Annotated in this window: 103 protein-coding genes and 1 pseudogene (1 of these 104 cut by a window edge); 44 read left to right on the top strand and 60 right to left on the bottom strand. The window is 70.3% G+C overall.

Annotated features, from left to right (window positions below; all coding sequences use genetic code 11):
- On the top strand, positions 1-169 hold the end of the coding sequence (locus OHO83_RS02920) for an anti-sigma factor (RefSeq protein ID WP_330278577.1). Its footprint begins 584 nt before the window's first position; the window shows 169 of its 753 coding nt (coding positions 585-753); the start codon falls outside the window, past its left edge; it ends in the stop codon at positions 167-169.
- A 240-nt stretch (positions 170-409) separates the two neighbouring features.
- On the opposite strand, the gene OHO83_RS02915 is transcribed toward OHO83_RS02920, so the two are convergent.
- Complete coding sequence (locus OHO83_RS02915) at positions 410-874, bottom strand: GNAT family N-acetyltransferase (RefSeq protein ID WP_330278576.1); 465 nt, start codon at positions 872-874, stop codon at positions 410-412.
- Positions 875-1,157: 283 nt separating this feature from the next.
- Between OHO83_RS02915 and OHO83_RS02910 the strand changes: the two genes are divergently transcribed.
- Positions 1,158-1,604 (top strand): PaaI family thioesterase, encoded by a 447-nt coding sequence (locus OHO83_RS02910; protein WP_266679235.1) that lies wholly within the window; start codon positions 1,158-1,160, stop codon positions 1,602-1,604.
- A 231-nt stretch (positions 1,605-1,835) separates the two neighbouring features.
- Here the strand turns inward: OHO83_RS02910 and OHO83_RS02905 are convergent, their stop codons facing one another.
- Together OHO83_RS02905 and OHO83_RS02900 are read right to left on the bottom strand one after the other, a co-directional pair.
- A complete protein-coding gene (locus OHO83_RS02905; RefSeq protein ID WP_266679237.1) occupies positions 1,836-2,474 on the bottom strand; it encodes a response regulator in 639 nt (212 codons plus the stop codon).
- On the bottom strand, positions 2,471-6,703 hold the full coding sequence (locus OHO83_RS02900) for a HAMP domain-containing protein (protein WP_405633994.1): 4,233 nt from the start codon (positions 6,701-6,703) through the stop codon (positions 2,471-2,473). The genes OHO83_RS02905 and OHO83_RS02900 overlap by 4 nt, the downstream gene beginning before the upstream one ends.
- Before the next feature lie 234 nt (positions 6,704-6,937).
- Between OHO83_RS02900 and OHO83_RS02895 the strand changes: the two genes are divergently transcribed.
- The 5 genes from OHO83_RS02895 (at position 6,938) to OHO83_RS02875 (ending at position 12,730) form a co-directional block, all read left to right on the top strand.
- Positions 6,938-8,710, top strand: a complete 1,773-nt coding sequence (locus OHO83_RS02895; RefSeq protein ID WP_405633993.1) for a SpoIIE family protein phosphatase — start codon at positions 6,938-6,940, stop codon at positions 8,708-8,710.
- Positions 8,711-8,827: 117 nt separating this feature from the next.
- Entirely contained in the window at positions 8,828-9,979 is a 1,152-nt protein-coding gene (locus OHO83_RS02890; protein WP_330278574.1) for a hypothetical protein, read from the top strand.
- A 181-nt stretch (positions 9,980-10,160) separates the two neighbouring features.
- Entirely contained in the window at positions 10,161-10,853 is a 693-nt protein-coding gene (locus OHO83_RS02885; protein ID WP_266679243.1) for a DUF899 family protein, read from the top strand.
- 802 nt (positions 10,854-11,655) lie between these two features.
- Positions 11,656-12,069 carry a DUF3592 domain-containing protein gene (locus tag OHO83_RS02880; RefSeq protein WP_432748104.1) on the top strand — a complete coding sequence of 138 codons (414 nt, stop codon included), beginning with the start codon at positions 11,656-11,658 and terminating at the stop codon, positions 12,067-12,069.
- A gap of 526 nt (positions 12,070-12,595) precedes the next feature.
- Positions 12,596-12,730: a hypothetical protein gene (locus OHO83_RS02875; protein ID WP_266679247.1), complete on the top strand. Its 135-nt coding sequence runs from the start codon at positions 12,596-12,598 to the stop codon at positions 12,728-12,730.
- Positions 12,731-12,756: 26 nt separating this feature from the next.
- Here the strand turns inward: OHO83_RS02875 and OHO83_RS02870 are convergent, their stop codons facing one another.
- The 6 genes from OHO83_RS02870 to OHO83_RS02845 all read right to left on the bottom strand — a co-directional run bounded on the left by OHO83_RS02870 (position 12,757) and on the right by OHO83_RS02845 (position 20,855).
- On the bottom strand, positions 12,757-13,338 hold the full coding sequence (locus OHO83_RS02870) for a TMEM165/GDT1 family protein (protein ID WP_266679249.1): 582 nt from the start codon (positions 13,336-13,338) through the stop codon (positions 12,757-12,759).
- Positions 13,339-13,784: 446 nt separating this feature from the next.
- Entirely contained in the window at positions 13,785-16,937 is a 3,153-nt protein-coding gene (locus OHO83_RS02865) for a discoidin domain-containing protein (protein WP_330278573.1), read from the bottom strand.
- 271 nt (positions 16,938-17,208) lie between these two features.
- Positions 17,209-18,072, bottom strand: coding sequence for an LLM class flavin-dependent oxidoreductase (locus OHO83_RS02860; protein WP_330278572.1), 864 nt, complete (start codon positions 18,070-18,072; stop codon positions 17,209-17,211).
- Between the two features lie 252 nt (positions 18,073-18,324).
- A complete protein-coding gene (locus OHO83_RS02855) occupies positions 18,325-19,119 on the bottom strand; it encodes an amino acid ABC transporter ATP-binding protein (protein ID WP_330278571.1) in 795 nt (264 codons plus the stop codon).
- Between the two features lie 57 nt (positions 19,120-19,176).
- On the bottom strand, positions 19,177-19,941 hold the full coding sequence (locus OHO83_RS02850) for an amino acid ABC transporter permease (protein WP_382474068.1): 765 nt from the start codon (positions 19,939-19,941) through the stop codon (positions 19,177-19,179).
- 83 nt (positions 19,942-20,024) lie between these two features.
- Positions 20,025-20,855 (bottom strand): ABC transporter substrate-binding protein, encoded by an 831-nt coding sequence (locus OHO83_RS02845; RefSeq protein WP_405633992.1) that lies wholly within the window; start codon positions 20,853-20,855, stop codon positions 20,025-20,027.
- A 376-nt stretch (positions 20,856-21,231) separates the two neighbouring features.
- Here OHO83_RS02845 and OHO83_RS02840 point away from each other — a divergent pair, with 376 nt between their 5' ends.
- The 4 genes from OHO83_RS02840 (at position 21,232) to OHO83_RS02825 (ending at position 26,036) form a co-directional block, all read left to right on the top strand.
- The gene (locus tag OHO83_RS02840) at positions 21,232-22,848 is read left to right on the top strand and encodes a phosphodiester glycosidase family protein (protein ID WP_330278569.1); all 1,617 of its coding nucleotides are present in this window, start codon (positions 21,232-21,234) and stop codon (positions 22,846-22,848) included.
- Positions 22,849-22,868: 20 nt separating this feature from the next.
- Entirely contained in the window at positions 22,869-23,855 is a 987-nt protein-coding gene (locus OHO83_RS02835; protein ID WP_329431901.1) for an alpha/beta hydrolase, read from the top strand.
- A gap of 178 nt (positions 23,856-24,033) precedes the next feature.
- Positions 24,034-25,464: an MFS transporter gene (locus tag OHO83_RS02830; RefSeq protein ID WP_266679261.1), complete on the top strand. Its 1,431-nt coding sequence runs from the start codon at positions 24,034-24,036 to the stop codon at positions 25,462-25,464.
- Positions 25,461-26,036 (top strand): TetR/AcrR family transcriptional regulator, encoded by a 576-nt coding sequence (locus OHO83_RS02825; protein ID WP_329431899.1) that lies wholly within the window; start codon positions 25,461-25,463, stop codon positions 26,034-26,036. The genes OHO83_RS02830 and OHO83_RS02825 overlap by 4 nt, the downstream gene beginning before the upstream one ends.
- A 21-nt stretch (positions 26,037-26,057) precedes the next feature.
- On the opposite strand, the gene OHO83_RS02820 is transcribed toward OHO83_RS02825, so the two are convergent.
- The 3 genes from OHO83_RS02820 to OHO83_RS02810 form a co-directional block, all read right to left on the bottom strand.
- Positions 26,058-27,311: an amidohydrolase gene (locus tag OHO83_RS02820; protein WP_329431898.1), complete on the bottom strand. Its 1,254-nt coding sequence runs from the start codon at positions 27,309-27,311 to the stop codon at positions 26,058-26,060.
- A gap of 270 nt (positions 27,312-27,581) precedes the next feature.
- Positions 27,582-28,229 (bottom strand): FMN-binding negative transcriptional regulator, encoded by a 648-nt coding sequence (locus tag OHO83_RS02815; RefSeq protein ID WP_329431897.1) that lies wholly within the window; start codon positions 28,227-28,229, stop codon positions 27,582-27,584.
- A 30-nt stretch (positions 28,230-28,259) separates the two neighbouring features.
- Positions 28,260-29,096 (bottom strand): EamA family transporter, encoded by an 837-nt coding sequence (locus tag OHO83_RS02810; protein WP_266679268.1) that lies wholly within the window; start codon positions 29,094-29,096, stop codon positions 28,260-28,262.
- A gap of 119 nt (positions 29,097-29,215) precedes the next feature.
- On the opposite strand from OHO83_RS02810, the gene OHO83_RS02805 reads away from it, so the two are divergent.
- A complete protein-coding gene (locus OHO83_RS02805) occupies positions 29,216-29,800 on the top strand; it encodes a helix-turn-helix domain-containing protein (RefSeq protein ID WP_330278568.1) in 585 nt (194 codons plus the stop codon).
- Between the two features lie 16 nt (positions 29,801-29,816).
- Here OHO83_RS02805 and OHO83_RS02800 read toward each other — a convergent pair whose 3' ends face one another.
- The 8 genes from OHO83_RS02800 to OHO83_RS02765 all read right to left on the bottom strand — a co-directional run bounded on the left by OHO83_RS02800 (position 29,817) and on the right by OHO83_RS02765 (position 38,313).
- Complete coding sequence (locus tag OHO83_RS02800; RefSeq protein WP_330278567.1) at positions 29,817-31,631, bottom strand: sugar-binding domain-containing protein; 1,815 nt, start codon at positions 31,629-31,631, stop codon at positions 29,817-29,819.
- Between the two features lie 56 nt (positions 31,632-31,687).
- Positions 31,688-32,308, bottom strand: a complete 621-nt coding sequence (locus tag OHO83_RS02795; RefSeq protein ID WP_330278566.1) for a hypothetical protein — start codon at positions 32,306-32,308, stop codon at positions 31,688-31,690.
- A gap of 6 nt (positions 32,309-32,314) precedes the next feature.
- Positions 32,315-33,151 carry a carbohydrate ABC transporter permease gene (locus OHO83_RS02790; RefSeq protein ID WP_330278565.1) on the bottom strand — a complete coding sequence of 279 codons (837 nt, stop codon included), beginning with the start codon at positions 33,149-33,151 and terminating at the stop codon, positions 32,315-32,317.
- Complete coding sequence (locus OHO83_RS02785) at positions 33,148-34,116, bottom strand: carbohydrate ABC transporter permease (protein ID WP_330278564.1); 969 nt, start codon at positions 34,114-34,116, stop codon at positions 33,148-33,150. The genes OHO83_RS02790 and OHO83_RS02785 overlap by 4 nt, the downstream gene beginning before the upstream one ends.
- On the bottom strand, positions 34,113-35,447 hold the full coding sequence (locus OHO83_RS02780; RefSeq protein ID WP_330278563.1) for an ABC transporter substrate-binding protein: 1,335 nt from the start codon (positions 35,445-35,447) through the stop codon (positions 34,113-34,115). The genes OHO83_RS02785 and OHO83_RS02780 overlap by 4 nt, the downstream gene beginning before the upstream one ends.
- 75 nt (positions 35,448-35,522) lie before the next feature.
- A complete protein-coding gene (locus OHO83_RS02775; protein ID WP_330278562.1) occupies positions 35,523-36,251 on the bottom strand; it encodes a cupin domain-containing protein in 729 nt (242 codons plus the stop codon).
- On the bottom strand, positions 36,245-37,168 hold the full coding sequence (locus OHO83_RS02770; protein ID WP_330278561.1) for a PmoA family protein: 924 nt from the start codon (positions 37,166-37,168) through the stop codon (positions 36,245-36,247). Before OHO83_RS02770 ends, OHO83_RS02775 begins: the two co-directional genes overlap by 7 nt.
- Positions 37,165-38,313 carry a Gfo/Idh/MocA family protein gene (locus tag OHO83_RS02765; protein WP_329431887.1) on the bottom strand — a complete coding sequence of 383 codons (1,149 nt, stop codon included), beginning with the start codon at positions 38,311-38,313 and terminating at the stop codon, positions 37,165-37,167. Before OHO83_RS02765 ends, OHO83_RS02770 begins: the two co-directional genes overlap by 4 nt.
- A gap of 181 nt (positions 38,314-38,494) precedes the next feature.
- Here OHO83_RS02765 and OHO83_RS02760 point away from each other — a divergent pair, with 181 nt between their 5' ends.
- Positions 38,495-39,541: a LacI family DNA-binding transcriptional regulator gene (locus tag OHO83_RS02760; protein ID WP_330278560.1), complete on the top strand. Its 1,047-nt coding sequence runs from the start codon at positions 38,495-38,497 to the stop codon at positions 39,539-39,541.
- A 92-nt stretch (positions 39,542-39,633) separates the two neighbouring features.
- On the opposite strand, the gene OHO83_RS02755 is transcribed toward OHO83_RS02760, so the two are convergent.
- From OHO83_RS02755 to OHO83_RS02725, 7 genes are all read right to left on the bottom strand, one after another.
- On the bottom strand, positions 39,634-41,508 hold the full coding sequence (locus tag OHO83_RS02755) for a DUF2264 domain-containing protein (protein ID WP_330278559.1): 1,875 nt from the start codon (positions 41,506-41,508) through the stop codon (positions 39,634-39,636).
- The gene (locus OHO83_RS02750; RefSeq protein WP_266680268.1) at positions 41,505-42,485 is read right to left on the bottom strand and encodes a hydroxyacid dehydrogenase; all 981 of its coding nucleotides are present in this window, start codon (positions 42,483-42,485) and stop codon (positions 41,505-41,507) included. Before OHO83_RS02750 ends, OHO83_RS02755 begins: the two co-directional genes overlap by 4 nt.
- 23 nt (positions 42,486-42,508) lie before the next feature.
- On the bottom strand, positions 42,509-43,381 hold the full coding sequence (locus OHO83_RS02745; RefSeq protein WP_266679290.1) for a carbohydrate ABC transporter permease: 873 nt from the start codon (positions 43,379-43,381) through the stop codon (positions 42,509-42,511).
- Positions 43,378-44,361, bottom strand: a complete 984-nt coding sequence (locus OHO83_RS02740; protein ID WP_266679292.1) for a carbohydrate ABC transporter permease — start codon at positions 44,359-44,361, stop codon at positions 43,378-43,380. Before OHO83_RS02740 ends, OHO83_RS02745 begins: the two co-directional genes overlap by 4 nt.
- A 31-nt stretch (positions 44,362-44,392) precedes the next feature.
- The gene (locus tag OHO83_RS02735; RefSeq protein ID WP_266679294.1) at positions 44,393-45,733 is read right to left on the bottom strand and encodes an ABC transporter substrate-binding protein; all 1,341 of its coding nucleotides are present in this window, start codon (positions 45,731-45,733) and stop codon (positions 44,393-44,395) included.
- A 106-nt stretch (positions 45,734-45,839) separates the two neighbouring features.
- Complete coding sequence (locus tag OHO83_RS02730; protein WP_266679296.1) at positions 45,840-47,003, bottom strand: substrate-binding domain-containing protein; 1,164 nt, start codon at positions 47,001-47,003, stop codon at positions 45,840-45,842.
- Positions 47,004-47,132: 129 nt separating this feature from the next.
- Positions 47,133-47,279: a hypothetical protein gene (locus tag OHO83_RS02725; RefSeq protein WP_330278558.1), complete on the bottom strand. Its 147-nt coding sequence runs from the start codon at positions 47,277-47,279 to the stop codon at positions 47,133-47,135.
- Between the two features lie 75 nt (positions 47,280-47,354).
- On the opposite strand from OHO83_RS02725, the gene OHO83_RS02720 reads away from it, so the two are divergent.
- Positions 47,355-48,266 carry a LysR family transcriptional regulator gene (locus tag OHO83_RS02720; protein WP_266679300.1) on the top strand — a complete coding sequence of 304 codons (912 nt, stop codon included), beginning with the start codon at positions 47,355-47,357 and terminating at the stop codon, positions 48,264-48,266.
- Positions 48,267-48,295: 29 nt separating this feature from the next.
- On the opposite strand, the gene OHO83_RS02715 is transcribed toward OHO83_RS02720, so the two are convergent.
- Positions 48,296-49,780, bottom strand: a complete 1,485-nt coding sequence (locus OHO83_RS02715; RefSeq protein ID WP_330278557.1) for a PucR family transcriptional regulator — start codon at positions 49,778-49,780, stop codon at positions 48,296-48,298.
- Positions 49,781-49,936: 156 nt separating this feature from the next.
- Between OHO83_RS02715 and OHO83_RS02710 the strand changes: the two genes are divergently transcribed.
- From OHO83_RS02710 to OHO83_RS02685, 6 genes are all read left to right on the top strand, one after another.
- Positions 49,937-51,472 (top strand): purine-cytosine permease family protein, encoded by a 1,536-nt coding sequence (locus tag OHO83_RS02710; protein ID WP_329431862.1) that lies wholly within the window; start codon positions 49,937-49,939, stop codon positions 51,470-51,472.
- Between the two features lie 5 nt (positions 51,473-51,477).
- On the top strand, positions 51,478-52,122 hold the full coding sequence (locus tag OHO83_RS02705) for a cyclase family protein (protein WP_266679306.1): 645 nt from the start codon (positions 51,478-51,480) through the stop codon (positions 52,120-52,122).
- 34 nt (positions 52,123-52,156) lie between these two features.
- Positions 52,157-52,546 (top strand): YybH family protein, encoded by a 390-nt coding sequence (locus OHO83_RS02700; RefSeq protein ID WP_266679308.1) that lies wholly within the window; start codon positions 52,157-52,159, stop codon positions 52,544-52,546.
- 191 nt (positions 52,547-52,737) lie between these two features.
- Complete coding sequence (locus OHO83_RS02695) at positions 52,738-53,469, top strand: carbohydrate ABC transporter permease (RefSeq protein ID WP_330278556.1); 732 nt, start codon at positions 52,738-52,740, stop codon at positions 53,467-53,469.
- Between the two features lie 48 nt (positions 53,470-53,517).
- The gene (locus OHO83_RS02690) at positions 53,518-54,996 is read left to right on the top strand and encodes an FGGY-family carbohydrate kinase (RefSeq protein ID WP_330278555.1); all 1,479 of its coding nucleotides are present in this window, start codon (positions 53,518-53,520) and stop codon (positions 54,994-54,996) included.
- Between the two features lie 126 nt (positions 54,997-55,122).
- Complete coding sequence (locus OHO83_RS02685; protein ID WP_330278554.1) at positions 55,123-55,473, top strand: hypothetical protein; 351 nt, start codon at positions 55,123-55,125, stop codon at positions 55,471-55,473.
- A 1-nt stretch (position 55,474) separates the two neighbouring features.
- On the opposite strand, the gene OHO83_RS02680 is transcribed toward OHO83_RS02685, so the two are convergent.
- Positions 55,475-56,110 carry a TetR/AcrR family transcriptional regulator gene (locus OHO83_RS02680; RefSeq protein WP_330278553.1) on the bottom strand — a complete coding sequence of 212 codons (636 nt, stop codon included), beginning with the start codon at positions 56,108-56,110 and terminating at the stop codon, positions 55,475-55,477.
- 277 nt (positions 56,111-56,387) lie between these two features.
- On the opposite strand from OHO83_RS02680, the gene OHO83_RS02675 reads away from it, so the two are divergent.
- Positions 56,388-57,278 (top strand): MBL fold metallo-hydrolase, encoded by an 891-nt coding sequence (locus OHO83_RS02675; protein ID WP_330278552.1) that lies wholly within the window; start codon positions 56,388-56,390, stop codon positions 57,276-57,278.
- A 164-nt stretch (positions 57,279-57,442) separates the two neighbouring features.
- On the opposite strand, the gene OHO83_RS02670 is transcribed toward OHO83_RS02675, so the two are convergent.
- From OHO83_RS02670 to OHO83_RS02645, 6 genes are all read right to left on the bottom strand, one after another.
- Positions 57,443-57,892: a spore-associated protein gene (locus tag OHO83_RS02670; RefSeq protein WP_266679320.1), complete on the bottom strand. Its 450-nt coding sequence runs from the start codon at positions 57,890-57,892 to the stop codon at positions 57,443-57,445.
- A gap of 240 nt (positions 57,893-58,132) precedes the next feature.
- Positions 58,133-58,423 carry a zf-HC2 domain-containing protein gene (locus OHO83_RS02665; RefSeq protein WP_330278551.1) on the bottom strand — a complete coding sequence of 97 codons (291 nt, stop codon included), beginning with the start codon at positions 58,421-58,423 and terminating at the stop codon, positions 58,133-58,135.
- 252 nt (positions 58,424-58,675) lie between these two features.
- Entirely contained in the window at positions 58,676-59,365 is a 690-nt protein-coding gene (locus OHO83_RS02660; RefSeq protein ID WP_266679324.1) for a response regulator transcription factor, read from the bottom strand.
- Positions 59,362-60,612: a sensor histidine kinase gene (locus tag OHO83_RS02655; RefSeq protein WP_266679326.1), complete on the bottom strand. Its 1,251-nt coding sequence runs from the start codon at positions 60,610-60,612 to the stop codon at positions 59,362-59,364. The genes OHO83_RS02660 and OHO83_RS02655 overlap by 4 nt, the downstream gene beginning before the upstream one ends.
- Positions 60,613-60,684: 72 nt before the next feature.
- The gene (locus tag OHO83_RS02650) at positions 60,685-61,254 is read right to left on the bottom strand and encodes a hypothetical protein (RefSeq protein ID WP_266679328.1); all 570 of its coding nucleotides are present in this window, start codon (positions 61,252-61,254) and stop codon (positions 60,685-60,687) included.
- The gene (locus OHO83_RS02645; RefSeq protein ID WP_266679329.1) at positions 61,251-62,057 is read right to left on the bottom strand and encodes a ferritin-like domain-containing protein; all 807 of its coding nucleotides are present in this window, start codon (positions 62,055-62,057) and stop codon (positions 61,251-61,253) included. The genes OHO83_RS02650 and OHO83_RS02645 overlap by 4 nt, the downstream gene beginning before the upstream one ends.
- Before the next feature lie 339 nt (positions 62,058-62,396).
- On the opposite strand from OHO83_RS02645, the gene OHO83_RS02640 reads away from it, so the two are divergent.
- On the top strand, positions 62,397-63,593 hold the full coding sequence (locus OHO83_RS02640; RefSeq protein ID WP_330278550.1) for an aromatic ring-hydroxylating dioxygenase subunit alpha: 1,197 nt from the start codon (positions 62,397-62,399) through the stop codon (positions 63,591-63,593).
- Positions 63,594-63,616: 23 nt separating this feature from the next.
- Here the strand turns inward: OHO83_RS02640 and OHO83_RS02635 are convergent, their stop codons facing one another.
- Positions 63,617-64,927, bottom strand: a complete 1,311-nt coding sequence (locus tag OHO83_RS02635) for an MFS transporter (protein WP_266679331.1) — start codon at positions 64,925-64,927, stop codon at positions 63,617-63,619.
- Positions 64,928-65,143: 216 nt separating this feature from the next.
- Here OHO83_RS02635 and OHO83_RS02630 point away from each other — a divergent pair, with 216 nt between their 5' ends.
- On the top strand, positions 65,144-65,848 hold the full coding sequence (locus tag OHO83_RS02630; protein ID WP_266679332.1) for a FadR/GntR family transcriptional regulator: 705 nt from the start codon (positions 65,144-65,146) through the stop codon (positions 65,846-65,848).
- A gap of 42 nt (positions 65,849-65,890) precedes the next feature.
- Here the strand turns inward: OHO83_RS02630 and yicI are convergent, their stop codons facing one another.
- The 6 genes from yicI to OHO83_RS02600 form a co-directional block, all read right to left on the bottom strand.
- A complete protein-coding gene (gene yicI, locus OHO83_RS02625; RefSeq protein WP_330278549.1) occupies positions 65,891-68,221 on the bottom strand; it encodes an alpha-xylosidase in 2,331 nt (776 codons plus the stop codon).
- Entirely contained in the window at positions 68,218-69,684 is a 1,467-nt protein-coding gene (locus OHO83_RS02620; RefSeq protein ID WP_330278548.1) for a GH1 family beta-glucosidase, read from the bottom strand. Before OHO83_RS02620 ends, yicI begins: the two co-directional genes overlap by 4 nt.
- A 32-nt stretch (positions 69,685-69,716) precedes the next feature.
- Positions 69,717-70,544, bottom strand: coding sequence for a carbohydrate ABC transporter permease (locus tag OHO83_RS02615; RefSeq protein WP_389562690.1), 828 nt, complete (start codon positions 70,542-70,544; stop codon positions 69,717-69,719).
- A 6-nt stretch (positions 70,545-70,550) separates the two neighbouring features.
- Positions 70,551-71,513 (bottom strand): carbohydrate ABC transporter permease, encoded by a 963-nt coding sequence (locus OHO83_RS02610; protein WP_329431845.1) that lies wholly within the window; start codon positions 71,511-71,513, stop codon positions 70,551-70,553.
- A 10-nt stretch (positions 71,514-71,523) separates the two neighbouring features.
- Complete coding sequence (locus OHO83_RS02605) at positions 71,524-72,705, bottom strand: sugar ABC transporter substrate-binding protein (protein WP_405638208.1); 1,182 nt, start codon at positions 72,703-72,705, stop codon at positions 71,524-71,526.
- Positions 72,706-72,916: 211 nt separating this feature from the next.
- Positions 72,917-73,960: a LacI family DNA-binding transcriptional regulator gene (locus OHO83_RS02600; RefSeq protein WP_330278546.1), complete on the bottom strand. Its 1,044-nt coding sequence runs from the start codon at positions 73,958-73,960 to the stop codon at positions 72,917-72,919.
- Positions 73,961-74,442: 482 nt separating this feature from the next.
- On the opposite strand from OHO83_RS02600, the gene OHO83_RS02595 reads away from it, so the two are divergent.
- Entirely contained in the window at positions 74,443-76,248 is a 1,806-nt protein-coding gene (locus OHO83_RS02595) for a pectate lyase (RefSeq protein ID WP_266679344.1), read from the top strand.
- A 25-nt stretch (positions 76,249-76,273) separates the two neighbouring features.
- Here the strand turns inward: OHO83_RS02595 and OHO83_RS02590 are convergent, their stop codons facing one another.
- From OHO83_RS02590 to OHO83_RS02560, 7 genes are all read right to left on the bottom strand, one after another.
- Entirely contained in the window at positions 76,274-76,870 is a 597-nt protein-coding gene (locus OHO83_RS02590; RefSeq protein WP_330278545.1) for a Dabb family protein, read from the bottom strand.
- Positions 76,867-77,202, bottom strand: a complete 336-nt coding sequence (locus OHO83_RS02585; RefSeq protein ID WP_330278544.1) for a hypothetical protein — start codon at positions 77,200-77,202, stop codon at positions 76,867-76,869. The genes OHO83_RS02590 and OHO83_RS02585 overlap by 4 nt, the downstream gene beginning before the upstream one ends.
- On the bottom strand, positions 77,199-78,116 hold the full coding sequence (locus OHO83_RS02580) for an LLM class F420-dependent oxidoreductase (protein WP_329431839.1): 918 nt from the start codon (positions 78,114-78,116) through the stop codon (positions 77,199-77,201). Before OHO83_RS02580 ends, OHO83_RS02585 begins: the two co-directional genes overlap by 4 nt.
- A gap of 154 nt (positions 78,117-78,270) precedes the next feature.
- Entirely contained in the window at positions 78,271-78,489 is a 219-nt protein-coding gene (locus OHO83_RS02575) for a hypothetical protein (RefSeq protein WP_266679348.1), read from the bottom strand.
- 86 nt (positions 78,490-78,575) lie between these two features.
- A complete protein-coding gene (locus OHO83_RS02570; protein ID WP_330278543.1) occupies positions 78,576-79,427 on the bottom strand; it encodes an ABC transporter permease in 852 nt (283 codons plus the stop codon).
- Positions 79,387-80,232, bottom strand: a complete 846-nt coding sequence (locus tag OHO83_RS02565) for an ABC transporter ATP-binding protein (protein ID WP_330278542.1) — start codon at positions 80,230-80,232, stop codon at positions 79,387-79,389. The genes OHO83_RS02570 and OHO83_RS02565 overlap by 41 nt, the downstream gene beginning before the upstream one ends.
- Positions 80,229-80,744 (bottom strand): MarR family winged helix-turn-helix transcriptional regulator, encoded by a 516-nt coding sequence (locus OHO83_RS02560; protein WP_330278541.1) that lies wholly within the window; start codon positions 80,742-80,744, stop codon positions 80,229-80,231. Before OHO83_RS02560 ends, OHO83_RS02565 begins: the two co-directional genes overlap by 4 nt.
- A 240-nt stretch (positions 80,745-80,984) precedes the next feature.
- Between OHO83_RS02560 and OHO83_RS02555 the strand changes: the two genes are divergently transcribed.
- Both OHO83_RS02555 and OHO83_RS02550 read left to right on the top strand, forming a co-directional pair.
- Complete coding sequence (locus OHO83_RS02555) at positions 80,985-81,353, top strand: DUF6479 family protein (RefSeq protein WP_266679354.1); 369 nt, start codon at positions 80,985-80,987, stop codon at positions 81,351-81,353.
- Positions 81,354-81,696: 343 nt separating this feature from the next.
- On the top strand, positions 81,697-82,896 hold the full coding sequence (locus OHO83_RS02550; protein WP_330278540.1) for a cysteine desulfurase-like protein: 1,200 nt from the start codon (positions 81,697-81,699) through the stop codon (positions 82,894-82,896).
- A 34-nt stretch (positions 82,897-82,930) separates the two neighbouring features.
- Here OHO83_RS02550 and OHO83_RS02545 read toward each other — a convergent pair whose 3' ends face one another.
- Entirely contained in the window at positions 82,931-83,587 is a 657-nt protein-coding gene (locus tag OHO83_RS02545; protein WP_330278539.1) for a TetR/AcrR family transcriptional regulator, read from the bottom strand.
- Positions 83,588-83,642: 55 nt separating this feature from the next.
- Positions 83,643-84,584, bottom strand: a complete 942-nt coding sequence (locus OHO83_RS02540) for an alpha/beta fold hydrolase (protein ID WP_330278538.1) — start codon at positions 84,582-84,584, stop codon at positions 83,643-83,645.
- Between the two features lie 200 nt (positions 84,585-84,784).
- Between OHO83_RS02540 and OHO83_RS02535 the strand changes: the two genes are divergently transcribed.
- From OHO83_RS02535 to OHO83_RS02510, 6 genes are all read left to right on the top strand, one after another.
- Positions 84,785-85,543, top strand: a complete 759-nt coding sequence (locus tag OHO83_RS02535) for an enoyl-CoA hydratase-related protein (RefSeq protein WP_330278537.1) — start codon at positions 84,785-84,787, stop codon at positions 85,541-85,543.
- 19 nt (positions 85,544-85,562) lie between these two features.
- Entirely contained in the window at positions 85,563-87,155 is a 1,593-nt protein-coding gene (locus tag OHO83_RS02530; RefSeq protein ID WP_330278536.1) for a long-chain-fatty-acid--CoA ligase, read from the top strand.
- Entirely contained in the window at positions 87,152-88,024 is an 873-nt protein-coding gene (locus OHO83_RS02525) for an SCO6745 family protein (protein WP_330278535.1), read from the top strand. The genes OHO83_RS02530 and OHO83_RS02525 overlap by 4 nt, the downstream gene beginning before the upstream one ends.
- Before the next feature lie 117 nt (positions 88,025-88,141).
- On the top strand, positions 88,142-88,954 hold the full coding sequence (locus tag OHO83_RS02520) for an SDR family oxidoreductase (RefSeq protein WP_266679364.1): 813 nt from the start codon (positions 88,142-88,144) through the stop codon (positions 88,952-88,954).
- A gap of 150 nt (positions 88,955-89,104) precedes the next feature.
- A complete protein-coding gene (locus OHO83_RS02515) occupies positions 89,105-90,154 on the top strand; it encodes a phosphotransferase family protein (RefSeq protein WP_266679366.1) in 1,050 nt (349 codons plus the stop codon).
- A 50-nt stretch (positions 90,155-90,204) separates the two neighbouring features.
- Positions 90,205-90,522 carry a putative quinol monooxygenase gene (locus OHO83_RS02510; protein WP_330278534.1) on the top strand — a complete coding sequence of 106 codons (318 nt, stop codon included), beginning with the start codon at positions 90,205-90,207 and terminating at the stop codon, positions 90,520-90,522.
- Positions 90,523-90,634: 112 nt separating this feature from the next.
- Here the strand turns inward: OHO83_RS02510 and OHO83_RS02505 are convergent, their stop codons facing one another.
- Positions 90,635-91,834 carry an acetyl-CoA C-acyltransferase gene (locus OHO83_RS02505; RefSeq protein WP_266679368.1) on the bottom strand — a complete coding sequence of 400 codons (1,200 nt, stop codon included), beginning with the start codon at positions 91,832-91,834 and terminating at the stop codon, positions 90,635-90,637.
- Positions 91,835-92,104: 270 nt separating this feature from the next.
- Between OHO83_RS02505 and OHO83_RS02500 the strand changes: the two genes are divergently transcribed.
- Positions 92,105-92,617, top strand: coding sequence for a MaoC family dehydratase (locus OHO83_RS02500; protein WP_330278533.1), 513 nt, complete (start codon positions 92,105-92,107; stop codon positions 92,615-92,617).
- A 155-nt stretch (positions 92,618-92,772) separates the two neighbouring features.
- Here OHO83_RS02500 and OHO83_RS02495 read toward each other — a convergent pair whose 3' ends face one another.
- Positions 92,773-93,300, bottom strand: coding sequence for a hypothetical protein (locus OHO83_RS02495; protein WP_266679372.1), 528 nt, complete (start codon positions 93,298-93,300; stop codon positions 92,773-92,775).
- A gap of 347 nt (positions 93,301-93,647) precedes the next feature.
- Between OHO83_RS02495 and OHO83_RS02490 the strand changes: the two are divergent.
- From OHO83_RS02490 to OHO83_RS02475, 4 genes and pseudogenes are all read left to right on the top strand, one after another.
- Positions 93,648-93,878: pseudogene (locus OHO83_RS02490) on the top strand (iron chelate uptake ABC transporter family permease subunit); the annotation flags it as partial.
- A gap of 318 nt (positions 93,879-94,196) precedes the next feature.
- Positions 94,197-95,351 (top strand): hypothetical protein, encoded by a 1,155-nt coding sequence (locus OHO83_RS02485; RefSeq protein WP_266679374.1) that lies wholly within the window; start codon positions 94,197-94,199, stop codon positions 95,349-95,351.
- A gap of 136 nt (positions 95,352-95,487) precedes the next feature.
- The gene (locus OHO83_RS02480) at positions 95,488-96,996 is read left to right on the top strand and encodes a carotenoid oxygenase family protein (RefSeq protein WP_330278532.1); all 1,509 of its coding nucleotides are present in this window, start codon (positions 95,488-95,490) and stop codon (positions 96,994-96,996) included.
- A gap of 114 nt (positions 96,997-97,110) precedes the next feature.
- Complete coding sequence (locus tag OHO83_RS02475) at positions 97,111-97,551, top strand: universal stress protein (RefSeq protein WP_329431819.1); 441 nt, start codon at positions 97,111-97,113, stop codon at positions 97,549-97,551.
- Here the strand turns inward: OHO83_RS02475 and OHO83_RS02470 are convergent.
- The 4 genes from OHO83_RS02470 to fae all read right to left on the bottom strand — a co-directional run bounded on the left by OHO83_RS02470 (position 97,523) and on the right by fae (position 101,534).
- Positions 97,523-98,851 carry a hypothetical protein gene (locus OHO83_RS02470; protein ID WP_330278531.1) on the bottom strand — a complete coding sequence of 443 codons (1,329 nt, stop codon included), beginning with the start codon at positions 98,849-98,851 and terminating at the stop codon, positions 97,523-97,525. The genes OHO83_RS02475 and OHO83_RS02470 overlap by 29 nt on opposite strands.
- A 127-nt stretch (positions 98,852-98,978) precedes the next feature.
- On the bottom strand, positions 98,979-99,788 hold the full coding sequence (locus OHO83_RS02465) for a DUF4389 domain-containing protein (RefSeq protein ID WP_330278530.1): 810 nt from the start codon (positions 99,786-99,788) through the stop codon (positions 98,979-98,981).
- Between the two features lie 180 nt (positions 99,789-99,968).
- A complete protein-coding gene (locus tag OHO83_RS02460) occupies positions 99,969-100,904 on the bottom strand; it encodes an NAD(P)-dependent oxidoreductase (RefSeq protein ID WP_330278529.1) in 936 nt (311 codons plus the stop codon).
- 81 nt (positions 100,905-100,985) lie between these two features.
- Positions 100,986-101,534: a formaldehyde-activating enzyme gene (fae, locus tag OHO83_RS02455; protein WP_329431814.1), complete on the bottom strand. Its 549-nt coding sequence runs from the start codon at positions 101,532-101,534 to the stop codon at positions 100,986-100,988.
- Positions 101,535-101,862: 328 nt separating this feature from the next.
- Here fae and OHO83_RS02450 point away from each other — a divergent pair, with 328 nt between their 5' ends.
- The 3 genes from OHO83_RS02450 (at position 101,863) to OHO83_RS02440 (ending at position 105,790) form a co-directional block, all read left to right on the top strand.
- The gene (locus OHO83_RS02450) at positions 101,863-102,636 is read left to right on the top strand and encodes an IclR family transcriptional regulator (RefSeq protein ID WP_266679388.1); all 774 of its coding nucleotides are present in this window, start codon (positions 101,863-101,865) and stop codon (positions 102,634-102,636) included.
- A 270-nt stretch (positions 102,637-102,906) separates the two neighbouring features.
- Positions 102,907-104,412, top strand: coding sequence for an NAD-dependent succinate-semialdehyde dehydrogenase (locus tag OHO83_RS02445; RefSeq protein WP_330278528.1), 1,506 nt, complete (start codon positions 102,907-102,909; stop codon positions 104,410-104,412).
- A 40-nt stretch (positions 104,413-104,452) separates the two neighbouring features.
- Positions 104,453-105,790: an MFS transporter gene (locus OHO83_RS02440; protein ID WP_330278527.1), complete on the top strand. Its 1,338-nt coding sequence runs from the start codon at positions 104,453-104,455 to the stop codon at positions 105,788-105,790.
- A gap of 551 nt (positions 105,791-106,341) precedes the next feature.
- Here the strand turns inward: OHO83_RS02440 and OHO83_RS02435 are convergent.
- The 3 genes from OHO83_RS02435 to dctA form a co-directional block, all read right to left on the bottom strand.
- On the bottom strand, positions 106,342-107,424 hold the full coding sequence (locus OHO83_RS02435) for a tartrate dehydrogenase (RefSeq protein WP_266679392.1): 1,083 nt from the start codon (positions 107,422-107,424) through the stop codon (positions 106,342-106,344).
- Positions 107,425-107,660: 236 nt separating this feature from the next.
- Positions 107,661-108,575, bottom strand: coding sequence for a LysR family transcriptional regulator (locus tag OHO83_RS02430; RefSeq protein ID WP_266679394.1), 915 nt, complete (start codon positions 108,573-108,575; stop codon positions 107,661-107,663).
- A gap of 49 nt (positions 108,576-108,624) precedes the next feature.
- The gene (dctA, locus tag OHO83_RS02425; RefSeq protein ID WP_330278526.1) at positions 108,625-109,977 is read right to left on the bottom strand and encodes a C4-dicarboxylate transporter DctA; all 1,353 of its coding nucleotides are present in this window, start codon (positions 109,975-109,977) and stop codon (positions 108,625-108,627) included.
- Positions 109,978-110,316: 339 nt separating this feature from the next.
- On the opposite strand from dctA, the gene OHO83_RS02420 reads away from it, so the two are divergent.
- From OHO83_RS02420 to OHO83_RS02405, 4 genes are all read left to right on the top strand, one after another.
- A complete protein-coding gene (locus OHO83_RS02420) occupies positions 110,317-110,781 on the top strand; it encodes a RidA family protein (protein ID WP_266679398.1) in 465 nt (154 codons plus the stop codon).
- Between the two features lie 236 nt (positions 110,782-111,017).
- Positions 111,018-111,785, top strand: coding sequence for a crotonase/enoyl-CoA hydratase family protein (locus OHO83_RS02415; protein ID WP_266679400.1), 768 nt, complete (start codon positions 111,018-111,020; stop codon positions 111,783-111,785).
- Positions 111,782-112,942, top strand: coding sequence for a CaiB/BaiF CoA transferase family protein (locus OHO83_RS02410; protein ID WP_266679402.1), 1,161 nt, complete (start codon positions 111,782-111,784; stop codon positions 112,940-112,942). The genes OHO83_RS02415 and OHO83_RS02410 overlap by 4 nt, the downstream gene beginning before the upstream one ends.
- Positions 112,939-113,076, top strand: a complete 138-nt coding sequence (locus tag OHO83_RS02405; protein ID WP_266679404.1) for a hypothetical protein — start codon at positions 112,939-112,941, stop codon at positions 113,074-113,076. The genes OHO83_RS02410 and OHO83_RS02405 overlap by 4 nt, the downstream gene beginning before the upstream one ends.
- The last annotated feature ends 213 nt before the right edge of the window (positions 113,077-113,289 follow it).

Raw genomic sequence — 113,289 nt, 5'->3', positions numbered from 1 at the left:
CGACACGATGCGTCCGGCCGGCCTGCTCGACCCCGCCTCGCGGGCGCAGGCCGTCCTCCTGGACGGCCCCGTCGCCAAGGCGTCCGGTATGGGCATCACGGTCGAACCGGCGGGCGGATCGCCCAAACCCACCTCCGCGCCGGTGGCCCTGATGAACTTCCCTGCCTGAGCGTCCACGGCACCGGCGAGGCATGGGAATGCCTCGCCGCGGAAGTTCTCCCCCGATCGTGTGGGAGACCGATCCTCACCGGGTCGCCGCTCCGAATGGCCGGGGTGAGTACAGACGGGGAGACGCGAGACGCCGCGGCGGCGATGCTTCGGTCAAGCGCCGGCGCGGCCTCGCCTCGGGTGAGGCCGTCGGCTGATCACGCACACGGCTGACCGCATGGTCGCGCAGCGCGGGACCGCGTCACCCTTCACTCTTCTTCGAGGCCTGTTCCAGCTTCTTGAACATGTGGACATCCTCGGCGCCGCCCGGGATTCCCAGGGTCCGGCCGGTCTCGACATATCCGTGGCGCTGGTAGAACTCCGGTGCCTGGAAGGTGAAGGACGACACGCAGGCGCGGTCGCAGCCTCGCCGGCGCGCCTCCGCCTCCGCGGCCAGGAGGATCTTCGATCCCCACCCGTCCTTACGGCTCCTCTCACGGATCCACAGCATCTCGATGCCGAGCAGCCCGGCCCACGTCCAGCCGGAAAGGCCCCCGAGCAGCTCACCGGCCTCGTCGACCACCTTCACCGACAGCGAACTCTGATCTGCGGCAGTGGTTCCGGTGGCGGGGAAGTTGACCTCGTCCAGGCCCTGCGACAGGCGCTCGTTGAGCTCGGAGTCGCGCTGCCCGATGCTCAGCGTCTCGCGGGTCTGATCATGTGTCATGCGGCGGAGTCTGACACATGTGCCGTGTGACGAGTCCGGCGGCCGCTCGGGTGAAAGGCCGGCCGCCTCGTTGCGGGTGTGGCATGCATCAGGTGTCTGGTGCCCGCATTCTTCTGCGATCTCCGTCGTCCCGTCCCGGGTCGCTCTTGCGACTGGCTCGTCCCGTCGGCCGCTGCTGATCGCCACACGCAGGGGAAGGTGCGGGGCCGATGGGGGAGACGGACAGGGGGAATGTGCACGGCAGGAGAAATCCCGACAGAACTCTCGACCTGGGAGGTGTGCGATGACAGGACGATCCGGGCCGTTCTGGGATGCCGTGGAGGGGCGCGCCCCGCTGCCCCGGGCGGCGGCCACGCTGGGGATGGAGGTCCTCGACGCGGACGGCGACAGCGGCACCGTCGAGCTGGCCTTCACCGCGACCGAGGACTTCACCAACCCGGCCGGGAACGTGCTGGGCGCATTTCTCGCGGCCATGCTCTACGACACCGTCGGTCCCGCGCTCCTGGCCACGCTCGAACCGGACCAGTTCCAGTCCACGCTGGAGCTCCACACGCGTTTCCTGAGGCCCGTCCGCCCGGGCCGGATCATCGGCAAGGGGCGTGTGGTGCACCGGGCGGGCGACATCGCCTTCTTGGAAGCCGGCCTCACCGACTCCGACGGGGTGGTCATCGCCACCGCCGATGCCACGGCCCGCGTCATCCCCCTCGGCCAAGCGCCGACGTCGGCGTGATCCGCTGGTGCACCGGATCCGTGTCGTGAACTGATCACATGCTCTGACTGTCACGGTTCGCTCGCGCGGGGTGCCTCGATGGGCATCCGACGAGAGGAGCCGGGCTTGAAGCCGCTGGACCCGGAGGAAGAGCTGGAGGCCGCCGAGCAGGCGCCGGCCGACGTGTCCTGAGCCGACGCGGGGCTCTGCCGGGCGGTTCGCCGCGTCCGGCAGGGCGCGCCGGGCCTGCACCTACTGGTCCCGGCTTTCCACGAGCCGTCCAACCGCCCTTTCGAGTACGGCGATCCGGTCGGCGAGGTCCGCCGCATCGAGGGCGTCCGTACCCTCCCGCTCGCGCAGCAGGCTTTGCACCTGGGCCAGTTGGTGTTCCACTTCGACGAGGCGGTGCTGTTCCTCGGCGGGTTTCGTGGGCACGTCGACCGCCAGTAGGCGTGTCAGCTGCTCCGCCTGCTCGGCAAGTTGACGGTTCTTGCGGTGCAGCTCCAGGAAGACGTTGACCTTGGTCCGCAGCAGCCAGGGGTCGAACGGCTTGATCAGGAAGTCCGCCGCGCCGACCGTGTAGCCGCGATACGCGTAGTTCGGGTCGACCGCCGCCCCGGTCAGCAGGATGATCGGGATGTCCTTGGTCTGGTCGAGGCCCTTGATGTTGGCGGCGGTCTCGAAGCCGTTCATGCCCGGCATCAGGACGTCGATGAGCGCGACGGCGAACTCCTGCCGAAGCATCGCCTTGAGCGCCGCCTCGCCCGAGTGTGCGCGCACCACGCGGGCGAGTGAGCCGAGCACGGCTTCGAGCGCGACCAGGTTCTCCTCCATGTCGTCCACGATGAGGATGCTGGAGGCGTCCGCCGCCGCTCCCTGCGGCGCCGTCACTGTGCCCGCCCCGGGGTGTCGTCGCCGGACGTGGGCGAAGGCGATTGCGAGGGGGTGTGCGGGTCGAGCAGCCGGCAGATCACCGACAAAAGCCGGTCGACGTCCACCGGCTTGGGGATGTAGTCGTTCGCGCCGCTCTCGATGGCCTTTTCGCGGTCGCCGGGCATGGCCTTGGCGGTCAGTGCGATGACCGGCAGGTTCGCGAACCGGGGTGTGCGCCGCATCGCCGCGATCATCTCGTAACCATCCATCTCGGGCATCATGATGTCCATCAGGACCAGGGACACGTCGGGTGTCCGGTCGAGGACCTCCAGGCCCTCGCGGCCGTTCTCGGCGTATTTGACGGTGATACCGACGCGGCCCAGCACATGGGTGAGCGCGAACACGTTCCGGATGTCGTCGTCGACGATCAGGATGCGGCGGTTGGCCAGCACCCCGGCGGTGCTGCCGGTCAGCCATTCCTTGAGCCGGGTCGTCTCCGGCCAGCTCGCGTGCTCGTCCATGAGGTCGGCGACGTCCACGGAGGCACGGGTTGCCGTGCGGGGCACGGACGCCGGGTCGGTGAACACGTCGATCTCCGCGGGGGTCTCTGCGCGGGCCGTGGGCCGACGGGCCGGCGAGCCCGGCCCGGAGATGGCCTGCACTTCGCCGGCCGTGGGGAGCGGTTCCACCGCGGGGGTCGTGTAGTGCACAGGGACGTAGAGGGTGAAGGTGGAGCCGACGCCCGGCTCGCTCTCGGCCGTGATCCTGCCGCCGAGCAGGGCCGCCATGTCACGGCTGATGGAGAGGCCGAGGCCGGTGCCGCCGTACTTGCGGTTGGTGGCGCCGTCGGACTGCTGGAACGCCTCGAAGATCCCGCTGAGCAGCTCCGGCTGGATGCCGATTCCGGTGTCCTTGACGGAGAGGGCGATGATTTCGTCCGCGTCGCGCAGTGTCTCCTCCTCGAAGTCCGCGGGCGTCGCGCGCTCGACGAGCAGTTCCACCCCGCCGGACGAGGTGAACTTCACCGCGTTCGAGAGAAGGTTGCGCAGGATCTGCTGGAGGCGCTGCTCGTCGGAGTAGAGCTCGAGGGGGACGTCCTCGCCGACCTTGATGTCGAACGACAGGCCCCGGTCTCCGGAGAGCGGCTGGAACGTCGCCCGCACATAGTCGAGCAGTTTGTTCAGCGGCAGCTTCTTGGGGTGCACATCCATCCGGCCCGCCTCGATCTTCGACAGGTCGAGAATGTCGTTGATCAGTTGCAGCAGGTCGGAGCCCGCCTGGTGAATGGTGACGGCGAACTCCACCTCCTCCGTGGAGAGCCGGCCGGAGGGATTGTCGGCGAGAAGCCGGGACAGTACGAGGAGCGAGTTGAGGGGTGTGCGCAACTCGTGCGACATGTTCGCCAGGAACTCGGACTTGTACTGGGAGGACGTGGCGAGCAGCGCCGCCTTCTCCTCCAGTTCGGCGTTGGTGGTCTGCAACTCGTCGGAGCGCTGGCGCAGTTCGGCGGTGAGGCGCTGCGACTCGGAAAGGAGCGACTCGGTACGGGAGTTGGCGATGATGGTGTTGATGGAAACGCCGATGGTGTTCACGAACTGGTCGACGAAGGCGAGGTGGACCTCGCTGAAGCGACTGAACGAGGCGAGTTCGATCACGCCGAGCACCCGGTCCTCGAAGAGGATCGGCAGGATGACGACGCTGGCCGGCGGCGCGGCGCCGAGGCCGGAGCTGATGGTGATGTAGTCCGGGGGGACCGCGTCGACGAGGATCCGCCGTTTCTCCGCGGCGGCCTGGGAGATGAGACCCCAGCCGGGCGCGCCGAGGCTGAGCCGGGGGCGTGGCCTGTGGTCTTCTTCCTGGCCGGTGCCGTAACCGGCCAGGAGCTCGAGGTCCTCGCCCGGTTCCGCAGCTGCCTCGGCCAGGAAGAACGCACCGTACTGGGCGTTCACCAGAGGGGTCAGCTCGCGCAGGATCAGGTCGGCGACCTCGACCAGGTCGCGGTGGCCCTGCATGAGTCCCGCGATACGGGTCAGGTTGGACTCCAGCCAGTCCTTGGCCCGGGTCGTCTCACGGAGGTTCGCCACCATGAGGTTGATGTTGTCCTTGAGGGTGGCGACCTCGCCCTGGGCCTCCACGGAGATGGAGCCGGACATGTCTCCCTGTGTGACGGCGCTGGCGACCTCGGCGATGGCGCGCACCTGGGTGGTCAGGTTCAGGGCCAGGTCGTTGACGCTGGTGGTCAGGCGCTTCCACGTCCCGTAGACGCCCTCCACGCGGGCCTGGCCGCCCAGCTGCCCCTCGGAGCCGACCTCACGGGCCACACGTGTGACCTCGGAGGCGAACGAGGACAGCGTGTCGACCATCGTGTTGATCGTGGTCTTGAGTTCCAGGATCTCGCCGCGGGCGTCGACGTCGATCTTCTTCGACAGGTCACCGCGCGCGACGGCGGTGGCGACCTGGGCGATGTTGCGGACCTGGGAGGTGAGGTTGTCGGCCATGAAGTTCACGTTGTCGGTGAGGTTCTCCCAGACCCCGGAGGCGCCGTGGACCTGGGCGCGGCCGCCGAGCCGCCCCTCGGTGCCGACCTCGCGGGCCACGCGGGTCACCTCGTCCGCGAACGCCCTCAGCTGCTGGACCATCGAGTTGATGGTGTCCTTGAGCTCCAGGATCTCGCCACGGGCGTCGACGTCGATCTTCTTCGACAGGTCTCCGTTGGCGACGGCGGTGGTGACCTGGGCGATGTTGCGGACCTGGGAGGTCAGGTTGAGCGCCATGAAGTTCACGTTGTCGGTGAGGTCCTTCCAGACCCCGGACGCGCCCCTGACCTGGGCCTGGCCGCCCAGGTTGCCCTCGGTGCCGACCTCGCGGGCCACACGCGTGACCTCGTCGGCGAAGGCGGAGAGCTGGTCGACCATCGTGTTGATCGTCGACTTCAGCTCGAGGATCTCTCCCTTGGCCTCCACGGTGATCGTCTTGCCGAGGTCGCCCTCGGCGACGGCGGTGGCGACCTGAGCGATGTTGCGGACCTGCGACGTGAGGTTGTCGGCCATGAAGTTGACGCTCTCGGTGAGGTCCTTCCAGACCCCGGACACGCCCCTGACCTGGGCGCGGCCGCCGAGCTGGCCCTCGGTGCCGACCTCGCGGGCCACACGCGTGACCTCGTCGGCGAAGGCGGAGAGCTGGTCGACCATCGTGTTGATCGTCGACTTCAGCTGAAGGATCTCGCCCCGCGCGTCGACGGTGATCTTCTGGCTCAGGTCTCCGTTGGCGACGGCGGTGGTGACCTGGGCGATGTTGCGGACCTGGGAGGTCAGGTTCGACGCCATGAAGTTCACGTTGTCGGTGAGGTCTTTCCAGACCCCGGACACGCCCCTGACCTGGGCGCGGCCGCCGAGCTGGCCCTCGGTGCCGACCTCGCGGGCGACCCTGGTGACCTCGTCGGCGAACGCCCGCAGCTGGTCCACCATCGTGTTGACGGTGAGCTTCAGCTCCAGCAGCTCTCCCGTGGCCTCGACGGTCACCTGCTGCGTCAGGTCGCCGCGGGCCACGGCGGTCGTCACCACCGCGATGTCCCGCACCTGCGCCGTCAGCCGCGACGCCATGGTGTTGACCGCCTCGGTCACGTGGAGCCAGTCTCCGGACAGGCCCTGCGCCTTCGCACGGCCCCCCAGACGCCCCTCGGTGCCGACCTCGCGGGCGACCCGGGTCACCTCTCCGGTGAACAGCGAGAGCTGGTCCACCATGCGGTTCACGCCGATGCCGAGGCGGCGCAGGTCGCCGCGGAGCTGGCGGCTTCCGTCGTGCAGATCGACGTGCTGGGTCAGATCGCCGTCCGCGACGGCGTCGAGGACCCGGGTGGCCTTGGCGACGGGGCCCACCAGCGCCTCGATCGCCGTGTTGGCTGCCTCGACGTTCGTCGTCCAGGTGCCTGCCCCGGGACTCGCCGAGATGCGCTCGTCCAGCCGGCCCCGCCGGATGATCTCGTGCCGGACGCGCTGGAGCTCCGTGGCGAGGTGGTCGTTCCGCGCGATGATCTGGTTGAGGACCGCGCCCATCTCGGCGACGACCGGGTCCTTGGGGGCCGCTTCGCCCTCTTCCGGTGAACCGTCCGCGCGCGCCGTGAAATCGCCTTCGCACAGGGCCCTCATCGTGGCGAGAAGCGGGCGCAGCTCACTCGTACGGACCCATTGTCCGGAGTCCGTCGTGGTGGGGCCGGCCACGTCGGGCCGAGTCGTGTCCATGGTCATGAACCACCCTCCGCCCGGAGTTCGTCGTGCACACCAGCGGCCTGTTTGCGCATGTTTGTCATATTATAAGGGGCGCGAAAATACTTCTCCCGCCAGCTGTTGGCGCACACAGGGGGCGTCGTGATCCCGTTGCCCGCACACTCGGCTGATTTCGTGTGCAGCAAGGAGTTGCCGGCGAACCAGCTCGCGTCCGCACAGGCGCGACGATTCCTGCGTGACGTGCTATCGGGCCGGATGACGTCCACCGCGACGCCGCCCGGCCAGGACCCGATCCCCGCTCCCGGGACGGTCCCGCAGGGGCTTGTCGACAACGCCGTTCTGCTGGTCAGCGAGCTGGTCACCAACGCCGTCGTGTACGCCGGCACCGACATCGACGTCGTCTGCCGCCTGGAGCGGCACCCGAATGCCGGAATGGCCGTCGTCGTCGAGGTCGCGGACCGCCACCCCTCCAGAGGCGTACGAGGCGCGGCGGACGCCCGGCACGGTGAGCCCGGCTACGGCCTCCAGCTGGTGAGCGCGCTCTCCCAGGCCTGGGGCGTGACCTACCGCCGGTCGGAGAAGCGGGTGTGGTTCCGGCTCGAGTCCTCCTCGACGGAGCCGGGACACCCTGCCGCCGACGCCACCCCGGCCCGTACCGGCGAGACCGGTGCACCCGGGACCGTACCGGCCGCGCCCGATGACGCGAGGCCGCCGAACCACCCCGCGCGCAGCCACGGGTACGCCGCCGAATGGGTGGACCACAGCGGCCCCTCGTTCCTCGCCGAGACCAGTGAGCTCCTGGCCGGGCAGCTGGACCAGGGCATGGTCGCGGCCCTCGCGGCCCAGCTGCTCGTACCCCGCCTGGCCGACTGGTGCGGCATCTGGCTGCGGACCCAGGGGGGAGGGCTGCAGCTCGCCCGGGTCTGGCACGTCGACGAGCGGCGCATCGTGCCGTTGCGCGAGGAACTGGGGCGGATCCCGCCGTCCGCCGGCATCCGCGCCGGCGGCACGCCCTGGCCCTGGCCGGAGAGCGGCGGGTCCGACCGTGCGGGCGGGTCGGCATTCGCCTTCCCGCTCACCGTCCGTGACTCCGACGTGGGCGTACTCCTGCTCGGCCGGACGGGGCAGCTGCACATGACCGACGCGGTGGTGCGAATGGTGGACGACGTGGCCCGCCGCGTGGCGCAGGCCGTGTACACGGCCCGCCAGTACACGAGACAGACGACCATCAGCGTCGCGCTCCAGCGCAGGCAGCTGCCGACGAGCCTGGCCCGCATCGCGGGAATCGACAGCGCGATCGTGTACGAGCCGCACGGCGAGGGCCAGACCGTCGGCGGCGACTTCTACGACATCTTCCCGAAGGGCGAGGGACGCTGGTGCTTCCTGCTCGGGGACGTGCAGGGGAAGGACCCGGAGGCGATGTCCGTCACCGGCCTCGCCCGGCATCTGGTGCGTCTCCTGGCGCGCGAAGGCCACGGCGTCGAATCGGTGCTCGACCGGCTGAACACCGCCATGGCGGAGGAGAGCGCGGAAGCACTCACGGACGAGGGCGAGCAGGCGGCCACCCGGTTCCTGAGCCTGCTGTACGGGGAGCTGGCCGTCGAACCGGGCGTGGCGGGAGCCCGCTGCCGGGTCGCCAGCGCCGGCCACCCCCCGCCCCTCCATCTGTTCACCGACGGCAGAGTGGAACCGGCTTGCGAGCCGCGGATGCTGCTCGGTATCGACGAGGGCGCCGAATTCCGTGCCAGCACCTTCCATCTCGCGCCCGGCGAAACGCTGCTGTGTGTGACCGACGGCGTCACCGAACGACGCCGAGGCAACTGGCAGTTGGACGACGACGACGGCCTCGCGGATGTGCTCCGCCAGGGCATGGGACTCGGTGCCAAGGCGCTCGCGGAGCATGTGCGGCGAGCGGCACACGACTTCGGGACGGGCCCGGTCGAGGACGACCTGTCGGTACTGGTGCTCCAGGCGCCGGCGGTCGACGCGCGCACGAGCCACGCTCCGGAGCCGCCACCCTGCGGCTGACGTCGGGGTTCGTCCCGCTCCCACGCGATTGATGCAAGTCGGGGACGGGGTTGCCCTTCCATCGACAGGTGCAGGGACCATACTGGTCGAGCCCCCGATCACCCACAGAACGATTCCATGGCCAAGAACAGCAGCTCCTCGACCATCGCCCCCGACACCGCGTGGCTGGGGCGCGGGCGCCACCTCGGGCCCGAGCCCGAGCAGGACGTCCGGCGCAACCTGATCGCCCTCAAGGCGGCCGGGGTGCTCGACGACTTCCTGGACCTCGACCCCGTCGAGGCGGCCCGCTCCACCACCCTGCACCCGCGGGACGAATCCGCCGACCTCGGTCCGGCGGCCCGCCGCCTCTTCGAGGCCCGCTGGCGCGTCGCCGACGACGTCACCGTGCGCGCACAGCTGACGACGTACGACCCCGAGGCCCGCCGCAAGGAGGGCGAGGGCGTCACCTGGGTCCTCGCCGCCGAGGCGGAGCGGGCGTGGGACGCGCACTGGCCCTCGCCCGCCACCATGTTCTGGCCCGACAGCGACCGGGTCGACTGGGATCACGACACGGTGCCCGGCGTGCGCCTGCGGGCGGCGAACCATCTGCCCAAGGACGACGACGAGCTGCGCCACCGGCTGCGGGACTGCACCCGGAACAGCTGGTTCATCCATGTCGTGGTGCACGAGGCGATGACGCCGGACGCGATGGGGCAGAAGCCTGTCTCGGCGTTCCTGCCGCCCAGCCTGCGGCACCGGGTGGTCGAGCACCGGGGCACGCCGGACCAGGCGCAGATCGCCGACTTCGCGATGAAGCGGGAGCTGAGCGTGCGGATGCCGCGCGGCGGGGCCGTCGTCCTGCCCACGGTGCCGCCTGTCCCGGGCTACGAGGCGGAGCGCCTCACGGTGCGCAGCGTCTTCCTGGACGGTTCCGAACCGACCGAACTCCTCGACAGGATCAAGGAGTTCGCCGCGCTGCCCAGGCCGCTGCCCGCCGACGCCGAGCGGGCCCTGACACGGCTGCGTCAGGGCTGGCACCTGCTGACCCCGGACGAGGAGCTGGTTCACGCCCAGGGCATGGTCGCCAGGTACGCGGAGGCGCTGGAGGCCATGACGAAGTCCTGTGACCTGTACCGGGAGGCGGCCGAGGCGGCGCAGGCCGCGCTGGCGGAGGTGACCGGTGGCGCGGGTGTGCCCCGGCCGGCCGATCCGGGCTCGGTCAGACTGGACGGCTCGCCGCTGACCGCCCTCACGAAGGCGTTCGGCCGCCTCCGGGGCCCGAACAAGTAGCGGCGACGGCGCCTGGGGGGGGGCAACGGCAGGGCAGTGGTCCGGCCAGTCGGCTGATCGTGCGGGCCTTGGAGATGCCGGCTGCCGTCGCCGGTGCGATCTTGCTGGGGGCGACCGATGACTTCCGGCCGCCCAGGGAGTCAGTACTCCCAGACAGGCACCTGATCCGTCCGGAGGCACCATGTCCACCACCGAAAACGCCCTGCCGTCCGTCGTCGACGCGGCCACCTGGCAGAAGGAGCTGGCGGCGCTGCGCGTCCGGGAGAAGGCCGCCACCCGGGAGCTCGACGCCATCGCCGCCCAGCGCCGTCGGCTGCCGATGGTCGAGATGCCCGACTACGTACTGGAGGGCGAGGACGGCCGGGTCCGCCTCGTGGAGATCTTCGGCGACCGCCCGCAGCTCATCGTCTACAACCACATGTGGTTCGAGGACGCGGAGTGGCAGTGCAGCGGCTGCACCGGCTTCACGACCCAGTTCACCCGGCTGATGGGATTGAAGAAGTTCGACGCCCGATTCGTGATCGTCACCCAGGGCCCGATCGACGAGGCGCTCGCCTACAAGCGCAAGGTCGGGAACGAGATGACGTGGTACTCGACGGCGAACAGCTCGTTCGGCAGCGACGTCGGCGCCCCTCCGAACGGTGGATTCGGGGTCAACGTGTTCCTGCGCGACGGCGACAAGGTGTACCGGACCTGGCACACCGACGGCCGGGGCGTCGAGCAGTTGAGCTTCCTGTTCGGCCTGGTCGACCTGCTGCCGTACGGCCGCCAGGAGGAGTGGCAGGACTCGCCGGAGGGCTGGCCGCAGCAGCCGACGTACAGCCGGTGGGCGCAGTCGGAGGAGATCGCGGCGGCTTACGGCGGGAACAGCTGACCTCAGGTGTCCGCGTGTGCGCTCGGCTGATGCCCGTACCGCAGTCCGCGCGGATGTCGGTGCCTGCGGCCGGGGAGTCGTCCGCCTTGATGCCGGCGACCTCGACCGCGACCGCGAGCCGGTAGTTGTTGGTGCCCACCCGTCCGCGGGGGCAGGGTGCTGAGACGGCTCCCTGGTCCTGGTGTCGGGCGGTTGCCCAGGGGGTGTGCCCGCGCGCGCTGTCGGCGCGCCGGCCGGACCTGCTGTTCCGCTGGCAGTCGGGTGCGCGACAGTCGTTGATCCTCGGGCGCGGCGTCGACATCACCGATCGTCATGCGCGGGGATCCGCCGGGCAGTTCCTCGGCCCGCCAGGCGATCTTCGTCCGGAGCGGCTCGGCGGCGGCGCTCGGACTCGCACCGCGGGAGGCACAGGACGTCGGTGCCGAGGGGAGGGCGGAGTGCTGCCCCGTGCCCGACCGGCAATCGGAGAGGGGCAACCGGGCTACCTGCTACGAGGGGCAGGGCAGCTCGGTTCATCGACGGTTCCTCTGTGTACGTCGCGCTGTCGCCGGTGAGGGCCGACAATCCAGTACGTCGTGTCCCGCCGGGACCAGGGCCCCGGAGTTCCCCCGCGTCGTGAACGACGTGGGGGCGGTTGCGCGGCGGTCTTTGCACCTGGGATAGCGTCCCTTGACTCCGGGCAAGTGAGAGGGACGTTGTGCAGGTTCAGGTACGTGGGCGGCGGAGTGCCGGCTGGTGGATTTCGTTCGGGCTCATCGCGTTCGGGACGCTGTTCTTCGCCATCGGGGCGATCGTTGGAGGGGTGTCGATCTCGTTCGTGACGGATGCGGAGCGTGCCAAGGGAACCGTGGTGTACCTGGAGTGGTCGGGTGGCTCCGTCAGTTCGTCCAGCAAGTCACGTCAGAGCAGCGGGCCCACGGCGCACCCGGTCGTCGAGTTCACGCCGGCGGGCGGTTCGCCGACGACGTTCCGGAGCTCGATGGGCTCCAACCCACCGGCGTACGACGAGGGTGAGCGGGTTGACGTCCTGTACCGCGCCGATGACCCGGAGGACGCAAAGATCGACGGTTTTGTCTCCCTGTGGCTGATTCCGCTGATCTTCACTGGGATCGGGTTGCTGATCGCGGGCATCGGCACGGCCATTGCGATCGCGACGCGGCGGCGCTCCCGTCTCACCCGCAGCGGACCCGGGACCGCGGTTCCGTCGGTCGGCTGACATCCCGTTGCAGCGGTGGCTGGGCACCCGACGATGAGGAGGTCGTACTGACGCCGCGTCGTAGGGGACGCAGTTCTCTGCTCTGCGGGGTGCCCGCCTTCCTGGAGGCCGTCGAGGAGGCGCGGTGAGGCCTGCCCCACGGTGATCGCCCACGTCCCCGCCCGCGTAGGGCAGGGTGAGCATGCACGCACCGGCGGCGATCACCAGCAGGCAACCGGTGACGCGGCGGGCGATGCGCCCGGTCGCTCCGCGGCGCATCCAACGGCCCGTGATCCAGGGAATGGTGAGCAGCGACATCTCCTGACGAGGCTCGTAGAAGCGGAGGGTGAGTTCGACGTTGAAGTGCAACTGGTCACCCGCTACCGCCGCGGTGTGCGAGAGCGTGGCCCGGCCGCCGGTTCGAGCAGGGGCGGGACCCTGCGGCACTGGCCGGGCTCGGGTGCCATGGTCGTCCCGGTCATCCGCGACGGCGCCCCAGAGCAACTGACCGCCACCGCAGCCGCGTTGCGCAGGACCGCGCGGCGCGGTGGTCGAGCGGCTCAACCAGGGCATGACCGTCGACGACGTCGTGCACGCCATCGACCATCCGGCCGAGCTGTTCGACGTGCCCTGGATGGCGGAGAACTACCGGCGTAGGGAACGGCCGATCGACCGGCCTTGAGTCGGTCAGGCGCTCATGCTGCCGTGTCAGCCGGTGAAGGCCTCGATCAGGGTCCAGATGGCGAGTCCGGCCATGCACGCGGCACCGATGCGCTGCACCGTCTTGAGGGGGACGCGCTTGGCGATGGCTCGGCCGACCAGCAGGGCGAGGGCGGAGACCGACATCAGCGCGAGTGCCGAGCCGAGGGCGGTGGGCAGCCAGGGGTTGGTGGCGGCCAGGTTGGCGGTGGTGATCTGGGTGAGGTCGCCCCATTCGCTGATGAAGACGGCCATGAAGGCAGTGGTGTAGACGGGCCAGAAACCGGTGACGGTCTTGGCGACGCCCTCCTCGTCGTCCTCGTCCCCGCCGCGCAGCAGGACGACGGCGCCGAAGGCGAACAGGGCGGCGGAGACCAGCTTGACGGCCGTGCCCGGGAGCAGGCTGAGCAGGCTGCCCGCGCCGATGGCGATCGCGACATGCACGATGAAGGCGGTGGAGGTGCCGAACCACACGTACAGCGGCCGCATCCGCGTGCCCATGGCCAGCGAGGCGAACATGGTCTTGTCGGGGAGTTCCGCGAGGAAGATCAGCCCGAAGGCGGTGAGGAACGCCAGGGGGTCGAAGGTCATTGTCTTGCTTTCTGCTGGGGCCGGGCCGTGAGGTCATCGGCACCCATGGGGCGACGGGAGAACCACTCGGCCCGGCACGATGGAACGGCCCACACGTCAGTGGGGCCGGATCATGCCTTGGCCGAAGGTCTCGTCCGCCCCCGCACAGTGTGCGGGAGCCCGGTGGCCGGGGTGCTCCGGAGCGCCCAGCGTGTCGACCAGCGGTTCTCGGGACTACTCCCCTTCGCTGTGGTTCAGGTTAACAGGAGATGGTGTTCTGGCCACGTGTCGGCCAGGTGGCGGACCGGGCACGGGCAAGCGGTCCGTGCGCGCTCACCGCGGTGTGGGCGGACGGCAGTTGGGCGTCTTTTCATCGACATTCCCGTGGGGGAGGGGCTGATGGTTGCCGATGAGGGCCCCGGCCGCCTGCGCGCGGCCGGGGCCCTCACGAAGCGAGCCCTACAGGCTCAGCGTCGCACGGAGAGCCGTGTGATCCGGGCGTCGGCGGGCAGTCGTCCGTCGACCCGCACTGCGACGTATCGCGCGGACGTGTCGAGGGCGAGTTCCCGGTCACGGCGGCGCCCGTCGACCCGGCCCGCACTTCGGTAGTCGACGCCGTCGTCGCTGACCTCCACTCCGACAGCGGGCGCACCGCTGACCGTCCAGGCCACCTCGACCGAGCGCACCGGCAGCCGCGCGCCCAGATCGACGACCATGCGCCCGTCGGGGCCGGGTCGCCACGCCGTCGCCGGATCGCCGTCCACCGCGGCGGCCGGGTCCGACATGCCGGCGGGCAGCGGACCGGTGGGGAACACGGTGCGGCCGAGCGCGAGGTCGTCGAGGGGGAACGCGGTCGCGCCGTGCAGACGGACGGTCGTCTCACGGCCACGCGACACGACAGCGACCTCGCTGCGATGCTGTCCCTCGACCCGGACGCGGCAGGCGGCTCCGGACAGCCGCACGGTGGCCCCGTCCGTGACCTGCACGCGCAGCCCGGTGGGCAGTCGGCCCGCGCCCGGTGCGGGAGTGACCGTGAGCCGGGGCGCCAGCAACAGGGCCTCGGCCGACAGGAGTTCCGCACGGTAGGACGTCCCGCTGTCGGTCAGCGTCTGGTCGCCCTGGAACACCACGCGACCCGCACCGGACTGCGGCACGTCCACCGTCGTGGAGACGGCTTCGCTCGACAGGTTGAACAGGCTCAGGTGCTCCTGCGTGAACGCCGCCCGGACCGCCTTGTTCCCGGCCGTGGCCGAGGCCTTCCGTGCGAGCGCGCGCAGCGTCTCGGCCGACACATCTGGATACCCCTCGACCACCACGGGCGCCGCGGGGCCGTCGGCCGCGAGGATCGTGTCGCCGTACACCGCGATCGGGTGGTCCGAGCCGCGCACGACAAGGCCGGCCCGGCCGTCGACGTCGAGCCAGCCGCCACGGCTGCTCACCTCGGGGACCGGCCAGGCCGCCAGGTCCTCCCAGTGCTCGCCGTCGGTCGAACCCTGGACGAGGTAGGCGCGCCCTGCTGCCGCTTCCCAGCGCAGCGTGACGCGGTCGACCTCGTGCGCGGCGCCCAGGTCCACGGCCAACCAGCTGTCGGCGCGTGGGCGTTCGGCCTTCGCGACCGCCCATCGCGTCGCCAGGTCGCCGTCGAAGGCCAGCTCGGGGCCCTTGCCCGGATCGTACGAGGACGTGGCCGCCGTTCCGCCGCGCGCGAGGTCGGAGCCGTTCGCCCCGTCGCGCACCTCGAACGCGTACAGCGAGTATCCGTAGGTCGGGTCGGGCCGTACCCCGAGCATCCGGATGTGCCGCACAGCGGTGCGTGAGAAGCCCACCTCGTCGACGCGCGCCGCCGCCGTGGCCGGCGTACCTGCATCCTGCGCACGCACGGAGACCTCTCCCTCGTCGAAGCGGTAGGTACGTGCGCCGTCGAGGCCGGCCATCCCTGGCATGGTGAGGTTGTGCACCTCAAGATGCCCTTCCCCGGCGGCCGTTCCGGAGGTCGCATAGACGACCCCGCCCGTCGGTAGCGTCGTGAAGCCCGCGTAACCGGTGTCCAGACGCAACACGGTGGCGCTGCCGTCGAAGCCGTCGCGCAGCGACGTGTACACCCGGACCGTGCGCTGCCCGACCTTGCCCGTCGTCGCAGGCAGGAACATCGGCGTACCGCCACTGAGCCTGAACAGCCAGTCGTCGTGGCGCGGTTGCCAGGCGAACTTCACGAATCCAGACTTGCTGACCGCACCCGCCCACGCGGCCCGCGTCTGGTGCGAGACAAGGCCGGGTCCCGTGCCGAAGTCCGCGACTCCCGACGCCTGGGCGAAGAGCTCGTCCTCGGACAGCGGGCGGACCCGGTGCCCGTTCGCAGCCGCCCACACGTGCAGCAGATAACTGATGGCCACCTCGGCCCGCGCCTCCGGCTCATATTTCGGCTCACCGGAGAACTTCGCCAGACGGTACTCGGGCGGGTACTTCTGGTACGCCTCCAGCCGCTCGGCCAGCGCCTGTTCAGCCCGTGCCGCCGCCCGGTCACCGGCCACCTGGGCCAGGAACGCGAGGGGGATCACGTCCCTGCCGTACAGATGCTCGCGGTCGTTAACCATCGGCATCAACGGCTCACCGGCGTCACTCATCACCCCCAGCAACGTGCGCCACAGCGGCAGCGCGTTGGGCTGCGCGGTCAGCACCTGCGGCAACGGCTGCCCGGCGGCCAGGAAGTGCGCCGCGTTGCGCCCCGAGGTACGCCACAACTCCTCCTGGTAGTGCGGGCCGAAGGAGCCGTGGTTCTCGACGATGAACGTGTCGTACAGATTCCGGGCCGTGTTGCGGGAGACGGCGACGCCGTCGACGAGCGCCGGATTCGCCAGGTCGGCAGGCGGAAGCCCCGCCTCGTTGCGTGACCACGTGCCGTAGGCGGACTCCCAGTCGGGGCGGCGCGCATCGTCGGGCGCCCACGCGAGGGCGGGTGCGAGGGTCTGCGCGTACAGGCCCATCTCCTCCAGCTTCGTGTCGCCCACGTAGCCGCCCTGCAGTCCGTTCGGCGTCCAGTCACCCGAGTCCGGGTCGTCACCGGTACCCAGCTTCGTGGTGTAAGCGGCTTGTTCACGAACGATGGTGTCGACGTTCGTGCGCGTCGCGCTGTCGAGGTCGTCCCAGAGCAACCGCGCGGCAAGGACGAAGTACGACTGGAACGTGGTGTCGAAGAACAGCTTGCGGCCCCACTGGGTCCCGCCCGTGAGTCGGTTGGACGCCGCGAAGTGCCGGATGGTGGCGAGTGTGCGGGCCTTGAGGGTGTCCCGGTCGATGCCGGCGGGCTCACTGTCGTACGTGCCGTGGGTGAGCAGCACCGCGTGGCCGAGGACGACGGCGAAACCGAAGTCCTTGTCCGTGTAGTAGCCCCGTGCCTCGTCCCACTGTGTCTCGGACCAGTGGGTGTGCTGGAGCAGAACGCGGTGGTAGGTGGCGGCTGTCTCGTCCGGGGGAGAGGCGGAGCCGGCAAGTCGGGCGGAACTGCCCAGTGCCTGAGCGGAGTTCACGCCGACGACAGAGGGCAGGGCGGCCAGGGCGCCCGACAGGCCGAGGAGTTGCAGGAATCTCCGGCGGTCGACCTGCTTGGGATGGTGCGGCATGTGCGGGACCTTTCACAAGACAACGTTGTCAGGTGGGGGTGGCGCTCATTCTTCGGTCTGTCGCGCGGACCGTCAATGGGCGGGATCCCGCTGGCGATCGAGGGGGGTGCGGTATGCGGCCGGCCGGCATGCTGGGGCTTTCGGTCGCGGTGCTGGTGTTCTCCTACGCAGTCTGAAATCTGGCGACGGGGGCGGAGTATCGCCGGCAGGACCGGCATCGGTGGACCGACTGGAGAGCGAGGACGCCGGATCAGGCGTGGACCGCGCTTCTCTAGAGCACCGGCGGCCCGGCCTCGATACGACGGAGAACCGGGGTCAGGCGATCCAGGTCCGGACCCGTCTGGACCTGTCGTTCGTCCCACCAAGTGGCGCCGGCGTCGTGCAGGGGGCCGATCACGTCCTTGGCTCTGGCCGAGCCCGGGGGCGTGGCTCCGCCGAGTACGAACTCGAAGGGGCGGACGTCGCCGTTCGTACGCTGACCGCGCACGTAGGCGATGAGTTCCCGTACCTCCCCCACGTCCGGCACATGCCCATGCCGGGCGGTCTCGAACAGCGGCACCGCGCCGTCCCACCGCGCCGCCCGCCGCATGGGTGCACGGTGCGGCCAGAACCCTCCGATCCACACCGGGGGGCGGGGCTGCTGCACGGTGGCGGGCAGCAGCGCCACGTCCCGGACCTCGTAGTGCCGGCCGTGGTGGTTCACCGGTTCGCCGGACCACATGCGCCCCAACAGCTCCAGGCCCTCGTCCAGTCGCTCGGCGAGGACGCGCGGCTCGGCGGCGTCGCCGAAGCTGCGGTACTCGTCCTCGACCGGACCGCCCAGCCCCGCGGCAAAGATCGCCCGGCCGCCGCTCAGCCGGTCCAAGGTGGCTACCTGGCGGGCGAGTTGCTGCGGCCGGTAGCGGGGGACCGGCGTCAGGAGGGTGCCCAATCGGATCCGTGAGGTCGCCAGCGCGGCGGCGGTCAGCAGCATCCAGGGGTCTCCGAAGGGACGTCCCTGATGCTGTCGGTGCAGAACGTGATCCCACACGAAGAGCCCGTCCCAGCCCGCCTGTTCGGCGGCGGCCGCTGCGGTGGCGACGTTGCGCGGGTCGGCGAAGTCGCCGAAATTCGGGATGTTGACGGAGAAGCGCATCCCAGCAGGATGCGCAACAGGCTGGGCAGGCGCAATCGGATTCGCACTCCGGCAGCTCGGTACCGGACACTGCGGCGCCGTCGTCGGGTCCGCACCTGCGCGGGCTCGCGGCTGTCCGGTTTCGGGGCCGGATCGCGTGGCCCGGAGGTAGGGAGCCAGACCGGACGCCGCCCGACCGCGATCGCCACGGACCCCCTTCCCGGCCGACGCGGACCGGGAAGGCGGTCCGTGGGTGGGAAGTGCCGGGTCCCGTCAGGACTTCGTGACGGTGTCCGCCGGGCGCAGGACACGGGCCAGGAACTCGCGGGTGCGTGGGTGTTGGGGGTTGCCGAGGACTTCGTCGGGGCCGCCCTGTTCGACGATGACGCCGTCGTCCATGAAGACGACGCGGTCGGCGACTTCGCGGGCGAAGCCCATCTCGTGGGTCACGACCATCATCGTCATCCCGTCGTCCGCGAGGCCGCGCATGACGCCGAGGACGTCTCCGACCAGTTCGGGGTCGAGCGCGCTCGTGGGTTCGTCGAACAGCATCAGCTCGGGGCCCATCGAGAGGGCGCGCGCGATGGCCACCCGTTGCTGCTGGCCGCCCGACAACTGCGCGGGGTAGCTGTCCTCCTTGTCCGCGAGTCCGACGCGGGCCAGGTTCTGTCGGGCCACCTGGGCCGCCTCGGCCTTGTCGCGGCCCAGCACCCGGCGCTGGGCGATCGTCAGGTTGTCCAGCACGCTCAAGTGCGCGAAGAGGTTGAACTGCTGGAAGACCATGCCGATGCGGCGACGCAGCCGGTCGATGTCCACGTCCGGGTCGGTGATGTCGGTTCCGGCGATGAGGACGTGGCCCTGGGTGGGCTGTTCCAGGAGGTTGGTGCAGCGCAGCAACGTCGACTTGCCCGACCCGGAAGGACCGATGACGCACACCACTTCGCCCGTGTCGACGGTGAAGTCGATGCCGCGCAGGACCTGAAGGTCACCGAAGGACTTGTGCAGCGCGCGGATCTCTATCGCCCGGGCCGGCGTGGGCGTGTCGGTCGTGGTGGTGGCATTCGTCATGCCCGTCCCCTCGTGTTCTCTCATGTTGCCGGAGGGCTCGCTGGGGTCGCTCATCGTTCACCGTGCCTTCGCATGGCCCGCCTCCAGGCGGCGCACCACGTAGCCCAGCGGGACGGTGATCAGGAGGTAGCAGAGACCGGCCACGAAGATGGGAGTGGTGTTGGCGGTCTCGCTGGCCAGGTCCCTTCCGAACTTGGTGAGTTCACGCGTTTGCAGCGAGACGCCGAGGAACAGCACCAGTGAGGAGTCCTTGAAGAGAAGGACCAGTTCGTTGGTAAGGGGCGGCACGATGATCCGGAAGGCCTGAGGGATGACGATCGACCACATGGCCCTCGCGTGGGACATGCCCAGTGTCCGCGCGGCCTCCATCTGACCGCGGGGCACGGCCTGGATGCCGGCCCTGATGGTCTCCGCCATGTACGCGGCGGCGACGAGCCCCAGGGCCACGGCGACCTGTCCGTACGCGCCACCGGGGATGGCGAGGCCGGGGAACGCCAGGGGAACGCCGACCCCGATGAAGATGAAGATCAGCAGGGCGGGCAGTCCGCGGAACACCTCGATGTAGAGAGACGCGAGCCACCGATAGGGGGCCACCGAGGAGAGCCGCATGAGGGCGACGATCAGCCCGAGCACGAGGCCCACGCCGAATCCCGAGAGGGTGTACGCCACCGTGTTGGTCAGCGCCACCGTCAGCAGGTCCGGGAACATCCGCTTGGCCACGGAGAGTTCGAGGAACTGCTGCTGCAACTGGTGCCAGTCGGCCAGTACGGCGACGGCGATCACCGCACCGGCCAGAACGACGTACTGCGCACCGCGGAGCATGCTGCGCCGCCGCCGCGGGGAGAAGCGGGGGCGCGGGGCCGCCTGGGTCGGGGCCTGCGCGGCGACGGGCGTGTGTGAGGAGGTCACTGGGACACGGCCTCCGCAGGCATCGGGCCGATCCACTTCTCGTACAGCTTCTTGTACGTGCCGTCCTGCTTGGCCTTCTTGATGGCCTTGTCGATGGCGGCGAGGAGCTTGGGGTTGCCCCCCTTGCGCACGGCGAAACCGTACTTCTCGCCCGTCCGGACCGTGCCGGTGACGGTGAACTTGGCCGCGTTGGCAGGGTCCTTGAGCCACTCCTGGACCACCGGGTAGTCCTGGATGACGACGTCCACCTGGCCGGTGCGCAGTCCGTTCAGCTCGGCGTCCGAGCTCTCGAACGACTTGGAGTCGATGCCGGCGGCGTGCGCGGTGTCCTCGCCGGTGGTGGCCGACTGCGAGCCCAGCCTGGTCTTGCCGCTCTTGATGTCGTCCAGCGACTTCGCCTTGACGCCCTTTCGGGCCAGCAGGGCCTGGTTGGCGTCGAAGTAGGGGACCGAGAAGGCGAGGTGCTGCTTCCGCTCGGGAGTGATCGTCATGCCCGCGGCAGCCACGTCACAGACACCCGCGTTGAGGTCCGCACCCGTTTTGATCGTCTCGAAGGACTTGTCCACGATCTGCTGCTTGAGACCGAGGTCGTGGGCGACCAGATCGATCAGGTCGACGTCGAAGCCGACGACCTTCTTGCCCTTCCCCGACTGGAACGGGGCGTACGGGAGATGCGTACACGTCGTCAACTGGCCGGATTTGACCAGCTTCACGCCGCCGGCCGTCGTGGTGGCCTGTTCCTTGCTGCAGGCGGTGGCCGACAGGGTGAGCGCGGCGGCGAGCACGAGCGGGGTGGAGCGGCGGACGAGTCTTCCGTGAGTGCTCACTGGACTTCCCTTGGGCATGGAGAGATGCAACTTTCCCTGGGCAAGGGGAAGTTGACCTGGAATGGGACGGGCGCCGACGGGTGCCCGCGCAGCCGTGGCCACGGGCCACCGGGGGCGGGCCCGGACGGAGCTCCGACTGCGGTGGGCACACCCTGCATCAGCGTGAACACGAAAGTCCAGGGCTGTCACCAGCCACTCCGGAAGCCTTCACATTTTCGATCTTGAGTGGCGCGGGTCGTGCGCGGGAGGCCGTCATCGACCGGGCGCACGGTCGCCGGCCGGGTCGCGTGCAGGGATGACGTGCACATGTCTTGACGAGTGGTCTCGACCACAAGCACCGTTGCGGGAGAGCCGTTCTTCGTCCTGTGGGGGGCACGTGAACAGCAGACTGTTCGGCGTGGGTGCCGTGTTGTCCGTCCTTGCCGTCGTGGGAGGCCTGGCGGTTCCGGCCTCCTCGGCGCCGCCTTCGAATCCGGTCGGCGCACTGCCTCTCGGCCCCGCCGACCTGACCGAGACGCGGACGACGCAGCAGCTCCAGCCCGGCGTCACGCTCACCCGAATCGTGCGCGGCGCCGATGCCCCGGCGCTTGCCTGGACAGTCGAGGTCTCCATCCCCGGCGGCGCCGGCTCACCGGACCCCGACGCGCCACCGTCGGCGCTCAACGACCACGCGAGCGCCGACGACCTGGTCGCCCACCTGCGCGAACACGGCTTCGAGGCGCGGGCCGAGGCGGTCACCACACAGGCGACGGCGGACTTCGCGGGCGGCACGCTCGGATGGCGCGTCCGCGTCGGTGAGTTCGGCTCACAGTCCGCGGCCACGGCCGAGCGCACCCGGCTGCGGACGGCCGGATACACCGGAGCCGCCGTGTACCGGGGGTGGGACGGGGAGCCCACGGATCGGGGCCCGTGGCGGATCGACGTTCTCACCATCGACCCGCACCGCTTCCACGGCGCGCTGAGAGCCTCGTACGGGCCGGATCTCGAGAACAGGGAGACGACCAGCCAACTCGTGGCCGCGGCCGGGGCGACCGCCGGGGTCAACGCCGGGTTCTTCGTCCTCGACCCGAAGGCCGGCGCCCCCGGGGATCCGGCCGGCGTCGGCGTGTACGACGGCCGCCTGCTGAGCGAACCCGTGAGCGGGCGGCCCTCCCTCGTGATCCACGATTCCGGTAGCCGGACCGGCATCGTCCGGCTCACCTGGCAGGGCAAGCTGTCCGGCCCGGGCGCCTCGCTCCCGCTGGACGGGATCAACCGTGTCCCCGGCCTGATCAGGAACTGCGGCGGCACCGCCGACGACACGCCCACCTCGCTGCCCCTGCACGACGCGACCTGCACGGACGACGACGAACTCGTCGCTTTCACATCCGAGTTCGGCCGGCGGACTCCGAGCGGCGATGGAGTCGAGGCCGTACTCGACCGCCACGGGAAGGTACTCGAGGTGCGCTCGCCGCGTGGCGGATCGCTGCCGGAAGGCGGCAGCTCCGTGCAGGCGACCGGACGCTACGTCCCCCAGCTGACCGAACTGGCCCAGACCGGCCGCCAGTTGCGGATGCGGGCCGCGTTGAAGGACTCGCACGGCCGCGCGGTCTCCCCGTCCCCGAGCACCAGCATGCTCAACGGCGGCCCCGAACTGGTCCGGGACGGCCGTACACGCGTCACCGTGGCCACCGACGGCATGGTCCAGCCCGGCAACCCCAGCTTCTACTACGGCTGGGTGCACAAGCGCAATCCGCGCACGCTGGCCGGAGTCGACGCCGCGGGACGAACCGTCCTCGTCACGGCCGACGGACGCAGCACCGGCGCGCTCGGACTCAGCATCCCGGAGAGCGCCGCGGTCGCGAAGGCGCTGGGCCTGCGCGACGCGATCAACCTCGACGGCGGCGGGTCCACCACCATGGTCGCGGGCGGGGGCGTGATCAACGCCCCGTCCGACGCGACCGGCGAACGGCCGGTCGGAGACGCCCTGTTGGTCCTCCCCGGCCGAAAATGACCCCACCGACAGGAGCAGCCATGACCGCCGCCACGATCCGCCGCGCCAGATGCCTCCTGCTCGTCCTGGCCGTGCTGCTGCTCACCCTGACACCGAACCCGCCGTCCGTGGCCGCCGACGCCCGCGGTGCCGAGGTCGTCGCCGTCACCCAGGTCGCCGACCGTCAGGTGGATCTGTCCGTACGCTCCCCGGCTCTCGGCGGCCGGACCGTCAAGGTCCGACTGCTCACGCCCGACGGCTGGAACCCGAACGACCGCGGCCGGCACTGGCCGACCCTGTGGCTGCTGCACGGCTGCTGCGGCGACTACACGTCGTGGACGAGCCGGACGGACGTCGCACGCATCGACAGCCTGCGCGACGTCCTCGTGGTGATGCCGGAGGCCGGCTGGAACGGCTGGTACAGCGACTGGTGGAACAACGGGAACGGTGGTGACCCCGCCTGGGAGACGTTTCACACCAAGGAGCTGCGCCGACTCCTCGAACGCGACTGGGGAGCGGGCCCGCGTCGCGTGGTCGCCGGACTGTCCATGGGAGGGCAGGGCGCTCTGATGTACGCGGCCCGGCACCCCGGCATGTTCAAGGCGGCGGCGGCATACTCCGGATCCGTGCACCCGTTGCTGAACGACGAGTCGGTGAGCCGCATCATGGGGTTCTTCGCGGGGCAGGGCGACGATCCGCGCCGGGTCTGGGGCGACCCCGTGGCGCAGCGGGACGTGTGGGCGGCCCACGACCCGTACTACCTGGCCAAACGACTCAAGCCGATCCCTGTGTACCTGTCGTGCGGCGACGGCACCGCTGGCCCTCTGGACCCGCCAGGTGCCACGAACGCCCTCGAAGCGGACTTCAACCGGCAGAACCACGCCTTGGCGGGCGCACTCGAAAGGGCGGGTGCCCGGCATGTGACGACCGACTTCTACGGGCCGGGGACCCACAGCTGGCCGTACTGGCAACGGGAGCTGCACGCCTCGCTGCCGATGCTGTTGGGGTCATTGCGCGTCGTGAACTGACGCGACGTGCGGCCGCCTCTCCGAGGTGGGGGCGGCCGGAGCGAGCGCCGAACTATGTCATCATTCAATGACATCGCCTGATGACAAGAACGGTATATTTCCCTTGCAGCCCTCCATGCCGGCGTCCGCGCGTACCTCTGCCGTATCGGCATCCGCACTTCGCCACCCACGGGCTCTCGTGCCCGTCCTCGTCTCGCTCGGCATGCTCGTCGCCGTGGTCAGCAGCCTCGGGGCACCGCTCATCCCGACCATCGCGGCCGAGGACCACGTCGCCGTCTCCACCGCGCAGTGGGCGCTGACGGTGACGATGCTGGTGGGAGCCATCGCCACACCGGTCATGGGGCGCCTCGGCGACGGCCCGCACCGCAAGAACGTGATCCTCACCGGCCTCGCCGTGGTCCTCGCCGGCAGTCTCCTGGCGGCCCTGCCCCTCGGGCTCACCTGCCTCCTCGTGGGCCGGGCGCTGCAGGGCGTCGGCATGGGCCTCGTCCCGCTCGCCATCGCCACCGCCCGCGACGCGCTGCCTCCGGAGCGGGCACGGTCGGCGGTGGCGACCCTTTCCCTGACCACCGCCGCGGGCATCGGCCTCGGCTATCCGATCACCGGCCTGTTCGCCCAGTACCTCGGCATGTACGCCGGATTCTGGTTCGCGGCCGCCACGGCGGCCGCCGCGCTCACCGCCACCGTGATCGTCGTGCCCGCCGCGCCGAAGCGCCCCACGGTCCCGATGGACTTCCCCGGCGCACTGCTGCTCGCCGGTGGCATGGCGGCCCTGCTGGTGACCCTTGCCGAGGGGGAGCGGTGGGGCTGGGGATCCGCCCCGCTGCTCGCGCTCGCCGTCGCGGCCGTAGTCCTGCTCGCCGGGTGGGTCCTGCACTCGATGCACTCCACGCATCCGCTGGTGCGGGTACGGCTCATCAAGGATCGCGGCGTTCTCGTCGCCAACCTGACCACGATGGTCGGCGGCGTGGGCACCTACCTGCTGATCGCCCTGGTCACCCGCTACGTCCAGACGCCCGAGTCCGCCGGATACGGCTTCGGCTCGTCCATCGTCGTCACCGGTCTGCTGCTCGTGCCGTTCTCCGCGGCCAGCCTCGTCACCGGCCGCCTGGTGCGGATGCTCGGCGCGGCGGCGACACCCGCCCGCATGCTGCCGCTGGGCTGTCTCCTCTCCCTCGCGGGCCTGGTCTGCTTCCTGCTCGCCCGCTCCAGCCTGTGGGGAATCGGCACGATGATGGCGCTCGCCGGACTCGGTGTGGGCGTCACCTTCGCGGTCACCCCCGGCCTGATCGTCGGCGGCGTGCCCGCACAGGAGACGGGCAGCGCGATGAGTTTCAATCAGGTCATGAAGTACATCGGGTACTCGACCGGAAGCGCGCTGAGCGCGGTCATCCTCCAGGCCGCCACCGGCCCCGGCGCGGCGCTGCCGGCCGACGACGGATACCGCACCGCGGGCCTCGCCGGCTGCGCCGCCTTCGTGATCACCGGCATCCTCGCCGTCGTACTCACTCGCACGGGCACCCGGCTGCGACCGTCCGTGGTCGCGGCGGGCCACATCGCCCCGGTCGCCACGGGTGAGCGGGCGCGCCCCGAGCCGAGCCGCCCGTGAGCGGCGCGGACGCCGGCCCGCGCCGGAACTCCGCCCGCACCCGCGAGGCGCTGCTGCGGGCGGCGACCGAACTCTTCTCCGAGCGGGGCTACGACCGCACCACCGTTCGCGAGATCGGTGAGCGGGCCGGGGTGGACCCGGCCCTGATCGCACGCTATTTCGGCAGCAAGCCCCTGCTGTACGTGGAGGTGCTGCGCGCCGAACACGGAGACGTCGCGCCGGACGACCTGCTCACCGAGCCCCGCCTGCGGGAGGTCGCCGCACGTGCGGAGCGGCGAGGTCCTGTCCCTTTGCTGAGGGTCGCCGTCCAGCCGTTGAGTGACGGGGCCGCGCAGGACGCCACCCGTGCGGCGCTGCGGTCCCGGCTCGTGGATCCGCTGCGCGCACGTTTCGCCCGGGAGGGCAGGGACCGGCCGGGGCTGCGGGCCGACGTGCTCGTGGCGGCGGTCGCCGGGGTGTTGCTCGCCCGCCATTCCGGGGCGTTCGAGGACCTGGCCGACGCGGAGGTCGACGAGGTCGTCGACGTGTTGCTGGAGACACTCGGTGGCGACGGGCCCGCCGGCGATCGGTGAACGCCGGCGGGACCACCGGGTTCACGCGTCCGCGAGCCAGGTGAGTGCGGCGACGACGAGTGCTTCCACACCTGTGCTCAGGGTGGGCTCGACGACGGGGGCGAAGTGGGGCGAGTGGTTGCTCGGCAGCTCGTCCAGCCGGTCTTCCTGGAGCGCGCCGAGAACCGTTTCGGTGTCCAGGCCGCCCCAGAACCAGAAGACGGTCGGCACGCCGAGCACCTCACCGAACACACCCACGTCCTCGCTCGCGTTCACCTGAGGCATCGTCATGATCCGCTGCTGCCCGAAGTGCTCCGCGAACGCGGCGACCGTGGCCTGTGTCGCCTCCGGATCGCTCACCAGCGCCGGCGCGGCACCGGTCCAGGCGAACTCCGGCGGCTCCGCGGCGCCACTCGCCTGCGACTCCGCTGTGGCGATGCGCTCGATGGCGTCACGGACCTTGTCGCGGATCGCCGGGGTGAAGGTGCGGACGTTGATCCCCAACTCGGCCTTGTCGGGGATGATGTTGTCCTTCGTGCCCGCCTGCAGGCGACCCACGGTCACCACGGCGGTCTCCGCCGGAGGCACCTCCCGCGCGACGATTCCCTGCAACCGCGTGACCACGTTGGCCGCCATGAGCACCGGGTCGATGGACGCCTCGGGCCGGGATCCGTGGGCGCCGCGCCCGTGCAGGGTGAGGTCGAGGGAGTCCGCGGCGGCCATCACCGGGCCCGTGCCGTAGCCGATGACCCCGGCGGGCAACGGTCCCACATGCTGGCCCAGCACGATCTCGGGCTCGGGGAACCGCTCGAAGAGTCCGTCGTCGACCATCCCGCGTGCGCCGACCGCGAGTTCCTCGGCCGGCTGGAACACCACCAGCAGTGTGCCGCGCCACTGGTCACGCGACCGCGCGAGCAACATGGCGGCACCGGTCAGGCAGGCGGCGTGCATGTCGTGACCGCAGGCGTGCATCACCGGTACGTCGCGGCCCTCGTGGTCCACGCCTCGCGCCTGGCTGGCGTAGGGAAGTCCGGTCTTCTCCTCCACCGGCAGGGCGTCGAAGTCCGCGCGGAGCATGACCACCGGCCCCTCGCCGTTGCGCAGTACCCCGACCACGCCGGTGACGCCGATTCCCTCGGCCACCTCGTCGAAGCCCGCCTCGCGCAGGCGCTTCGACAGAAGACCTGCGGTGCGTGTCTCCTGGAGCGAGAGCTCGGGATTCCGGTGCAGATCCTTGTAGAAGGCGGCGAGTTCATCGCGGATCTCCGGCAGTTGTGCGGTCACCGTCTTCGACATGGCTACCTGACCTCTCTGAGTAACGATGTGCGTACCGTAACTCCGCACGCCAGGGACGCGTGCCGCCCCCTGGCACGTGGCGTTGACCGCCGTACGTGTCATGGGTGTTGTGGTGGGTCTGTGCCAGGGCGGACGAGCACTGCCGCAACCGCTCTGCCCGGCGGCGACGTGTGGGTCCGTTCGCAGTTGAGGGCGTGGCGCGTCCAGCGTCACGGAGTGGACCGCGGGCGATGCCGGCCAGTCCCTGACCGGGGGAACGCGCCCGCCCTGTCAGGCCTTCCAGTCGCCCGTGCGGTCCAGGCGTCGGAGCTGCTGGCGGGCCGTGGGTACGTCGAGGGCCTCGCCCCGTGCGGTGAGGCGGTCCGCGACCGTGGTGCGGTGCTCGGCGGGCTTGTGGTCGTCGTACTTGAACTTGGCGACCACGTCGATGACGTCCAGGCGCAGCCCGCGGATGCCGGGGAGCATGCGGCCGTACGGAGGCTGGTCCACCAGTACGGGGGCGTGGTCACCGTCCGGCTGGAAGTGGGCGAGCTGGCGGCGCAGGAGTTCGGCCTTGGCCTCGGGGGCGTCGACGATGTGGGCGTGGCAGGTGAACTGAACGGCCGCGTAGTAGCTGGTGGGGACGCCGTCAGTGGGTGTCGTGTCCGGCTTGGCGCGCCAGGGGCCGGGGATGAAGGCGTAGTCCCCGATGACGGTGAACGTGACGTTCGGGTCGTGCTCGATCGCCTTCCAGACCGGGTTGGGGCGGGCGAAGTGGATCAGAAGCTGGTTGTCGTCGCCGGTGAAGTGGGTGGGGACGACCACGGGGGCCTGGCCGGGAAGGCCGTTGACGCCGAGCTGGCCGAAGTCGTGGCCTTCCGCGATCCACGTCTGCCATTCGCCCTCGTCCAGTGCTGCGTCCCAGGGTTGGATGAACACGCTCTTCTCCTTGTGGGGTGGTGGGCCGGTTCAGGTGAGGGCCAGGAGGCTGACGGCGACGGCCGCGGTGCCCAGGCCGACGAGCTGGCCGCGGTGGATGCGTTCGGCGAGCACACTCCGGGCGAGCAGCACCGTGCCGACCGGGTAGAGAGCTGTGATCACGGCGACGACCGTGAGGTCTCCGCTGCGGACGGCGATGAGGAACAGCAGGTTCGCCACCGAGTCCAGCACACCCGCCGCGGCCGACATGGCGTAGGCGGGCTTCTCGCGGCCGAGCCTGTGGCGCATGACTCCGGCCGCGGTCAGGGTGACCGCTGTCGAGACCGCCCTGCCGACGATGAGCGGGGCCACGCCGCTGTCCGCCGGCGCCTGGTGCAGGAAGACCAGCTGGAGGGCGATCGCGGCGCCCGCGCCGAACGCCAGCAGCAGCGCGGTGCGTGACGGACGTGCCGAGCCCGCGCCGTGCCCGGCGCTGACCAGCACGACGGCGATGAGGGCGAGCGGCAGGCCGAGCAGCCCGGCCGTGCCCAGCCGCTCGCCCTGCATCAGACCCACGCCGACCGGGAGCGCGGCGGACACCAGCGCGGTGACCGGGGACAGCACGTTCATCGGGCCGATGGCCAGGGTCTTGTAGAGGAGCGCGAACGCCACCGCCGAGGCGACGCCGGAGGCGGCACCCCAGCCCACGACGCCCGGGCCGAACGACGCGCCGAGCACGGGCCACAGCAGCAGCTCGACCGCGAGGCTGGCCGGGGCGGCGACCATCACGGTGCGCAGCACGTGCGCCTTTCGGGCACCGAGGCCGCCGAGGAAGTCGGCGCAGCCGTAGGCGAGTGAGCTGCCCAGAGCCAGCAGCAGAGCGATCACGGGTACATCCCTTAGTCTTGCAGCGGAACGACCAGACCGTACAACGGACCGACCGCGCTGTGTCAACCAACCGACCGGACGGTGCATTGCAGTGGTCCACCGGGGAGGATGGTGATCGGATGGCCGAGGCAGAGGAAGCCCTGCGCACGCTCGCGCACAACGTCAGGGCGGCCCGTACCCGAGCGGGCCTGTCCCTGGACGAACTCGGCCGGCGCGCCAAGGTCAGCAAGGGGGCCCTGGTCGGACTGGAGAAGGCTCAGGGCAACCCGAACTTCGCCACGCTGGTCCGGCTCGCCGACACCCTCGGCGTCTCGGTGTCCGCCCTGATGGAGGGGCCGGCCGAAGGGCGCGTTCGTGTCGTGACCGCCGGTGCCGTGATGCCGCTGTGGACGGGGGAGCGGGGCAGTGAGGCCCGGCTCATGCTGACGACCTCGAGCCCCGCCCCGGTCGAGGTCTGGCGCTGGCAGCTGGCACCCGGCGAGGCATATCCCAGCCACCCCCACCAGGCCGGAGTCGTCGAAACCGTCAGCGTCACCGCCGGAGAGATGATCCTCGAGGTCGATGGCACCGAGCACCCTGTCGAGGCCGGACAGACAGCCACCTTCGACGGCAACGCCCCCCACACCTACCGCGGTTCCGGCACGGAGACCTGCCATCTCATCATGACCGTCCACCTGCCGCCCGGCCCCGCGGGAACCGTCTGACGACCGGTGACGCGCCTTACGGCGCGCCTCGGCCCAGGCTGCGGGTCCGGGTGAGGATCTCGCGCAACTCCCGTACAGGGAGCTTCGGTTGACGGTCCGCCGAGAACAGGCCATTGATCTCCTGCTCCGTGTCGGTGAACTGGGTGAAGCAGAAACCGGCGAGCCCGGAGTCCACCGCGGCGCCCACCAGCCCGGCCAGCCGCTCGGCGAAGTCCTCCTTCGTGCTCACGGTGTCGTAGCCGAACCACTCGGCGCCCTCGGCCGGTTCGAAGGTGGCCCCGCCGAACTCACTCAGTACGACAGGCTGCCCCTGGTGGCGTACGCCGTCCAGGACGAGCCGCTTGGCACCCGGCCACTGCTCGACAATCTCGCCCTGCCGCAACGAGGAGCGCCCGTACCGCTCGCGCAGCACCTGAGCGTCCTGCGTGTAGTCGTGCACACCCCAGATGTCGGCGGCGGAGATCTCCCAACCGTCGTTGGACACGGAAGGACGCGACGGGTCGAGGGCTTTGGTCAGGTGGTAGAGGCTGTCCATGAAGTGCCGCTGGGCGGGGACGAGCGCCGGGTTCGGGACGGACCACGACTCGTTGACCGGGACCCACGCGACGATCGACGGGTGGCTGAGGTCGCGGGCGATCGCCTCGGTCCATTCGCCGACCACCCGCTCGACGGTCTGCGCACCGAACGTGTACGCCGACGGCATCTCCTCCCAGAGCATCAGACCGAGCCGGTCGGCCCAGTAGAGGAAGCGGGGATCCTCGATCTTCTGGTGGATGCGCAGCCCGTTGAGGCCGATGGACTTGGCCAGTTCGGCGTCGCGGCGCAACGCTTCGGACGGGGCCGCGAGATGGGATGCGGGCCAGTAGCCCTGCTGGAGCGCGAAGCGCAGGAAGTACGGCTTGTGGTTGAGCAGGAAGACGCCGTCGTCCCAGCCGATGTCGCGCAGCCCCAGGTAGGACGAGACGCGGTCGACGGGGGTGTCGTCGGCCGCGTCGTTCAGCGTCACGGTCGCGTCCACGAGATGCGGCCGGTCGGGGCTCCACAGCAGTTCGTCGAGGTCCTGAGCGTGCCGAAGGGCCGCTACGGCGACATCGAACTCCGTCTCCTGCCCGTCGGTCAGCGTGCGCTGCTCGGCGAGCACCCGATCGCCCCGGGTGAGGCGCACGGTGACGGCCGTCGGACGTTGCGGCCACTGGCTGAGCCGGATCCGGCAGCGGACGCGGGCGTGGGCGACGTCGGGGGTCCAGTGCAGTTGCGTGATGTGTGCGTCCGGGACGTCCTCCAGCCACACCGGCTGCCAGATCCCTGAGGTGCGGTGGTACCAGATGACGTGCGGATCGCGTCGCCAGTCCTGCTTGCCGCGAGGCTGCGCGGCGTCGAGCGGCTGGTCCTCGGCCCGGACGACGACGGTCTGCTCCCCGTCCTTGAGGACGGCGTCGGTGAGATCGCAGGAGAAGCCCGTGTGGCCGCCTTCGTGACGTCCTACGAGCTGTCCGTTCACCCACACCTCGGCTCGGTGGTCGACCGCGCCGAAGTGCAACAGGAGGCGCCGTCCCGAGGCCGGCCGGGTGACCTCGATCGTGCGCCGGTACCAGAGCACGGGGTGGAAGGAGGTGTCCGCGATGCCCGAGGCCTCGGACTCGGGCGGGTAGGGCACGGTGACGGTGGCGGTGAACGGCTCGGTGGTGTCCGGGTCCATCCAGCGGCCGGAGCGGCCGCGGTCCGCGTCGTCGTGGGCGAACTGCCACGGACCGCTCAGGTCACGCCAGTTGGGGTCACGGACGAGTTGCGGGCGCGGGTGGCCGGCGGCGTCCAGGTGCGGATAGGTCATGCGAGAACTCCCGTGGTGTCGTACGTGAGTGCAGAGGGGCGGGGCGCTACCGCGGGTCAGCCCGCGGGGGATCGGAGCTCCACGACCGTGGCGGCGAACGCCAGCGGCCCGGGCAGCAGCGGCGTCAGCAGGGGAATCGACCAGGCGAGGACCACGCTCAGGAGTACGGCGCCGGCGAGCAGGAAGGTGCCGCGCGGATCGGCGGCGCTGCGCAGAAGACCCTCCCGCGCGGACAGCCGATACGGGGCCTCCAGCGCGGTCGCGCGCAGCCCCACGACCATGGCGCCCAGCGTGAGCAGCGCCAGCACGGGCGACATGACGGCCGCTCCGGGCAGCGAACTGCGCAGCAGGGCGGCGTCGATCAGGAGGACCAGGGCGAGCAGCGGAGGAACGCACCCGGCGGCCAGTAACCGCGCGGTCAGTCGTGCGCGCAGGTGCCCGACGTACGTACCGGCTCTGACCGGGAGGCCGTGGTCGGCGGACTGACGAAGGGTGGCGGAGGCGGCGGCGAACGCGGCGGGTGCCGTGACCACCGGGAGGCAGGCCGCCGTGGTGAGCAGGCCGACCAGGAGGACGTCGGCGAAGAGGGAGAAGCTCGGCCCGAAGACCTCGCCGGGCTCCCGGCGATCGCGCCGAACCCGGCTGGAGGCGGTGGACGCGCCGGACGTGTGGGTCATGGCGGCTCAGCCCTTCAGCCCGGAGGTGGCCATGCCCTGCACGAGATAGCGCTGGAAGACGAAGAAGAACAGCACGATCGGCAGGACCGACATCACTGACATGGCGAACATGGGCCCGTACGCGGAGGTACTGGACTGGTCGACGAAGCTGCGCAGGGCGAGGGTGATGGTGAACTTCTCCGGCGCGAACAGATAGATCATCTGCGTGAAGAAGTCGTTCCATGTCCAGATGAACGTGAAGATGGCGGTGGTGATCAGCGCGGGCCGGGTCAGGGGGAGTGTGATCGACCAGTACGTGCGGAAGGCGCCGCAGCCGTCGATGCGGGCGGACTCCTCCAGCTCGCGCGGGAGGCCGCGCATGAACTGGACGACGAGGAACACGAAGAAGGCCTCGGTGGCGAGGAACTTGGGCAGGATCAGCGGCCAGTAGGTGTCCACCATGCCGAGGCGGTTGAAGATGATGTACTGCGGGATCAGGACGACGTGGTGCGGCAGCATCAGCGTCGCCACCATGAACGCGAACATCACCTTGCTCATGCGGAAGCGCAGCCGGGCGAAGGCGTAGGCGGCCAGGGAGCAGGAAAGGACGTTGCCCACGACGGCGCCGACCGCGATCAGCAGCGTGTTGCCGAGCAGCCGCGTGACGCTGATGCCCGAGACCCCGTCCAGGGCGGTCGTGTAGTTCGACCACTCCAGGTGGCTGGGCCACAGGTCGAGGCTCGTCACCACCTCGTCGGCCGGCTTGAGCGACGTGGCGAGGAGCCAGGCCAGCGGATACAGCAGTACGAGCAGGCCGACGGCCGCGACCGTGTGCGGCAGCCACCGCTTCGTGGCGATGTTCATCGGCCCTCCTCGTCCGCGTAGAAGACCCAGGACCGGGAGGTCCGGAAAAGGATCAGGGTGATCGCGGCGATGGCGATCAGCAGCATCCAGGCCATCGCCGCCGCGTAGCCCATGTGCGAGGCGGTGAAACCGCGTTCGTACAGGTAGAGCGTGTAGAACATGGTCGAGTCGGCGGGGCCGCCCTTGCCGCCGCTGATGACGAAGGCCGGAGTGAAGACCTGGAAGGAGTTGATGATCTCCAGCACCAGGTTGAAGAAGACGACCGGGGACAGCATCGGCACGGTGATGGAGACGAACTGCCGCCATCGGCCCGCGCCGTCGAGCGCCGCGGCCTCGTAGAGATCGGGCGAGATCTGCTGAAGGCCCGCCAAGAAGATCACCATGGGTGCCCCGAACTGCCACACCGTCAGCAGGACGACCACGTACACCGCGAGGTCGGGGTTGCCCACCCAGCCGCCGGCGTGAATGCCTACCGAGTCCAGAATGCCGGACACCGTGCCGCCGTCGTTGAACAGCGCGCGCCACACCAGGGCGATGGACATGCTCGCCCCGAGCAGGGACGGCGCGTAGAACGCGGAGCGGTAGAACGCCCGGCCGCGGTCGAGGTTCTTGAGCAGCGTCGCCACAGCGAGGGCGAGGCCCAGCTTCAGCGGGACGGCTACGACGACGTACAGCATCGTGGTGCCGACCGACCGCCAGTAGCGGGGGTCGTCGGTGAGCATCTCGGTGTAGTTGCGCAGGCCCACCCAGTGCGGCGGGTCGAACAGGTTGTAGTCCGTGAAGGACAGGTACAGGGAGACGGCCATCGGCACGAGGGTCAGGACGAGCGCGCCGATCATCCACGGGGTGAGGAACACATAGGCGGGCCACTGCCGTTCACGCACCTGGCGGCGCCGGCGGGACGGCGGATTCCGGTCCGTGGCGGGTGCGGGGCGCGCGGGTGCCCTGGTCGACACAGTGCTCATGACCTCAGCTCCCGGTTGGCCTCGTCGATGAGTTCGCGCGCCGCCTGGCGTGGTGTGGCCAGGCCGTACATCACGCGTTGGTATTCGCGGATGAACGCGGTCTGGACCGCGACATCGCCCCGTGGCGGTGCGGTGGGCGGGGCGTCCAGGCCGTACCTCTCCATGGTCTGCGCGTACTCGTAGATCTCCCGTTCGGGGCCCTTGAGCGTCTTGGCGACGCGGGCGGCGATCTTCCGGTTGGGCGGAGTGGAGCGGGAGAAGGCGAGGATGTCGCCGACCCTTTGGTCGTTGAGGAGGAAATCGACCAACTGGGCTGCCTCCTTGGGGTGTTCGCTGTGCGCTCCGATGCCGATGAGCATGCTCGGCTTGAAGTACGCGCCCTGGCGGCCGTCCGTCGTGGGGACCGGTGCGAAGTGGACGGAGTCGCCGAGCAGCACCGGGTAGCCGGGGAACGGCGCGTCCCAGGTGAAGTCGGCGGCGGCGAGGCCACGGCCTATCGGGCTCGTCTCGGTGCTGTTGGCCTGCACGGTGTCCCTGGCCTGGGCGATGGCGCCTTCCCTGCGGAGACGGTCGCAGAACGTCCAGAACGCGGTGAGGTCGTCCTCCGTGAACCCGAGTTCGGTCTGGCTCGCGTAGAGCTTCCCGCCGCGACTGCGCAGCCAGGTCTCGAACACGTCCTCGTTGCCCCCGCCGTCGTTGGCACCTGTGTAGGGGCGGCCGTCGGGGGACTTCAGCCCCAGCGCGGCGATCCCTTTGTTGGCCTTCTCCCAGTCCTGCCAGGTCCAACTGGGCTGTGGTGCCGGGATACCGGCCTTCTTGTACACGGCGGCGTCATAGGCGTATCCGGTGATGCCGCGGCCCATGGGGAGGGCGTACTGCCCGCCCTTGTACGTGCCGGTGCGCAGGAAGTCCCTGCTCATCTCGGACGTCCGGATCGTCTTGTCCTTCATGACGTCGTCCAGCGGCATCAGCGCGCCCCCGCCCGCGTACTGCGACACCTGCCGGTAGTCGAGCTGGGCCACGTCGGGCATGCCTCCGCCGGCGGCCTGCGTGGCCAGCTTCTGCAGGTAGGCGCCGAAGTCCCCGCTCGATGTGCGGACGGTGACGCCGGGGTGTTCCTTCTCGAAGAGCCGCACCGCCTGCTCGGTACGCGCGGCACGGTCGTCGTTGCCCCACCAGGAGAACGTGAGGGTGACGCCGCTGGACGTACTGCCGCTCGCGGTGGAGCAGGCCGAGAGCGTGGAGGTCAGGGCGGTACTGAGGCCGACGGCGGCCGCGGCCAGGACGGCCCGGCGGGGGAGTGGGCGCCGGCCGCTTCGGGGCTCGGGCATGGGGGGCCTTCCAGGGGACGGTGCGTGGATGGAGGGGGGGAGAGGGAGGGACGGCGGCGGCCCCGGGGCCGGACGTCAGATGCCGGGGTAGACGTCCAGCCGGCCGCACATGCCGAAGCGTCCGCGGGCGGTGGGCCCGGTCGCCGTCACCCTGGCTCGGTCGAGGTGTCCGGTGTCCTTCGCGCGCAGGGAGTCGAGTTGGGACCCGGTCGCCGCCGCCGCTGCGTGGGCGCCGTCCCTCCAGCGCTGCTCCCACGCGTCGAGGCGCGGGCGGATCAGCTCGGCGGCCGCCCGCTGGAACGCGGCCAGCGGTTCCGGATCGCCGCCCTCGGTGGCTTCGCGCAGTTCCAGGAACCGGCGGGTGGCCAGATCGCGCCGGGTACGAGCGATCGCCACCTGCTCGGCCTCGGGGACGTCGGCGGGGATACGGATCGCGGTCGCGTAGGTCTCGGCGTCGGTGAGGAGGCCCTGGGGGAGGGTGAGCACCGCGTCGCCCGCCTCCGGCAGGCCGCTGTTCTGCATCACGACGGTGATCTGGAGGCCGCCGTCATTGGTGAGGCGATGAATCGTGCCGGGCGTGAACCAGGCGACGGTGCCAGGCTCCAGCGGTGTCTCCTCGTAGCCGGAGGTGGTCAGGGTCTGCACCGTGCCCCGGCCGGCCGTCACCACATATCCCTCGCTGCACGTGAGGTGCAGGTGAGGGGTGCCGCCGCCGGGCCGGCCGTCGACCGTGGGCCAGTCGTAGACGGTCAGCCGGGACACACCCACCGCCGCCGGGAAGCCGTCGTACGTCGCGCTCACCACGCGTGTCCCCGCAGGTGCGCGGCGACCTGCTCGCGGTCCCAGGCGCCGTCGGCGACGGTCACACGGTAGCTCCGGGTGAGTGTGTCGCCGGGGGCGAGGACGAGTTCCTCGTGGAAGGCCCAGGAGGGCGCGACCGCGGCGAACGGGTCGCTGCGTACGAACCAGTGCGCCGGGTGGGTCCCCTTGTCGCCCGCGTGGTCGTTGGCCGGGGCGTGCTCGAAGACGACCGTGGCGTGGCCGTCGCGCCCGTCGTGCTCGCCGACGTACGCCAGCCAGGGGGCTTGGCTGCCCATCAGGTCGCCGCCGTCCGCTTCGGCGGTGAAGACTCGGCCGTCGCGGAAGGCCCGCGGTCCGCGCCAGAACAGGCCGGTGTATCCGGCGGCCGGGCGGCCATGGGTGGTGGGGCTGCCGAAGCGCAGCGGCTCGTCGCGCCGGTTGGTGACGGCCGAGGTCCAGGTCAGCGACCAGCTGCCGGTGTCCGCGTCCACGTCGCGCACCTCGATGCGGCGTTCCTCGTCCGCCCACAGCTCCTTGTCGTGCGGGTGCCAGGTCAGGCGCTCGGCGATGACGGCACGGCCGTCGGCGGCGGAGACCTCCTCGAAGGCGACGTGGGCCATCGAGCCGACCTTCTCGGGCAGGGCGAGGTAGCCGTCACCGTGCACGTAGGTGTTGCCGCCCCAGAGGTTCTGGCCCGACAGGTGGGAGGCCGTCAGCTGCAGTCCTTTGTGCCACCGGTGGTCGTTGGGCCGGTAGTCGGTGACCACCGCGCCGGACAGGGTGCGGATCGGGTGCAGATACGGCTTGGGGGCCTCCCAGGCGGCTTCGGGCCGGTACACGTAGGCGAGGAGCTCGGTGCCGGTGGCCGCGTGAGCGACGGTGATGCGGTCGCCGTGGGCATGGGTCAGTGCGAGCGTCATGCGGGGTCCTCTTCCTGGTGGGGTGCGGCCGGTGCCCAGCCCGGGGCGTCGCCGTGCAGGGCGGTGTAGTAGGGGTCGCCGGGGCCTATGTCACCGGCGTGGACGGGCGTGTCGGTGAACGCGGACTTGTACAGGGCGGTGATGAACTCGAGCGTGCGGCGTCCGCCGGCGCCGCTGGTGGCGTGGCGCCGTCCGGCCCTGATATCGGCGACGAGCGACCGCAGTTGGGCGAGGTGCGAACTGGGCTCGTCCTCACCGAAGTCGTGCCAGCCGGCCACGGTCTCCTCGGGGACACCGGGAGCGGGCGTGATGCGCCAGTCGGCGTTGCGGTAGCCGTACAGGTGCGTCAGCTCGACGGTCGCGAGCTCGCAGTCGATACGGATGCGGCTGACCTCGTCGGGGCTGAGCACGCTGTTGACGACCGTGCCGACGGCACCGTCGGCGAACCGGATCTGGGCGGTGGACACGTCCTCGGTCTCCACGTCGTGCACGAGGCGGGCCGCCATGCCGCGGACCTCGGTCCACGGCCCCATCAGATCCAGCAGCAGATCCGTCTGATGGATGCCGTGCCCCATGGCCGGGCCGCCGCCCTCGGTCGCCCAACGGCCGCGCCACGGCACGGAGTAGTAGGCCGTGTCGCGGTACCACGTGGTCTGGCAGTGCGCGACCAGCGGGCGGCCGAACGCGCCCTCGCGCAGCAGGCGGCGCACGTGCCGGGCGCCGGAACCGAAGCGGTGCTGGAAGACGATCGACGCGTACGGGTCCCCGTCGCCGCCCTTCTCCTCCGCCCCCACGGCGTCGTAGTCGGCCAGCGAGGGGCACGGCGGCTTCTCGCACCACACCCAGGCACCGGCTCGCAGGGCCGCGACGGACTGTTCGCGGTGAACGGCGGGCGGGGTGCACAGCACCACGAGGTCCGGTCGGACTTCGGCGAGCATCGTGTCGAGGTCCGTGGACGCGTAGGGGATCCGGAACGTGTCGGCGAACGCGCGGACCGCGGTGTCGTCCACGTCGACCACGGCCACGACGTCCGTCTCCCCTTCCGCGGCCAGCGTCCGCAGGGCGGGCAGATGACTGGACCGTGCGATACCCCCCGCGCCGACGACGGCCGCGCGCAGCGGACGGTGGGGACGATCTGGAGACATGGGGACCCTCTCGAGAGGCGGACGGCAAGCGCTTGCCGTGAGGTGGTTCCAACGTTGTAACTGCCGTCTGTCCGCAGGGTCAACCCCCTCGTCGGGAAAGAGTTCCAGGCAGTCGCAACGCTGGTGTGTCGTGCTCACAGGTGCATAATCTGGAGGGACTTCGAGTACGGGGGGCTGATCAGTGGCAGCAGTGACACTCAAGGACGTGGCGGAGCGCGCGGAGGTGTCGATCAAGACAGTGTCCAACGTTGTACGCGGTGCGCCGAAGGTGTCGGAGGCGACGCGGGCACGGGTGATGCGCGCAGTGGTGGAACTCGGCTACCGGCCCAATCCGTCGGCGCGAAGACTGAGGACCGGGCGCAGCGGTCTCATCGCGCTGGCCGTCCCCGACCTCGCGACGCCCTACTTCGCGGAGCTCGCGCACCACGTGAGAACAGAGGCCGCGGCGCTGGGATTCACCGTCCTGATCGAGGAGACGCTGGGGGACGCCAAGGAGGAGCTGCGCCTGGCGACCGGTGTCGGCGCGTCGTTGCTGGACGGCGTGATCCTGTCGCCGCTGCACGTCTCGCCCGCCGAACTCGCCTTTGTCGCCGACGAGTTCCCCCTGGTCCTGCTCGGCGAGCGCAGTTACGAACGCGATCGCGTCGTCGCCGACCACGTCCTGATCGACAACGTCGCCGCGGCTCGCGAGGCCACCGCGCATCTGGCCGGTCTCGGCCGCACCAGGATCGCCGCCATCGGCGTCGACCGCCCGGCGTCCGCGACCAGCCGCCAGCGTCTCGAGGGATTCCAACTCGCTCTGCATGAGGCCGGGTTGACATACGACCCGAGACTTTCGCCGCAGGTGACAGAGTTCGACCGCCGCAACGGACTCCTGGCGATGCGCACCCTGATCGGCCTGCCGGCGGATGTGCGGCCCGACGCGGTCTTCTGCTTCAGCGACCTGCTGGCGACCGGAGCCCGACGGGCCGCGTTCGAAGCGGGCCTGCACATCCCCGGGGACATCGCCTTGGCGGGCGTCGACGGATCCGAGGAAGCCCGCTTCGGCACGCCCTCCCTCACATCGGTGGTTCCCGACAAGGCCGCGATCGCTTCCCTGGCCGTGAAATGTCTGGCGACCCGCATCCGCGCGGACGAGGCCCCGCCCTTCGAGGTGCACATGGCCCCCCACTGGCTGGAGGTACGGGAGTCCACGAGCGGTGAGCGGCAGCCGCTCACCGCCCCCTGAAGGGACCGCCCGCGGCCCGCGCATGCGGGCCGCAGGCGGCCAGGGAAGGGTGGGAGGCCGTGCGTGAAAACCGGCGGATTCAGGGACGGCCCTCACTCATGAGTGACCCGCACCGGCTCGAAGGACACGGCGGTCTGCGGTCCGTCGGCCCACCGCACCCTCAACTCCCCGTCGTGGACGAGCACTTCGGACACCGCTTCGGCGAGCGGCGCGCTCGGCTCGTCGGCGCTCAACGACGCCAGCGCCACGAACACCGCTGTTCCCTCGGAGGTGGCCGAGAGTCGCGGCACCCGCACCCACGGCTCGTAAGCCGTCCCCTGAGGCGCCCGCACCTCGTCCCGCTCGCCCCATCCGTACAGGCCGTGCAGCTGTGAGCTCAGGGCGTCCGAGGCCCAGCCGGTGAGCGTGACCCCCGCTCCGTGCGGCGCCCCCACGACCCGGTGCACCCGCAGCTCGTACCGGCCCCGGGCCACGGTCACGCTCTCCACCCGCAGCCCCGGCACCATGGGCGCGCCCGAGGCGAACACCGGAAGGTGCGAGGAAGCGGCCCAGCCCCACCCGTCGCCCTGTCCCGCGCCCAGGGGTCGGATCCGGCGCCGCACGCTCGCGACGCCGGCGATCACGACCGACAGGTGGTTGTCGGCGACGTTCGTCCGGGACGTCGGCCCTGTGTGCGTCGAGTACGCGTGACGGCCGTAGAGCGGGTCCTCCTGCGCGGCCGACTCCGCCTCGTGCGGGCGGACATGGTCGCTGCCGTGGTTGTGGAGCCGTACGATCCCGTCGGCCTGGGTCGACTGGACGAGCAGCCCCGGCGCGGGCAGCGCGAGCACCCGGTCCGGGCCCTCGCTCGGCGCGGGTTCCTCCGTCGCCGTCCACAGCGGGTCGTCCTCCGGCGCGAGCAGCGACACGAACCCCTTCGACGCCCAGTACGGGGACGCCGGCCCCGAGTAGGTCTGCAGCGTCGCGTCGTGCGGGCCGTGCCAGCCCAGGCTCAGCAGCCCGTCGTCCGTCACTCCGCCCCGGTCGAGGAAGTAGCGCAGATTCGCGCTGATGAGGCGGCGTGACGTGCCGGGCGTCAGCGGGGTGTGGCCGGTGACGGCTCCGATGCCGACCGCCGCCGACGCCGCGAACCGGTAGGTCAGTGAACGCCCGAAGTGGATCGGCGCCCCGTCGGCGCCGAAGAGCAGCGAGAACCCTTCGAGGTGCTCGCGCAGCCGCGGCCCGAACCGCGCGGCCAGCGCGGTGTCTCCGGACAGGTGCGCGTGCAGCAGGGGATAGAGGTGCAGCGCCCAGCCGTTGTAGTGGTCGAAGGCCCGCCCGTCGCCGTCCGCGTACCAGCCGTCGCCCCGGTACCACGTCTCCATCAGCCCGAGTGCCCGTTCCATGGCGCGCGTCGTGGCCTCGTCGCCGCGGCCGACCGACTCCAGGAAGGACGCCACCGTGAACGGGAACAGATACCAGTTGTTGGGCGCGGGCGTGTGGTCGATCGCCCCGCGCAGCCAGGTCTCCGCCCGGTCCTGCACGTCGCTGTCGAGCTGGTCCCACAGCCATGGCCGGGTCAGCGACAGTCCGAGTGCCACGGACGCCGACTCGACCATCGGCTGGCCCTGCACATGGTGGTCGAGGATCAGCGGCCATGATTCGGCGTCGTCCCGGCCGGGCGTCCGGGTGCCCGCCGTCAGGCCCTGCGCGTACCGCTCCAGCCAGCCGTGCGGGTCCTTTCCGCCGGCGCCCGCGACTCGGAAGCCCGCCGCCAGGAACGTACGGGCGAAGCCTTCGAGGCCGTCCGAGCGGACCCCGGACCCGGACGGGCGGCCCGGCAGGTCGAGCAGGGCGCCCCCGGGTGTCGCCCAGCGCCACGCGGCACCGAGCAGCCCGTCGGCGACGGCCTCCCAGTGCGCGCGCGTGTACCCGGTGATCGGGCTCAACTCACGGTCTTCTTCGGGCAGTTCGAACGGGATGGTCATGCGAGGAACGCCAGCCTTTCGCGTCGTACGGGGTGGGCGAAGCCGTCGCCCGCGGCCCACCGGGCCACCTCGCCGACGGCGGTGTCGGCGAGGCGTTCCCACTCGTTGCCCTGGGAACCCGCGAGGTGGGGGGTGATGAGTGCGTTCGGGCAGTCCCACAACGGGTGCGTCGCGGGCAGGACCTCGGGGTCCGTCACGTCGAGGACCGCGCCGATGAGGCCCGCGCGCACCACGTCGGTGAGCGCTTCCTGGTCGACGACGGCGCCGCGTGAGGTGTTGATGAGGGTGGCCCCCGGTCGCATGGAGCCGAGCAGTTCCCTGCTCACGAGGCCGCGCGTGGCCGGCAGCAGCGGCGTGTGCACGCTCAACAGGTCGCTGCGTGCGAAGAGCTCGGACAGCTCCACCCACTCGACGCCCAGTTCGGCGGCCTCCGCCCCGGTGATGTACGGGTCGTGCAGCAGTACCTCGAAGTCGAAGGGCCGCAGCAGCTCGATCACCCGGCGGCCGATCAGGGACGCGGACAGCAGGCCCACCGTGCGACGGTAGTTACCCACCTCTTGCGTGGTGAGCAGCCAGTTGTCGCGCTCTCGGGTCCGCCGGAAGTCGTCGGCCCGTGCCAGGACGTTCTTTCCGTGCAGCAGGATCATCGCGAGGGTGTACTCCGCGACCGGCAGCGCGTTGGCCGCGGCCGCCGACGACACCTCGACGCCCCGCTGCCAGCAGGCATCGGAGACATGCCCGCGCACCGAACCAGCCGCGTGCACCACGGCCTGGAGGCGCGGAGCCGCTGCCAGTACGTCCGCGTCGAGCCGCGGACAGCCCCAGCCGGTGACGAGAACCTCGGTGCCGGCGAGGACCTTCTTGGCCCGTACGGTCGTCAGGTCGTCCAGGACGGGCAGCGGCGCCAGGTCGCACACCTCCGCGAGCGCGGCCACGGACCGCGGCGTGAAGACGGCCGCCGCGGCCTGGGGGGACATGGCCAACGCCACGCGGGGCTTGCTCACTTGACCGCCCCCGCCGTCAGGCCGGACCGCCAGAACCGCTGGAGGAAGATGAACGCGAGGACGAGAGGAAGGACCGCCAGGAGCGAACCCATGATCACCACCGGATAGTACTCGGGCGAGACGGTCGCCTGGCTGTTCCACTGGAACAGGCCCAGGCTGACGGGATAGAGCTTCTGGTTGGACAGCATCACCATCGGCAGGAAGAAGTTGTTCCAGATCGCGGTGAGCTGGAACAGGAAGACCGTGATCAGGCCGGGGCCGAGCATCCGCAGCGCGACGCGGACGTACGTCGTCAGCTCACCGGCGCCGTCGACCCGGGCCGCCTCCAGGACCTCGTCGGGCACATAGCCCTGGGCGAAGATCCGGCCCAGGTACACGCCGAACGGGTTGAACAGGACCGGGATGAACACCGACCAGAACGTGTTGACGACGCCCGTCGCCGAGGCGATCAGGTACAGCGGCAGCGCGAGCACCGTCTGCGGCACCATCACCGCGGCCAGGACGAGCCCGAACAGCTTCTCCTTGTGCCGGAAGTGGTACTTGTCGAAGGCGTAGCCGCAGGCGACGCTGATCATCGCGCCCAGCGCGGCGCCGAGCACCGCGTACAGCAGGCTGTTGCCGTACCAGCGGCTGTAGAGCCCGCCGTCCATCGCGAACAGGTCCTTGACGTTCTGGACGAACGAGAAGTCCTTGAAGGAAAGGATGTTGCTGCTGAACAGCGCGTCGCGGGACTTGCCGGCGGCGAGCACCAGCCACAGGGCCGGCAGCATGGTGTAGAGGACGGAGATCGCGACGACCACGTTGACGGTCGTCCGGCCCAGCAGACGGGGACGCAGCAGGGTGGACCTGCTCAGCTCGGCAGTGGTCATCGGGCGCTCTCCTCGGCCGAGTTGACGCGGTTGGTCCAGCGGGTGACGCCGTAGGAGACGGCGATCGTGATGATGAGGAGGATCACCGAGGCTGCGGCCGCGAGCGAGTAGTTGTTGCGGCTGAACGCCGCGTCGTAGATGTACATGCTCGGCGAGAACCGGGCATCGACGACCTGCGAGCCCGCGCGCAGCAGCATCGGTTCGGTGAACAGCTGCAGAGCCCAGATGAGTGTGAACATCGCGACCATGACGATCGAGGAGCGCACCAGCGGCGCCTTCACCTGGAGGGCGGTGCGCACCGGACCCGCCCCGTCGACCACCGACGCCTCCAGGACCTCCCGGGGGACCGCCTGCAGGGCCGCGTAGAAGACGACCATGTTGTAGCCGAGGTTGCTCCACACCGCGATGTTCACGATCGACGGGATCGCGGTGTGCAGGCCCAGGAAGTTGACGGTGATGTCGGCCTTGCCGAGCACGTCGATGATGGGGCTGATGCCGGGGGTGTAGAGGTACAGCCAGATCAGCGCGGCGATGATGCCGGGCACCGCGTGCGGCAGGAACAGGCCCAACTGGGCCCAGGAACGCAGCCGTACGAGACCCGAGTCGAGCAGCAGCGCCAGCGCCAGCGAGCCGATGGTCATCACCGGGATATAGATCAGGCAGTACAGGGCGACCGTGCCGAGGCCGGACAGGAACGACGGGTCCGTGAGTACGGCGGCGTACGAGCGCAGGCCGACGAAGACCGTGCGCTCCGCGCCGAAGCCGAGGCCCGGCTGGTCGTCGCTGAAGAAGCTCAGCCAGACGGCCGTGCCGACCGGGATCAGGAAGACGAGCGTGAGCAGCACGAAGAACGGGGCCATCAGGACGCCCGCGGCGCCGCCCCGGCGGCGCTTGGCCGCGCGCTGCGCCGTGCGCCGGGAGCTGTCCGCCTCCCGCGGGGGAGCCGCCGCCGTGGCGGGGACCTGGGTTGTCGCGGTCATGGGACTCACCTGCCTTTCGGGGTGCGGGCGTTCACGTGGAGTGCTGGGTGGTCTTGAGGCCGAGGGCCTTGAGGTCGGGCATCGTGCCGTCCTGCGCGGCGCGCATGGAGGACTCGATCGTGCCGGAGCCCGCCGCCGCCCGGGCGAAGGCGTCCGACATGACCTGCCCGGTCGCGGTCATCCGCGGTCCCCAGACCCAGCCGTCGCTGATCTTCTGGGCCTCGTTCTCGAACAGCGTGTAGATGTCCTGCCCGCCGTAGTACGAGCGGTCGAAGGCGGCACGGCCCTCCTTGATCAGCTCGGTCACGGCCGGATACTGGCTGCTCGCGCCGCTGGACAGGCGGGCCTTGATCGCGTCGGGGCTGGAGACCTGCCACTCGATGAACTCCATGGCGGCCTCGGGGTGCTTGCTGTCCTTGGTGATCGCGAACGTCGAGCCGCCCTGGGTGCCGAGCGCCGGCTTCGCCGGGTCCCACTGGGGCTGCGGGGCAATCCGCCACAGGCCCTTCTGCTGGGGGCGCGCATTCATCTGAGCACCCGCGTCCCAGGCGCCGCTGTGCCGGGTCAGGACGAGACTGTTGCCGACCTGGGCGTCCGCCTCGCGACTGTTGGGGGGATTGACGTAGACGAGGTCCTCGTCGATGAGCCGCTGCCAGTACTGGCAGACGCGGCGCGTGGGGGCGTCGGCGAGCGACACGTTCCAGGCGCCCTTCGAGGTGTCGAACCAGTGCGCACCGGCCCCCCAGCACCAGCCCGAGAACTGACCCATGTCCGTGGAGAAGAAGGTCGCCCTGCGCTTGCCGCCGGTGCGCCGGACGGCGCGTGCCAGATCGGTGTACTCGTCCCACGTGGTGGGAACCTCGAAGCCGTACTTGTCGAAGAGGTCCTTGCGGTAGTGCAGGACCATCGGTTCGACGTCGAGGGGCACGCTGTACGTGCGCCCCTCGAACGTCGTCAGGCCGAGCGCCTGCGGCAGCAGTTTGGCCTTGAGCTTGTCGCTGATCACGTCCGTGATGTCGCGGGCCACACCGTCGATCGCGTAGCCCGGGACCTGCGGGTACTCGATGGTGGCGACGTCGGGCGCGTTGCCCGCGCGAGCCGCGTTGCTGAGCTTGAGATATCCGCCGGAGGTGCCGGAAGGTATCTGTTCGAATGCGACCTGGATGGTGTCGTGCGTCTTGTTGAACGCGTCCACCACTTCCTGGCTGCCGCGCAGCGCGGACCAGAACGTGATGGTGGTCTTGCCTTTGGTACCTGACTTACTGGTGCTCTGCGACGCGCTGTCGTTCCCGCTGCAGGCGCTCAGGGCGCCCGTCAGGGGCAGCGCGGTGATCGCGGCGAGCACCGATCGACGGCTCTGTCGACCAGGCATGGGCGCCTCCCGCGGCTCCTGCGTGTTCGAGTCACGGGAATCCTGATCGGCTGACCGGACGTGGTCAATAGATCGATCAGAAGAAAATGAAACGGTCAAACGCTCATCATGAAGCGGGAGTTGTGCCGGACGTTCCTGTGGCGTCGGATGCCTGCGAATCCGCGGTGTTCGGGGCCTGCGTCGAACCGCGCACCTTCAACGTGGGCAACAGCTCCAGGCGCCGCGCCGGCCCGGCCCCGGAGGCTGGCGCCTGTCCGCCGAGCCGCTGAAGGAGCATCTCGGCCGCCGCCCGGCCCACCTCGGCCTTCGGCGGGGAGACGGCCGAGAGCGGGGTGCTGCCGAGCCCCGCCACCACATCGTCGTACGCGATCACGGAACAGTCCTCCGGGACCCGCACGCCACCGTCGCGCAGCGACTGCACCAGCATGAGCGCGTCCACATCACCGTGCAGCACGGCCGCCGTGGCCCCCGACTCGGCGAGCAACGACGGGAGTTCGATGGGCTTCTCCTCCGTCTCCGCCGCCGGGTCGGGGGCAGCCCCGGGCGAGCTGAGCGCCACCGCCCACTTGTCCACATCCGGATGGTCCGCGGCGATCTCGACGAACGCCGCACGCAGGGCACGGGCGGTGGGGCTGTCGTCCCTGGCGGCGAGCACGATGCGCCGGTGGCCGAGCCCGGTGAGGTGTTCGACGGCGAGATGGATGCCGTACCAGTGATCGGTGCAGACCGTGTCCACGGTGTGCAGCTCACTGCCGCGCCGGGGCCTGCGCTCCATCACGACCGCGGGCACCGGCAGCCGCGAGAGCCAGGCGTAGTCGGCCTCCTCCGTCTCCCTGCTGCGCCACCGTGGCGCGATGAGCAGTCCGCGGGCGCCCGCCGCCAACGCCTGTTCCACGATGGGCTGTTCGGCTCCCGCGACGGCCGGGGCGATGTGCAGCGCGATGCGGATGCCCGCTTCCTCGAACGCGGTCCGGGCGCCGTGCAGCGCCTCGTACAGATACGAGTGGCGCTCGGGGACGACGACCGCGACCGGACCGCCGTCGGCCGCCGGTTCGAGGGGGACGGCGGGCCGTCCCGTCTCGGGCAGCACCGGGCGGGCGACGCCGTGACCACGGCGCAGCTTGCCCTCCCTGGCGAGTTCCTCGACATCGCGGCGCAGGGTCACCACCGACACGGCGAGCTCCGCGGCGAGATCACTCACCCGCGTCGCCCCGCGCGACTGCACCACGGCGAGAATCCGCTGCCGCCTGAGATCGACCGGCTCACGCATGCTGATGGCCCCCTCGACACCCGCTGTTCGTTTGAGCGCTTCCATGAACGCTTCGGCGGCAGCATAACCAGCAGGTGGCCGGGAAAGTCAGCCCTTGGGCGCCTGGGGCATCACTCCGCCATGGTGTGCCTAGTAGCCCCCGAACGGTGTGTGGTCCGTCAGGGCGAGGGCGTGCATGAAGCAGCGCAGGCGCACCAGCTGCCGGGCGACCAAGCGCACGGCGGCGGGTCGGTAGGGCGCGTAGGCGGCGGTCCAGAGCGTGGGTACGTGATCCATACCAGCAGCATCCAGTGGTCCGTGGCGGTCGGTCCAACAGATCGCTTTGCTGCCTCCCATCGCTACAGTAGATGGATGGAGATGCGTCAGCTCCGCCACTTCATGGCGGTCGTCGCCGAGGGCACCTTCACCGCTGCCGCCCGGTCCGAACTCATCGTGCAGTCCGCGCTCAGTACGTCGATCCGCAATCTGGAACGCGAGTTGGGAGCCGATCTCTTCGACCGCACCGGCCGCCGCGTGGTGCTCACCGAGGCCGGGCGGGCCCTGCTTCCGCAGGCCAGAGCCCTGCTGGCGGGAGCCGACGCGGCCCGCGACGCGGTGGCGGCGGTGGCGGGTCTGACCACCGGGCGCGTGTCCATCGGGACGATCCAGACCCTCACCTGCGTGGACCTGCCCGGAGAGCTGGCACTGTTCCACCGGCGCCTGCCCGGCATCCAGGTATCGGTACGCGACGCACCGGTCGACGAACTGTACGCAGGGCTGCGCGCCGGTGAGCTGGATCTCGCCTACCTCGCCCCGGATGCCGGCGAACTGCCCGACGGACTGGTCGAGTTCGCCTCCTGGCGCGAGGAGCTGGTGCTCATCACCGCGCCCGGACACCCCCTCGCGCGCGCGGGCCGCGCGCTGATCCGGGACCTCGCGCACGAGTCCTTCGTCGACTTCCGCGCCGGTACGGGCCTGGAGACCGCGGTGCGCAGGCTGGCCGCGCACTGCGGGCTCGAGCGCCGGATCACCTGCGATGTGACCCAGATCGGCATGCTCGTGGCCCTGGTCCGGGCGGGCATCGGGGTCGCGTTCGTGCCCCGGCGCATCGGCGAGGACGCGGGCCTGCCCTGTGTGCGGATCCGCCAGCCGGAGCCGGGCCGCACGGTCGTGCTCACCGGGCGGGGGCCGCGCCCACGCAACCCGGCGGCAGCGGCGCTGGTGGACCACCTCACACGCCGCGAGGACCCGAGCCCACCGGCCACGCGCCGACAAGCGGCATAGAGGGCGGGCCGCCGCCCGGGGCACGTGGATCAGTCCAGAAGCCCCAGCTGTCCGGCCGCGCGGATCGCGAGCCACACCTCCGCGAAGGAAGCTGTGGCCGACAGATCCCGGCCCGTCAGCTCGCTGAAGCGGCGGAGGCGATAGGAGAGCGTGTTCGGGTGGATGTGGAGCGCGGTCGCGGCCTCGTCGGTGCGCCGGTCGCGTTCCATCCAGGTACGCACCGACGGGAGCAGCCGGGAACCGTGACTGCTGTCGTAGCGCAGCGCGTCGCCCAGCACGTGGTCGACGAGCGCACTCAGCGCGGCGGGGTCGTCGGGCAGCCAGCGGCCGGTGGCGTCGTCGGAGTAGCGGACGAGGGGGCGGCCGGACGCCGCTGCGTGGGAGGCGGCCCACAGGGCTTCTCGCTGGGCGACCCGCAGCGAGGCGCCGGGCCGGACGGGGCGGCTCATGCCGGCCGTCACCCCCGGGAGCGCGGCGATCGTGTCACCGAGGCGGGGTGAGCCGAAGAGGTAGCGGTCGTCGCCCCGGTTGAGGAGCAGGCAGGGCTCGTCGTGGAGGGCTTCCAGCACGGCCTGCTGCGTCACGCCCCTGACCACCGCCAGGGCGGCCTCGCCCTTGATGGAGTGACGCAGCAGATGGCGCTTCGCGACCGCCGGATCGAGCGCGTCCTGCAGCAGCTCCGCCAGGATCTCGGTCCCTTCACGGCGCAACGTCTCGCGTTCGGTGCGGACCATGGCGAGCTGGAGCGCGGCCACGGTGGCGATGTGCTGCACGACGGCGAGGCCCGCCGGGCGAGCGCCGTCGTGGGCCATGGCGATGAGGAACCCGGCGGGTCCGCCGGGCGAGGGCACGGGGAGCGCGAAGCCGCCGGGGATCGTCGGCGGGGCGTCCGCCGAGCGGGGCAGCAGGGACGGGTCCGGCGCGGGCACGCCGGGCAGCAGGGGCCGGCCCTGCCGGGTGCACAGGTAGATGGCGTAGCCGGAGAGGTTCTCCAGGCGGCTGAAGAGTTCGGCCGTGTCCAGGTTCTCCGAGGTGAGCCAGCGCAGGGCGCCGAAGACCTGGAGCTGGGCGCCGAGCCGGTGGCGGGCGTCCTCCTGGACCGCGGCGGCCACTTCCTGCGCGACCGCGATAAAGGGAACGGCGAGCGGTACTTCCAGGACCGGCATGCCGCGCTCCTCGGCCGCGGCGTGGAACGCCTGGCGCAGGGGAGGCATGTGCAGCTGGGCGGAGACGGCCAGGGCGGCCACCCCGGCGTCGTCGAGCCGTTCCAGATAGGCCCGCTGTCCGGCGGCCGAGCGCGGCATCGCGAGACCCGTCGTCATGATCATTTCGGCGCCCAGGAGCCAGGGCGTGGGGTCGTCCAGCTCGCTGACATGCGCCCACGACACCGAGCGGGTCAGGCCCGCCGCGCCCGCGACCAGGCGCAACTGCAACGCGGGGTAGGACAGCAGGTCCGCGACGGTCACCCGCTGGCGGTCCACCCCGTCGACGCGGTGTTCATTGTGCTCGGCCACAAATCGAGGCTACCTCTTCGTCTCTGCAACGATTGCCGTGACAATCCCTTGCCATGCACACTCACCCGACCACCTGCATGTTTCGCTGTCGCGCGAGAGACTGCCCGCCGCGTCCGCCGACGACCTGATCAACCTGCTCGCCCCCAAGGAGGACGAATGAGTGATTCCCCGGCTCTGACGGAGGTGGAGCAGTACGGCGTCGAACGCATCCCTGACTCGGACCGCTCCGCCAAGCCCCTGGACCTGTTCCGGGTCGCGTTCGGTGGTGCCAACACCTTCGCCACCTGCGTGCTGGGCGCCTTCCCCATCCTGTTCGGCCTGTCGTTCTGGCAGGGCCTCGCGGCGACCGTCCTCGGCCTCGTGGCCGGTGCGCTGATCCTGGCGCCCCTCGCGGTGTTCGGCCCGCGCAACGGCACCAACAACGCCGTGTCGTCCTCGGCCCACCTGGGCGTGCACGGCCGGATCGTCGGCTCGTTCCTCTCGCTGCTCACCGCCGTCGCGTTCTTCTCGATCTCCGTGTGGTCCTCCGGCGACGCCCTGGTCGGCGGCGCGCACCGGCTGATGGGCGTGCCGCAGAACGACGGTGTGTTCGCGCTGGCGTACGGGGTGTTCGCGCTGCTCGTGCTGACGGTGTGCGTGTACGGCTTCCGGTTCATGCTGTTCGTGAACAAGATCGCCGTGGTGGCGGCGTCGACGCTGTTCGTCCTCGGCTTCTTCGCCTTCGCCGGGGACTTCGACCCGGGCTACCAGGGGTCGTTCTCGTCCTCCTCGGCCGCCGGATTCTGGCCCGCATTCATCGGCTCCGCCCTGATCGTGCTGTCCAACCCGGTGTCGTTCGGCGCCTTCCTCGGCGACTGGGCCCGCTACATCCCGGCACAGGCCTCGAGCCGCCGGGTCGTCACGGCCGCGTTCGCGTCGCAGATCGCGACCATCCTGCCCTTCTTCTTCGGGCTCGCCACCGCCTCGATCATCGCGGAGAAGGCGGCCAAGTACATGGACCCGAGCGCCTCGAACTACGTCGGAGGGCTCCTCGCGATCGCGCCCGGCTGGTACTTCCTGCCCGTGTGCCTGCTCGCGCTGATCGGCGGCATGTCCACCGGCACCACCTCGCTCTACGGCACGGGTCTCGACTTCTCCAGCGTGTTCACGCGGTTCAGCCGTGTGCAGGCGACGCTGTTCGTCGGCGTGCTGTCGATCGGATTCATCTTCGTCGGGCGCTTCGCGGCCAACCTGTCCCAGTCCATCTCGACGTTCGCGACGCTGATCATCACGTGCACCGCCCCGTGGATGGTGATCATGATGCTCGGCTGGCTGACCCGCCGGGGCTGGTACGACCCCGATTCGCTCCAGGTCTTCAACCGGCGCCAAAAGGGCGGCCGTTACTGGTTCACCCACGGCTGGAACTGGCGCGGCATGGGCGCGTGGCTGACCTCCGCGGTCCTCGCCCTGATGTTCGTGAACCTGCCCGGCCAGTTCGTCGGCCCCCTCGGCGACCTGGCCGGCGGCGTGGACCTCTCGCTCCTGGTGGGCCTCGGCGTCGCCGCCCTCCTCTATTTGGCCCTGCTGTGGCTCTTCCCCGAGCCGCGCGAGGTCTACGGGCCCCAGGGGCCGCGCCTGGTCCGCGCCTCGGACACGCCCGTCCCGCCGATCAGCGACGACGTGCCCGCGCCCGTCACCGCGGGAAAGGCGTGACGGCCATGCGCCTCGTGGACCTCTCCGTCGAGCTCGCGACCGGCATGCCGGTCTACCCCGGCGACCCGCGCGTCACCCTCACCCCCGCCCTGAGCGTCGCGGCGGACGGCGTGAACGTCCTGCACCTGGACATGGGGTCCCAGTCCGGTACGCACGTCGACGCCCCGTTCCACATCGACGACTCGCTGCCCACCCTCGACCAGCTCCCGCTGGACCGTTTCGTGGGAGAGGCCGTGGTCGTCGACGCCCGCGGCGCGCAGCCGCGTTCACCGCTCGGGCCGGACCTCTTCGAGGGCCGGATCCGGGCCGGGGCGATCGTCCTCGTCGCCACCGGCTGGTCGGCGCACTGGGGCACCGACGAGTACCTCTCCCACCCCTACCTGACCCGCGAGGCGGCCGAACTCCTGGTCGCCGCCGGAGTGCGTACGGTCGGCATCGACGCGCTGAGCGTGGATCCCACCTCGGCCGACGAGTTCCCCGCCCACCGGATCCTGTGCGGGGCGCACGCCGTGATCGCCGAGAACCTGACCGGACTCGGCCCCCTGGTCGACGCACAGTCGGCGGGCGAGCCCATCGAGGTCTCGCTGCTGCCGCTGAAACTGCCCGCCGCCGACGGCGCACCCGTACGCGCCGTCGCCCGCATCGGCTGAACCGCCCGCATTCCTGCCAGAAGGAGCACCACCCATGACCGACGAGGTCCTGAAGGCCGCCGACGCCCTGGTGTCCGCGTTCGGCGAAGGCCGCCTCGACGACTACTTCGACGCGTTCACGCCGGACGCGACGTTCGTCTTCCACACCACGTCCGAACGCGTGGCGTCCACCGCCGACTACCGAGCCCTGTGGAACCGCTGGGTCGCCGAGGACGGATTCCGGATCGTGCGCTGCACGTCGGCCGACCAGCTGGTGCAGTCCTTCGGTGACACCGCCGTCTTCAGCCACCGGGTCGAGACGACGGTGGCCACGACGGCCGGCGAGGAGACGCTCCGCGAACGCGAGACGATCGTGTTCGCCCGCCAGGACTCCGGCCGCTGGCTCGCCGTCCATGAGCATCTCTCACCGGCGCCCGAGGCCTGATCTGCCGCGACGGCGACGTCGCCCGGAACGCCTCAGGTGTCCCGGGCGGCGTCGCAATCGCGGCTCCCGTCGCGGACGCGACCACGGCCACGGGCGCGACTCGTCCGCGCCGGCGGCCCTTGGGCCCGCGGGCGGGGCTCGTCGCCCTGACTGTCGTCCTGTCCGCCGGCAGCATCTTCCCGGTGCTGTGGATGATCACCTCATCCTTCAAGACCCGCGCCAGGGTCACCGACGGCAAGCTCCTCCCCACGGACCTCACCTGGTCCCACTTCGCCTACGTCTTCACCGAAGTACCCTTCGTCCGCTGGCTGTTCAACAGCTTCATCACCGCCGCGGTGGTCACGGCCGTGGCGCTCCTCTTCCGCTCGATGGCCGCCTACGCGCTCGCCTGGCTCAGGTTTCCCGGGCGGGACGGTATCTTCGTGGTCATCTTCTCGACACTGCTGATCACCGCACCGGTCATCCTGATCCCGCTGTTCGTCGTCGTCCGAACGCTGGGGATGCCCGACAGCTACGCGGCCCTGATCGTCCCGCCGCTCTTCAGCGCCTTCGGGATCTTCCTGCTCCGCCAGTTCTACCTCGGCATACCGAAGGAACTGGAGGAGGCGGCGATCGTGGACGGCTGCGGGTACTGGCGGGTGTACTGGAACATCATCCTGCCGCTGTCCCGGCCGATCCTCTCGGCGCTGTCGGTGTTCTTGTTCCTCGCGAACTGGAACGCCTTCGCCTGGCCACTGGTCGCCACCAACGGCGCGGACCTGACGGTCATTCAGGTCGGGATCGCGTCCTTCAGCACCCAGTACGGCGCGAACTGGAACCATGTCCTGGCCGCCGCCGTGGTCGCCGTGATACCCATGCTCGCCCTCTTCCTCGTCTTCCAGCGCCAGATGGTCGAGTCCATCAAGACCTCCTGCCTGAAGTGACCCGACCGGCGCGACGATCCAGAACGAACCGAGAAAAACGGTGCTCGCATGCCTCAGTCAGCAGTCATCGGTGTGGACATCGGAACGTCCAGCAGCAAGGGCGTTCTCGTCGGCCTCGACGGGGCCGTGTTGTACACGGCCGTCCGTGAACACGCCGTCGACCGCCCGGCTCCCGGACACGTCGAGATGCATGCGGACATCTGGTGGGACGAATTCGTCTCCCTCACCCGCGAGTTGACCGCCGCACGCGACGCGGACGTGGTCGCGGTCGGAGTCAGTGGCATGGGCCCCTGCGTGCTGCTGACCGACGAGAGCGACACACCTGTACGCCCCGCGATCCTGTACGGCGTGGACACCCGCTCCGTCCCCCAGATCGAGCGGCTCGAAAGAGAGCTGGGTGCCGACGAGATCGCCCACCGCTGCGGCTCGTGGCTCACCACCCAGGCCGTGGGCCCCAAGGTGGCGTGGATCGCCGAACAGGAAGCGGAGCTCTTCCGCCGCGCCCGCCGGCTCTACATGCCGAGCTCCTGGCTCGTACGCAAACTCACCGGCGCCTACGTCCTCGACCACCACTCGGCCAGTCAGAGCACCCCGCTCTACGACACCCTGGCCCGCGACTGGTACACCCCGTGGACCGACCGGATCGCCCCCGGCATCGAACTTCCCGGACTGCGCTGGTCCGGCGAGGCGGCGGGCACGGTGACCGCCGAGGCCGCACACCTGACCGGGCTGCCGACCGGCATCCCGGTCACCACGGGGACCATCGACGCCTGGGCCGAGGCGCTGAGCGTCGGCGCGCACGGGATCGGCGACCTCATGCTCATGTACGGCACGACGATGTTCCTCGTCCACACCGTGCCGGGACTGCTGCGCGACCCGTCGCTGTGGAGCACCGTCGGGGCTCTCCCCGACACCCGCAACCTCGCCGGCGGAATGGCAACGTCCGGCGCCGTCACCAGCTGGCTCCGCGACCTGTTCGGCAGCGACGACTACCAGCAACTGCTGGGCCTGGCCGAGGAGTCGGGCCCCGGCGCGGGCGGCCTGCTGATGCTTCCCTACTTCGCCGGGGAACGCACCCCGATCACCGACCCGCGGGCGCGCGGCGTCATCGCAGGCCTCACGCTCTCCCACACGCGGGGAGACCTGTACCGGGCTGCCCTCGAAGGCACGGCGTACGGAGTGCGGCACAACATCGAGGCCATCGAAGCGGCCGGCGGTGACATCCGCCGCGTCGTCGCCGTCGGCGGCGGCACCCAGGGGCGCCTGTGGACCCAGATCGTCTCGGACGTCACCGGCCGGGCCCAAGAGGTACGCACGACCTCCGTCGGGGCCTCGTACGGAGGGGCACTCCTCGCCGCCCGACTCGTGAGCGACGCCCGCATCGACACCTGGAACCCGGTCCAGGAAGTGGTCGCCCCGCGCCCGGAGATGACCTCCCGCTACGACGAGCTGTACGGCCTGTACCGCGAGCTCTATCCGGCGTCCTCCCATGTCGTCCACGCGCTGTCCGACATCCAGTCCCGCTGAACACCAGGGAGTACCCCTGCTGTGCGGGGGCTCCCTCCCCGTCCTTCCTTCCGCACACCTCCGGAGTTTCCGCACGCCCTACGCGTCCCGCAGCCTCTCACTCCGTCCGCTGCCGAGCCCGGCACCGTGTACACCGTCGCCAATGGCGACCTGCGCCCGGCCGCCAACGTCACCGGATGGCCCTCGCAGCAGAAACTGGAGACGGACCTGGCCGCCGCGCTCACGGACCTCGGCCGGACGGTGCGCCGAGCTCACGACGTCGACGAGACGAAGGGGCACGGGTTCATCGACAGTCAGTGCGCCGGCATCGAGGTCTTCAAGCAACTGCCGCCGGACGCCCCGCTGATCGTCGTCGAAGGGGTCTGGCAGTACAGCCACTACGTGCTCGCGGGACTGCGCAGCCACCAGGACCCGATACTCGTCGTCGCCAACCGATCCATGCCCTCGGATCCGTGGTCCCTGATCCATGACCTCTGATCTAGTGGGCCTCCGGGCCGGAGGCGAACGCGCCGTTCAGAAAGAGGTCCACCAGCTCCTCGGTCGTCAGCGGGTCGGGGGCGCTCGTTCGGCCTCCCGCCATGAGCACCATCTGGAAGGCGTCCGCGAGGCGTTCCGGCGCCAGCCGCAGACTGTCCTGCTCGGGCTCGAACAGGGCGGCCAGAGCGGCGCGAGGGGCGGCGAGACCGGCCTCGCGGTCCGGGAAGCGCCCGTCCTTTTCCGGCTCGGGGGGCGCGGGACGCTCCAGGCGGCCGGACGCGGCGAGCGCGCCGGCCACGGCGCCCATGCGGGTCATGTGGCCGCGCATGGTGTCGGCCGCCTCGGCGAGCCGGTCCGCGAGGGGCTGGTCCATGGAGATCGATTCCAGGTGCGCCACGGTGGTGTCGGGGCGGGCCGCCTCGGCCATGCAGGCGGCCAGCAGGGCGTTCTTGTCGTCGAAGACCCGGAAGATCGTGCCCTCGCCGATGCCGGCGGCGCGAGCGACCTTGGCCGTGGTCACGGAGGCGCCGTACTCGATGACGAGGGGAAGGGCCGCGGCGACGATCGCCGCGCGCCGCCGCTCGGGGTCCATGGCAGGCGCCCGGCGCCGCGAAGGTGTCGCTGAAGTCTGCGTCATACGGACCAAGTTGCGGAGTGAGTACTCACTCCGTCAATGGGCCCTACGGTCACGAGCCGTCGGTGGTGCGGCAGTTGAGGGGGCGCCGTCGAGCCCAATTTAACGTAACGACCGTTGCGTTAAACTCTGGCGCTCGGTATGGTCCCTTCGTCAACTGGCCATCGCCGCAGGGGCGTGCATGACGTTGCGGTGACCGGGACCGTCCTGGGAAAGGCGTTCGGCTGCCAGGTGGAGTTCGTCGGCGGTCAGCGTGACCACTCGTGAGAGAGTCCTGAAAATGCGTACCACGGGATACACAGCCGCAGAATACGGCGACGTCAGCGTGCTCGTAGGCGCCCAACGGGGTGCCTACCCGTACGGCAACACGCTGCTCGTGCGGGGCACGGCCGAATCGCTGGTCGTCGACCCGTCTCTGTCGCTCGTCGAGGGCGCGCCGCCCGCGGACCTGGTCCTCGTGAGCCATGCGCACGAGGACCACATCGCCGGTCTCGGAAGCTATGAGGTGCCGGTCCACATCCACGAAGGTGACCTCGGCGCGCTGCGGTCCCGCGAGGCTCTGGTTGCCGGGATCGGCCTGCCGCCCGAAGAGGTCGACGCCGTCGACAAGATGATGCGGGACGAGTTCCATGTGCGGGGCCGACCGGACGCGGAGGGGTTCGTGGACGGAGCCGTCTACGACCTCGGTGGCCGCACCGTGACCGTCGTGCACCTGCCCGGGCACACCGCGGGCCACAGCGGTTTCCTGATCGAGCCGGACGGTTTCCTGTTCGTGGGGGACATCGACCTGACGTCGTTCGGTCCCTACTACGGGGACGTCGGCAGCAGCCTCGTGGACTTCGAGGCGTCGATGCGCCGGTGTCGGGAGATCGACGCGCGCTGGTACGGCACATCGCACCAGAAGGGTGTGATCGAGGGTGCCGAGGAATTCCGTCGCCGGCTCGACGGCTTCGCCGGTGTGGTGGCCAGGCGCGAGGCGGTGCTGCTCGCGTTCCTCGGTGAGCCGCGGACCGTCGAGGAGATCGTCGAGCACCGGCTCGTCTACCGGCCCCATGTCGAAGGGCCGCATGTGAGGCCGGTGGAGCGGAGGACGGCGGTACAGCATCTGGACGTGCTGATGGGCGGAGGACTGGTCGCCGAGGTGGATCACGGACGGTTCCGCGCGACGTAGTCCCGCAGGACAGGAACGGGCATCCGCGCCAACAGGGTTGAGTTCATCGGAACTTCGAGCAGAGACCGGCCAACGGGGGGTGTGACGCTTCCCGTTGGCCGGTCTCTGCTCTGTCGGTCAGCCGTGCGTCGCCTGTCGGCTGCTCGGTGTCGAGCGGCGGGCGGTCAGCGGGTCGTGGTGACCCGGTGCTCCCGCAGCGCGGCACAGTTGGACCCGGTCACCTGGACGTACACGTTGCTGATGTTGCCGCCCCAGTCGACGCAGTGGGCCTTGCCGTAGACGTAGATGGGTCCGGCGTACGACGTGTACTGCCCGTAGTCCTGGTCTCCCTGGTCGGTGTCGGAGACGTAGATCCAGGCGGACATGTCGAGCCGGGTGCCGGGGTTGGTGCGGATCGTCGCGACGCAGTTCTTGCCGTTCGACGCGTTGTACGTGAGGTAGACCGTGCCCAGCTTGCCGATGGGCGCCGAGTTGACGGTCTTGTAGCTGCTCCCGCACACCTTCTGCGGCGTGGTGTTGGGTGCGGCGGAGGCGGGCCCCGCCAGCGCGGTCGTGCCCCCGATCGCCAGGGCTGCCAGGGCGGCACCAGTCAGGACAGGTCGGCTGAATCGCATATTTCCCCCTTGTGATCTTTGCGAGTTTGTTGCTCTTACATCATGTGACTCGCGACACATCCGGATGGTTGTGCCTCTCCGCGGGAGAAGTCGGATCCGGACGGTGGGGTCGGCGTCGGGGGATCAACGCCCTTGCGTGGCTGACCTGTTGGCGTCGCCGCGCCCCTCGGTGGGGGCGCGGCGACTGCGAGAGGAGAGCGTCTACCGGGGGGAGGGGTGACGTCGTCCGCGGACCGCTGTTCAGCCCGTTGCTGCCAGCACCTTGCAGTTCGCCCAGTGTGCGAGCGTGAGGTTCCGTGTCCGGGCCGGGCGGCGCCGGCCGAGCTCACGGCGGTGGGGCTCGTCCGCCAGCGCCTTCCGCAGAGGAACCAGGTGAGCCGCTACGGCCGCCAGGCAGTAGTGCTCGTCCCGGCAGGCGGAACAGCTCGCCAAGTGGGTGGTGACGGCACGCGCCTCTTCCTCGGCGAGTGCGGCGAGCGTGTAGTCGGCCAGTCGTTCACGGACGGTGAGGCATTCCAGGGTGCTGAACATGTCGACTCCTCTCCTTGTCACCGCACAAGCGCAGAAGCGCAGCTACGGGACCATGAGGCGGGCAGGTGCGGAGGGCCGGTCGTGCCGTCGGGCACTGGGGCTCAAGAACCTGCTTCCGTTCATGCATTCAATGTGGCCGACGCGGGGGTGGTTGCGCGTCGTCCCCCTGGAGCGAATCGCGTCTACTGCGTCCGTGGTACCTGGCCCCGGTGCCTACGGCCGACGGTGTCCCGCCTGGCCGCATCGGGCCCCTCAGGCCTGTGGGCCGGCCGGCTCCACCGCCGGGCTGACCAGGCCGCACTGGTAGGCCATGACCACGAGCTGGGCCCGGTCGCGTGCCGCCAGCTTGGTCATGGCCCGGTTGACGTGCGTCTTGGCCGTCAGCGGACTTACGAACAAACGTTCGGCAATTTCTTCGTTCGACAGGCCCAGCGCCACCAGGCACATGACATCGCGTTCCCGCGGCGTCAGGTACTCCAGGCGCTCCTGCACGACGGTCGGGTACAGCTCGGGCTGCGCCAGAAAGCGGGAGATCAGCGCGCGGGTCGCCACGGGGGAGAGCAGCGCCTCACCGGCGGCCACCGTGCGGACGGCTTCGAGCAGGACGTCCGGACGTACTCCTTTGCCGAGAAATCCGCTCGCTCCCGCCCGCAGAGCCTCGGCGACGTGCTCGTCGTCCTCGAAGGTGGTGAGGATCAGGACCTTCACCCCGGCGAGGTCCTCGGACTCGCTGATCAGGCGCGTTGCGTCGAGGCCGTCCATCTCGGGCATCCGGATGTCCATCAGGACGACGTCGGGATGCAGGGCCTCGCAGAGGTCCACGGCCTCCCTGCCGTTGGCGGCCTCCCCCACGGTCTCCATGTCGTCCGCGGAATCGAACAGCATCTTGAAGGTGCCCCGGAGCAGAGCCTGATCATCGGCGAGAAGAACACGGATCGTCACGCTCGTCCTTCCTCGGTGGTGCCCTTCGTGGCCGGCTCATCGGCATCTGCCGATGCCGGGTCCTCCGCGGTGCCGGAAAGCAGCGGCAGCTCGGCGGTCACGGTGAAACCGCCTTCCGCGCGCGGTCCCGCCTGCACCCTGCCCCCGACTGTGCCGGCGCGTTCGCGCATCCCGATCAGCCCGTGGCCGCTTCCCGAGTCGGAGCGGGTGGGCCGCGACGGGCCGTCATCCTCCACGTTGATCGTCAGCCAGTTCGGGCGGTAGGACAGATCCAGTCGTGCCTGTTCCACACCCGAGTGCTTGCGCACATTGGTCAGGGCCTCCTGGATGATGCGGTACGCCGCCAGGTCGGCCGTCGGTGCCAGCGGTTTGGGGTCGCCGCTCAGCGTCTGTTTGACGGCGAGCCCAGCACGTTCGAAGGACGCCAGAAGGTCGGGTACCTGACTCATGCCGGGCGCCGGATCGCGCGGTGCAGCCGTCTCGTCCGGCTGCCGCAGCAGGCTCACGGTCACCCGCAGCTCGTCGAGCGCGGACTGGCTCACGTCGCGGATGCCCTCCAGCGCGGTGAGTACGTGTTCGGGCCGCTGCTCCACAAGATGGACGGCGACGCCCGCCTGGGCGTTGATCAGGGCGATGTGGTGGGTCACGACGTCGTGCAACTCACGTGCGATCCGCATCCGTTCTGCCGCCACCCGCTGACGGGCTTCCTGCTCGCGGGTGCGTTCCGCGTGCTCCGCCCGCTCCTCCACGGCCGCCACATAGGCTCTGCGGGATCGCACGCCGTCCCCGACCGCCGCGGGCAGAGCCGTCCATGCCAGCATCGCCGCGTTGTCCGGGGAGAGCCATGCCCGTGGGTCATTCGCTATGGCCGCTCCCACCAGCACCGCGGCCGTCAGGCCCGCTGTCGTCCAGGTGGTACGCCGGTCGGTGCACGCGGCGACGGTGTAGACGGACAGGATGACCGAGCTCGTCCCCAGTGGACCTTCCCGGAACCCGAGCGCCTGAAGAATCACTCCGCAGCCGACGGCCACGCCGAGTACGCCGAAGGGGTGGCGGCGACGCCACACCAGCGCGAAGCAGCTGGTCCCGACGAGCACCACGGCCTGCCACCGGACGGCGATCCGGTGCTCCTCGTGAACGATCGAGACCGCCACCATCGACAGCACAAAGAGCAACGCAGCCAGCAGGATGTCCTTGACGCGAGGCCGAGCCTGCGCTCCCGGACGTTTAACGGTCATCACTGCCATGGCACCAACCTAGGGCTGGTGACCGGACCAGGCACCGCGAGCGCAGGCGTCGTAACCGCGGCCACATCCCGCTCAGTCGTCCTCGGCCAGTTGGAAGGCGGGGGCCAGGAACGTCTTCGAGCCGGGGGCGCTCGGAACCTGCATCAGCGCACGCGCCTGCTTGCCGAGGGCTTCCATCTGCCGCTCGGCCTGGCGGAGTTCTTGGGGGTGGCCGTCGAACACGCGGTTGAGCGTCCTGAGCATCTGCGTGTACGCGCGGTCGCACCGTTCGGACGCCTCGCGCGCTGCCGAGCCCTCCGCCAGCTGCTGGGTGTCGGGATTCTCGACCAGGCGGTACACCTCGCGCGGATCGAACGGGATTTCCGGCCCGTCGAACGACCAGTAGCCGTGCGTCTTGACCAGCCGGCGCCCCTGCACGATCTCCCAGAACCGGTAGTAGTGCGCCAGCTCCTCAGCGCCCGCCTCGGCCGGGACGACCGGAGGCGGCCCCTCGGGCGCCGATGGTTCGGCAACGGCCGCCGCGGAGGACGGCGTCCCTGCGCCGGTGGCGAGCACCCCCGACACGGCGACGGTTGCCGCCAGTTGCAGAGCGGTACGTCGGTCGGGCCGGCCGACGGCCCGGTCCTGTTCGGTGCCGGTCATGACGCCCTTCCCGGTAGCGGTCCCACGGTCGGGTCCTGGGCGTGGCCCTCGCCCTGGTCGATGATCTCCAGGATCGCCCAGAGCGCCGTCTGCAGATTGGTCACCCGGTACAGCCGTCCGGGAGCGTGCGGCCAGCTGACCTGCCGGCGCGGATCGCCGCTGAACAGATTCTTCTCACGCTCGTCGAGGTCGGTCAGCACCTGGGCGATGCGCTGGTAGAACCCGCCGATGGTGGTCTCGTCGTAGTCGGCCAGGGCAAAGAACCTTCGCGGGGCGTCGAGAGCCTCTTCGGTGAGGTTCTGGATGTTCCCTTCCGCGTCCAGCTGAGGGTCGTAGCCGGAAATGGACATGAGCTCTCTCTGGCCGGCCGGGGCGAGGGGGGCCTCGGGCAGCTCGACGCCCATGAAGACCTGGCGCACCCGTTCGATGGAGCAGGCGCCGAGCGAGACCTCCAGATCGGGCATCACCCCGCCGGGCAGCGGCCCCGGGTAGACGGGCACCAAGTCCGGGTCGTCGAACCTGGGGGTGACGCCGACCGCGTTCATGATGTTTCCGATGAGCGCCAGGTGCAGCATCTCCTGCATGACGACGCTGCGGATGATGCCTCCGACCTCCCGGTTCTTTCCGTCCTTGAGGGAGTACATCGCCGTGAGATAGGGGGGAATGGTGGCGTGTTCGACGGCAAGGGCTGTTCGGAGGAGCGAGTGCAGCTCTGCCCGGTCGGTCGCCTTCGGGACAGCCCGGGCGAAGGCGCGATCCCCGGCCTCGGGCGTGCTGGTGGGATTGGAAACTGTCTCGTTCATACGTCCCTTTTGGTGGCGTCGCTCTGACGCTGCACGATCGCACGATGTCAACGCGCTGACGGGGAATGCCGGTGCCCAGTACCGCGCCCAGGGGAGCCGGACAGGCAAATGGAGTAACGCGGAAGCCGTCCCCGGGCTCACGGCTGCGACCGCCCCGCCGGTGGACGCACCCCGGCGCGTCCGGGCCCGCCGGCCGTACCCGAATGGACAGGCGTTTCTTCCTGTCGCACGGCGCCGCAGTTGCCGTTTGCGCCACCTGCTCCCACCGTGGAAGTGGAGTCCTGCCGCGGCAGGCGGAGCGCCCTCGGCCTCCACCGGGTCGGAGCAAGGGAGCAGTACATGACCGAGGCCCTTCCCACAACGGACGGGTACAGCGCCGACGGACCGGCGGGTTTCCCGCCACGTCCGGTGGACGAACGCGGCGAGGCCGTCGCCGACCTGCGGCGCATCGGGATCGACCCGGACTACTGGTATCCCGTGGCCGTGTCACGCGCGGTGCGCAAAGAACGTACCTTCGCCGCCGTCTTCGCGGGCGAACGGATCGCGCTCTACCGCGGTCGGAGCGGAAGTGTCCACGCGCTGGAGGACCGGTGCGCGCACCGTCAGGTGCCGCTGAGTCTCGGTGTCGTGGAGGGGGACGTCCTGCGCTGCTGCTACCACGCCTGGGCCTACCGCGGGAACGGCCGCATCTCGCAGATTCCGTACCTGCCCAAGGGGTGCGAGCGGCCGCCTCGCGGCGTGCGGTCATATCCGGTCCGCGAGGCGTTCGGCCTGGTGTTCGTCTTTCCCGGTGACCCCGAGAAGGCCGAGTCCGCGCCGTTCCCGGTGCTGCCGGAGTTCGGCGCGGCCACGCACCGGACCATGACCTTCTCCCGCACCGTGAACTGCCACTACTCGTTCATGCACGAGAACCTGCTGGACATGAACCACCAGTTCCTGCACCGCAGTGTGCTGGGCAGAATTCAGCCCAAGCTGCTGGGATACGAGACCGGCCCGCAGTTCGTCGAGGCCCGCTACCTCTTCGTCCCCGCCGGGGGCAAGAAGGACCGCGGCGCCGGACTGCTGTCGGCCGAGGGGCTCGGTGGACAGCAGACACCCGACGAGATCACCATCCGCACCCAGTACCCGTACCAGACCCTGCAAGCCGTCCCCGACGGCGCCGAACTCCCCTCCTTCTCCCTCTGGGCGGCGTACGTGCCGGAGGACGCCGAGCAGCGCGTCAACCACGCCTACGGTCTGCTGATGATCGCGAAGCCGCCGGTCCCGGGGGTACTCCAGCTTGCCTGGCCGCTCATCCGCCGCTTCACTGAACGGGTGTTCGCGCAGGACCGCATGGCGGTCGAGGCCGAGCAGCGCGCCTGGGACGAACAGGGCGAGGACCGGAACCACGAGGTGTTCCCGCTGATCCTGGACGTGCGGCACATGCTGCGGACGAACGGCGTGCCGCTCGGCTCCGAGACCGTCGGCGACGGCGGGCAGCAGGACGCCCGGCCGGACCCCGACGGCCACGAGAAGGACTCGCGGAGCGCGAACTGACCATCGCTGACCGGGAGTTGGTGTCAGGTGGGAAGGGTCGTGCTGCGGGTCTCCGGGGCGAGTCGCACCAGCAGCATGCCGATGACGAAGACGGCCGCGGTCAGGGTGAGGGGGAGGGTGAGGGAGCCGGTGGCGTGGATGCCGTAGCCGATGAGGAAGGTGCCGCCCGCGGCGACCCAGCGGGAGAAGGTCGTGGTGAAGGCGAAGGCCGTCGCCCTCATGCGCGTCGGGTACTGCTCCGGCAGCCAGATGGTGAAGACCGCGAAACTCGCGCCGCCCAGGCCGAGTAGCGGCAGGAAGGTGAAGAGCAGGGCGATCGAGTGGTGGGGGTAGGCCCAACCGTAGGCGCCGACGATACCGACGATCATCAGCGCGAACAGCGAGGCGAGCGCCCCGCGCCGCCCCATGCGTGCCGCGAGGCGGGGCACCGCGAAGCAGCCCAGGATCGTGAAGGCGGCCACCGTCATGGACGACAGGCTGGCCAGGCGCACCGTGGCGGCATGGCTGTGACCGGCCTCCTGCGAAAGGGCGGTGATCGCTGTGGGTACGTAGGTCGAGCCCGCCCACAGGCCGATGACACAGACCACCAGGAGCAGCAGATTGCCCACGGTGCGGGCGCGGTAGGGCGGGGAGAGGACCTCGACGACGGGCTGCCAGAAGGACCGCTCCTGCCGGCCCGAGGTCTCCTCCTGCCAGCGCTCCGGCTCGGGGGTGCTGCGCCGGATGAGGAACACGGCCAGTGCCGGGAGGCCGCCCACGAAGAACATGCCCCGCCAGCCGAGTTCAGGTCCGGCGAGCAGATAGATGACGGAGATGGCGAGGACGCCGAAGTAGGCGGCGGAGTGCATCAGGCCGCCGAATCGTGCCCGTACCCGCTCCGGGATCACTTCGGAGAGGAGGGTGCCCGCCATGGCCCATTCGCCTCCGACACCGACGGCCGCCAGGAAGCGGAACGTATTCCATTCCCACAGGTGGGTGGCGGTGCCGGCCAGGGCGGTGAAGACCCCGTACATGAGGATGGAGGCCATCATCGCGGGCTTGCGGCCGAAGCGGTCGGCGATGGGCCCCCAGATGAAGGCGCATCCCCAGCCGAGCAGGAACACGGCCGCGCTGACCTGTCCGTGCCAGCCGATGTTGTCGGCCGTGACGGGAATGTTGCTCGCGGGGAGCAGTGCGGTCAGGGCGGGGGCCAGTACGAGGCCGGGGATGGTCCAGCTGAAGCCGTCCATGGCCCAACCGCCGAACGAGCCCCAGAAGGCGTGCCGTTGGGGACCGGTCAGCCGTGTGGGGGTGGGGGTTCCGGTGGTTGCGGTGGACTGTTCGTCGATCGTCACGGGTACCTCGATTCGGCTCAGGAGGTGACGACATGGGGGGATGTCGGCAGAGGGGGCTGGGGTGTTGATCGAGGCCGTGCGGCGGCGTGCCTTCTCCGAAGTCGAAATTGGATGGACCACTGGGCCTCTAGGCCTGCGCTAGAGTGTCGGCAGGGTCTGATCTGCTGTCAAGGGCCGACAGCAGTAAGAGTGTTGGGGGAAGGGACGGGTAGTCCGTTGTCCGAGTCGCTGCGTCCGGTTCCCCGGCCTCGTCTGTACGAGCAAGTCGTCGAGCGCCTCCGCGAATACGTCCAGGCGGAAAGCCTCCAGGCGGGCGACCGGCTGCCCCCTGAACGCGACCTGGCGGAACGCCTCGCGGTGAGCCGGACCTCGGTGCGGCAGGCCATCGTGGCCCTGGAAGTGCAGGGCCTCGTCGAAGTGCGGCACGGCGGCGGCACCTTCCTGCTCCGCGACCGCCTCGACGCCGAACCACTTCAAGCCATGGTGGAACGACGCCGTCGACTCCCCGATGTCCTGGACGCCCGGGACGCCCTGGAGACCAAACTCGCAGCCCTCGCGGCCGAACGCCGCACGGACGAGGACCTGCAGGAGATCGACGCCGCACTCGAGGCCATGGCCGGCGCCGTCCGGCGTGGGGAGCTGTGTGTCGCCGAGGACCAGCGCTTCCATGCCGCCGTCACCGCGGCGGCGCACAGCCCGCTGCTCGCCGAGTTCATGGCGGAGATCGCCGAGCCGATCGCGGAGAGCCGCAACGAGTCACTGCGCCAGCCCGACCGCCCCGCCCAGTCCCTGCACCAGCACCGACTCGTCGCCGACGCCGTGCGGGCCGGCTCCCCCGAAGACGCGGCCCTGGCCATGCACACCCACGTCGACAGCGTCGGCAAGGTCAAACTTCTCCACTGGCGACCCGAGGGGGAGTGACCGCCCGCCGGCCGCCCCCGCCGGCCGCTCCCCTTCGGTGCGCTACGGCTTGCCCGCTTGCATCAGAACCGCCGAGACCGCTCGGACGCCCGGCGCGGCTGTGAGGAGTGTGCCGAGGGTGGTCAGTTCCGCGTTCTCGCCGGTGGCTTCCGTGCCGACGAGCAGGACCTGCCACGGCACTCGGGTGTCGTCGGCCTCGACCATGATGGCCTCGCCGTCCCGCCGCATGCGGAACGTGGCACCCGCGAAACCGTCCACGGCAGGGATCTGAGTCACCCTCGTCGCGCCGTCCGCCGGGGTGTGGACGCGCAGGGTCACTCCGTGCGCCCAGTCGTAGACGGCGCTGTCGTCGCTCTCCCCGAACGGGATCACCGAGCCGGGGCGGGCCAGCAGTGGCAGGCTGTCGAAACCGTACCGCTCGCGTCGCCAGCCCGGCCCTTCGACCCGCTCGCCCGACAGCAGATGGGTCCAGGTCCCCTCGGGCACGTAGTACTCGACGCTTCCGTCGGCCGAGAAGACCGGCGCGACGAGCAGGTCGTCGCCGAGCATGTACTGCCGGTCGAGGGTGTGGCACGCCGGGTCCTCGGGAAACTCCAGGAGCATGGCGCGCATCACGGGAGTACCCCGCTCCCGCGCCTGCTGGGCCGCGCGGAAGAGATACGGCATGAGGCGGTGCTTGAGCCGGGTGAAGTCGCGGGTGACCGCCACGGCCTCCTCGTCGAAGTCCCACGGCACACGGTACGACCTGCTGCCGTGCAGCCTGCTGTGCGAGGACAGCAGGCCGAACTGCACCCACCGCTTGAAGACTTCGGGCGTCGGCGTCCCCTCGAAGCCGCCGATGTCATGACTCCAGAAGCCGAAACCGGACAGGCCGAGCGAGAGGCCACCGCGCAGCGACTCGGCCATCGCCCCGAAGTGGGACTCGCAGTCGCCGCCCCAGTGGACCGGGAACTGCTGCCCGCCCGCGGTCGCCGACCGAGCGAAGAGCACGGCCTCGCCGGCGCCCCGGGCCTCGCTCAGCACCTCGAAGACGGTTTCGTTGTAGAGCTGCGTGTAGAAGTTGTGCATGCGCTCCGGGTCGGACCCGTCGTGCCACACCACGTCCGTCGGAACGCGCTCACCGAAGTCGGTCTTGAAGCAGTCCACGCCCTGCGCGACGAGCCCGCGCAACTTGCCCGCGTACCACTCCCGCGCCTCAGGGTTGGTGAAGTCGACCAGCGCCATGCCCGCCTGCCACAGGTCCCACTGCCACACGTCGCCGTCGGCCTTGTGGACCAGGTAGCCGTGGCGCATTGCCTCCGTGAAGAGCGGGGACTTCTGGCCGATGTACGGGTTGATCCACACCGAGACGCGCAGCCCCTGCTCGTCCTTCAGGCGGCGGAGCATGCCTTCCGGGTCCGGGAAGACCTCCGGGTCCCAGGTGAAGTCGCACCACTGGTACTCGCGCATCCAGAAGCAGTCGAAGTGGAAGACACCGAGCGGGATGCCGCGCTCCGACATGCCGCGGACGAACCGGTTGACCGTCTCCTCGTCGTACGAGGTGGTGAAGGACGTGGACAGCCACAGCCCGAACGACCAGGCGGGCGGCAGCGCCGGGCGGCCGGTCAGGGCGGTGTAGCGGTCCAGGATGTCCTTGGGCGTCGGGCCGTGGACGACGTAGTACTCCAGCGACTGGTCCTCGACGCTGAACTGCACCTGCCCCACGGCCTCGGACCCGATCTCGTACGAGACGTGGCCGGGGTGGTTGACGAAGACGCCGTAGCCCCGGTTGGTGAGATGGAAGGGAATGTTCTTGTACGCCTGCTCGCTGGCGGTCCCGCCGTCGGCCTGCCAGATGTCCACGCTCTGCCCGTTCCTGGTGAACGGGGTGAAGCGCTCACCGAGCCCGTAGACCAGTTCGCCTACGCCCAGGGACAGTTGGGCCAGTGAGTGGTGGCGGCCGTCCTCGGTGAGAGCGAAGCCGGTGCCGCGGGACCCGGCGGACGTGAGGACGCGGCCGTCGGCTGTGAAGTCCAGGCGCCAGGGAGCGTTCGTGTCCAGCCGTAGGGACAGGTCCCCGCTGGTCAGCTCCAGCAGGGACCCGTCCCTGGTGATCTTCGAGGCGTGGTCGGGGTCGGTGCGCAGGGCGAAGTCGGGGCCGTGCGCGGCGGCGCCCGCGTGGTGGGTGGAGCGGATGCCGATCACTCCCTCGGCGGGCGACCAGCACTCGACAGTCAGAAGAGGGCTGTTGAGGGTGTGGCCCCGTTCCTCCACCCGCCGCACGGGCGCGTACAGCGTGAGCCGGCCGTCGTCGATGCGCGCCTCGGCGATCTCGGTCGCGTACGACGCCCGGACGCCCTCGCGCATCAGCCAATAGCCGTCGGTGAACTTCAACGGTGGTCCCTGTCAGCGGTGTCGGTACGGGTGCGGTGGGTGGCGATCAGGTCCCGGAACCAGCGGTAGCTGTCCTTGGGAATGCGCTCCTGGGTGTCGTAGTCGACCCGGACGATGCCGAAGCGCTGGCCGTAGCCGCGGGCCCACTCGAAGTTGTCGAGGAGGGACCACACGTAGTAGCCGCGCACGTCGACGCCCGCGCGGATGGCGGCGGAGAGGGCTTCGAGGTGGCTGCGGAGGTAGTCGATGCGCTCGGTGTCGTGAACCCGGCCGTCGTCCGTGACGGTGTCGGCCTCGGCCGAGCCGTTCTCGGTGATGACCAGCGGCGGCAGCGCGGGATAGCGCTTGGTCAGGTCGATCAGCAGGTCCGTGAAGGTGTGCGGGACGACGGGCCAGCCCATGGTCGTGTGCCGCACGTCGTCGCGCCAGGTCTCGGTGGCCCGGATGTCGACCGCCGTACGCGTCGCCGGGTCGGGGTCGCGGTGCGGGGCGTCGGCGATGGTGATCGGCCGGTAGTAGTTGACGCCGACGAAGTCCAGCGGGGCGGCGATGAGTTCGAGGTCGCCGTCGCGCCGGTACGAGGTGTCGAGACGGTACGGAGTCTCGAGACCGTCCGAACTGTCGAGACGGTGCGAGCCGTCGGCCGGCTCGCCCCAGGTCTCCGCCTCGTGCCGCGGATAGCGCCCGGCGAACAACGGGTCCAGCCACACCTCGTTGTGCAGGGTCTCGGCCCGGCGGACGGCGGCGAGGTCGTCCGGCGAGCCGGGCGCGGCGGGGAGCAGCCGGTCCGGGTTGAGCGTGATGCCGACTTCCCGGGCGCCGGTCGCGCGCAGGGCGCGGACGGCAAGGCCGTGGCCGACCAGGAGGTGGTGGGCGGCGGCCAGCGCGCCGCGGCCCTCCTGTGCGCCGGGGGCGTGGGCGCCCGCGGCGTAGCCGACGAAGGCGCTGCAGTATGGCTCGTTGAGGGTGATCCAGCGGGCCACCCGGTCGCCGAGCCGCTCCGCGACCAGAGCGGCGTAGTCCGCGAAGCGCTCCGCCGTCTCGCGCACCCGCCAGCCGCCCCGGTCTTCCAGAGCCTGGGGGAGGTCCCAGTGGTAGAGGGTGGCGGCGGGGGAGATCCCGGAGGCCAGCAGTTCGTCGACCAGCCGGTCGTAGAAGTCCAGACCGGCGGCGTTGGCCGGACCTGTGCCGTCGGGCTGGATCCGCGGCCAGGCGACGGAGAAGCGGTAGCTGTCCACGCCGAGGCCACGCAACAGAGCCACGTCCTCGCGGTAGCGGTGGTAGTGGTCGCAGGCGATGTCGCCGGTGGCGCCGCCCGCCACCCGTCCGGGCTCGCGACAGTAGGTGTCCCAGATGGACGGCCCTCTGCCGTCCTCGTCGTACGCCCCCTCGATCTGGTAGCTCGCCGTGGCGGCGCCGAAGAAGAAGCCGTCGGGGAATTCCGGGAATTCGGGGGTGCTCATGCGGCTGAAGCCCTTATCGCTACGTGATGGGATTACTTGATGGATCCGCCGGTGATCCCGGCGGAGATGTACTTCTGGGCCACGACCAGCAGGATCGCGGCGGGTACCGCGGACAGGACCGCGGTGGCCATGACCGCGCCCCAGTCGCTGACATGCGCGCCGACGAACTGGTAGATGCCCAGCGTGATCGGCTTGACGTCGTCGGTGGTGTTGAGGGTCAGCGCGAACATGAAGTCCGACCAGGCGAACAGGAAGGTGAAGAGCCCCGCCGTGATGAGGGCGTTGCGGCTCATCGGCAGCACGATGCGGACGAACGCGGTGAAGCGGTTGGCGCCGTCGACCATCGCCGCCTCGACGACCTCGCCCGGAATGGACACCATGAAGGCGCGCAGGAGCACGATCGCGAACGGCAGCCCGAGCGAGGCGTCCGCGAGGATCAGCCCCAAGTAGGAGTTGATCAGGCCCAGTTCCGCGTACGCGCTGTAGAGGGCGTTGGCGATGACGATGCCCGGCACCATCTGTGTGATCAGCGTGGTGAAGACGATGCCCCGGCCGCCGCGCAGCCCGAACTGGGCGAGGCCGTACGCGGCGGGCGCCGCGAGGGCGAGGCACACGGCGACGGCACCGAGGGCGACGACGAAGCTGGTCAGCAGTGAGCCGCCCTGGCTGGAGATCGCCGTGCCGAAGTTCTCCAGGCTGGGTGAGGAGGGGAACCACTCGGTCGCGGCGACGCTCGACCCGGGCTGGAGCGCGGTGTTGAGCATCCAGTAGACCGGGAAGAGCAGGACGCCGAGGATCAGCAGCGCGGCGGTGGTGTTCCAGGCGGCCCGCAGGCGGCGACGGTTCGCGTTCGGGTTCACGGTCGGTCACTGCCCCTTGCCGAAGTCGGCGCGGTTGGCCCGCAGGTACAGCACGGCAAAGACCGCGCTGATGAGGATGAGGACGTTGCCCACGACGGCGCCCTGGCCGAAGTCGAGCTGGAGGAACGACAGTTGGTACGTGACGGTGCCCAGGGTCTGCGTGGAGTCCGCGGGCCCGCCGGAGGTCAGTGCCAGGATCAGGTCGAGGATCTTCACCGTCGACATGAAGCCCAGCACGAGGACGACGGTGACCACCGGGCGCAGCATCGGCAGGGTGACGCTGCGGAAGGTCCGCCAGGGGCTCGCTCCGTCGAGGGACGCCGCTTCGTGCAGCTCGCGTGGGATCTCTTGGAGACCGCCGTAGAGGATCACCATGTTGAACGGGATGCCGATCCAGATGTTGACCAGGACCGCCGACAGCAGGGCCACGCCGGGGCTGTTCAGCCACGGCACACCGCCCTCGGTCAGGCCGACGGCGTGCAGGGCGCTGTTGAGCATCCCGTGGTCCTGGTCGAGGATGCGCCGCCAGACGACGGCGGACACGACCATGGGTACCAGCCAGGGCAGCAGCAGGATCGCGCGGACGAAGCCGGAGAGCCGGAAGCGGCGCGAGAAGAAGACGGCGAGGGCCAGGCCGATGGTGAACTGGCCGAGCAGGGAGCCGAGCGTGAAGAGCGCGGTGTGCCACAGGGAGCCGGCGAACAGCTCGTCGGCGAAGACGGCCCGCCAGTTGTCCAGGCCGTTGAACGGGGCCTCGCCGGTGAAGTACGTCTTGGGTGTGTAGTGCTGGAAGCTCATCACGATGTTGCGGATGAGCGGGTAGCCGAAGAAGAGGGCCATGTAGGCGAGCGCGGGGGCGACGAAGAGCCATCGGAGCAGCCCGCGGCGGGTGCCGGAACGGGCCCTGGCGGGGGCGGCCGAGGAGCCGGAGGTCTTGGCGGCCGGGGCGGTGGAGGCGAAGGTGCTCATGTCCGGTTCCTCACTTCCCCTTGGAGGCCTGTTGCTGTGCGCGGTGCAGGGCCTGTTCGGGACTGGTCCTGCCGGTCAGCACCGACTGGAAGGCGCCCGCGAGCGCGTCCCCGACCACCGGCCAGCGGGTGCCGACCTGGGCGGTGCGGGAACGGGCGGTGGTGACGAGGTCGGCGAAGGCGGCGAGCTTGGGATTCTGTTCGGCGTAGGCCCGCGCGGCGGCGGCCCGGGTGGGCACGTTGTTGACCGACTCGCCCCACTGGAGCTGGTTCTTCCGGGTGTTGAGGCAGTTGAGGATCTTCCCCGCGTTCTTCTCGCGGGCGCTGTCCTCGCTCTTCGGCACGGCCATCACGGTGCCGCCGATCGGTGGAATCGCGTCCTGTCCCGCTTCGGGCACCGGGATGCGGGCGACCGCCCAGTCCACCTTCTTCTGGGCGCTGAGCACCGGCACCTGCCACGGACCGTTGATCATCATGGCGGCGCGGCCGGACACGAACTGGTCGTTGACGTCCTGCTGGTTCCAGCTGACGACGGACTTCGACGCGGACCCGTCCGAGACCAGGTCCTTCCACAGCTGGAGCGCGGCCTCGCCCTTGCCGTTGTCGAGCTTCGCCTCGTCACCGCCGCCGGACCAGAAGAACGGCAGGAACTGGTACACCCCGTCGGCGTTGGGGCTGGCGCTGAAGGCCATCCCGTAGGTGCTGCCGTGCGTCGTCCTCTTCGCGGCGGTCTTCAACTCGGCCCAGGTGGTGGGCGGTTCGACCCCGGCTTCCTTGAGGAGCTTGGTGTTGTAGATCAGGGCCAGGGAGTTGACGGAGCGCGCGATGCCGTACTGGGTGCCATGGTACGAACCCAGGGAGGTGGCGCTGCCGGAGAATCCTGAGGTGTCGACGCCGACGTCCTTCAGCGGGCGCAGCCCCTCGGTCCCGGCGAACTGCGGCAGCTCGGACCCGTCGAGCTCCAGGATGTCGGTGAGCGACTTGGACGAGGCCATCCGCAGCGCCTTCGACGCGACCTGGTCCGCGGGCACGCTGATCTGCTCGACCTTCAGCCCGAGAGGCCCCGCGCAGCGGTCGAAGAACTTCTGGTTGGCGGTGTGCTCGGCGGTGTCCGTGGCCGAGTTGAGCACGGTGACAGTGTCCGGGGCCGGGGTGGCGGCGCACCCGGTGAGGCTCAGTGCGACCGTGGCCATCGCCAGGCCTACGGCTGCCGCGGGTGGCAGTCTGCGCTCTGCGCGGGAGTGCACGAGCGGATCTCCAATCGGTGCTGCGGCTCGGGGAGCCGAGGCTTTGGGCGTGCGGCTCGGGGATCGTGCGCGGTCGTGCGTCGGTGGAGGGGCATCTCATGAGCGGCTTCTTCGCCGGGGTTCGCGGCTCGCGGACGCCGCGTCGCCGAGACGTCGCTCAGGGACGCCCTCTCGGCGGCGCGATGGTGAGTCCGGGTGCCATCTGCGGCGCGATCAGACGGTGAGGGGGAAGGCCGGGGGGCTGATGGCTCTCGGTCCGGCCGCCGGTGGCCGCGGTGATCGACTTGACCGCGAGTTCGACGACTGCCAGGGACATCTGCGCGACGGGCAGTTCGATACGCGGCAGGATCCGCCCGCCCAGGTCGTCGGGGAGGGTGCCGACGGGTACGACGGCGAGGTCCTCGGGGACCCGTAGCCCGGCCGCGGCCACCTCGGCCAGCAGGTGGGGGAGGCGGTGCAGGTGCTGGACGACCAGCGCGGTCGGGGCGGACCGTGAGCCGAGCAGCTCGCGCACGCGGCGCCGCAGCACGTCCGGGTCGCCGCTGGAGGGGTGCACCCGGATGTCCGCACCGGTCTCCTTCGAGGCCCTCCGGGCTCCGTCGAGGCCGTGCACGGCGTAACCGCGGCGGGCCGCGATCTCGTGCTCGGCCGAGGCGAGGAAGGCGATGTGCCGGTGGCCGGCCGCGGCGGTCTCGCGCAGGGCGAGGGCGACGGCGGCCTCCCAGTCGAGGTCGACCCAGGGCAGCGCCGAGTCGTCGTCGCCACGCCCGAGCAGCGCGGTGGGGAAGCCCAGTTCGCGCATGGCGCCGATGCGGGGGTCCTGCTCCTCCACGGCCATGAGGACCGCCGCGTCCGCCAGTCCGCTGCCGGCCACCCGGCGCAGCCCGCCGACCCCGTCCAGGTCGGTCATCAGCAGGAGGTCGTAGCCGTGGCTGCGGGCGGCGTCGCTGATGTCGATGGCGAACCGGCCGTCCACCGCCCGGTATTCGCCGGGCACACGGGGGACGGCCAGGGCCAGGACGTCGCTGCGGGCGCTGCGCAGGGTGCGGGCGCTGGCCCGTGGGTGGTAGCCGAGCTCGGCGATGGCGGCCTGTACCGCACAGCGGGTGTCCTCGGAGATCTTGCGGGAGCCGCTGAGGACGTAGCTGACGGTGCTGGGCGCGACGCCCGCCCGTTCGGCGACGTCTTTGATCGTGGCCATTCCCGCTCCTCTGCGCTTTGGTGCTGGTCGTCCTGGCCGTGCTGGTTGTTCCGGTCGCCTCGGCCGTGCGGGTCGTTCGGGTTCTGGCCGCTCCGACGGCGAGGTCCGCTCGGGTTGCCGAAGCGGGCTGTCGAAGCGGTTCGTCGAATCGATTCGACTGTCGGCGTGCGTGACTGTAGGAGGGGCCGACGTGCGAGGGCAAGACCCTTGCCGTAGATCGTTTAAGTTTATGTATCTGAATCCAATGAGGGCTTTGGGGTGCGAAGCAAGTCAAATACCCGATTTGATAAGCAGGTTGATCGAGTACGTGAACAACTTTCACTGGTACGAACTCTTGAGGGTCCCGAACGGCGGGTGATAGGTCTGTGCCCCGACGACATTTCCCTTCCCTGACACCAGAGTTGCGGGTCGCCGCCGTGTCACCGGTGCGCCCCCGCGACACGCATCCGTCATGCCTGGAGGCGACACCGTTGAGAACGCCCATGTCCAGACGCACCTTCGCCCGACTCGCCGCAGTACCCGCCGTCGGAGCGCTGGTCGGACTGCGGCCCGGCATCGCGTCGGCCGCGTCCCGGCCCTCCGCTCACCCGGCAGGGTCACGCACCGCCGGCGGCCGCACCGACGTCGCGCGAGCCATGCGCCGCGCGGGGGCCTTCATGGACGAGCACGTGTCCTACCGCGGCGCGTACGTCTGGAGCTATCTCCCCGATCTCTCCACCACGTGGGGGGAGATGGAGGCGAGGCGGACCATGTGCTGGGTCCAGCCGCCCGGCACGCCCAGCGTCGGCCACAGCCTCCTCGACGCGTATCACGCCACCGGTGACGAGACCTTCTACCGTGCCGCCGAACGCACCGGCCTCGCGCTCGTCGAGGCTCAATTGCCGGTCGGAGGCTGGAACTACATCCACGACTTCGCCGGCAACGGCTCCCTGCGTGACTGGTACGCGACCATCGGCGCGAACGGCTGGCGCCTGGAGGAATTCCAGCACTACTACGGCAACGCCACCTTCGACGACGCGGGCACCTCCACGGCGGCGCAACTGATCCTGCGCCTCTACGTGGAGCGCAGGCACCCGAAGTTCAAGGCGTCCCTGAACCGCGTCATCGACTTCATGCTCAAGGCGCAGCTGCGCGGAGGTCCGGCCGACGGCGGCTGGCCGCAGCGGTTCCCCGCCTTCTCCGGTGCGGTGAGCGAGATGCCCTGGCCCGACGAGCGGCCCTCCTGGCTGCCCTCGGACGTCCAGCACGGCATGCAGGACGGCGACTACACCGGCCACGTCACCTTCAACGACGACGTCCTCGGCGAGAACATCAAGTTCCTGCTCATGTGCATATCGGCGCTCGGACGGCGTGACCTGACCCGGCCCGTGCTGCGCGCCATGGCCTGTCTGCACCGGCTGCAGCAGCCAGGACCCCAGGCCGGATGGGGCCTGCAGCACCTCTCGCACTCCGTCGGCGGCCGGCCCGCCGGCGCTCCCGCCAGTGCCCGCTCGTACGAGCCACGGTCTCTGACCACGCACACCACGCAGACCAACATCCGGCAGCTGTTCCACTACTTCCGGCTCACCGGCGACCACGACTACCTGCGGCGTGTGCCCGAGGCCATCGCCTGGCTGGAGACCTGCCCGCTCACCAGTGAGCAGAAGGGTGAGAACCCGCTGCTGAAGAGCGCCACGCACCCGACGTTCGTGGAGTTGGAGACCAACCGGCCCCGGTTCGTGCACCGCTTCGGCTCCAACATCCGCAACGGCGCCTACTACTACGACCACGACCACCGCAACACACTCAGCCACTACTCCGGCGGGCGCTCCATCGACCTCACCGGCCTCAAGGCGACCTACGACGAGCTGATGGCGCTGAGCCGCTCCGAGGTCGCCGATCTGCGCGACCGCTCACCGCTCACCCCCGGCGGACCGCAGGAGCTCCCGCGCTACTTCAGCGTGCGCGACCTCGACCTCACCGACCTGTTCCGAGGTGCCGACCCGGCCCTGCCCGGCGTGACCGAGGACCAGGCGAGCGCCCTTGTGGACGCCCTCGGCACTAAGGATCACTGGATCACCCCGATCGGCACCACCACCAACCCGTACCTCGGCCCGGCACCGGCCACGCCGTACGAGGGCGTGGCCTACATGAGCAAACACGTGGGCGACCTGTACGACACCTCGCCGTACGACCCGGCCACACCGCCCGCCGAGCCGCCGTACCAGCCGCACGACAGCGCCGAGGGCATCACGACCTCCGCCTACACCGGCAACATGGCCAAGCTCATCGCCTACGTCGCCGGCTGAGGCCCCTACTGCCAAGGTCCTGGCCTCAGCGGGAGGTCAGGACCGGCTCCCGGCTCCAGCGGAAGACGTGGACCAGGCGAGGCTCCACGATCCCGGCGCCCGGAATCTCGCCGTCGAACCACCGGTCCACGCACGTCCAGTGGAAGGGGTGACCGAGATACTCGCCGGTCAACCCCTGCACGTCCGCGTACTCCTGCTCCCAGACGTGGGTCCATCGGGAGGGCGTGAGCGTCTGGTCCACCCTGCTCAGAGACCAGGAGCGGATGGTGGAGATGTGCTCGGGCATCGCCATGAGATCCGCTTCCAACTGCCCGACGAGAGCGCCGGGTGTGCCGGGGCGCACCGCGAGCAGCAGGGTGCGTTTCACGCGCGGGCCGCGCAGGGGCACGTACGCCCCGCGCACCGGCGCGAGAGCGACCGTGTCGAGGGGCTCCGGCAGCCCGGCCTCAGAGGCGATGGCGGCCGGCGTCCGCTTCGCTGTCACGTCCCATGTGGCGCCGGTGCCGCCGAAACTGCCTGGCAGATCCGCCGCCGCGGAGCCGCCGAGGACGCCGGGCCCCGCGGCGGCCTTGGTGTACGCGTCGGTGTCGTCGTCCGGCAACAGAGTCACCCAGCGGGTCATGACGACGCCACCTCCTCGCGGACATCGGTCACCGGCTCCAGCACATGACGATCGCGGTCCTTCGCGATCTCGTCCGTGTACGCCCAGAACGCCGCGACCCGAGGGTCGGCGCCGGCCGCGGCGCGCGCGGCGAAGAACGCACCGCTGTCCGGCAGTGACCACAGGATCCGGACCGCCACTGTGTCCGGCCCCGTCCAGGCGCGCCAGAGACGCTCCTCGGCCATGCCCCGGTCCACGGCACCCGGCAGATACTCCGCGCGCCAGCGGCGCAGCCACTCGTCGACGTCATCGCCCGCGAGGAGGACGACGTCGAGTACCTGGACCCCGCTCATGACAGCTTCTCCAGTACCTCGGCCCGGTAGCGGTCGATCTGTTCCCGCAAGGCGTCCAGACCCCGTGGGCCCGAAAGGCCGTCCGAGCCGCGGATATGCGGAGCGATGACAAGGCGCGTCGCGCCCGCGTCGACGAAGCCCCGTACCCATGAGGGATCCCCGGCCCGCTCACGGTCGCAGGAGCCCGGCCACACCGTGATCTCCACGGCGTCCTGCGGCCGGCCCTCCCCGCGCGCGGCCTCGCGCAGCAGACCGGCCTGGCGCGCGAAGTCCTCGGGAGTGATCGTGTAGGGGAACCAGCCGTCGCCGATCCGGCCCGCGCGGCGGACGGCGGGATCGCTGTTCCCGCCCAGTACCACGGGCACGGCCCCGCCGGCAGGGCGCGGCAGCGAGTGCAGACCGTCGAAGGAGACGTGCCGCCCCTGGTACGAGGCGGGGCCGCTGCCCCACAGCGCGCGCATCGCGCCGACACACTCCTCGAGCCGCCGTCCCCGATCCTTGTAGGGCACGCCGACGGCGGCGTACTCCTCCTTCTGCCAGCCGATGCCGAGGCCCAGCATCAGCCGCCCGTCGGAGTGCCGGTCGATCGTCGCGGCGCGTTTGGCCAGGACCACCGGGCTGTGCAGTGGGGCGACGACCATCGCCGTACCGAACCGCAGGGAGCTCGACGCTCCGGCGAGGAAGGCGATGGTCTCCAGTGGGTCGGGCATGGGTACCGCGCCCGAACTGCCCGGTATTCGGCCGTCGTTGGAGTACGGATAGAGCGGTTCGTACCGTTCGGCGACGGCGACGTGCTCGACCGTCCACAGTGACTCGACGCCGCACTCTTCGAGCGTGCCCGCGAGGTCGCGGAGGAAGCCACCCGAGGTGATCAGGCCGTCGGTGAACGGCGCCATCATTCCAAGTCGGAGCATGCCAGGGTTCCCTCACTTCAGCACCGTTGCCGCTATGCCTGTTAGGAGTGTTCCTATCAGGAATAGGTGGCGTGCGGAAGGGAGTGGACGCCAAGAGGCCGGGGCGCGCCGAGAGCCCGGACGTGCGCTCACCACATCCGGGTCGGCCCGCTGGTCAACTGTCCTTGCGTGTCCCGCTGGCCTTGATCCACGCGTGGGGGGCGTAGGCCACCTCGACCCTCGTGGCAGTGGGATCTGCCTTCCATACGAGCAGCGCGCCGGCGTCGATCGAGTACGAGAACTGGCCTTCCTTGTCGTCGACGAAGTGCAGCACCTCGCCTTCGTGCTCCGAGGTCTGCCCCGCCTTGCCAAGCACTACGAGATTCACAGACATATTTCGACGTTACGGCGCAAGCATCGATTCCGCCCGCCGGGTACCGGCCCGCACGGCCCGGTCCCCGCGCGGGCGCCGCCGTCGGACTACCTGGCCAGCCGGGGCAGCAGCGAGGAGGCGGCCACGATGCCGAGCGCGGCGGCCACCGCGAGTACGGCGTAGTCCAGGGGCAGATGTGACGGTGTGCCCAGCAACAGGCCGCGCAGCGCGTCGACTTGATAGGTGAGCGGGTTGACCCGGCTGATCGCCTGGAGCCAGCCCGGCATGAGCGCGACCGGGTAGAGGGCGTTGGACGCGAAGAAGAGCGGCATGGTGATGGCCTGACCGATGCCCATCAGGCGGTCCCGGGTGAGGACGATGCCGGCGATGGTCATCGACAGGCAGGAGAAGAACGCCGAGCCGAGCACCACCGCGACGGCCACGCCGAGAAGGCGCAGCGGGTTCCAGGTCAGGGCGACGCCGAGGAGTGCCGCGATGACGATCACGACGACGGCCTGGATCAGTGCCTTGACCCCGGCGGCGAAGGCCTTGCCCGTGATGAGTGCCGCGCGCGGGGTGGGCGTGACGAGGAGCTTGGTCAGAATGCCGGCGTCCCGCTCCCAGATGATCATGATGCCGTAGAAGATGGCGATGAACATCGCGGACTGGGCGATGATGCCCGGCGCGAGGTAGTCGATATAGGGAATGCCGTGGGTCGGGATCGCCTTGATCCGGGTGAAGGTCTCGCCGAACACCAGCAGCCACAGGGCAGGTTGGACCGCTCGGGTGTACAACTCGGAACGGTCGTGCCGGAGCTTTTGGAGTTCGACGGCGCACAGGGCGACGACGCGGGCGGGCGCCACGCGCCATCCGGTACGGGCCGTGGGCGGGGTGACGAGCAGATCGAACTCGGCCGGGTCAGCCGAGCCTTGACGCGGTGCGGCGGGTGCTGCGGACATCGCGGAAGTCACCACCTTCGTCACCATCACTGCCGAGCCCGCGGCCGGCGACGTCACGGAAGACGTCCTCCAAGGTCGGCCAGGGCTCATCGGATCCGGCGTGCCCACGCTGCTCGTGCAGATCGCGGCGGAGCCCGTCGGAGGTACCGAGCGCGCGCACGCGCCCGCGGTGCATGAGCGCGACCCGGTCGCAGTACTGGTCGGCCTCGTCCATGTAGTGGGTCGTGACCAGGACGGTCATGCCCGTGGCGCGGCGGACCGCGTTGATGTGCTCCCACACGCTCGTCCGGGCGATCGGGTCGAGGCCGATGGTGGGTTCGTCGAGGATCAGCAGGCGGGGGGCGCTCACCAGTGCCTGGGCGAGTTCCAGCCGTCGCACCATGCCGCCCGAGTAGGTCTTGGCGAGCCGGTCCGCGACGTCCGTGAGGTCGACCGCGGCGAGTGCCTGGGCCACCCGGCGGGCCCGTTCGCGCCGGGAGACGTCGAAGACGCGGGCGAACAGCGTCACGTTCTCCCGCCCGGTCAGGCCGGAGTCGGCGGACAGCTGTTGCGGCACGTATCCGAGCAGCCTGCGGACCGCCATCCGCTCGGTCGCCGCGTCGTGCCCGAACACGGATACGCGGCCGCGTGACACCGGCAGAAGCGTGGTGATGCAGCGGATCGCGGTGGTCTTGCCGGCGCCGTTGGGGCCGAGCAGCCCGAAGACCTCGCCCGGCCCGACCGTGAGATCGAGGCCGTCCACGGCCCGGGTCTCGCCGAACGCGTACTCCAGTCCGCGGCAGCAGACCGCGGGGTCCTCGCTCATGCCAGTGCGCCTCCCGGTTCTTCCTGAACTGCGTAGGTCGTTTCGCCTTCTGTGCGGATGACGGGCATGCGGTCCTCGTGCAGGTTGTCGGCGAGCTTGCGCAGGGCCGGCAGCGCCGCGGCGAGCGCGGCCCGGTCGGCCGGGTCGAGCACCGCCAGTTGCTCCCGCATCAATGTGCCCCGGCGGACCTGCCAATCGCTCAGCCGGGCCGCGGCGGCCGGGGTCGCGTACAGCAGCGCCGACCTGCGGTCCGAGGGGTCCGTCTCACGGCGCAGAAGGCCGGCCTTGACCAGCTGATTGACGAGCGTGGACACCGAGTTCCCGGCGAGCCGCAGGTCTCGCGCGGCGGCCGACACACCGATTCCGGGCCGGGCGACCACCAGGCGCAGCAGCTCTATCTGGGCACCGCGCAACGGGGGCGCGCTCAGGCCGTGCCGAAGCCTGCGCCGGGACAGGCGTTGCACGGCGGCGAGTACGTCGGCGAAGGAATCCGCCAGCTCATCCGTGGCCATGAAATAACTTTAGCTCTGTGTACGAGCTAATTACAGCCCGGTCGGCACCTCGACGGTCCGACCGGGCTCGGCTCGATTTCACCGCTGTGTCGACGGATAATCGAGACGAAAGGAACGGGTACGCGCAGGACGCACCTTTCGCGCACGATTCCCAGCGTCGTCATCTGGCGTGACCCGAGGCGATCCGGTGGTGTGGCGCGCGCCGGAGAACAGGTCAGGAGCAGGGGGTGCTCGGCGATCATGAACTCGGCTTACCTCGAAATAGCCGCGGCGAACACGGTGGTCGCCGCTGTCTCCGCTTTCATCGCCGGCGGCTTCATCGCGGGAGCGCTGGTGTGGGCCGTCCAGATCGGCATGCGAGTGCGCAGGCTGGAGCTCAGGCCACCCAGGCCCGATGAGCAGCCCCGTCTGCCCGCAGGCGGGGCAGTCCACGAGATCCGGGAGATGCGGGAGCCGGATGAGGTCCCAGTGGCCAAGGACGAGAGCGAGCGGCTCATGCCGTACGAACTCCACCATGGCGGCGGCAAGCTCAGCAAGAATCAGAAGCCCCCGACATGGTCCCCGGGATCGAGCGGCTCGTTCGGCAGTGGCGGTCCGGGGCATACGTGAGGTGTGCCGGCATCGTCCGTAGCAGTCGCTTGTGCATAGCCGCGCGTTGACGGCTTCCTAGGCAGGCCGCACGCTGCGGTCACCTCCTTCGATTACGGCGCCACGGCGGCTCCTCGGCCCGCCGTGGCGCCGTAACTGGTCCCGCGCGTCAGGCGGACCGCTGCCGCGCGGGTGTGTTCGGGCCGGCCCGTCGCACGAGTCCTGCATCGCTTTACGTGTGCGGCTGCCGGTGCCAGAGTGACCCCACCAGCGGTTGGACGCGCCCTCCCGTGCGCCGCCGACCGGTGCAGCTGGTCTGTCATGACATTCCCCGTCTCCAGAAAATCTTCAGAAAGCCGAGGCCTTGGCCATCGACCTGAACGCTCTCCGGGCCCATTTCCCGTCCCTGGACCACGGCCTTGCCTTCTTCGACGGTCCCGGCGGGACGCAGACCCCGCGTCCTGTCGCCGATGCCATCGTCGCGACGATGACCGGCCCTCTGTCCAACCGGGGGCTTGTCAGCCGCTCCGAGCTCAACGCCGAGCGCGCCGTGACGGACTTCCGGGACGCCTACGCCGACCTGCTCAACGTGCCTGCCGAGGGTGTCGTCCACGGGCGCAGCGCCACTCAGCTGACGTACGACTTCTCCCGTCACCTCGCCAAGGGATGGAAGGCGAGGGACGAGATCGTCGTCAGTCGCCTGGATCACGACTCCAACGTGCGCCCATGGGTCCAGGCCGCCGAGCGCGCCGGAGTGACGGTCCGCTGGATCGAGATCGACAGCGAGAGCATGGAGCTCGACCTCGATTCGTTCGAGCGGGCGCTGTCGCCCCGGACACGGCTTGTCGCGGTCACGGCGGCCTCGAACGTACTCGGCACCAAGCCGCCCCTGCGCCACATCGCCGACCGGGCGCACGAGGTCGGCGCTCTGGTGTACGTGGACGGGGTGCACTACGCCGCCCACCACCTGGTCGACGTGCCCGCGCTGGGCGCGGACTTCTTCGTCTGCTCCCCGTACAAGTTCCTCGGACCGCACTGCGGCGTGCTCGCGGCGGCTCCCGAGCTCCTCGAGACCGTCCACCCCGACAAGCTCGCGCCTTCCCCCGACACGGTGCCGGAGCGCTTCGAGTTCGGCACGCTGCCCTACGAAATGCTGGCGGGGGCCACCGCCGCCGTGGACTTCCTCGCGGCGATGGACCCGGGCACGGAGGCCACACGCAGGGAGCGGCTCGCACATTCGCTGGGCTCCCTCCACGAGCACGAGAAGGCGCTGCGTACGAGGCTGGAGACGGGGCTGCGCGCACTGGGCGACGCCGTCACCCTGCACTCGAAGGCGGCCGACCGCACCCCGACCCTCCTGATGACCGTCGAAGGCCGTGACGCCCGCGAGGCCCAGGTCCATCTGGCCGCCCGCGACGTCCTGGCCCCCGCCGGTTCGTTCTACGCCTACGAGACCTTCTCCGCCCTGAAGTGGGAGAACCCCGCCCTGCGAGTGGGTCTGGCGCCGTACAACTCCGCCGAGGACGTGGACAGGTTCCTCGACGGGCTGTCCTCTTTCCTCTGATCCGGTCGTCCCGCAGGTGGTGGCCCCGGAGCCGTCAGCTCTCCGGTTCGGAGGCCGTGAGCTGGAGGCCGTTCTCCCAGATCTTGTTGAGCGTCGTGACGAGTCGCTCGAACGGGATGCGCTGGCCCAACACGAACACCATGTAGGCCATGCGGCTCACCATGACGGACAGGGCGTGCGCCGTGACCAGGGGATCCAGGCTCGTGTCGGCTTCGCCGTTCTCCTGCAGCGCCTGGATCAGCTTGGCGTTACGGCGCGCGAAGGCGTTGCCGCGCTCGATGCGCAGTGCCATGAACTTCTCGTCGATCTGGGCCACTTGCTCGAACAGTGCCATGAGGCGCGCGTTCTTCTTGTACGCACGCAGGTACTCGCGGTTCGACGCGTCGATGAGCTGCCGGGTGTCGGTGATCCCGGTGCGCTCGCGCAGGTGCGGGTGGAGCATCTCCTCCTGCACCTGCTCGACGAGCGCCTGGAAGATCTCTTCCTTGCTGTTGAAGTACGTGTAGAAGGACCCGGAGGCGACGTGGGCCGCCTTGGAGATGTCCGTGATCCGGGCGTCCAGATATCCGTCGCGTTCGAACACCTCGCGGGCGGCGGTGATCAGCGCGTTGCGTGTCCTGACACCGCGCGCGCTGCGTGGCGTGATGGGTTGTTTCTGGCCGCCGTCTGCGGCCGGGGCCTGGGCAGCCACTGAGGTCCGTCCACTCTCGTTCGATCACGTACTTCACCGGTGGCAGCGGATGGTATCAGCCGAGGGTGGAGAGGAACTCGAGAAGCGCGGCGTTCACTTCCTCGGGCCGCTCCTGCTGGATCCAGTGGCCGGCGCCGTCCAGGACGACGTGTCCGCGCAGGTCGGTGAGCACCCGGTCGAGTCCGTGCGCGGGCATGAACTTCCCGACGGGGTCCTTCGACCCGGTGACGAACAGCGACGGCTGTGCGATGAGGCGGCCGTCCAGGTGCTCGGTCAGCGTCCAGTTGCGATCGAGGTTGCGGTAGTAGTTGAGGCCGCCGGTGAAGCCGGTCTCCTCGAACGTCTTGACGTAGTAGGTGAGTTCCTCGTCGCCCAGCCATCGCGGGGGCGGCAGCTGCTCGTCGGGCCTCGCGGCCCACTCGGCCGAGTAGATCTCCCTCGTGACGAGGGTCCTGCGGACGTTCTGGCTCAGTGCCCGGTCGGCGACGCCCGGCTCCTGGAACCACACGATGTAGAAGTCGTCGCCGTTGCGTGAGCGCAGAATGGGCAGCGGCGGGGCCGGGGCGCGCGGCGTCGCCGGCACGCTCATGCCGACCACCGCGCGTACCCGCGCGGGGTGGATCACGGCCATGTTCCACACCACGGAGGCGCCCCAGTCGTGCCCGACGAAGACGGCGTCGTCCGCGCCGACGTCGTCGAGGAGCCCGGCCAGGTCGGCGCAGAGCGTCAGGATGTCGTACGCGTCGACATCGCCGGGGCGCGAGCTGCCGCCGTATCCGCGCATGTCGGGAACCAGGACGCGATATCCCGCCTCGGCGAGCGCGAGGACCTGGTGCCGCCAGGAGAAGGCCAGCTCGGGAAAGCCGTGGCACAGGACCACGGGGGGCCTGTCCGGCCGTCCCTCGCCGTGCTCGAAGACGCGCAGGGAGATGCCGTTGGTCGTGACATCCCGCGCCGCGACGCGTTCCCAGTCGGTGATCGGCATGTGTGTCGTCATGTGCTCAGGGCTCCTGTCGTTCGCATGCTGCGCCGGCGCAAGGAACTCACGCCGGTAAGGGGCGTGTTGTAGGTGTTGAACTTGACGTTGGGTTCAAATATACATGAGGCAGGTCAGGGCCGGCCGAAGAGGAGACCACGACGGTGACCGTAAGTATCCGAACAGCCCGGTCGACAGTTCTGTCGGAACGACACGGGCCCGTGCTCGTACTGACGCTCAACCGCCCGGACCGTCTCAACGCCTGGACCGACGAGCTGGAAGCACGCTACTTCGAACTGCTCGACGAAGCCGAGGCGGACCCCGGCGTGCGGGCGATCGTCCTGACCGGAGCGGGCCGCGGTTTCTGCGCGGGGGCCGACATGGACGACCTGCGGCAGGCCGGTGCGACGGCTGAGTCGATGGATGGCCCGGTGCCGAAGAGGGAGCGCCCGCGATGGTTCCCGCTGACACTGCGCAAGCCGCTCATCGCGGCCGTCAACGGGGCCGCGGCCGGACTCGGCCTCGTCGAGGCCCTTTACTGCGACATCCGCTTGAGCACACCCGACGCCAAGTTCACGACGGCGTTCGCGCGCCGCGGCCTGATCGCCGAGTACGGCATCGCCTGGCTGCTGCCACGCCTCATCGGCCAGAGCCGGGCCATGGACCTGCTGCTCTCCGCGCGGGTGGTGCGCGGTACGGAGGCCCACGAGATGGGTCTGGTCAACAAGGTCGTCGAGGCGGACCGGCTCCTGGACGCCGCGGTCGACTACGCCACCGAACTGGCCACGTGGTCCTCACCCGTATCCATGAGCATCATGAAGCGGCAGGTGATCGAAGCGCTCGACACCGACTTCGTCACGGCCGCCGACGCGGCGGACGCGCTCATGCCGGAGGCCTTCCGCCGGCCCGACGCCACCGAGGGCGTCGCCAGCTATCTGGAGGGCCGCGCGCCCGCGTTCCGCCCCCTCGACCCCAAGTGAGCACGGAAGGCCGCCCCGCATGACCAACGCTGCCGCACCAGTCTGGAACCATGCCGCGTCGACGCCCGACCGCGTCGCCCTTCGTGGGGAGGAGGGCGAGGAATGGACCTACGGCCGGCTGCGCGAGCGCGCCGCCGCCGTCGCGGGCCGCCTGAGGGAGCAGGGAGTGGGCCCCGGCGACAGAGTCCTGCTCGTCGCGCCCTCCGTGCCCGAGTTCGCCTTCGCCTACTACGGGATCCTCGCCGCCGGAGCCATCGCCGTCACCGCCAACACCATGGCCCCGCACAGGGAGTTGGCGTACATAGCGGGCGATGCCGAGGTGTCGCTCGTGCTGGGCTGGCACGCGATCACCCCGGCGCCCCAGCAGGCAGCGGACGAACTGTCCCTGCCGTACTGGGAGTTGCGCCCCGGTCTCACCGAAACGGGGCCGACCGAAGCCCCCGCGATCCCCGATCCGCACCCGCGCGAGGGCGACGACACAGCGGCTCTCCTCTACACCTCCGGCACCACGGGCCGGCCCAAAGGAGCCCAGCTCACCCACGGCAATCTCAATGCCTGCGCGGCGGTCTTCTGCGACGTGCACTCCATCACCGCCGACGACTGCGCCGTGACCGGCCTGCCCCTGTTCCACGTTTTCGGCCAGGCATGCGTGATGGCCACCACGATGCGCGCCGGCGGCAGCCTCACCCTCCTCGAGCGCTTCCACCCGTCGACCATGCTGGCCGTGATCCGCCGCGACCACCCCACCTTCATCGCGGGCGTACCCACCATGTGGAACGCCCTTCTGCGCACCGCCGACGACACAGGTGCCGACTTCACCGGCCTGCGCCTCGCGTCCTCCGGCGGCGCCTCACTGCCGGTGGAGGTGATGCGCGCCTTCGAGGAGCGGTTCGGCTGCACCATCGTCGAGGGATACGGCCTCACCGAGACCACCGGCGCCGCCACCTGCCACCTCGTGGGCCGACCGGCGAAGCCGGGACACGTGGGACGGGCCCTGCCCGGCTGCGCCATCTCCGTACGGGACGACGACGGTCATGAACTGCCGCCCGGCCAGGTCGGCGAGGTGCACATCAAGGGCCCCGTCGTGATGAAGGGCTACTGGAACCGGCCCGATGCCACCGCCGAGGCCCTGCGCGACGGGTGGCTGCGCACCGGCGACCTCGGGGCCACGGACGACGACGGGGACCTGCGCATCGTCGACCGCAAGAAGGATCTCGTCATCCGCGGTGGCTACAACGTCTATCCACGCGAGGTCGAGGAGGTCCTGTACGAACACCCCGACATCGTCGAAGCGGCCGTCATAGGAGTCCCCGACGAGTTCTACGGCGAAGAGGTCGCGGCCGTCATCGCGATACGGCCCGGCGCCCGCCTCGGCGCGACCGAACTGCGCGCCTGGGCCAAGGAGCGCCTCTCCGCCTACAAGGTGCCCCATCTGGTCGCCGTCGTGGACGAGCTGCCGAAGGGTGCGACCGGGAAGATCCTCAAGCGCGCCATCGATCCGGCCCTGCTGAAGACGGACGCGGGCACGGCGCAAGCGCCGGAGCCGACACGGCGGGACCGGGCGACCGCGCCTCCTGGAACGCCTCGAACCAGTGACGGGACACACGCATGACGACGACACACGCGCCGGCCTACGCCCGCGAGACCTGGCAGACGCTCGAGCCCTACCACGGCGCGGTCTACTTCTCGCCCGAGGCACACGCCGCCTACGCGGCTCTGGGAGTGGACGGCGGGCCCGGATACTTCGCCTCCCGTGCGGCGGCCCTGGGCCCGGTCGCACCGGACGTCGTGATCGCCACCTTCTACAACTTCAACCCGAAGGCCGTACGGTCAGCGCTTCCCGCCGCCTGGCGGACCGCACCGCCCGAGAAATTCCTCGCCGCACGGCTGACCGGCATCGACGCGACGCTGCGCAGAATCCTCGGGGCCGGGGTTCTCGCGTCGGACGAGCTTCGGCGGGCTGCGGAGCTGGGCCGGCGGGCCGCGGAATCCACGTCGGCGCACCTGCACGGCCGACCCCTGTTCGCCGCGCACGCCGCACTGCCCTGGCCCGACGAGCCGCATCTGGTGCTGTGGCACGCCCAGACACTGCTGCGCGAATTCCGGGGAGACGGCCATGTGACGGCGCTTCTGGACGCCGGGCTGAGCGGCATCGAGGCGCTGGTCACGCATGCCGCGGCCGGGCCGGTGGGGGCCGAGGCCCTGCGGACGACGCGCTCCTGGTCGACAGCTGAATGGACCGGGGCGGTGGAGGGGCTGCGTACGCGAGGGTGGCTCACGAGCGGGCCCGAGCCGACGCTCACCGCGGAGGGGAAGGAGCGGCGATCGGCTGTGGAGGAGGTCACGGACCGGTTGGCCGCCGCGCCCTACACCGCCCTGGGACGGGACGGCTGCGCCGAGCTGCGTGACCTGGTGCGGCCCTGGAGCCGGTCCCTGGCAACGGAGTTGATGCCATGGGCCGCGGCGCGACTGAAGGGCTGAGGTGCGCTCCGAGCAGGTCGGGCCGCGCGTGGCGACGGCCATTGAAGGTGACGCCGGATTCATCTACGGTGCAGGAGCCTGAGAAGTGCCGGGTCCAGCAACTGAACGGGAGAGTTCGTGCAGATCAACGGGAAAGTCGCGATCGTCACGGGAGCGGCGGGCGGCATCGGTGCCGCCATCGCCCAGCGCCTCCTGGAACACGGCGCTCAAGGCGTTCTGCTGACCGACCTCGACGCCGATCGCCTGGAGGCGACGGTCAAGCTGCTGGCCGGATCGCACGGCGAGCGGGTCGGGGGAGTGGCGGGCAATGCCGCGTCGACGGCGGATCTGGAGCGGATCGTCGATGCGGCCGAGGAGCGGTTCGGACCGGTCGACCTGTACTTCGCGAACGCCGGTGTCGGCGGTGGCGCGGGGCTCGACGCGAGCGAGGAGGAGTGGAGCCGGTCGCTCGACGTCAATGTGATGGCGCACGTGCGTGCCGCGAAGCTGCTGGTGCCACGCTGGGTCGAGCGCGGCGCCGGCTACTTCTTCAGTACGGCCTCGGCCGCCGGGCTGCTCACACAGATCGGCTCCGCGACGTACTCCGTCAGCAAGCACGGCGCGGTGGCGTTCGCCGAGTGGCTCTCGGTGACGTACGGGGACAGTGGGGTGCGGGTGAGCTGCCTGTGCCCGCAAGGGGTCGAGACCGAGCTGCTCATGTCCGGCACCCGGTCGGACGATCCGGTCGAACGAGCAGCGGCACGCGCCGTGTTGGACTCCGGCGAGCTGCTGCGGCCGCTCGACGTCGCCGACCACGTGATGGAGGCGGTCGGCGATGAACGGTTCCTCGTCCTTCCGCACCCGCAGGTACTCGACTTCTACCGCCACAAGGGCAGCGACTACGACCGGTGGCTGCGCGGCATGCGGCGCTATCAGGATGCGGTGAAGTGACCGCACGCAGCACATCGTTGCCGCGCACCGCCCGTGCCTGAGGAGAGCGGATCTCGCGTGGACCTCGCGCCGGGCGGCCGTCGGTGAAACCGTAAGAGACATGACCGTTGGAGGATTCGTGTTCGAGCTGTCCCACGGCCCGGTCGCCGTATGAGGTCCGCCGACGCCCGCGCCGGGGCGCCGGCGGGCACCGACCTCGGCGCGCTAGCCCGGTGGCTGGGCGAGCGGGGCGAGCGCGTGACCGGTCCACTCACCGCCCGGCGCATCGGCCTCGGTCAGAGCAACCTCACCTACCGTGTCGACGATGCCGACGGCAACTGCTGGGTGGTCCGCCGTCCGCCGCTCGGCACCCTGCTTCCCACCGCCCACGACATCGGGCGTGAACACCGCATCCTGGCGGCACTCACCGGCACCCAGGTCCCCGTACCCGCCGTGGTCGGCCTGTGTGACGACGACGGCGTGCACCATCTGGTGATGGAGCACGTCGAGGGGATCGTGCTCGACGGCCCGGACGTGGCCGAGGCCCTGCCCACTCCGGTACGTGCGGGTGTGGGGCCGTCGCTGACACGGACCCTCGCCGCGATCCACGCGGTGGACCTGGAGAAGACCGGCCTGCACGACCTCGCCAGCCACCGGCCGTACGCCGAAAGGCAGTTGAAACGGTGGTCCCGGCAGTGGGAACAGAGCCGCACCCGCGACCTGCCCGCCCTCGACCGGCTCACCGAGCTGCTGCGCCGACGCGTTCCCGAGCGGCAGAGCCTCGTCCTGGTGCACGGAGACCTGCACGTCCGCAACGTGATCTGCTCGCCGGACACCGGCACCGTGCGTGCCGCGCTCGACTGGGAGCTGTCGACGCTCGGCGATCCGATGGCCGACCTGGGCACCCTGCTCGCCTACTGGCCCGAGCCCGGCGAAGTCCCGGCGGATCGCCCCGCCCTCGGCGTCACGGCACTGGACGGCTTCGCCCGACGCGACGAACTCGTCGAGAGCTATGCCGGATCGAGCGGCCGCGACATCGGGCCGGAGCTCGCCTTCTGGCACGTGCTCGCCGTGTGGAAGGTGGCGGTCATCGGCGAAGGCGTACTACGTCGTGCTCTCGACGAGCCACGCAACGCCGCGCAGGGCGGCCCGCCCAGCACCGCCTACATCGACCAGATGGTCGACCAGGCCTGGGCACTGGCCACCCACTACGGCCTCTGACACGGCGCCATGCCCGCCGGCCCCTCGCCCGACTCAAGGAGACGCACCCCATGTCATATGTCGTCATCGCCACCATGATCGCCAAGCCCGGTCAGGAGGAACTCGTCGAGAAGACACTGCGAGACGCCGCGGCCGATGTGCACGCGGAGCTGGGGTGTGCCCGCTGGGCCCTGCACCGCAAGACCGGCACCACCGGCCACTTCGTCATGGTCGAGAAGTGGGAGTCCAAGGAAGCGCTCCACACTCACGGCAAGGGCGCCGCGCTCGCGGGGATCGGACGCGCGCTGAAGGACGCGCTGGAGGGGCCGGCGGATGTGGCCGTCTTCGACGCGCTCGCGGCAGGAGACGCGGAGAAGGGCGCGCTGTAGACACGCGCGATCGTGCCGGCCGCGCAGTGGTCCGCACGTGCTGACGGCTCCGGTGCCCGTGGCAGGCGGCACGGGCACCGGAGCCGTTCAGAACCGGTCGGGCTCGGGCCCGTCAGAGCACCTCGAAGAGCCCGGCGGCCCCCATCCCGCCGCCGATGCACATGGTGATCACCACATGGCGGACACCGCGCCGCCGTCCCTCCACGAGCGCGTGGCCGACCAGGCGAGCCCCGGTCATGCCGTACGGATGGCCGACCGCGATCGCGCCACCGTCGACATTGCACCGGTCGGGATCGATGCCGAGCGCGTCCCGGCAGTGCACCGCCTGGGAGGCGAACGCCTCGTTGAGTTCCCACAGGCCGATGTCGTCGACCGAAAGCCCGTGCTCCTTGAGGAGCTTGGGGATCGCGAACACGGGCCCGATGCCCATCTCCTCGGGCCCGCACCCGGCCACGGCCATGCCGCGGTACGCCCCGAGCGGCTCGAGCCCGCGCCGCTCGGCCTCCGCGGCCTCCATCAGGACCGAAGCCGACGCCCCGTCCGAGAGCTGGGACGAATTGCCGGCCGTCACCGTCGAGACCGGTCCCGCGGCGCCGTCCGGCAGTACCGCCTTCAACGTGCCGAGACCGTCAAGGGTCGTGCCGGGCCGATTGCCCTCGTCGGCGGTGAGCGTGACCTGCTCCCGGCGCACCTCGCCGGTCGCCTTGTCCTGTACGAGCTGGGTCGTGTCCAGTGGCACGATCTCCGCGTCGAACCGGCCCGCCTCCTGCGCGGCGGCCGTCCGCGTCTGGGACAGCAGCGCGAACGCGTCCTGCCGCTCACGGCTGATTCCGTACCGCTCCGCGACGATCTCGGCGGTCCTGAGCATCGGGAAGTAGAGGTCCGGGCGGTGCTCGGTGAGCCAAGGGTCCTGCGCGCGATAGGAGTTGGCGTGTTCGTTCTGTACGAGCGAGATGGACTCCGCGCCACCGCCCACGGCGATCTGCATGCCGTCGTGGACGATCTGCTTCGCCGCCGTGGCGATGGCCATGAGCCCCGACGAGCACTGCCGGTCGATCGTCATGCCGGGCACGGAGTCGGGTATCCCGGCACGCAGAATCGCCTGCCGTGCCAGGTTGAAACCGCTGGCGCCCTGCTGTGCGGCGACGCCGATGACCACGTCCTCGATCTCGCCGCCCTCCAGGCCGGCGCGCTCGGCGGCAGCCGCGAGCACATGGGCCGTGAGTTCCTGCGGCTGAGTGTCGTTGTAGGCGCCGCGGTAGGCCTTGGCGATGGGGGTGCGGGCGGTCGAAACGATGACGGCTTGCCTCAAGGGTGCTCCAGGTGTCTGTTGAGCCGTGCGACATGAGGGTGGGTGACCGCAGTGCGGGGGAACGGCGCTGAGGGCTGTGCCTACGGACGAGTGGTGCGGTCCCGTGAGTCTGTGGAGGTGCCCATGTCGGTATTGACGTCGGATTCAAGTCCTACCGAGCGTGCCGTCTGCGGCGGGTGACGTCAAGGAGTGAAGTGATCCGGACCAGATATTGAAGCCGGATTCATCTTCGAATACCGTCGTCGGCGTCCCCGGATTCCAGGAGCTGCCATGACCGAGACCGCGGCACAGCTGCGCCCGACGACCGTCGAAGATCTGGTGAACCTCATCGGCACCGAGATCGGCCCGACCCAGTGGCACACCGTGACACAGGAACGGATCGACGCCTTCGCCGACCTCACCGGCGATCACCAGTGGATCCATGTCGACCCCGAGCGTGCGGCGCGGAGCCCGTTCGGGTCGACCATCGCGCACGGCCTGTACAGCCTGTCGCGCGGTCCGCGCTTCATGGAGGAGCTGATGGCGTTCGACGGATTCGCCCACAGCCACAACTACGGTTACAACAAGGTCCGGTTCATCCATCCGCTGCCGGTCAACTCGCGCATCCGGATGCGCGGGACGTTCCTGTCGGTCGACGTGGTGAAGCCCGGCCAGGTCAACGTCGTGACGCAGATGACCATCGAGGCGGACGGCATCGACAAACCGATCGTCGTCGCCGAGTCGATCGGCCGCTTCACCGAGCACACGCGGGGCGAGGGTACGGAGCAGGGGGCGACCGTGTGAGCGCCGAGCGGGAGCGCGGCAACCGAGCCGTCCGGTCCAGCTGCGCCGAAGCGGTATGCCGTATGTGACTGCGTAAGGGAGGGATCACCGGCCGGACGCCGACGAGCGGCGGCCGGCCGGCCAACTATGCCTGCGTGCGGTACGAGTCGGAGACTCTAGGCCGCCCACTCCCGCAACAGCGCCTCCCGCTCTCCGCTCCTGGGCGACCCGCCCTCCCACGCGCGACCCCACGCCGACATCGCCGCCAGCGTCGTCTCCATCGTCGCGGCGCCCTGCGTGAGGCGGGACAGCGCGGCGAGGGAGAGGTCGACCTCGGCCTGGGAGTAGCCGACGGCCGCGGCGACGTAGGCCGCCAACTCGTGCTCGCCGCCCCCTGATTCGACGTGCACGGTCATCAGCGGCGGGGCGTCGTCGAGGCGTCCGGAGCTCACGGGCAGCGCCAGCTCCGTCACCGCGCTCAGGGCAAGGTCCTTGACCACGCCGACCCGCCGCATCAGGGACTTCACGGGGACGTCCGCCACCGTCAGGGCGGTCACGTCCTCCCACAGGTGGAGGCCGGACTGTCTGTCGCCGAGGCCCACCACGCCCTCGGGGGTCAGGCGTACCCCAGGAGCCAGGCCGGACGGCTTCGCGCCCACGTACACATCGCCTTCGGCGATCCAGAACAAGCCCACCATGGCCATGGTTGCTCACTTCCCCCCACGACGGCGTGGCCGCCGTGTCACTTCTCGAACGATCAGGTCGTCCACCGTAACGCGTGGTGCGGAACGGGAGTTCCCACGTCACGGCCCTGTGGGCGCGGGCCGTGAAGTCGGGCGGGGCCGGTTTCCATGATGGCTAGGTTAGGCTAACCTTCTTCGTGATCGTGACTCCACTCGACCGAGAAGACACCCCACCGCGTCGTCCCGCCGTGGCCGACCCTGACATTCCCACCGGGGCTACCGATGCCGCCGCCGGGCTTGTCGCTGCGGGCCTCACGGTTGCCTACGACGACGCCGATGTCGTGCACGAGGCCGCACTGCACCTCCCGATCGGCTTCGTCGGACTCGTCGCGCCGCACGCCGCACGGGCGTTGGTGGGCCAGCGTCACGGGCGGGTGCTTCCCGTGGCCGCTCTGCTGGGATCCCTGCTGGTGGTCGTCGCCGACACGGTCGGCCGCACGGTCATCGCGCCGGCCCAGATTCCCGTGGGTGTCGTCACGGCTGTGATCGGCGCCCCCTACTTCGCCTGGCTGCTGTGGAGGTCGAAGGGGGACTGGTAGACGGGCGTTGCGCGGATACCGGTCGGCGCGGACAACTCGGCGGCGAGAAAGTTGAGTTGTGCGCGTCGGCCGGTCGTGAGGTGTTCGATGAGCGCCGGGATCCGCCTGCGTGCCGGCGCCGTGAGCGGAGAAATGCCCGAACGGATCTCCCCGCACGGGCACTCCCCGCGGCTTCCTCTGCCGGAACCGCCGACGGCCGGGTGGCACGGTGCCCGCTTTCGGCAGTGCGGCACGACGCATGCCGTACGAGATCGTCACCCCTTATTCTTCCGCTCATCGCAGCACACGCGGCTGCCGAGCCAAGGCGGGGGACTACACATGACATATCGGCGCGCGGTGATACCGGCACTGGTCGGAGGCCTGCTCATCACACTGCTGCTGTGGTGGGCGGGGGCGAGCACGCAGGCACTGCAACTGCGCGGCACCAACAGCGTGTTCGACCCCCAGTCCGTGACCGAACTCGAACGCTGGCTCGCACCCTGGTCGTACAACTCCCCGGCGCGGCTGATGTCCGGCGAGCCTGTCGGCGGAAGCACGGGGATGGGCGGAGGCGCCCAGTACGTCGGTCTGTACAGCACGGCGATGCAGATCAGATTCGTGGCGGTCTTCGTGCTCTTCCTGGCCGGTGCGCTGCTCCTGGTCCGCAGGATCCCGCCGACACAGGGCCGTACGCCGGCCACGCTGCTCGCGCTGTGGGCCTGGGCCCCGGTGGCCGGAACGCTGGCCGTGACCGTCTCCGCACCGTGGCTGATCGCGTCGAGGGGGCACGGCAGCTACCGCGTCCTGCCGGCGCTGGCGGGTGTGATCGCGTCGAGCGGCCCGGTCACGGTGTTCGCAGGGCTGTTGACAGCCGTGGTCACGGTGCTCGTGGCCCGTGTGACCGCCAAGGGCGAGGATCCGCTGCCCCGGCGCGGTGTGCCGCCGCGTGCTGCCCACCTGTCCGCGAGCGTGGGGACAGCGGTGGTCGCGGTGTCGCTGGTGGTCCTCTCGTACCAATCGGTGGCGGCCTGGATCCAGACCTCGTTCGGCGGTGGAGGAATGCTGTCCGAGCCCGGCGACCTGCTGCGCCAGTGGCTGCTGCTCGGTGGCTGGACGGCCCCCGCGAGCACTGGGCTCGGGGACTGGCTGCTGTACCGGGCCGTCGACGTGCTCATGCTGGCCGTGGTGTGGTGGGCGCTTCGACTGCTGCCCGGACTGCTCACGCGCGCCACGGTGCCGGCGATGGCTCTGGGCGCGGTCTGCGCAACCGTACTGGGGCTGCTGGCGAGCCAGGTGCTGCACATGACGATTGACGACACGGCCGGCGTGTACGGGCCTGTGCACCGGTTCTCGGCGCTCGGCAGCGGCGTCCCGGCCGCACTGACCTTCGGCATCGCGGCGGGGCTGGCGGCCGTCGCGACACTGCGGACGGCCGGCGGCCCCGACACGGGTGACGTTCCCGCCGGCCGGGACACGGCTGACGTTCCGGGCTAGCGGCCCTGGTTGGGGGTGTTGCCGGCACCACCCCCACATGGGGCCCAGGCCACCTGACTCGCCGTCGGCCGCGCGGCAGGCTTTTCCCAGCACCGGCGAAGAGACGCCGGGCACCGGCCAGGGACGGGGAAGAGCGATGAGCGGTCACACACGCCGAAGGATCCTCCGGGGAGCGGCAATCGCGGCAGCCGGCAGCGTCGTCGGGGGCTTCGGTCCCGGTCACCCCGCCACCGAGGCGCAGGCCGCCACCCAGGGCACGGCAGCCGGGGGAGGGGAGTCGACTCCGTTCCTGAAGGGCGCGTTCGCGCCGGTCACCGAGGAACTCACGGCGTTCGGCCTCGAAGTGACCGGCCGGGTGCCGCGCGACCTGGACGGCCGCTACCTGCGTACCGGCCCCAACGCTCTGGGAGTCGATGACCCGCGGGCCCACCACTGGATGCTCGGCGACGGCATGGTGCACGGGGTGCGACTGCGCGGCGGGCGCGCCGAGTGGTACCGCAACCGGTGGGTGCGTTCCTCGCAGGTGGCACGGAAACTGGGTGAGCCGTACCCGGGCCAGGCCCCGCCGGACGACTTCGCCTGCAACACACACGTCATCCCGTACAAGGGCCGCATCCTCGCCCTCCAGGAGAGCGGACCACTGCCGTACGAACTGGACGGCGAGCTGAACACGGTGCGGCCCTACGACTTCCGCTCCACGCTGAAGGGCGCGTTCACCGCACACACCAAGTACGACGCGGCGGCGGACGAACTGCACGCGGTGGCGTACTACCCGACCTGGGACCATGTGCGACACCTCGTCATCGACGGGACCGGCCGCGCGGCACGGAGCACCAGGATCCCGGTCGCGGACGCGCCGATGATGCACGACTTCGCCCTGACCGGGAAGTACGTGGTGATCGTCGACGTGCCGATCACCTTCGACATGGCAGCCGCCGAGGCGGGCGCGCCCGTCCCCTACGTATGGAACCCGAAGCACCCCATGCGGGTGGGGGTGATGCCCCGAAGTGGCGGCGCCACGCGCTGGTTCGAGATCGATCCGGTGTTCTACTCGCACACGCTCAACGCGTACGACCAGGGCGACACCGTCGTCTTGGAACTGACCACCATGCCCGCCCCGTTCTACGTCGCGGGCCGGGGCAACGGCGGGCCCTCCACGACCGGCACCCCCGCACTCGACCGCTGGACCGTCGACCTGCGCGCGGGCCGAGTGACCAGCACCCGGCTCGACGACCTGCCGCAGGAGTTCCCCCGCGTCAACGAGTCCCTGGTGTCGCGGCGCCACCGCTTCGCCTACACAGCGAGCGCCGCGGAGATGTGGCGCGCCTACGAAACGGTCGACGGGCTGCCGCCGGACGACAAGTTCACCAACTGCCTGGTCAAGCACGACATGCTGCGCGGCAGCCGGCAGGTGCACCGCTTCCCGAACGGCGCGGCGGCCGGAGAGCCGGTGTTCGTGCCACGCCGCGGAGCACGGGACGAGGACGACGGCTACCTCCTGTCTTACGTGCACAATCCCGACCGCGGAGCCAGCGACCTGGTGATTCTCTCCGCTCAGGACTTCACCGCCCGTCCCCTGGCCCGTATCCACCTTCCGGGCCGGGTACCGCTCGGCTTCCACGGGAGCTGGGTGCCGGACGCGTGAGGCCCGGCACCCTCGAGGCGGACATGTCCTGTCCCTGACCGTGGGCCGCCTCGCGTGGCGGTGTGTACGGCTTTCGGAGACTGTGGATGTACAGGCGTCGGAAGGGTGAACGCGATGGACAGGGTGCCGAGGATCGTGGTGGGTGTCGACGGATCGCCCTCTTCGCGGGCCGCGCTGCGCTGGGCCGTCCGGTACGCGGGTCTCGTGGGCGGGAGGGTGGAGGCGGTCTCGGCGTGGGAGGTACCCGGTATGGCGTCGTGGTCGGCCCCGGCGGTGGACACCGACTTCGACGAAGGCGAGGCCGAGCGGGGTCTGGTCGACGAGGTCCGCGCCGTCCTCGGCGAGGACGGCGGTTCCCTGGTGCGGGAGCGACTGGTGCGTGGTAACGCGGCCGAAGTGCTGGTGGACGCGGCCCAGGGCGCCGAGATGCTGGTCGTCGGCAGCCGGGGCCACGGAAGCTTCCGCAGGGCCCTGCTCGGTTCGGTGAGTCAGCAGGTGGCGCACCACGCTCCGTGTCCGGTGACGATCATCCGGCCGGACATGCCGGCCGAGTGACCTCCCGCCCGTTGGGCCAGGTGGCCTCACCCAGGTGGCTCAGGGCTTGTCGGAAGTCGTCGAGGGCGGGCCCGAACTCGCGTACCGCGGTGTGGAAGGTCGATCGGTCGATCAGGATCTGGGCCAGTGTGCGGGGACCGTCTGCCGGGTCCCACAGTGACAACTGGTGGGCCAGGCTCACTCCTTCATCGAACAGAGGGCGCACTCGCTCCGCGAACGGATGGGTGCACTGCTCCCAGTAGACAGCGGAGCGGACGGTGAGGACTCGGTGAAGCCGCACCAGTTCGGCCAAGTGCTGAGCCGGGTCTTCAGCGGCTCGCGGGGCAAGGCTGTCCACCCTCTCGCGCAGGGCGATACGGCTGTCGAAGTAGCTCTGCTTGACATCGGAAGTCCACACCATGGGCGTTGACCCTGGAGGGAAGTGCGGTTCACCGGCCGCCTGCCGCTCGCTGTCGGCGCCGGAGAAGCGCAGCAGGACCGCCCAGAAGGACGCTTGATAGCTGCTCCAGGACCTGCGCTCACCCGTGGCGGCCAATTCCGTCAGCAAGGTGAGCGCCTCTTGCCGTACGGCGGTGGCCTGTTCGCCCCGGCCGCAGGCGTCGAGCATGTGCGCGTAGCCGATCAGCGAGTAGAGGTGGCAGGCCATCGGGCCGCGATCGTTCGCGGCCTCGTCCGCTTCCATGTCGACGAGTACGGCGAAGGCGTCGAGTGCTTCGTCGGGCCGGGCTGCTGCATCCAGAGCGGCGATCCATTCCAGGATTGACCAGGCGAGACTCCCGCTGTTGGACCCGTGGGGCAGGAGTGCCCCGACCCACTCGGTCAGCGCGTCGGCGGCCTCGGCGAAGCGGCCTTCCTCGGAGAGACCGGCAGCCCAGTCATGCAGCCCCCGGACCCTGGAGTCTCGGGACAGTTCGGCCTGCGCACGGCCGACGGCGAGCATCTCGGCGCGCATGGCGAGACCTTCGGAGCGTCGGCCCTGGGCGTACAGCTCTCTCTGACAGTCGTCGAGCGCCTCGTACAGAACGTCCGCGCGGGCAGGTTCGGCCGGATCGATGGCACGCGCCGCGGCCACCGCCTCCTCGCGCAGCGCGAGACACGCTACGTGCCGTCGGCCGGAGCCGGTGTCGTAGCTGAGGCGCTGCAGGGCCTTGGCCAACCGGGGCAGGTAGGCGGCGGGGCTGACGTGGGCGAGTACTCGGTAGGCGTCGACTTCCTCGCGCGGAGTGCGGCGTCCGGAAGCGAGCAGCACATTCCGTGCCTGTGCGATGTCGTCCTGATCGATGTTCCCCGAGTGCGTCATGGCGGAGATTCTGCGTGCACCGGAGAGGGCCGAACAAGCCTGGTGAGCTGTGCCCTTCGTCCTACGAAAATGCCTTCTGACCTGTCATGATGGGTGTGTCATCACCCCCTTGACGCTGTGGAACCGGTCAGAAGTGCTCCGGGGCCACGGCGCCGGCCGAGTGATAGGTCATGTGGTAGTCGTCGTCGGAGTCGTAGTTGACGGTGTTGTTGGCGATCTGCGCGGCCAGGCCGAGCAGCAGGAACAGCACGACGAGGACCTTGGCCGCGGTGTCGAGCAGCAGCGGCCGTGTGCCCGAGTGGACTTCCTCCGCGGGTACCGGCTCGTCGCCGAAGAGCCGCTTGGGGTAGGCGGGCGTGAGGAGCAGGACATACGCGTTCAGACGCAGGCTGTACCGGACGACGGCTGCCGTCGCGGCGTACAGCGGAGCGGGCAGGCGCCCCAGGACGAGGGCGATGAGCCAGAACACCCAGCAGATCGTGACCCAGCCGCTGCGGACCAGGGTCGCGACGATGGCCGCGGGGATGAACAGGATCAGGCGGAAGAACACCGCGAGACGGTTGAGCGGGGTGGCGCGGAGCTCGATCTGCACCGGGTACTCAGGGGCCGAGAAGGCGAAGGGCGGGTAGCGGTCGACCAACAGCGTGGCGCTCGCGGTGACCCGGGTCTCGTAAGCCAGGACGGAGCCCAGGAACGAGAAGATCCCGTCCGGCAGACGCCTCATGAACAGAGCCGCGAACCAGCCGACGATCATGACGAAGAACGCCGCGACAGCGAGAAAGAACAGCACCACGTACTGGGGAATCAGCAACAGCCACCGCAGCAGCACGGTCCAGCGTCTCTGACGTTCGGGCGCGGGGACGTCGAGGGCCGGCAGCCACTCGATGGCGCTTGCCTCGGCGCCGGTCGCGGGCCGAGGGCCCCAGCCTGTCGCCATGAGCACTCCTGATCGTTCCGGTACGGCTGACACCGACATGCTGTGCCCTCCCGGCCGCGCCCGCGCGGGCACAGAGCCAAACGGAGGCGGCAGGGAGGCGCGGGGGAGCCCACGCCCGGGCCCGGTGCCACACCCGGCACCGGGTCCACGCGCTACCTCATGCCGCCGAGCCGGCTTCGGTCACACGGCCGCCGGCGTACCCGCCTCCCGCGCCTTGTTCGCCGGGAGCCGGAATTCCTGGCCCGCCAGGGACTCGTACAGACGGACCGGGCTCATCTCGCCCGCCAGGTCGCCGTGCTGGGCCTTGGAGCGGCGGTAGATCTGCTCGACCAGGGCCGACAGCTCGGTGGGGACGCCGATGTCCCGGCCCAGGTCCACGGCGAGCCCGAGGTCCTTGCAGGCGAGTGCCATGGCGAACGAGTCGTCGTAGTCCCCGTCCGTGAGGATCGACATGATGTCGTTCTCGAGGAAGTTGGAGGCGGCCGGGCTGGCCAGGAGCGCGTTGCGCAGGGTGTCCAGGCCGACGCCCGCCTTCACCCCCATGGCCAGGACCTCGGCGGACGCGGTGAGGTGGGTGAACCACAGCAGGTTGATCATGAGCTTGACCGTGTAACCGGCGCCCAGCGGACCCACGTGGAGGATGCGGTCGGGGTCGCCCATCACCTCGAGGACGGGCAGCGCCGCCGCGAAGTCGCTGCCGGAGCCACCGACGAAGATCTGCAGCTGCCCGGCCTTCGCGCCGTGCGCCATACCGCTCACCGGCGCGTCGAGCCGGCGCACACCGCGCTGGTCGAGCACCTCGGCGGCGACCCGGTCGGCGGCGGCCGGCGTGGACGTCGACATGTCGATCCACAGGGACCCGACAGGCAGTGCCTCGGCGACCGCGCCGCGCAGCAGCACGTCCTCGACGATGCGCGGGTTCGGCAGCATCGTCACCAGCACCTCGGCGTCGCTCGCGCACAGTGCGGCGCTCTCCGCCCACGCGGCTCCGAGAGCCACGTGTTCGGCGGCGGCCTCGGGGCGGGTGTCGTGCACCGTCACCTGGTGCCCCGCCCGGATGAGATGACGGGCCATGTGGCCGCCCATGTTGCCCAGACCGATGAATCCGATCCTCATGATCTTTCCTTACTGCAGCGGCGTACGGGGGTAAGGGGAATGCCGTAAGTGTGGTGCGAGGGTGGGGAGTTGAGCGGATGATCAGGCCTCGGGCGCGGAGTCCGCGAGCTGCTGCGCCGTCGGCGTGTAGAACGGGTTGGTGACACCGGACTTCGCCGCGTCGATCACGTCCCCGGCCGTCGGCCGGCCCTCGACGGCGGCGCGCAGAGCCTGGTGTGCGGCGACCCGCTGGTTGCGGAAGGACTCGTCCAGGTCGTCGACGCCCGGGTTGACCCAGACCGCGGCGATGATCAGCAGGTCGTCCGCCTCGTCGGCGGGGACGGTGCCGTCGAGCAAGGCGTCGGTGACTCCCTGCGCGAGACCCGCCTGGGCCGAACCCCAGGTGGCACGCTCGTGCAACTCCCCGTCGGCGGCTGCCTTGTTGACGAACAGCGTCAGCGGCTTCACCGGCACGGAGGGGCGCACGACCGTCATGAACGGCACGTGCCCCGCACTGGGCGTGGCCAGGGCGGTGGCCCACGCTGTCTCGACCGGACCGCCCTTGCGGCCGAGGACGATGTTGGTGTGTGCGGCGTTGACGCCGGCGCCGACGAAGGCTTCACCGATGAGGGCGGTGGAGGCGAAGGACATGGAGGTGCTCCCGTACGAGGATCAGGGCGGGACAGGGTGGGATCGAGCCGGGGACACGTAAGGCCCAGCAGGCGGGCACGCCTGACGAGTTGAAGGGTGTGCCGACCCGCGGCGCGAGATGTAGCCGCACCGGTGGGGACGTACCCCGCCTTCGGTTGGCTGCCCGGCGAAACTAGGTCGCCGCGCGTCCGGCGTGCAAGCCCGCACCTGAAATCGAAACCGGGGTTGCGATGCGCGCAACCCTTCGCGCCCCTGCCGCTCGGATGTCCGCGTGACCACACTCTGACCAGGCACTTCGCCGGCAGGCCGACGCCTTTACGATGCGAGCGTGAACGAAGCCAACGTCCCCCGGTCCGTCCGCAGCCAGGGCCATGGCCTACGCCGCGACGTCGATCTCCTCGAAGCCCTCGGCTCGCCCGAGGCCCACCGCACCGGCGGTCTCGGCGTCGTGCGAATAGCCCAGCTGGTGGGACGCGACAAGAGCCAGGTGTCCCGGGCGCTGAAGGCGCTCGCCGACGAGGGCATCGTCGAGCGGGACCCCGACAGCCTGGAGTACCGGCTCGGCTGGAGGCTGTTCTCGCTGGTCGCGCGGACCTCGGAGAGCCGGGTCGTGCGGGTTGCGGGGCCGGTCATGCACCGGCTGGCCGCGGACCTGGAGGAGACCACTCACCTGTGCGTGCTGCACGACAGAGAGGTGCGCACCCTGCTCTCGGTGTCCGGGCACTCCTACCGGCTGCGCGAATGGGAGGGCCGCGGCTGCCCCGCCTGGACCACCTCCGCGGGACCCGTGCTCCTGGAGGGCGCCAGCCCGGACGAGCTGTATGTGCGGTTCGGGGCCACGGAGGAGGTGTCGGTGCCGGACCTCTGGTCCCGCATCCGGCGGGCCGAGGCGGAGGGGTTCGCCCGGGAGGTCGAGGAGTTCGAGCCCGGCCTTGCCGGCGTCTCCGCGGCGGTGCGTGACTTCCGCGGCCGGGTCGTGGCCGCGCTCAACGTCACCGCGCCCACCGAGCGTTTCGCCGCGCGCCTCGACCACGCGGGACGGGCGGCCGCGGCCGCCGCGGCCAAGGTGTCGGCCCAGCTCGGCTGGGAGCCGCGGCCGTAGGCGGCGGTGAACGCAGGCACGAGGAGGGGTTGCGCTGAGCGCAACTCGCGTCTCGATCGCTGCTGAGACCTTGTTCTCGGCGGTTGACGGCCCGTAAATTCCTCGCATCCCGGCCCCAGCGCGACGGACAGAGACCCCAGAGACGTCCCCGCCCCGCACCGGGCCTGCCCTTGGGCACGCCCTTTTCCGCCGGTCTGCTTGGCAACACTTTCTTCCACCTGCCGGATCCGTGCGCCCTGAGCGCCCGCGACCCGGTGCTAGGAGCAGTCCATGGACATCGATCCCGCCGCCGAAACCGCCCTCGCCAACGACATCGAGAGCATCGTCAAGTCTCCTTATGGAGAAGGGGACTTGTGGATCGGCGGGCAGTGGCGTGCCGCGTCCGACGGCCGCACCTACCCCGTGTACGACCCGGCCACCGGCGAGGTCGTCCGCGAGGTCGGCGCCGCCTCGGCCGCCGACGCGGCCGCCGCCCTGGATGCGGCCTCGGGCGCGGCCGAGCAGTGGCGGCGCACCCCGGCCCGCCGCCGCTCGGAGATCCTCATGGGCGCCTTCCGCCTGATGCGCGAGCACAGCGACGCCCTCGCCCGGCTCATCACCCTGGAGAACGGCAAGGCGTACCGCGACGCCAAGGCCGAGGTCGGCTACGCCGCCGAGTTCTTCCGCTGGTTCGCCGAGGAGGCCGTACGCGTCGGCTCGGGCTTCGGCGAGGCACCGGCCGGCGGCTTCCGCCACGTGGTCATCAAGCAGCCGGTCGGCGTCACCGCGTTCGTCACGCCGTGGAACTTCCCCGCCGCGATGGCCACCCGCAAGATCGCCCCGGCCCTCGCCGCCGGCTGCCCCGTGGTGCTCAAGCCGGCCCCCGAGACACCTCTGACCGCGCTGGCCGTCGCCGCGCTGCTCGCCGAGGCGGGACTGCCCGACGGGCTGCTCAACGTCCTGCCGACCGACCGCGCCCCCGAGACCGTCTCTGCATGGCTGGGCGACGAGCGCGTGCGCAAGTTCTCCTTCACCGGCTCCACCGCCACCGGCCGCGTGCTGCTGCGCCAGTGCGCCGACCACGTCGTCAACGTGACGATGGAACTCGGGGGCAACGCCCCCTTCGTGGTACTGGCCGACGCCGACGTCGACGCCGCCGTACGCGGTGCGATGGACGCGAAGATGCGCGGCGGGGGCGAGGTGTGCATCGCGGCCAACCGGTTCTACGTGCACGCCGACGTGGCCGCCGAGTTCACCGAGAAGTTCGGCGCCGCGATGCGCGCGGTCAAGGCCGGGCCCGGTCTCGCCGAGGGCGTCACCCTCGGCCCGATGATCAACCCGACGGCCGTGGAGCGGATCAGCGGCCTGGTCACGGACGCCGTGCAGCGCGGGGCCCGGATCGCCGCGCAGGGTGAGGTGCCGGTCGACGGCGGCTGGTACCACCCGGCCACCGTCCTCACCGACGTCCCCGCCGACGCCGAGATCCTGCACACCGAGGTCTTCGGCCCGGTCGCCCCCATCGTCACCTTCACCGACGAGGAGGAGGTGCTCACCGCCGCCAACGACACGGCGTACGGCCTCGCCTCGTACGTCTACACCCGGGACCTGGCCCGCGGCCTGCGGATCGCCGAGCGCCTGGAGGCCGGCATGGTCGGCCTCAACCGTGGCCTGATCTCCGACACGGCGGCCCCCTTCGGCGGCGTCAAGCAGTCCGGCATCGGCCGAGAGGGAGGCCGCGAGGGAATCGAGGCGTTCCTCGAGACCAAGTACGTCGCCCTGGACTGGCCCACCGACTGAGACCCGGCCCGCCCCTGTCCCCACAACCTACGGAGTCCCCATGGCAATGACGCCTGTCTCCCAACGCCCCCAAGGCGCGCCCGCGGCGGGCAGCCCTCGCGACCGGGCCCGGCTGCACTTCCGCCTGAAGACCGCGACCCAGTTGGGCCAGGGCCTCGACGGCTACGTCATCGGCGGCATCGGCATGGCCATGACCGCGCTCACCGCGGACCTGCACCTGGGCACGGTCGCCCAGGGCCTGGTCGGAGCCTCGCCGCTGATCGGCATCTTCTTCGGCGGACCGGCCTTCGGCTGGCTCGCCGACCGCTTCGGGCGCCGCCCCGTCTTCATGGTCGACATGCTGATCTTCCTGATCAGCTCGGTGGCCCAGTTCTTCGTGGCGGACGGCACCCAGCTCTTCCTGATCCGCCTGGTGATGGGCCTGGCGATCGGTGGCGAGTACGCGGTGGGCGCACCCCTGCTGTCCGAGTACGCGCCCAGCAAGGGCCGTGGCCGACTCCTCGGCCTGGAGATCAGCTGGTACGTGGGATACGCCCTGGCCACCGTGGTCGGCGCCCTGTTCGCCGAGATGGACGGCGGCTGGCGCTGGTCCCTGTCCAGCGGCGCGGTCATCGCCGTCGTCTGTCTGGCACTGCGCGGGGGCGTACCGGAGTCGGCGCGCTGGCTCCTCAGCAGGGGCCGCACCGAGGAGGCCCGAACGCTCATCGAGCGGTACGGCATCGAGCTCGACGCGGACGCCGAACTCGCCGACAGCGGTGAACGGGCGGGATTCCGGGCGCTGTTCAGCCGCAAGCACCTGCGGGCGACCGTCTTCGCCGGCACGTTCTGGGCGGCCCTCGTCCTGCCGTACTTCGCGATCGGCGCCTTCTGGAGCGAGGTGTTCGAGGCCCTGAACATGGGCGACAACGCGGTCGCCGCACTCCTCGTCTACGCGTTCACCGCGGTCGCGGGCGTCACGCTCGGCTGCCTCGTGGTCGAGCGCATCGGCCGCCGCAAGCTCCTGATCCCCCCGTTCTGGATCACCGCGGTCTGCCTCGCCCTGGTGGCGATGTGGCCGGACGTCACGCCCGTCGTGGTGGGCGGCTTCCTGTTCTTCATCTTCCTCAACGCGGCGTCCAGCGCGCTGACGGCGGTGTATCCGCTGGAGGTCTTCCCCACCGCACTGCGCACCACGGGTGTCGGATTCGCCGCGGCCATCAGCCGCGTCGGTGCGGCGATCGGTACGTTCCTGCTGCCGATGGGACTGGAACACGTGGGCCCGCGATTCGTCCTGCTGATCGGCGCGGCGGTGCTCGCGCTCGGCGGCCTGGTCTCCCACTTCCTGGCCCCCGAGACCACGGACATGGACTTGGCCCACACGGCGCGCGCGGGACGCTGACCACTCCGGAAGAGCGTCTGCTTCGGCACCGCCCCGCGCCGGGAGCTGTCTCCGGAATCCGGCCGGGACCGGGCCCGTGCGTGACTGCGACGGGCCCGGCAGGCCGGCATGGAACGCCGCCTGCCGGTCGCGGTGACCATGTGGAGATGCGCCAACTCCGAGGAAAACCGCGACACTTGGGTGGCGGATACGTCGAGACTGGCAGTCGGCGTCGCCCGAGCGGCGCGCCGACCGCCGAACCTCACCGGTCGATCAGGGAGTCCAGATGAGCCTGCGCCAGCGTGTGATTGCCGTCGTGTTCGTGGCCACTTCAGCCTTCACCGCTGTGGCTCCGCAGGCCATGGCAGCCCCGATGCCTTGGGAGACCAGCAAGTCCCCGGCGGCCCCCGCTCACCACAGCCCGGCCACGACGGCTGAGGAGAGGGGTACGGTCACCGTGCTCTGTGGCTCGCCCTGCTACCAGTAGGCCGTAGTTCGCCGCACGTACCGACACGCACGAAGTCCCGGGCCGATGGCGCGAACATGGAACGGCCCGGGACGGTATCGGGGTGTCAGTCGTTCAGGGCGTCGATGAGCGCCTTGACGACGTCTTCGGTCGTTGCGGTTCCGCCTACGTCGCAGGTCAGGACGCCCGCCGCGGTCGTGGCCTCGATGGCTCGGTGCAGTCGGGCAGCCTGTTCGGGCAGGCCGAAGTGGTCCAGCATGAGCGCCGCGCTGCCCACCGCGCCGATCGGGTTGGCCAGGCCCTGGCCGGCGATGTCCGGCGCCGAGCCGTGCACGGGCTCGAACATGCTGGGGAAGCGGCGCTCGGGGTTGAGGTTGGCGCTCGCTGCCAGTCCGAGGCTGCCCGCCAGCGCGCTGCCGAGGTCGGAGAGTATGTCGGCGTTGAGGTTGGAGGCGACGACGACCGACAGGTCCTCGGGGCGCAGGACGAACTTCGCCGACATGGCGTCGACGAGGACGCTCTCGGTCTCCACGTCGGGATAGTCGGCGGCGACGCGCTTGAAGACGTCGTCCCAGAGGACCATGCCGTACTGCTGGGCGTTGCTCTTGGTGACGCTCGAGACCTTGCGCCGGTCGCGGGTGCGGGCGAGGTCGAAGGCGAAGCGCATGATGCGTTCGCATCCGACTTCGGTGAACAGAGCGGACTGGACGGCGACTTCGCCGCCGGGGCCGCGGCCCGCGAGGTTGCGTCCGCCCAGACCGGCGTACTCGCCTTCGCTGTTCTCGCGCACGACGACCCAGTCGAGGTCTGTGTCGTCGGCCTTGCGCAGCGGGCTCTGGACGCCGGGCAGGAAGTGGACGGGGCGGACGTTGGCCCACTGGTCGAAGCTCTGGCAGATCTTCAGGCGCAGGCCCCACAGGCTGATGTGGTCGGGGACCGTGGGCCAGCCGACCGCGCCGAAGTAGATGGCGTCGAAGTCCTTGAGGCGGTCGAGGCCGTCGTCGTCGATCATCTTGCCGGTCCTGGTGTAGTAGTCGCACCCCCAGGGGAACTCCTCCCAGGCGAAGGAGAAGGCGCCGCCCGAGTCCTGGGCCAGCGCGTCCAGCACGGCGCGGCCCGCGGCGACGACTTCCGCGCCGACGCCGTCGGCGGGAATGGCGGCGATCCTGAATATCTGAGGTGTGGTCACAACGGCCTCCGGCGATGAGCGGGCACATGGGGTGCGTGGCTGGACATCCCCGAGTCAACACAGGAGCCCGGCACCGCGTCCAAGACCTGGTTTCGATACGACCCATAGCTGCAGCCGATGGGTGGGGCAGCAGGGGGGCGTGAACCACCCGACGGTGTCCGACGCGAGGAACGAGGGTCGTTCAGGTGAGGTCGGCGGCCCACCGACAGTGGTCCGCCGGGTGGCACCGCGGCCGATCAGGCGAGGCCGGTGCGGTCCTCGGCGGTTCGCTGCCTGGCCAGGGACCGGGTCAGGTCCAGGAACGAGCGGGCGGCTGGGGTCAGGTGCGCGGGCAGACTGATCATGGCGACGTGCAGATGCGCGGTCGGCTCGATGGGTGCGACGGCGGCTCCGCACCGGCGGGCAAGGCGCGTCCAGGCTGCCGGCAGGACGGCGATGCCCACACCGCTCAGGACGAGAGGGAGGATCGATGTGCGGTGGTCGACCACGGCGACGATGTCCGTGTCCGTTCCGGCGGTGGTGATGTCGTCGACGATGGTGCGCATCAGACTGCCGCGGCGGGACGCAATGAGCTTGCGCCCGGCGAGGTCCTCCGGGCGCAGGGGGACGGCGTCCTGGATCTCCCCTCCCGGCGCGGAGACGGCGACGAACGGTTGGACCTCGACGGGCAGGACTTCGATCCCCGGGACGTCGACCGGGCTGGCCGCTCCGAGCAGGCCGAGTTCACAGGCGCCGCTGCGTACGAGAGCGATCGCTTCATCGGGAGTGAACGCGGCCCGCGTGCTGACCCTCAGCGAGGGGTGCAGCTCGGTGAAGCGCTGGACCAGTGTGGTCAGCGGTTCGATGCCGGGGGACGGCATGACCGCCATCTCGACGGTCCCGCCGTGCAGTCCCGACAGTCCTGCCGCCTTCTCACGCACGGCATCGAGATCCCGTAGAACCCGCCGGCTGGGTTCCAGGAGCTCGGCGCCGGCCTCACTGAGCACCACGCCACGGCCCAGCCGGTGGAAGAGGGAGACACCCAGATCGGACTCCAGGTTCGCCATCGCCTGCGACAAGGAGGGCTGCGCGACGTGCAGTGCGGCCGCCGCCTTGCTGAACCCCCCGTGCTCCACGATCGCGAGGAAGTACTCGAGTTGCCGGGCGTCCACGGCGCCTCCCCGACCCGTAGACGACAAAGCAATAGCCGCAGCCTATCGGTCAGGCTGCGGCGCAAGCTGCCGGGTACCGGTGACCGGTGCTCGGGCATCCGCACCCGGGACACAGCTGCCGGGCGCGGGGCAGATCGAGGCCCTTCTCCCACGTGGCAATGAACAGCGTCGCGACGGCATTGCCGTAGAAGTTGACCAGGGCCCGGCACTCGGACATGAACTTGTCGATGCCGAAGATCAGCATGATGCCCGCGGCCGGCACGTGGCCGACAGTCGACAGAGTGGCGGTCAGGGCGATGAAGCCGCCGCCGGCCACTCCCGCCGCACCTTTGGACGTGAGCAGCATGACGGCCAGCAGCCCGAGTTGCTGTCCCACCGAGAGCGCGGTGTCGGTGGCCTGGGCGATGTAGAGAGTGGCGAGGGAGAGGTAGATGGAGGCGCCGTCGAGGTTGAAGCTGTAGCCGGTCGGCACCACCAGTCCCACCGTCGACCGTTCGACACCCATGAACTGGAGCTTGCGCATCAGTCCGGGCAGGGCCGGTTCGGCCGTGGAGGTGCCGAGGACGAGGAAGAACTCGTCCTTGAAGTAGCGGAAGAGGTGGAAGATGTTCAGCTTCACGTAAGCGCGCAGCACCGTGCCGAGCACGACGACGACGAAGAGGATCGACGTGACGTAGAAGAGCAGGATGAGCGAGCCGAGGCTGGCCAGGGTGGACAGGCCGAACTTCCCGATGGCGTAGGACATGGCGCCGAAAGCTCCCAGCGGTGCCGCCTTCATCACGAAGGACAGGACCTTGAAGACCACCTCGGTCAGGCGGTTGACCCCGGCGATGAGTGGCTCCCCGACCTTGCCGACCGACTTGACGGCGATGCCGAAAACCACCGCGAGGAAGATGACCTGGAGGATGTCTCCCTCGACGAAGGCGCCGAAGAAGCTGTGGGGCACCAGGTTGGTGAGGAACTCCCACCACTGCTGGTGCTCGCCCTGCTGGATGTACTGACCGGCGTCCCCGGAGGTGTTCAGCCGCGACGGATCGGCGTGGACGCCGTCGCCCAGGCGGAAGAGGTTGATGGCGACAAGTCCGGTGATCAGCGCGGCTATTGTGCCGACCTGGAAGTAGGTGAGGGCCTTGAGGCCGGTGAGACCCACCTTCTTCAGATCGGCCACCCCGGCGATGCCGCTGATGATGGTGAGGAAGACGATCGGTCCGATCAGCATCTTCATGGCGGCGATGAAGGTGGTGCCGATCGGCTCCATCGAGGTGGCCAGATCAGGACACTGCCACCCCAGCACGATGCCGATCACGATCGCGGCCAACACCTGTATGTAGAGCTGCCGGTACCAGGGTTTGGTCCGAGCTGTCGCGGCGATCGGTGGCACTTCGTGCGGGGTGTGCGTCATTGCAACCTCCATACGGGGTGGGAGAGGCTCGCCGGCACACGCTGCGGGGCGCGGCGACAGTGTTCGCTGTCCTGCGCGGTGCGTTCGCGGATGCCGGCTCGGCCAGGTCTGTGGGACACCGAGTCCGTTCGGTGGCCCACTGCTAGCAGGACAGTGAAGCCGGTCACACTCGCGAGGGTCCACGACCAAAAATCGATGCCCCGCATAGGCCGCGCCTATGAGGTGACCCACACCCTCGCCTCCTCGAGGATCAAGGTGACGGACTTTGCCCCCGAGGCGGGCATCTGGTGCAGTGATCCGCGGCCGTCCCGGCCCAGACCGCCCGAAAGGACTCGAGACTTGTCCGACATCCACGCAAGGCTGAAGGAACGCGGGTTCCGTCTCCCCGAGCCCCCGAAGCCCAACGGCAACTACCTTCCCTTCGTCCGCTCGGGCCGCCAGGTGCTCGTGGCAGGGCAGACCGCCACGCGTGACGGAGTGGTCCAGTACGAAGGGATCGTCGGCGTCGACCTCACCGTCTCGCAGGCTCAGCATGCCGCCGCTCTGTGCGCGCTCAACGCGCTGGCCCTCGCCGGACAAGCCTGCGACGGCGACTTCGACCGCCTCAGGGCGCTGCGCCTCACCGGCTTCGTACGGTGCGGCCCCGACTTCGCCGACGCGCCGCTGGTCATGGACGGAGCCTCCGAACTGGTCGTCCTGGCTCTGGGGGAGCGAGGTCGCCATGTCCGGTCCGCGGTAGGGGTGGCCGCCCTGCCGCGCCGCTCGCCCGTCGAGATCGAGTCCACCTTCGAGGTGGACGAGTGACCTGAGCGGGCACGGACGCCCCTGAGGAGGCGCGGACGCCTCTGAGGGGGCGGGGCGCCTCGCGGGGTCCGGCGGCGCGCTTCCGAGGCGCGCGGTGAGTCACACAGGGTGGACAGGCCTGTACGTGCCTCGTAACTTAACGAATGTTCGACAGAAGTCGTGGTGCTGGGCGCCGCGGCCGGAGGCCGTTCGTCCACCGCACAGCGCAGTCCGTGATCCAGAGCCGGGAGCCCCGCATGGCCGACGCAGTACTCGCCGATTTCCGCGACGACGGCACCACCGTCATCACCATCAACCGCCCCGAGGCCCGCAACGCGGTGAACCGCGCGGTGGCGGAGGGTGTGGCCGCCGCGCTCGATGAGCTGGACCGCCGCGACGACCAGGTCGTCGGCGTCATCACCGGCGCGGGCGGGACCTTCTGCTCCGGCATGGACCTCAAGGCGTTCCTCGCGGGGGAGCGGCCCGTCGTCGAGGGGCGTGGCCTCGCGGGCATCACCGAGGCGCCGCCGCGCAAGCCCATGATCGCCGCCGTGGAGGGCTATGCCCTGGCCGGCGGCTGCGAGATCGTCCTCGCCTGCGACATGGTCGTGGCCGCGCGCGACGCCCGCTTCGGGATCCCCGAGGTCAAGCGCGGTCTCGTCGCCGCCGCGGGCGGGCTGCTGCGCCTGCCGCAGCGCATCCCGTACGCCGTGGCCATGGAGATCGCGCTGACCGGCGACTTCCTCGATGCCGAGCGCGCCCACACCTACGGCCTCGTGAACCGTGTCGCCGAGAAGGGCGGGGCTCTGGAAGGCGCCCTGGACCTCGCGCGTTCCATCGCCGCCAACGGGCCGCTCGCCGTGCGCGCCACCAAGCAGATCGTCGCCGAGGCCCCGACCTGGGCCGCCGAAGAGGCCTGGCCGCGGATGCGGGAGATCGTCGCCCCCGTCTTCGCCTCCGACGACGCCAAAGAGGGCCCGCGCGCCTTCGCCGAGAAGCGTGCTCCGCGCTGGACCGGAAAGTGAGTCCCGCCGGCGGGGCCAGCGGCCCGCTCGCCGGGGTGCGTGTCGTCGAACTGGGCGGCCTCGGCCCCGGCCCGTTCTGCGGCATGATGCTCGCCGACCTCGGCGCCGAAGTGATCCGTGTCGACCGGCCCGCCGAGGCCGGACAGGAGACCAGGCACCCGGTGATCCACCGCGGCCGCACCTCCATCGCCGTCGACCTGAAGCATCCCGAAGGTGCCGACGCCGTACGGCAGTTGATCGCCGGCGCGGACGCCGTGATCGAGGGATTCCGGCCGGGAGCCGTGGAGCGGCTCGGGCTCGGCCCCGACGTGTGTCTCGCCTCGAACCCCAAGCTCGTGTACGGCCGGATGACGGGCTGGGGACAGGACGGGCCGCTCGCCCAGGAACCCGGGCACGACATCAACTACATCGCGCTGGCCGGCGCGTTGCACGCCATCGCCCCCGCGGGCGGCGACCCCGTACCGCCCGTCAACCTGATCGGCGACTTCGGTGGCGGCGGCATGCTGCTCGCCCTCGGCCTGGTCAGTGCTCTCCTCCACGCGCGCACCACCGGCGAGGGGCAGGTCGTCGACGCGGCCATGACCGACGGCACCGCGCTGCTGCTCTCGATGACGTACGGCTTTCTCTCGCAGGGTGGCTGGGAGGACAAGCCCGGTGTCAATCTCCTCGACGGAGGTGCTCCCTTCTACGCCGTGTACCGCTGCGCCGACGACAGGCACGTGGCCCTCGGCGCGATCGAGCCGCAGTTCTACGCCGCCCTGCTCGGAGTCCTCGGCCTTGCCGAGGAACCGGAGTTCGCGCGCCAGCGCGACCGGGAGACCTGGCCCGCCATGAAGGCCCGCCTCACCCGGATCTTCGCCACCCGCACGCGGGACGAGTGGGGGGCCACGTTCGAGGGGCAGGGTGCCTGCGTCACCCCCGTCCTGTCCCTCACGGAAGCGGCCGAGCACCCGCACAACACCGCCCGCGGCACCTTCCGCCGGGGCTCCCACGGGGGCCACGAGCCCGCGCCCGCCCCGCGGTTCGGCGCGACCCCGGCCGGCGAGCCCCGGCCCGCGCCCGTCGTCGGCGCGCACACCTCCGACATCCTGGCCAGGGCGACCGGGCTCACCCACGAGGACATCGAAACGCTGCGTGAGAAGGGGATCGTCGGATGAAGCGGTATGTGCCTGACGGCATGCCCGAGAGCCTGACCTACCCCGAGGGGCCGCTCGGCGCCGTCCTCGCGGGCTCCGCCCGTCGGTACGCGGACCGGATCGCGCTGCGTGACGGTGAACTCACCTTCACTTAGGGCGAGTTGTGCGACAGCGCAAGGCCCGTGATGGCCTGGCGGACGGCATCGTCTTCGACCGGGAGGACTCGGTCGTGCCTGGGCGTGAAGCAGGTCTCCTGTTCGGAACATGGACAGGTTCTGCGCTGCGGGATTACCTTAACGATCGTTCGAAAGGGATCTGCGACGCAGGCCACACGGAGCGGCGCAGATCGAGGCCAGTACGAGAAGAGG

The organism is Streptomyces sp. NBC_00569 (assembly GCF_036345255.1).
Taxonomy (GTDB): Bacteria; Actinomycetota; Actinomycetes; order Streptomycetales; family Streptomycetaceae; genus Streptomyces.
The sequence above is the reverse complement of the archived record's forward strand: the minus strand, read 5'-3'. Positions and strand labels throughout refer to the sequence as shown.

Excerpts from the sequence above, each read along its gene's own strand:
- OHO83_RS02580 (WP_329431839.1), bottom strand. The coding sequence starts at position 78,116 with ATGCTCCGACTTGGAATGATGGCGCCGTTCACCGACGGCCTGATCACC.
- OHO83_RS02690 (WP_330278555.1), top strand. The coding sequence starts at position 53,518 with ATGCCTCAGTCAGCAGTCATCGGTGTGGACATCGGAACGTCCAGCAGC.
- OHO83_RS02860 (WP_330278572.1), bottom strand. The coding sequence starts at position 18,072 with ATGCGCTTCTCCGTCAACATCCCGAATTTCGGCGACTTCGCCGACCCG.
- OHO83_RS02910 (WP_266679235.1), top strand. The coding sequence starts at position 1,158 with ATGACAGGACGATCCGGGCCGTTCTGGGATGCCGTGGAGGGGCGCGCC.
- OHO83_RS02665 (WP_330278551.1), bottom strand. The coding sequence starts at position 58,423 with ATGTTCAGCACCCTGGAATGCCTCACCGTCCGTGAACGACTGGCCGAC.
- OHO83_RS02750 (WP_266680268.1), bottom strand. The coding sequence starts at position 42,485 with ATGTCCCCCCAGGCCGCGGCGGCCGTCTTCACGCCGCGGTCCGTGGCC.
- OHO83_RS02805 (WP_330278568.1), top strand. The coding sequence starts at position 29,216 with ATGGCCGAGGCAGAGGAAGCCCTGCGCACGCTCGCGCACAACGTCAGG.
- OHO83_RS02820 (WP_329431898.1), bottom strand. The coding sequence starts at position 27,311 with ATGTCGAAGACGGTGACCGCACAACTGCCGGAGATCCGCGATGAACTC.
- OHO83_RS02730 (WP_266679296.1), bottom strand. The coding sequence starts at position 47,003 with ATGCGTGAGCCGGTCGATCTCAGGCGGCAGCGGATTCTCGCCGTGGTG.
- OHO83_RS02590 (WP_330278545.1), bottom strand. The coding sequence starts at position 76,870 with ATGACCCGCTGGGTGACTCTGTTGCCGGACGACGACACCGACGCGTAC.
- dctA (WP_330278526.1), bottom strand. The coding sequence starts at position 109,977 with ATGACGCACACCCCGCACGAAGTGCCACCGATCGCCGCGACAGCTCGG.
- OHO83_RS02835 (WP_329431901.1), top strand. The coding sequence starts at position 22,869 with ATGACCGCCGCCACGATCCGCCGCGCCAGATGCCTCCTGCTCGTCCTG.
- OHO83_RS02735 (WP_266679294.1), bottom strand. The coding sequence starts at position 45,733 with ATGCCTGGTCGACAGAGCCGTCGATCGGTGCTCGCCGCGATCACCGCG.
- OHO83_RS02565 (WP_330278542.1), bottom strand. The coding sequence starts at position 80,232 with ATGAGCGAGGACCCCGCGGTCTGCTGCCGCGGACTGGAGTACGCGTTC.
- OHO83_RS02725 (WP_330278558.1), bottom strand. The coding sequence starts at position 47,279 with ATGGATCACGTACCCACGCTCTGGACCGCCGCCTACGCGCCCTACCGA.
- OHO83_RS02620 (WP_330278548.1), bottom strand. The coding sequence starts at position 69,684 with ATGAGCACCCCCGAATTCCCGGAATTCCCCGACGGCTTCTTCTTCGGC.
- OHO83_RS02510 (WP_330278534.1), top strand. The coding sequence starts at position 90,205 with ATGTCATATGTCGTCATCGCCACCATGATCGCCAAGCCCGGTCAGGAG.
- OHO83_RS02415 (WP_266679400.1), top strand. The coding sequence starts at position 111,018 with ATGGCCGACGCAGTACTCGCCGATTTCCGCGACGACGGCACCACCGTC.
- OHO83_RS02405 (WP_266679404.1), top strand. The coding sequence starts at position 112,939 with ATGAAGCGGTATGTGCCTGACGGCATGCCCGAGAGCCTGACCTACCCC.
- OHO83_RS02850 (WP_382474068.1), bottom strand. The coding sequence starts at position 19,941 with ATGCTCCGCGGTGCGCAGTACGTCGTTCTGGCCGGTGCGGTGATCGCC.
- OHO83_RS02705 (WP_266679306.1), top strand. The coding sequence starts at position 51,478 with ATGCGCCTCGTGGACCTCTCCGTCGAGCTCGCGACCGGCATGCCGGTC.
- OHO83_RS02595 (WP_266679344.1), top strand. The coding sequence starts at position 74,443 with ATGTCCAGACGCACCTTCGCCCGACTCGCCGCAGTACCCGCCGTCGGA.
- OHO83_RS02650 (WP_266679328.1), bottom strand. The coding sequence starts at position 61,254 with ATGACCGGCACCGAACAGGACCGGGCCGTCGGCCGGCCCGACCGACGT.
- OHO83_RS02445 (WP_330278528.1), top strand. The coding sequence starts at position 102,907 with ATGGACATCGATCCCGCCGCCGAAACCGCCCTCGCCAACGACATCGAG.
- OHO83_RS02605 (WP_405638208.1), bottom strand. The coding sequence starts at position 72,705 with ATGGCCACGGTCGCACTGAGCCTCACCGGGTGCGCCGCCACCCCGGCC.
- OHO83_RS02500 (WP_330278533.1), top strand. The coding sequence starts at position 92,105 with ATGACCGAGACCGCGGCACAGCTGCGCCCGACGACCGTCGAAGATCTG.
- OHO83_RS02515 (WP_266679366.1), top strand. The coding sequence starts at position 89,105 with ATGAGGTCCGCCGACGCCCGCGCCGGGGCGCCGGCGGGCACCGACCTC.
- OHO83_RS02530 (WP_330278536.1), top strand. The coding sequence starts at position 85,563 with ATGACCAACGCTGCCGCACCAGTCTGGAACCATGCCGCGTCGACGCCC.
- OHO83_RS02795 (WP_330278566.1), bottom strand. The coding sequence starts at position 32,308 with ATGACCCACACGTCCGGCGCGTCCACCGCCTCCAGCCGGGTTCGGCGC.
- OHO83_RS02495 (WP_266679372.1), bottom strand. The coding sequence starts at position 93,300 with ATGGCCATGGTGGGCTTGTTCTGGATCGCCGAAGGCGATGTGTACGTG.
- OHO83_RS02560 (WP_330278541.1), bottom strand. The coding sequence starts at position 80,744 with ATGGCCACGGATGAGCTGGCGGATTCCTTCGCCGACGTACTCGCCGCC.
- OHO83_RS02680 (WP_330278553.1), bottom strand. The coding sequence starts at position 56,110 with ATGACGCAGACTTCAGCGACACCTTCGCGGCGCCGGGCGCCTGCCATG.
- OHO83_RS02460 (WP_330278529.1), bottom strand. The coding sequence starts at position 100,904 with ATGAGGATCGGATTCATCGGTCTGGGCAACATGGGCGGCCACATGGCC.
- OHO83_RS02785 (WP_330278564.1), bottom strand. The coding sequence starts at position 34,116 with ATGAGCACTGTGTCGACCAGGGCACCCGCGCGCCCCGCACCCGCCACG.
- fae (WP_329431814.1), bottom strand. The coding sequence starts at position 101,534 with ATGTCCTTCGCCTCCACCGCCCTCATCGGTGAAGCCTTCGTCGGCGCC.
- OHO83_RS02470 (WP_330278531.1), bottom strand. The coding sequence starts at position 98,851 with ATGACGCACTCGGGGAACATCGATCAGGACGACATCGCACAGGCACGG.
- OHO83_RS02485 (WP_266679374.1), top strand. The coding sequence starts at position 94,197 with ATGACATATCGGCGCGCGGTGATACCGGCACTGGTCGGAGGCCTGCTC.
- OHO83_RS02670 (WP_266679320.1), bottom strand. The coding sequence starts at position 57,892 with ATGCGATTCAGCCGACCTGTCCTGACTGGTGCCGCCCTGGCAGCCCTG.
- OHO83_RS02745 (WP_266679290.1), bottom strand. The coding sequence starts at position 43,381 with ATGACCACTGCCGAGCTGAGCAGGTCCACCCTGCTGCGTCCCCGTCTG.
- OHO83_RS02610 (WP_329431845.1), bottom strand. The coding sequence starts at position 71,513 with ATGAGCACCTTCGCCTCCACCGCCCCGGCCGCCAAGACCTCCGGCTCC.
- OHO83_RS02900 (WP_405633994.1), bottom strand. The coding sequence starts at position 6,703 with ATGACCATGGACACGACTCGGCCCGACGTGGCCGGCCCCACCACGACG.
- OHO83_RS02890 (WP_330278574.1), top strand. The coding sequence starts at position 8,828 with ATGGCCAAGAACAGCAGCTCCTCGACCATCGCCCCCGACACCGCGTGG.
- OHO83_RS02865 (WP_330278573.1), bottom strand. The coding sequence starts at position 16,937 with ATGCCGCACCATCCCAAGCAGGTCGACCGCCGGAGATTCCTGCAACTC.
- OHO83_RS02700 (WP_266679308.1), top strand. The coding sequence starts at position 52,157 with ATGACCGACGAGGTCCTGAAGGCCGCCGACGCCCTGGTGTCCGCGTTC.
- OHO83_RS02870 (WP_266679249.1), bottom strand. The coding sequence starts at position 13,338 with ATGACCTTCGACCCCCTGGCGTTCCTCACCGCCTTCGGGCTGATCTTC.
- OHO83_RS02575 (WP_266679348.1), bottom strand. The coding sequence starts at position 78,489 with ATGTCTGTGAATCTCGTAGTGCTTGGCAAGGCGGGGCAGACCTCGGAG.
- OHO83_RS02885 (WP_266679243.1), top strand. The coding sequence starts at position 10,161 with ATGTCCACCACCGAAAACGCCCTGCCGTCCGTCGTCGACGCGGCCACC.
- OHO83_RS02480 (WP_330278532.1), top strand. The coding sequence starts at position 95,488 with ATGAGCGGTCACACACGCCGAAGGATCCTCCGGGGAGCGGCAATCGCG.
- OHO83_RS02570 (WP_330278543.1), bottom strand. The coding sequence starts at position 79,427 with ATGTCCGCAGCACCCGCCGCACCGCGTCAAGGCTCGGCTGACCCGGCC.
- OHO83_RS02740 (WP_266679292.1), bottom strand. The coding sequence starts at position 44,361 with ATGACCGCGACAACCCAGGTCCCCGCCACGGCGGCGGCTCCCCCGCGG.
- OHO83_RS02600 (WP_330278546.1), bottom strand. The coding sequence starts at position 73,960 with ATGGCCACGATCAAAGACGTCGCCGAACGGGCGGGCGTCGCGCCCAGC.
- OHO83_RS02525 (WP_330278535.1), top strand. The coding sequence starts at position 87,152 with ATGACGACGACACACGCGCCGGCCTACGCCCGCGAGACCTGGCAGACG.
- OHO83_RS02465 (WP_330278530.1), bottom strand. The coding sequence starts at position 99,788 with ATGGCGACAGGCTGGGGCCCTCGGCCCGCGACCGGCGCCGAGGCAAGC.
- OHO83_RS02645 (WP_266679329.1), bottom strand. The coding sequence starts at position 62,057 with ATGAACGAGACAGTTTCCAATCCCACCAGCACGCCCGAGGCCGGGGAT.
- OHO83_RS02475 (WP_329431819.1), top strand. The coding sequence starts at position 97,111 with ATGGACAGGGTGCCGAGGATCGTGGTGGGTGTCGACGGATCGCCCTCT.
- OHO83_RS02780 (WP_330278563.1), bottom strand. The coding sequence starts at position 35,447 with ATGCCCGAGCCCCGAAGCGGCCGGCGCCCACTCCCCCGCCGGGCCGTC.
- OHO83_RS02720 (WP_266679300.1), top strand. The coding sequence starts at position 47,355 with ATGGAGATGCGTCAGCTCCGCCACTTCATGGCGGTCGTCGCCGAGGGC.
- OHO83_RS02710 (WP_329431862.1), top strand. The coding sequence starts at position 49,937 with ATGAGTGATTCCCCGGCTCTGACGGAGGTGGAGCAGTACGGCGTCGAA.
- OHO83_RS02895 (WP_405633993.1), top strand. The coding sequence starts at position 6,938 with ATGACGTCCACCGCGACGCCGCCCGGCCAGGACCCGATCCCCGCTCCC.
- OHO83_RS02800 (WP_330278567.1), bottom strand. The coding sequence starts at position 31,631 with ATGACCTATCCGCACCTGGACGCCGCCGGCCACCCGCGCCCGCAACTC.
- OHO83_RS02755 (WP_330278559.1), bottom strand. The coding sequence starts at position 41,508 with ATGACCATCCCGTTCGAACTGCCCGAAGAAGACCGTGAGTTGAGCCCG.
- OHO83_RS02855 (WP_330278571.1), bottom strand. The coding sequence starts at position 19,119 with ATGACGAATGCCACCACCACGACCGACACGCCCACGCCGGCCCGGGCG.
- OHO83_RS02675 (WP_330278552.1), top strand. The coding sequence starts at position 56,388 with ATGCGTACCACGGGATACACAGCCGCAGAATACGGCGACGTCAGCGTG.
- OHO83_RS02555 (WP_266679354.1), top strand. The coding sequence starts at position 80,985 with ATGAACTCGGCTTACCTCGAAATAGCCGCGGCGAACACGGTGGTCGCC.
- OHO83_RS02915 (WP_330278576.1), bottom strand. The coding sequence starts at position 874 with ATGACACATGATCAGACCCGCGAGACGCTGAGCATCGGGCAGCGCGAC.
- OHO83_RS02765 (WP_329431887.1), bottom strand. The coding sequence starts at position 38,313 with ATGTCTCCAGATCGTCCCCACCGTCCGCTGCGCGCGGCCGTCGTCGGC.
- OHO83_RS02540 (WP_330278538.1), bottom strand. The coding sequence starts at position 84,584 with ATGACGACACACATGCCGATCACCGACTGGGAACGCGTCGCGGCGCGG.
- OHO83_RS02770 (WP_330278561.1), bottom strand. The coding sequence starts at position 37,168 with ATGACGCTCGCACTGACCCATGCCCACGGCGACCGCATCACCGTCGCT.
- OHO83_RS02695 (WP_330278556.1), top strand. The coding sequence starts at position 52,738 with ATGATCACCTCATCCTTCAAGACCCGCGCCAGGGTCACCGACGGCAAG.
- OHO83_RS02585 (WP_330278544.1), bottom strand. The coding sequence starts at position 77,202 with ATGAGCGGGGTCCAGGTACTCGACGTCGTCCTCCTCGCGGGCGATGAC.
- OHO83_RS02790 (WP_330278565.1), bottom strand. The coding sequence starts at position 33,151 with ATGAACATCGCCACGAAGCGGTGGCTGCCGCACACGGTCGCGGCCGTC.
- OHO83_RS02640 (WP_330278550.1), top strand. The coding sequence starts at position 62,397 with ATGACCGAGGCCCTTCCCACAACGGACGGGTACAGCGCCGACGGACCG.
- OHO83_RS02655 (WP_266679326.1), bottom strand. The coding sequence starts at position 60,612 with ATGGCAGTGATGACCGTTAAACGTCCGGGAGCGCAGGCTCGGCCTCGC.
- OHO83_RS02440 (WP_330278527.1), top strand. The coding sequence starts at position 104,453 with ATGGCAATGACGCCTGTCTCCCAACGCCCCCAAGGCGCGCCCGCGGCG.